Source organism: Mycobacterium sp. DBP42, from assembly GCF_005924235.1.
GTDB classification, from domain to species: domain Bacteria; phylum Actinomycetota; class Actinomycetes; order Mycobacteriales; family Mycobacteriaceae; genus Mycobacterium; species Mycobacterium syngnathidarum.
The window spans coordinates 114,337-223,752 of sequence record NZ_VCMY01000006.1 but is presented as its reverse complement, the minus strand read 5'-3'; the positions used below and the strand labels follow the sequence as shown (position 1 = coordinate 223,752).

The 109,416-nt window shown below is 67.0% G+C and carries 111 protein-coding genes and 1 pseudogene (1 of these 112 only partly in view); 31 read left to right on the top strand and 81 right to left on the bottom strand.

All coding sequences use genetic code 11. The features are described from left to right. Positions 1–4 precede the first annotated feature (4 nt). On the top strand, positions 5–1,417 hold the full coding sequence (locus tag E0T84_RS09865) for an APC family permease (protein ID WP_070184956.1): 1,413 nt from the start codon (positions 5–7) through the stop codon (positions 1,415–1,417). On the opposite strand, the gene E0T84_RS09860 is transcribed toward E0T84_RS09865, so the two are convergent. Further along, positions 1,394–2,602: a winged helix-turn-helix domain-containing protein gene (locus tag E0T84_RS09860; protein ID WP_138744337.1), complete on the bottom strand. Its 1,209-nt coding sequence runs from the start codon at positions 2,600–2,602 to the stop codon at positions 1,394–1,396. The two genes, E0T84_RS09865 and E0T84_RS09860, sit on opposite strands and share 24 nt — an antisense overlap. Before the next feature lie 129 nt (positions 2,603–2,731). Here E0T84_RS09860 and E0T84_RS09855 point away from each other — a divergent pair, with 129 nt between their 5' ends. Beyond that, positions 2,732–3,973, top strand: a complete 1,242-nt coding sequence (locus tag E0T84_RS09855) for a DUF4303 domain-containing protein (RefSeq protein ID WP_070186391.1) — start codon at positions 2,732–2,734, stop codon at positions 3,971–3,973. Here E0T84_RS09855 and E0T84_RS09850 read toward each other — a convergent pair. Both E0T84_RS09850 and E0T84_RS09845 read right to left on the bottom strand, forming a co-directional pair. Beyond that, entirely contained in the window at positions 3,955–4,461 is a 507-nt protein-coding gene (locus E0T84_RS09850) for a dihydrofolate reductase (protein WP_070186390.1), read from the bottom strand. The two genes, E0T84_RS09855 and E0T84_RS09850, sit on opposite strands and share 19 nt — an antisense overlap. After that, positions 4,458–5,258: a thymidylate synthase gene (locus E0T84_RS09845; RefSeq protein ID WP_070186389.1), complete on the bottom strand. Its 801-nt coding sequence runs from the start codon at positions 5,256–5,258 to the stop codon at positions 4,458–4,460. Before E0T84_RS09845 ends, E0T84_RS09850 begins: the two co-directional genes overlap by 4 nt. A gap of 42 nt (positions 5,259–5,300) precedes the next feature. Here E0T84_RS09845 and E0T84_RS09840 point away from each other — a divergent pair, with 42 nt between their 5' ends. After that, entirely contained in the window at positions 5,301–6,050 is a 750-nt protein-coding gene (locus E0T84_RS09840) for a dienelactone hydrolase family protein (RefSeq protein WP_070186388.1), read from the top strand. 57 nt (positions 6,051–6,107) lie between these two features. Here the strand turns inward: E0T84_RS09840 and E0T84_RS09835 are convergent, their stop codons facing one another. From E0T84_RS09835 to dapB, 4 genes are read right to left on the bottom strand one after another with little or no spacing between them, the layout of a single operon-like run. Continuing rightward, positions 6,108–6,572, bottom strand: a complete 465-nt coding sequence (locus tag E0T84_RS09835; RefSeq protein ID WP_070186387.1) for a hypothetical protein — start codon at positions 6,570–6,572, stop codon at positions 6,108–6,110. Positions 6,573–6,584: 12 nt separating this feature from the next. After that, positions 6,585–7,040, bottom strand: coding sequence for a flavodoxin family protein (locus E0T84_RS09830; protein ID WP_070186386.1), 456 nt, complete (start codon positions 7,038–7,040; stop codon positions 6,585–6,587). Beyond that, positions 7,037–7,507 (bottom strand): hypothetical protein, encoded by a 471-nt coding sequence (locus E0T84_RS09825; RefSeq protein WP_070186385.1) that lies wholly within the window; start codon positions 7,505–7,507, stop codon positions 7,037–7,039. The genes E0T84_RS09830 and E0T84_RS09825 overlap by 4 nt, the downstream gene beginning before the upstream one ends. Next, entirely contained in the window at positions 7,504–8,241 is a 738-nt protein-coding gene (gene dapB, locus E0T84_RS09820) for a 4-hydroxy-tetrahydrodipicolinate reductase (RefSeq protein ID WP_070186384.1), read from the bottom strand. The genes E0T84_RS09825 and dapB overlap by 4 nt, the downstream gene beginning before the upstream one ends. Positions 8,242–8,367: 126 nt before the next feature. Here dapB and E0T84_RS09815 point away from each other — a divergent pair, with 126 nt between their 5' ends. Together E0T84_RS09815 and E0T84_RS09810 are read left to right on the top strand one after the other, a co-directional pair. Then, a complete protein-coding gene (locus E0T84_RS09815) occupies positions 8,368–9,750 on the top strand; it encodes an HNH endonuclease signature motif containing protein (RefSeq protein ID WP_138744336.1) in 1,383 nt (460 codons plus the stop codon). Positions 9,751–9,798: 48 nt separating this feature from the next. Next, a complete protein-coding gene (locus E0T84_RS09810) occupies positions 9,799–10,572 on the top strand; it encodes an META domain-containing protein (RefSeq protein WP_138744335.1) in 774 nt (257 codons plus the stop codon). A gap of 2 nt (positions 10,573–10,574) precedes the next feature. On the opposite strand, the gene E0T84_RS09805 is transcribed toward E0T84_RS09810, so the two are convergent. Next, a complete protein-coding gene (locus tag E0T84_RS09805; RefSeq protein WP_138744334.1) occupies positions 10,575–11,087 on the bottom strand; it encodes an Lrp/AsnC family transcriptional regulator in 513 nt (170 codons plus the stop codon). 94 nt (positions 11,088–11,181) lie between these two features. Here E0T84_RS09805 and ald point away from each other — a divergent pair, with 94 nt between their 5' ends. From ald to E0T84_RS09790, 3 genes are all read left to right on the top strand, one after another. Further along, positions 11,182–12,297, top strand: coding sequence for an alanine dehydrogenase (gene ald, locus E0T84_RS09800; protein ID WP_138744333.1), 1,116 nt, complete (start codon positions 11,182–11,184; stop codon positions 12,295–12,297). Positions 12,298–12,395: 98 nt separating this feature from the next. Beyond that, on the top strand, positions 12,396–12,947 hold the full coding sequence (locus E0T84_RS09795; protein ID WP_239253022.1) for a DUF4334 domain-containing protein: 552 nt from the start codon (positions 12,396–12,398) through the stop codon (positions 12,945–12,947). 127 nt (positions 12,948–13,074) lie between these two features. After that, complete coding sequence (locus tag E0T84_RS09790; protein WP_070944058.1) at positions 13,075–13,545, top strand: Hsp20/alpha crystallin family protein; 471 nt, start codon at positions 13,075–13,077, stop codon at positions 13,543–13,545. Here the strand turns inward: E0T84_RS09790 and bla are convergent. The 6 genes from bla to E0T84_RS09760 all read right to left on the bottom strand — a co-directional run bounded on the left by bla (position 13,537) and on the right by E0T84_RS09760 (position 20,261). Then, complete coding sequence (gene bla / locus E0T84_RS09785; protein WP_138744332.1) at positions 13,537–14,421, bottom strand: class A beta-lactamase; 885 nt, start codon at positions 14,419–14,421, stop codon at positions 13,537–13,539. The genes E0T84_RS09790 and bla overlap by 9 nt on opposite strands. 18 nt (positions 14,422–14,439) lie before the next feature. Then, entirely contained in the window at positions 14,440–15,729 is a 1,290-nt protein-coding gene (locus E0T84_RS09780) for a pitrilysin family protein (RefSeq protein ID WP_138744331.1), read from the bottom strand. Positions 15,730–15,758: 29 nt separating this feature from the next. Next, entirely contained in the window at positions 15,759–18,029 is a 2,271-nt protein-coding gene (locus E0T84_RS09775; protein WP_138744330.1) for a polyribonucleotide nucleotidyltransferase, read from the bottom strand. Between the two features lie 307 nt (positions 18,030–18,336). Next, positions 18,337–18,753, bottom strand: a complete 417-nt coding sequence (locus E0T84_RS09770; protein ID WP_070188047.1) for a hypothetical protein — start codon at positions 18,751–18,753, stop codon at positions 18,337–18,339. A 103-nt stretch (positions 18,754–18,856) separates the two neighbouring features. Continuing rightward, complete coding sequence (rpsO, locus tag E0T84_RS09765; RefSeq protein ID WP_070188021.1) at positions 18,857–19,126, bottom strand: 30S ribosomal protein S15; 270 nt, start codon at positions 19,124–19,126, stop codon at positions 18,857–18,859. 148 nt (positions 19,127–19,274) lie between these two features. Further along, entirely contained in the window at positions 19,275–20,261 is a 987-nt protein-coding gene (locus E0T84_RS09760; RefSeq protein WP_138744329.1) for a bifunctional riboflavin kinase/FAD synthetase, read from the bottom strand. An 80-nt stretch (positions 20,262–20,341) separates the two neighbouring features. Here E0T84_RS09760 and mntR point away from each other — a divergent pair, with 80 nt between their 5' ends. After that, positions 20,342–21,064: a manganese-binding transcriptional regulator MntR gene (gene mntR / locus E0T84_RS09755; protein WP_138744328.1), complete on the top strand. Its 723-nt coding sequence runs from the start codon at positions 20,342–20,344 to the stop codon at positions 21,062–21,064. Between the two features lie 36 nt (positions 21,065–21,100). Here mntR and E0T84_RS09750 read toward each other — a convergent pair whose 3' ends face one another. The 12 genes from E0T84_RS09750 to E0T84_RS09695 all read right to left on the bottom strand — a co-directional run bounded on the left by E0T84_RS09750 (position 21,101) and on the right by E0T84_RS09695 (position 32,448). Beyond that, positions 21,101–21,949 (bottom strand): SDR family oxidoreductase, encoded by an 849-nt coding sequence (locus E0T84_RS09750; RefSeq protein ID WP_138744327.1) that lies wholly within the window; start codon positions 21,947–21,949, stop codon positions 21,101–21,103. After that, on the bottom strand, positions 21,946–23,559 hold the full coding sequence (locus tag E0T84_RS09745; protein WP_138744326.1) for an acyl-CoA synthetase: 1,614 nt from the start codon (positions 23,557–23,559) through the stop codon (positions 21,946–21,948). The genes E0T84_RS09750 and E0T84_RS09745 overlap by 4 nt, the downstream gene beginning before the upstream one ends. Further along, positions 23,556–24,392 carry an alpha/beta fold hydrolase gene (locus E0T84_RS09740; RefSeq protein WP_138744325.1) on the bottom strand — a complete coding sequence of 279 codons (837 nt, stop codon included), beginning with the start codon at positions 24,390–24,392 and terminating at the stop codon, positions 23,556–23,558. Before E0T84_RS09740 ends, E0T84_RS09745 begins: the two co-directional genes overlap by 4 nt. Further along, positions 24,389–25,660 (bottom strand): acyl-CoA dehydrogenase family protein, encoded by a 1,272-nt coding sequence (locus E0T84_RS09735; RefSeq protein ID WP_138744324.1) that lies wholly within the window; start codon positions 25,658–25,660, stop codon positions 24,389–24,391. The genes E0T84_RS09740 and E0T84_RS09735 overlap by 4 nt, the downstream gene beginning before the upstream one ends. Then, positions 25,657–26,529: an SDR family oxidoreductase gene (locus E0T84_RS09730; protein WP_171054964.1), complete on the bottom strand. Its 873-nt coding sequence runs from the start codon at positions 26,527–26,529 to the stop codon at positions 25,657–25,659. The genes E0T84_RS09735 and E0T84_RS09730 overlap by 4 nt, the downstream gene beginning before the upstream one ends. Before the next feature lie 3 nt (positions 26,530–26,532). Beyond that, complete coding sequence (locus E0T84_RS09725) at positions 26,533–27,420, bottom strand: MaoC/PaaZ C-terminal domain-containing protein (protein WP_075909737.1); 888 nt, start codon at positions 27,418–27,420, stop codon at positions 26,533–26,535. Continuing rightward, positions 27,417–27,857 carry an SRPBCC family protein gene (locus E0T84_RS09720; protein ID WP_070188012.1) on the bottom strand — a complete coding sequence of 147 codons (441 nt, stop codon included), beginning with the start codon at positions 27,855–27,857 and terminating at the stop codon, positions 27,417–27,419. The genes E0T84_RS09725 and E0T84_RS09720 overlap by 4 nt, the downstream gene beginning before the upstream one ends. 26 nt (positions 27,858–27,883) lie before the next feature. Further along, a complete protein-coding gene (locus tag E0T84_RS09715) occupies positions 27,884–29,089 on the bottom strand; it encodes a lipid-transfer protein (protein WP_138744323.1) in 1,206 nt (401 codons plus the stop codon). Between the two features lie 121 nt (positions 29,090–29,210). Then, complete coding sequence (locus tag E0T84_RS09710; protein ID WP_070188010.1) at positions 29,211–29,852, bottom strand: TetR/AcrR family transcriptional regulator; 642 nt, start codon at positions 29,850–29,852, stop codon at positions 29,211–29,213. 84 nt (positions 29,853–29,936) lie between these two features. Further along, the gene (truB, locus tag E0T84_RS09705) at positions 29,937–30,824 is read right to left on the bottom strand and encodes a tRNA pseudouridine(55) synthase TruB (RefSeq protein ID WP_171054963.1); all 888 of its coding nucleotides are present in this window, start codon (positions 30,822–30,824) and stop codon (positions 29,937–29,939) included. Beyond that, a complete protein-coding gene (locus E0T84_RS09700; RefSeq protein WP_070188009.1) occupies positions 30,821–31,495 on the bottom strand; it encodes a 4'-phosphopantetheinyl transferase in 675 nt (224 codons plus the stop codon). The genes truB and E0T84_RS09700 overlap by 4 nt, the downstream gene beginning before the upstream one ends. After that, complete coding sequence (locus E0T84_RS09695; RefSeq protein ID WP_070188008.1) at positions 31,492–32,448, bottom strand: metallophosphoesterase; 957 nt, start codon at positions 32,446–32,448, stop codon at positions 31,492–31,494. Before E0T84_RS09695 ends, E0T84_RS09700 begins: the two co-directional genes overlap by 4 nt. A 164-nt stretch (positions 32,449–32,612) precedes the next feature. Between E0T84_RS09695 and E0T84_RS09690 the strand changes: the two genes are divergently transcribed. Both E0T84_RS09690 and E0T84_RS09685 read left to right on the top strand, forming a co-directional pair. Continuing rightward, the gene (locus E0T84_RS09690; protein ID WP_070944072.1) at positions 32,613–33,206 is read left to right on the top strand and encodes a DUF3558 domain-containing protein; all 594 of its coding nucleotides are present in this window, start codon (positions 32,613–32,615) and stop codon (positions 33,204–33,206) included. A gap of 51 nt (positions 33,207–33,257) precedes the next feature. Further along, positions 33,258–34,901, top strand: coding sequence for a CocE/NonD family hydrolase (locus E0T84_RS09685; protein WP_138744322.1), 1,644 nt, complete (start codon positions 33,258–33,260; stop codon positions 34,899–34,901). Here E0T84_RS09685 and E0T84_RS09680 read toward each other — a convergent pair. Beyond that, positions 34,890–35,453, bottom strand: a complete 564-nt coding sequence (locus E0T84_RS09680; protein ID WP_138744321.1) for a DUF1802 family protein — start codon at positions 35,451–35,453, stop codon at positions 34,890–34,892. The genes E0T84_RS09685 and E0T84_RS09680 overlap by 12 nt on opposite strands. After that, entirely contained in the window at positions 35,450–35,716 is a 267-nt protein-coding gene (locus tag E0T84_RS09675; protein ID WP_138744320.1) for a DUF2277 domain-containing protein, read from the bottom strand. The genes E0T84_RS09680 and E0T84_RS09675 overlap by 4 nt, the downstream gene beginning before the upstream one ends. 44 nt (positions 35,717–35,760) lie before the next feature. On the opposite strand from E0T84_RS09675, the gene E0T84_RS09670 reads away from it, so the two are divergent. After that, entirely contained in the window at positions 35,761–36,516 is a 756-nt protein-coding gene (locus E0T84_RS09670) for an enoyl-CoA hydratase (protein ID WP_138744319.1), read from the top strand. Positions 36,517–36,585: 69 nt separating this feature from the next. On the opposite strand, the gene E0T84_RS09665 is transcribed toward E0T84_RS09670, so the two are convergent. Then, positions 36,586–37,053, bottom strand: coding sequence for a MerR family transcriptional regulator (locus E0T84_RS09665; RefSeq protein ID WP_070188003.1), 468 nt, complete (start codon positions 37,051–37,053; stop codon positions 36,586–36,588). Between the two features lie 45 nt (positions 37,054–37,098). Here E0T84_RS09665 and E0T84_RS09660 point away from each other — a divergent pair, with 45 nt between their 5' ends. Then, positions 37,099–37,710, top strand: a complete 612-nt coding sequence (locus E0T84_RS09660) for a class I SAM-dependent methyltransferase (protein WP_138744318.1) — start codon at positions 37,099–37,101, stop codon at positions 37,708–37,710. 1 nt (position 37,711) lies between these two features. On the opposite strand, the gene E0T84_RS09655 is transcribed toward E0T84_RS09660, so the two are convergent. The 7 genes from E0T84_RS09655 to rimP all read right to left on the bottom strand — a co-directional run bounded on the left by E0T84_RS09655 (position 37,712) and on the right by rimP (position 45,468). Continuing rightward, the gene (locus tag E0T84_RS09655) at positions 37,712–39,046 is read right to left on the bottom strand and encodes an MATE family efflux transporter (RefSeq protein ID WP_138744317.1); all 1,335 of its coding nucleotides are present in this window, start codon (positions 39,044–39,046) and stop codon (positions 37,712–37,714) included. A 29-nt stretch (positions 39,047–39,075) separates the two neighbouring features. Then, entirely contained in the window at positions 39,076–40,080 is a 1,005-nt protein-coding gene (locus E0T84_RS09650; RefSeq protein ID WP_070188044.1) for a bifunctional oligoribonuclease/PAP phosphatase NrnA, read from the bottom strand. Further along, a complete protein-coding gene (rbfA, locus tag E0T84_RS09645; RefSeq protein ID WP_070188000.1) occupies positions 40,073–40,576 on the bottom strand; it encodes a 30S ribosome-binding factor RbfA in 504 nt (167 codons plus the stop codon). Before rbfA ends, E0T84_RS09650 begins: the two co-directional genes overlap by 8 nt. Before the next feature lie 14 nt (positions 40,577–40,590). Continuing rightward, positions 40,591–43,383 carry a translation initiation factor IF-2 gene (gene infB / locus E0T84_RS09640; protein ID WP_138744316.1) on the bottom strand — a complete coding sequence of 931 codons (2,793 nt, stop codon included), beginning with the start codon at positions 43,381–43,383 and terminating at the stop codon, positions 40,591–40,593. A 79-nt stretch (positions 43,384–43,462) separates the two neighbouring features. Beyond that, positions 43,463–43,720: a YlxR family protein gene (locus E0T84_RS09635; RefSeq protein ID WP_234998434.1), complete on the bottom strand. Its 258-nt coding sequence runs from the start codon at positions 43,718–43,720 to the stop codon at positions 43,463–43,465. Positions 43,721–43,897: 177 nt separating this feature from the next. Continuing rightward, the gene (gene nusA / locus E0T84_RS09630; protein ID WP_138744315.1) at positions 43,898–44,926 is read right to left on the bottom strand and encodes a transcription termination factor NusA; all 1,029 of its coding nucleotides are present in this window, start codon (positions 44,924–44,926) and stop codon (positions 43,898–43,900) included. After that, positions 44,923–45,468, bottom strand: a complete 546-nt coding sequence (rimP, locus tag E0T84_RS09625) for a ribosome maturation factor RimP (RefSeq protein WP_138744345.1) — start codon at positions 45,466–45,468, stop codon at positions 44,923–44,925. The genes nusA and rimP overlap by 4 nt, the downstream gene beginning before the upstream one ends. Before the next feature lie 208 nt (positions 45,469–45,676). Between rimP and E0T84_RS09620 the strand changes: the two genes are divergently transcribed. Both E0T84_RS09620 and E0T84_RS09615 read left to right on the top strand, forming a co-directional pair. Continuing rightward, positions 45,677–46,201 carry a hypothetical protein gene (locus E0T84_RS09620; protein WP_138744314.1) on the top strand — a complete coding sequence of 175 codons (525 nt, stop codon included), beginning with the start codon at positions 45,677–45,679 and terminating at the stop codon, positions 46,199–46,201. Next, entirely contained in the window at positions 46,198–46,677 is a 480-nt protein-coding gene (locus E0T84_RS09615) for a ferritin-like domain-containing protein (RefSeq protein WP_138744313.1), read from the top strand. Before E0T84_RS09620 ends, E0T84_RS09615 begins: the two co-directional genes overlap by 4 nt. 95 nt (positions 46,678–46,772) lie before the next feature. Here E0T84_RS09615 and E0T84_RS09610 read toward each other — a convergent pair whose 3' ends face one another. The 9 genes from E0T84_RS09610 to mqo are packed head-to-tail and all read right to left on the bottom strand — an operon-like array spanning position 46,773 to position 57,902. Beyond that, complete coding sequence (locus E0T84_RS09610; protein WP_138744312.1) at positions 46,773–48,530, bottom strand: proline--tRNA ligase; 1,758 nt, start codon at positions 48,528–48,530, stop codon at positions 46,773–46,775. Positions 48,531–48,554: 24 nt separating this feature from the next. Further along, positions 48,555–49,217: a VOC family protein gene (locus E0T84_RS09605; protein WP_138744344.1), complete on the bottom strand. Its 663-nt coding sequence runs from the start codon at positions 49,215–49,217 to the stop codon at positions 48,555–48,557. 21 nt (positions 49,218–49,238) lie between these two features. Beyond that, positions 49,239–50,759, bottom strand: coding sequence for an MFS transporter (locus E0T84_RS09600; RefSeq protein WP_070187995.1), 1,521 nt, complete (start codon positions 50,757–50,759; stop codon positions 49,239–49,241). Between the two features lie 33 nt (positions 50,760–50,792). Then, on the bottom strand, positions 50,793–52,010 hold the full coding sequence (gene cobA / locus E0T84_RS09595; RefSeq protein WP_070187994.1) for a uroporphyrinogen-III C-methyltransferase: 1,218 nt from the start codon (positions 52,008–52,010) through the stop codon (positions 50,793–50,795). Continuing rightward, positions 52,007–53,368: a cobyrinate a,c-diamide synthase gene (locus E0T84_RS09590; RefSeq protein WP_165617751.1), complete on the bottom strand. Its 1,362-nt coding sequence runs from the start codon at positions 53,366–53,368 to the stop codon at positions 52,007–52,009. Before E0T84_RS09590 ends, cobA begins: the two co-directional genes overlap by 4 nt. Before the next feature lie 13 nt (positions 53,369–53,381). Next, positions 53,382–53,996: a cob(I)yrinic acid a,c-diamide adenosyltransferase gene (cobO, locus tag E0T84_RS09585; protein ID WP_070187992.1), complete on the bottom strand. Its 615-nt coding sequence runs from the start codon at positions 53,994–53,996 to the stop codon at positions 53,382–53,384. Positions 53,997–54,030: 34 nt separating this feature from the next. Further along, the gene (locus tag E0T84_RS09580; protein ID WP_138744311.1) at positions 54,031–55,902 is read right to left on the bottom strand and encodes a magnesium chelatase subunit D family protein; all 1,872 of its coding nucleotides are present in this window, start codon (positions 55,900–55,902) and stop codon (positions 54,031–54,033) included. A 13-nt stretch (positions 55,903–55,915) separates the two neighbouring features. Continuing rightward, positions 55,916–56,386: a GNAT family N-acetyltransferase gene (locus tag E0T84_RS09575; protein ID WP_138744310.1), complete on the bottom strand. Its 471-nt coding sequence runs from the start codon at positions 56,384–56,386 to the stop codon at positions 55,916–55,918. Between the two features lie 13 nt (positions 56,387–56,399). Beyond that, positions 56,400–57,902, bottom strand: coding sequence for a malate dehydrogenase (quinone) (gene mqo / locus E0T84_RS09570; protein ID WP_070187989.1), 1,503 nt, complete (start codon positions 57,900–57,902; stop codon positions 56,400–56,402). 255 nt (positions 57,903–58,157) lie between these two features. Between mqo and E0T84_RS09565 the strand changes: the two genes are divergently transcribed. Continuing rightward, positions 58,158–59,189, top strand: a complete 1,032-nt coding sequence (locus E0T84_RS09565) for an alpha/beta hydrolase (RefSeq protein WP_138744309.1) — start codon at positions 58,158–58,160, stop codon at positions 59,187–59,189. 9 nt (positions 59,190–59,198) lie between these two features. Next, positions 59,199–60,584: a mycothione reductase gene (gene mtr, locus E0T84_RS09560; RefSeq protein WP_138744308.1), complete on the top strand. Its 1,386-nt coding sequence runs from the start codon at positions 59,199–59,201 to the stop codon at positions 60,582–60,584. On the opposite strand, the gene E0T84_RS09555 is transcribed toward mtr, so the two are convergent. From E0T84_RS09555 to E0T84_RS09520, 8 genes are all read right to left on the bottom strand, one after another. Next, positions 60,581–61,687 (bottom strand): HoxN/HupN/NixA family nickel/cobalt transporter, encoded by a 1,107-nt coding sequence (locus E0T84_RS09555; protein ID WP_138744307.1) that lies wholly within the window; start codon positions 61,685–61,687, stop codon positions 60,581–60,583. The genes mtr and E0T84_RS09555 overlap by 4 nt on opposite strands. 56 nt (positions 61,688–61,743) lie before the next feature. Next, entirely contained in the window at positions 61,744–62,073 is a 330-nt protein-coding gene (locus E0T84_RS09550) for a helix-turn-helix transcriptional regulator (protein WP_171054962.1), read from the bottom strand. 9 nt (positions 62,074–62,082) lie between these two features. Then, complete coding sequence (locus E0T84_RS09545; RefSeq protein WP_070187984.1) at positions 62,083–62,835, bottom strand: FadR/GntR family transcriptional regulator; 753 nt, start codon at positions 62,833–62,835, stop codon at positions 62,083–62,085. Between the two features lie 17 nt (positions 62,836–62,852). Then, complete coding sequence (locus tag E0T84_RS09540) at positions 62,853–63,626, bottom strand: 3-oxoacyl-ACP reductase (RefSeq protein ID WP_138744306.1); 774 nt, start codon at positions 63,624–63,626, stop codon at positions 62,853–62,855. Further along, positions 63,627–64,991: an aldehyde dehydrogenase gene (locus E0T84_RS09535; protein WP_138744305.1), complete on the bottom strand. Its 1,365-nt coding sequence runs from the start codon at positions 64,989–64,991 to the stop codon at positions 63,627–63,629. Next, positions 64,988–65,728, bottom strand: a complete 741-nt coding sequence (locus tag E0T84_RS09530; protein ID WP_171054966.1) for a gamma-glutamyl-gamma-aminobutyrate hydrolase family protein — start codon at positions 65,726–65,728, stop codon at positions 64,988–64,990. The genes E0T84_RS09535 and E0T84_RS09530 overlap by 4 nt, the downstream gene beginning before the upstream one ends. A 1-nt stretch (position 65,729) precedes the next feature. After that, the gene (locus tag E0T84_RS09525; protein WP_138744304.1) at positions 65,730–67,097 is read right to left on the bottom strand and encodes a glutamine synthetase family protein; all 1,368 of its coding nucleotides are present in this window, start codon (positions 67,095–67,097) and stop codon (positions 65,730–65,732) included. Between the two features lie 174 nt (positions 67,098–67,271). After that, a complete protein-coding gene (locus E0T84_RS09520; protein WP_138744303.1) occupies positions 67,272–70,598 on the bottom strand; it encodes a DEAD/DEAH box helicase in 3,327 nt (1,108 codons plus the stop codon). Positions 70,599–70,695: 97 nt separating this feature from the next. On the opposite strand from E0T84_RS09520, the gene E0T84_RS09515 reads away from it, so the two are divergent. Continuing rightward, positions 70,696–72,501 carry an N-acetylglutaminylglutamine amidotransferase gene (locus tag E0T84_RS09515; protein ID WP_138744302.1) on the top strand — a complete coding sequence of 602 codons (1,806 nt, stop codon included), beginning with the start codon at positions 70,696–70,698 and terminating at the stop codon, positions 72,499–72,501. Continuing rightward, positions 72,498–74,303, top strand: a complete 1,806-nt coding sequence (gene ngg, locus E0T84_RS09510; RefSeq protein ID WP_371725763.1) for an N-acetylglutaminylglutamine synthetase — start codon at positions 72,498–72,500, stop codon at positions 74,301–74,303. Before E0T84_RS09515 ends, ngg begins: the two co-directional genes overlap by 4 nt. Before the next feature lie 141 nt (positions 74,304–74,444). Here the strand turns inward: ngg and E0T84_RS09505 are convergent, their stop codons facing one another. The 3 genes from E0T84_RS09505 to map form a co-directional block, all read right to left on the bottom strand. Next, on the bottom strand, positions 74,445–75,008 hold the full coding sequence (locus tag E0T84_RS09505; RefSeq protein WP_070187977.1) for an alpha/beta fold hydrolase: 564 nt from the start codon (positions 75,006–75,008) through the stop codon (positions 74,445–74,447). Between the two features lie 170 nt (positions 75,009–75,178). Next, positions 75,179–76,678 (bottom strand): cobyric acid synthase, encoded by a 1,500-nt coding sequence (locus E0T84_RS09500; RefSeq protein WP_138744301.1) that lies wholly within the window; start codon positions 76,676–76,678, stop codon positions 75,179–75,181. Positions 76,679–76,697: 19 nt separating this feature from the next. Next, a complete protein-coding gene (gene map / locus E0T84_RS09495) occupies positions 76,698–77,555 on the bottom strand; it encodes a type I methionyl aminopeptidase (protein WP_138744300.1) in 858 nt (285 codons plus the stop codon). 115 nt (positions 77,556–77,670) lie between these two features. Between map and E0T84_RS09490 the strand changes: the two genes are divergently transcribed. Then, the gene (locus tag E0T84_RS09490; protein ID WP_138744299.1) at positions 77,671–78,051 is read left to right on the top strand and encodes a PaaI family thioesterase; all 381 of its coding nucleotides are present in this window, start codon (positions 77,671–77,673) and stop codon (positions 78,049–78,051) included. 12 nt (positions 78,052–78,063) lie between these two features. On the opposite strand, the gene E0T84_RS09485 is transcribed toward E0T84_RS09490, so the two are convergent. From E0T84_RS09485 to sigI, 10 genes and pseudogenes are all read right to left on the bottom strand, one after another. Next, complete coding sequence (locus E0T84_RS09485) at positions 78,064–78,651, bottom strand: DUF1707 domain-containing protein (protein WP_070187973.1); 588 nt, start codon at positions 78,649–78,651, stop codon at positions 78,064–78,066. 23 nt (positions 78,652–78,674) lie between these two features. After that, complete coding sequence (locus E0T84_RS09480) at positions 78,675–80,498, bottom strand: penicillin-binding transpeptidase domain-containing protein (protein ID WP_138744298.1); 1,824 nt, start codon at positions 80,496–80,498, stop codon at positions 78,675–78,677. A gap of 171 nt (positions 80,499–80,669) precedes the next feature. Continuing rightward, positions 80,670–80,963 carry a hypothetical protein gene (locus tag E0T84_RS09475; RefSeq protein ID WP_138744297.1) on the bottom strand — a complete coding sequence of 98 codons (294 nt, stop codon included), beginning with the start codon at positions 80,961–80,963 and terminating at the stop codon, positions 80,670–80,672. A gap of 10 nt (positions 80,964–80,973) precedes the next feature. Beyond that, positions 80,974–82,830, bottom strand: coding sequence for a hypothetical protein (locus E0T84_RS32070; RefSeq protein WP_212757699.1), 1,857 nt, complete (start codon positions 82,828–82,830; stop codon positions 80,974–80,976). 67 nt (positions 82,831–82,897) lie between these two features. Beyond that, on the bottom strand, positions 82,898–83,050 hold the full coding sequence (locus tag E0T84_RS32255; protein ID WP_249383606.1) for a hypothetical protein: 153 nt from the start codon (positions 83,048–83,050) through the stop codon (positions 82,898–82,900). 222 nt (positions 83,051–83,272) lie between these two features. Further along, complete coding sequence (locus E0T84_RS09460; RefSeq protein WP_138744295.1) at positions 83,273–84,127, bottom strand: GNAT family N-acetyltransferase; 855 nt, start codon at positions 84,125–84,127, stop codon at positions 83,273–83,275. Between the two features lie 55 nt (positions 84,128–84,182). Then, a complete protein-coding gene (ispG, locus tag E0T84_RS09455; RefSeq protein ID WP_171054961.1) occupies positions 84,183–85,352 on the bottom strand; it encodes a flavodoxin-dependent (E)-4-hydroxy-3-methylbut-2-enyl-diphosphate synthase in 1,170 nt (389 codons plus the stop codon). A 10-nt stretch (positions 85,353–85,362) separates the two neighbouring features. Next, entirely contained in the window at positions 85,363–86,583 is a 1,221-nt protein-coding gene (locus E0T84_RS09450) for an RIP metalloprotease (RefSeq protein WP_070944098.1), read from the bottom strand. After that, complete coding sequence (gene dxr / locus E0T84_RS09445; RefSeq protein ID WP_070944099.1) at positions 86,580–87,764, bottom strand: 1-deoxy-D-xylulose-5-phosphate reductoisomerase; 1,185 nt, start codon at positions 87,762–87,764, stop codon at positions 86,580–86,582. Before dxr ends, E0T84_RS09450 begins: the two co-directional genes overlap by 4 nt. 33 nt (positions 87,765–87,797) lie before the next feature. After that, positions 87,798–88,644, bottom strand: a pseudogene (gene sigI / locus E0T84_RS09440) (RNA polymerase sigma factor SigI). 93 nt (positions 88,645–88,737) lie between these two features. Between sigI and E0T84_RS09435 the strand changes: the two are divergent. Continuing rightward, entirely contained in the window at positions 88,738–89,004 is a 267-nt protein-coding gene (locus E0T84_RS09435; protein ID WP_070944101.1) for an NAD(P)-dependent oxidoreductase, read from the top strand. Between the two features lie 12 nt (positions 89,005–89,016). Next, positions 89,017–89,469, top strand: coding sequence for a nitroreductase family deazaflavin-dependent oxidoreductase (locus E0T84_RS09430; RefSeq protein ID WP_070944102.1), 453 nt, complete (start codon positions 89,017–89,019; stop codon positions 89,467–89,469). Here E0T84_RS09430 and E0T84_RS09425 read toward each other — a convergent pair. Genes E0T84_RS09425 through E0T84_RS09415 form a run of 3 tightly spaced genes read right to left on the bottom strand, consistent with a single transcriptional unit; the run spans position 89,466 to position 91,708 of the window. Continuing rightward, positions 89,466–90,281, bottom strand: coding sequence for a DUF4097 family beta strand repeat-containing protein (locus E0T84_RS09425; protein ID WP_138744294.1), 816 nt, complete (start codon positions 90,279–90,281; stop codon positions 89,466–89,468). The genes E0T84_RS09430 and E0T84_RS09425 overlap by 4 nt on opposite strands. Before the next feature lie 20 nt (positions 90,282–90,301). Continuing rightward, complete coding sequence (locus E0T84_RS09420; RefSeq protein WP_138744293.1) at positions 90,302–90,781, bottom strand: histidine kinase; 480 nt, start codon at positions 90,779–90,781, stop codon at positions 90,302–90,304. Between the two features lie 57 nt (positions 90,782–90,838). After that, positions 90,839–91,708 (bottom strand): TIGR03619 family F420-dependent LLM class oxidoreductase, encoded by an 870-nt coding sequence (locus tag E0T84_RS09415; RefSeq protein ID WP_138744292.1) that lies wholly within the window; start codon positions 91,706–91,708, stop codon positions 90,839–90,841. Positions 91,709–91,755: 47 nt separating this feature from the next. Between E0T84_RS09415 and E0T84_RS09410 the strand changes: the two genes are divergently transcribed. Next, a complete protein-coding gene (locus E0T84_RS09410; protein ID WP_138744291.1) occupies positions 91,756–93,087 on the top strand; it encodes a deoxyribodipyrimidine photo-lyase in 1,332 nt (443 codons plus the stop codon). A gap of 87 nt (positions 93,088–93,174) precedes the next feature. After that, positions 93,175–93,429 (top strand): DUF2631 domain-containing protein, encoded by a 255-nt coding sequence (locus E0T84_RS09405; RefSeq protein WP_070944107.1) that lies wholly within the window; start codon positions 93,175–93,177, stop codon positions 93,427–93,429. Positions 93,430–93,451: 22 nt separating this feature from the next. Here E0T84_RS09405 and E0T84_RS09400 read toward each other — a convergent pair whose 3' ends face one another. Both E0T84_RS09400 and E0T84_RS09395 read right to left on the bottom strand, forming a co-directional pair. Further along, the gene (locus E0T84_RS09400; RefSeq protein WP_138744343.1) at positions 93,452–94,318 is read right to left on the bottom strand and encodes an acyl-CoA thioesterase II; all 867 of its coding nucleotides are present in this window, start codon (positions 94,316–94,318) and stop codon (positions 93,452–93,454) included. After that, complete coding sequence (locus E0T84_RS09395; protein ID WP_138744290.1) at positions 94,318–94,905, bottom strand: hypothetical protein; 588 nt, start codon at positions 94,903–94,905, stop codon at positions 94,318–94,320. The genes E0T84_RS09400 and E0T84_RS09395 overlap by 1 nt, the downstream gene beginning before the upstream one ends. 206 nt (positions 94,906–95,111) lie before the next feature. Here E0T84_RS09395 and E0T84_RS09390 point away from each other — a divergent pair, with 206 nt between their 5' ends. Both E0T84_RS09390 and E0T84_RS09385 read left to right on the top strand, forming a co-directional pair. After that, entirely contained in the window at positions 95,112–95,819 is a 708-nt protein-coding gene (locus E0T84_RS09390; RefSeq protein ID WP_138744289.1) for a DUF427 domain-containing protein, read from the top strand. Positions 95,820–95,846: 27 nt separating this feature from the next. Next, positions 95,847–96,341 (top strand): SRPBCC family protein, encoded by a 495-nt coding sequence (locus E0T84_RS09385; protein ID WP_138744288.1) that lies wholly within the window; start codon positions 95,847–95,849, stop codon positions 96,339–96,341. Between the two features lie 34 nt (positions 96,342–96,375). Here the strand turns inward: E0T84_RS09385 and E0T84_RS09380 are convergent, their stop codons facing one another. The 8 genes from E0T84_RS09380 to E0T84_RS09345 form a co-directional block, all read right to left on the bottom strand. Next, the gene (locus E0T84_RS09380) at positions 96,376–97,617 is read right to left on the bottom strand and encodes a MinD/ParA family protein (protein ID WP_075909753.1); all 1,242 of its coding nucleotides are present in this window, start codon (positions 97,615–97,617) and stop codon (positions 96,376–96,378) included. A 162-nt stretch (positions 97,618–97,779) separates the two neighbouring features. Next, on the bottom strand, positions 97,780–98,703 hold the full coding sequence (locus E0T84_RS09375; RefSeq protein WP_138744287.1) for an alpha/beta hydrolase: 924 nt from the start codon (positions 98,701–98,703) through the stop codon (positions 97,780–97,782). Between the two features lie 3 nt (positions 98,704–98,706). Next, complete coding sequence (locus tag E0T84_RS09370; protein WP_138744286.1) at positions 98,707–100,239, bottom strand: NAD(P)/FAD-dependent oxidoreductase; 1,533 nt, start codon at positions 100,237–100,239, stop codon at positions 98,707–98,709. Further along, positions 100,221–100,925, bottom strand: coding sequence for an SDR family NAD(P)-dependent oxidoreductase (locus E0T84_RS09365; RefSeq protein WP_249383605.1), 705 nt, complete (start codon positions 100,923–100,925; stop codon positions 100,221–100,223). Before E0T84_RS09365 ends, E0T84_RS09370 begins: the two co-directional genes overlap by 19 nt. A gap of 38 nt (positions 100,926–100,963) precedes the next feature. After that, positions 100,964–101,749, bottom strand: coding sequence for an HpcH/HpaI aldolase/citrate lyase family protein (locus E0T84_RS09360; protein WP_070944113.1), 786 nt, complete (start codon positions 101,747–101,749; stop codon positions 100,964–100,966). Beyond that, complete coding sequence (locus E0T84_RS09355; protein ID WP_138744284.1) at positions 101,746–102,714, bottom strand: zinc-binding dehydrogenase; 969 nt, start codon at positions 102,712–102,714, stop codon at positions 101,746–101,748. Before E0T84_RS09355 ends, E0T84_RS09360 begins: the two co-directional genes overlap by 4 nt. Position 102,715: 1 nt before the next feature. After that, positions 102,716–103,945, bottom strand: coding sequence for a cytochrome P450 (locus tag E0T84_RS09350; protein ID WP_138744283.1), 1,230 nt, complete (start codon positions 103,943–103,945; stop codon positions 102,716–102,718). 8 nt (positions 103,946–103,953) lie between these two features. Further along, positions 103,954–104,658 carry an NIPSNAP family protein gene (locus E0T84_RS09345; protein ID WP_075909759.1) on the bottom strand — a complete coding sequence of 235 codons (705 nt, stop codon included), beginning with the start codon at positions 104,656–104,658 and terminating at the stop codon, positions 103,954–103,956. A 75-nt stretch (positions 104,659–104,733) separates the two neighbouring features. On the opposite strand from E0T84_RS09345, the gene E0T84_RS09340 reads away from it, so the two are divergent. Continuing rightward, positions 104,734–105,600: an SMP-30/gluconolactonase/LRE family protein gene (locus E0T84_RS09340; RefSeq protein ID WP_138744282.1), complete on the top strand. Its 867-nt coding sequence runs from the start codon at positions 104,734–104,736 to the stop codon at positions 105,598–105,600. 9 nt (positions 105,601–105,609) lie between these two features. Continuing rightward, positions 105,610–106,431, top strand: coding sequence for a thioesterase family protein (locus E0T84_RS09335; protein ID WP_138744281.1), 822 nt, complete (start codon positions 105,610–105,612; stop codon positions 106,429–106,431). Here E0T84_RS09335 and E0T84_RS32250 read toward each other — a convergent pair. Beyond that, positions 106,428–106,550 (bottom strand): alpha-hydroxy-acid oxidizing protein, encoded by a 123-nt coding sequence (locus E0T84_RS32250; RefSeq protein ID WP_249383604.1) that lies wholly within the window; start codon positions 106,548–106,550, stop codon positions 106,428–106,430. The two genes, E0T84_RS09335 and E0T84_RS32250, sit on opposite strands and share 4 nt — an antisense overlap. 27 nt (positions 106,551–106,577) lie before the next feature. Here E0T84_RS32250 and E0T84_RS32245 point away from each other — a divergent pair, with 27 nt between their 5' ends. Continuing rightward, on the top strand, positions 106,578–106,721 hold the full coding sequence (locus E0T84_RS32245) for a cytochrome P450 (protein ID WP_249383603.1): 144 nt from the start codon (positions 106,578–106,580) through the stop codon (positions 106,719–106,721). A 78-nt stretch (positions 106,722–106,799) separates the two neighbouring features. Here the strand turns inward: E0T84_RS32245 and E0T84_RS09325 are convergent, their stop codons facing one another. Continuing rightward, positions 106,800–108,056: a cytochrome P450 gene (locus E0T84_RS09325; protein WP_070944119.1), complete on the bottom strand. Its 1,257-nt coding sequence runs from the start codon at positions 108,054–108,056 to the stop codon at positions 106,800–106,802. A gap of 88 nt (positions 108,057–108,144) precedes the next feature. Between E0T84_RS09325 and E0T84_RS09320 the strand changes: the two genes are divergently transcribed. Together E0T84_RS09320 and E0T84_RS09315 are read left to right on the top strand one after the other, a co-directional pair. Then, complete coding sequence (locus E0T84_RS09320; RefSeq protein ID WP_138744279.1) at positions 108,145–108,678, top strand: TetR/AcrR family transcriptional regulator; 534 nt, start codon at positions 108,145–108,147, stop codon at positions 108,676–108,678. A 35-nt stretch (positions 108,679–108,713) separates the two neighbouring features. Then, a protein-coding gene (locus tag E0T84_RS09315; protein WP_249383602.1) for a glycoside hydrolase family 3 C-terminal domain-containing protein crosses the window boundary here: on the top strand, positions 108,714–109,416 show its start. Its footprint extends 1,511 nt past the window's final position; 703 of the gene's 2,214 nt are visible here — the first part of the coding sequence; it begins with the start codon at positions 108,714–108,716; its stop codon lies beyond the right edge, outside the window.

The window sequence follows — 109,416 nt, the reverse complement described above, 5'->3', positions numbered from 1 at the left end:
CGCCATGGCAACTGAGGCCTGTCCCGCCGCCGCCCCTCTCACCACCGGTGAAGGACAACGCGATCTCGAATCGTTCGGTTACAAGCAGGAACTCAGCCGTTCCGTCTCCACCGTCGACCTGATCGTCTACGGCCTGGTCTTCATGGTGCCCATCGCACCGTGGACGATCTTCGGCACGGTCTACAACAGCGCGTCGGGCATGGTGCCGCTGGTCTACCTGATCGGCCTCATCGCCATGGTGTTCACCGCGCTCGCCTACTCGCAGATGGCCAAGTCGTTCCCGCTTGCCGGGTCGGTGTACGCCTATGTGGGACGCGGTATCCACCCCGGTCTGGGCTTCTTCGCCGGCTGGGCCATCCTGCTCGATTACCTGCTGATCCCTACCCTGCTGTATGTCTTCGCCGCCGAATCGATGGTCGGGCTCTTCCCCGGTACTCCGCGCTGGGTATGGGCGATCGTCTTCGTGGTGGTCAACACGATCATCAACCTGCTCGGCGTGGGTTCGCTGAAAATCGTCAACCGGGTGTTCCTGGCTGTCGAACTGGTTTTCGTCGTGCTGTTCGTCATCATCGCGGTACGCGCCATCAACGGTCAGTCGCTTCCCGACGTCGGCTGGAGCGCACTGCCGATCTGGAACTCCGAGCTGGTCACCGCGCCGTTGATCGCGGCGGCGTTGTCGATCGCGGTGCTGAGTTTCCTCGGCTTCGACGGCATCTCAACACTGGCCGAGGAATCGACCGGGAAGAAGAACCCGGCCGGCCGCGCCATGATCGCTGCGCTGTTCGTGGTGGCGTTCCTGTTCATCGCCCAGACCTGGTTGGCCAGCCTGCTGGCCGGTGGCCGTGAATCGTTCGGAGACGACGAGGTGGGCAACGCGTTCTTCCTGCTGGTGCAGGCCGCGTCGAGCACCGGCTGGATGAACGCGTTCTTCGTGGTCAATGTGCTCGCCGTCGGTTTCGCCAATGCGATGGCCGCGCAAGCCGCCACCAGCCGATTGCTGTTCTCGATGAGCCGCGATCGCCAGTTGCCCGCCTTCCTGTCCACGATCAGCGCACGCAAGGTGCCGATCGCAGCCATCCTGGTGGTGAGTGCCCTGAGCCTGGTGCTGGTGCTGTTCTTCGTCGGACAGATCGGATTGATCTCGTCGCTGGTGAATTTCGGTGCGCTGTTCGGCTTCTGCCTGCTGCACGCCTCGGTCATCTGGTACTACGTGGTGCGCCAGAAGTCGAAGAACCACCTACTGCACCTCGTGGTGCCGACCGTCGGATTCCTGATCGTCGGCTACGTGTTGTTCAACGCTGACGTACTGGCGAAAATCGGCGGCATCGTGTGGCTCGTGATCGGTGCGATCATCTTCGCCACCAACATGATGCGAGGGCGTGGGGTCCCCGAACTAGCTGAGGAACCGGCGACGTAACGGCTCGGCGAGGTCGCCACGGCCCCCCACCTCGACCTCGCCCACCCCAAGCCACGCCGCCATCGTCCTCAGCTCGACGGCCAGGGCCTCCGCCACCCGCGCGGGGTCCTGGCCGTCCTCCATGAACGCGCCGGGCACCTGCAGCGCGCTGTCGGTGCGTTTGATATCGACCCGCCCCACCAGCTCGCCGTCCAGCATGAAAGGCCATACGTAGTAACCGAATTGCCGCTTCGGCGCCGGCGTGTAGATCTCGATCCGGTAGTGAAAGCCGAACAACCTCTCTACCCGGGGACGGAAGAAGATCAGCGGGTCGAACGGGCACAGCAGTGCAGTGCCGCGGTCACGCCGTGGCACCGTCTGGCCCGCGCGGAGATACGCCGTCCCGCTCCACCCTTCGACGTCGACGGGCTCCAGCTCGCCGTCGGCGACAAGCTTGGCGATCGCCGGCTTGACCTGCTTGGCCCCCAGCCGGAAGTAGTCGCGGATATCGGCCTCGGAGCCGACTCCCAGTGCGGTGGCCGCTCGCAGGGTCAGCTCGCGAACCGCCTCGTCGTCGTCGACCTGCCGGGCCAGCACCTCGGGCGGTAGGACCCGTTCGGTCAGGTCGTAGTGCCGGGCGAAGCCCACCCGAGTCGCCGTCGTCAACACCCCGGACGACCACAGCGCCTCGGCCACCCACTTGGTGTCGCTGCGGTCCCACCATGGCCCCTTGCGGCCGCGTGGCGCGGACTCCAGGTGGGCTTCGATCTGTCCGGCGGTGGACGGGCCGAGCTCGGCCACTGCCGCGACGATGTCCTCGGCGAGCTTGGGGTTCTTGCGGACGATCTCGGTACCCCACCGCCCGTGGGTGTACTCCCGCATCCGCCACCGCAGCAGCGGCCAGTCCTCGACGGCCATCAAAGCGGCCTCGTGCGCCCAATACTCCACGAGCAGCCGGGGTGAGCGCACGCTGTGCGACCAGGCAGCCCGGTCCAAGGTGTCACGGTCGTATGGCCCCAGCCGGCTGAACACCGGTGCGTAGTGCGCGCGCACCGCCACCGACACCGAATCGAGCTGTAGCACCTGAATACGTGAGATCAGCTTGCGCAGATGCGCACGGGTGACGGCACCGCGGGGTTTGGAGTCGTGAAAGCCCTGGGCCGCGACGGCGATGCGCCGGGCCTGGGTTGTAGTCAGGGTGGCCACGTGGCCATCGTTCCCTAGGGCACCGACAAGTAGCGGAGCGGATTGGAGCGAGGACCCGACAAGTAGCGGAGCGGATTGGAGCGAGAGCACCTACAAGTAGCGGAGCGGATTGCAGCGATACTGGTCGCCGTGGCGTTCGACTGGGATGCGTTCGAGACCGAATTGACCCTGGCCGCTTCGAGCGCGGTCCGCACGATGGTCCAGGCGGCCACGTCCGAGACCCCGTATGCCGTGGCGTTCAGTGCGTTCTATGCCGAGACCACCGGGGTGATCTACCTACCCAGCCTGGCGCTGGCCACCGAGGAATCGGTCGCGGATCCCGATTGCCGGTTCAGCCCGCCCGACTGGGAGTACCAGGACTATGAGTGGGGCGAGACGGATTCGGGCTGGGGCGAGCAGCTGATCGCGGCGGTGACCGGTCTTTCCCGCGCGCAGTGGGAGCCGGAATGGGATCGGTTCGCACAGGCGATGCTGACCATCGCCGCAGGTACCCGTACCGCTCTCGTCGCCGACGGAACGCTGCCCGAGAATGCGGTCGTCTACCTCGACGAGGACGCGGATCTTCTCGTTCGCTCGCTGACCGCGGATGAACTAAGGCTCCATTTTCCCGAATATGTCGCCGCGGCCGATGCCGAGCGGGCGATTCTCGACCTGGCGGTCCCGCAACGCGTCACAGCGCTGGCGGTGGCTGCGGGTCTGGCCCCCGGCCCTCCCACGACCGATCTGGGACTGGAACGCGCCGGTGAACTGCTGCTGGATACGGGGGACGCCGCCGTACCCGTCGCAATCGCCGCACTCGCTCGGCACGACACCGCGTGGCGGGGTGCCAAGCTCCTGGCTGATCTGAACGTCACGACCCCCGAGGTGTTGGATGCCCTGTGGGCCGCATTGCCACTGCGCGGTAATGCCCACGACTGGGCGGCTGCTGCCCTGGGGCGGCTGGGAGCCGGATTGGAAGTGCTTGCCCGCCAAGATGTTCCAGTTGGTAGCAGGTCGGCCGCGGTCGCCGCGCCGTACCGTTCGTTCCGCGATCACGGGCGCGGGCACCCTCCGCTGGATTACACCCTGCTGGCCGCAGGACTCGCCGATCCGGCCGTCGCGGCGGCCGTGGCAGACGAACTGCAGCCGGGCCGCGGGTTCTGCACCCTCGACCTCGCCGATCTCGCGGGTGGGCGAGCCGGCCTCACGCATGCCCAGCCGCTGATCCGTCGCCACGCGGTCGTCGTGGTCAGCGATCTCATCGGGCCCATGGGCCCCGGAGGCCTCGACCCTGCCATGGTGACCGAGCTGGAGACGCAGATCGACGAACTGGCCGCAGCGGACCCCGATTCCGAGGTCCGCAGGCTGGCCGGCTACCGGGCCCGGGCGTAGCTGCAGTACCGGTACCGCAGACCTGAGCTGCTGGTGAGCCACTCTCCCGTGGCCTTGGTCCAGGAGTCGTCGAGCTCCGGAGCCATCGCGTCGCCCTCGACGGGTGGCAGGTCGATGTCGATTTCGGTGACCTCACAGCGATCTGCGAACGGCAGGGCCTGGGCATAGATCTGTGCGCCACCGATCACCCAACCCCGGAAGACGTCACCGAATTCGGTCACCACCTCAGCGCCGTCAGCGATGTACCCGGCGTCGCGGGTGACGACGACGTTGCGCCGCCCCGGCAACGGACGAACCTTGGCAGGCAACGACTCCCAGGTCAGCCTCCCCATCACCACCGTCTGGCCGAGTGTGAGCTGCTTGAACCTGGCCTGATCCTCGGGCAGCCGCCACGGGATGCCATTGCCACGGCCGATGACGCCAGAAGTCGACTGCGCCCAGATCAGCGCCAGGCGTCGAAGATCACCTTTCACGTGCTTGTCGGTCATACAGCGACGGGCGCCTTGATTGCCGGGTGCGGGTCATAGTTCAGGATGGCGATGTCCTCATAGGTGTAATCGAAGATCGAATCACGTTGCGCCAGAACGAGTTCTGGATATGGTCTGGGTTCACGGCCGAGTTGCAGGGCCACCTGCTCGACGTGGTTGTCATAGATGTGGCAATCACCGCCGGTCCAGATGAACTCACCGACCCCCAGGCCGGCCTGCGCAGCCATCATGTGCGTCAGCAGGGCGTAACTGGCGATGTTGAACGGCACCCCCAGAAAGAGGTCTGCGCTGCGCTGATACAGCTGGCAGGACAGTTTCTGATCGGCCACATAGAACTGGAAGAAGGCGTGGCACGGCGGCAACGCCATCTGCGGGATCTCGCCGACGTTCCACGCCGAGACGATGTTGCGCCGCGAGTCGGGATCACGCTTGAGCAGCTCAAGAGCGCCGGAGATCTGGTCGATGTGCTCACCGGACGGCGTCGGCCACGACCGCCACTGCACTCCGTAGACGGGGCCGAGATCGCCTGTCTCACTGGCCCATTCATCCCAGATTGTGACACCGTGATCTTGCAACCAACGCACGTTGGAATCACCGCGCAGGAACCACAGCAGCTCATAGACCACCGATTTGGTGTGCACCTTCTTGGTGGTGATCAACGGAAACCCGGCCGCCAGGTCGTAGCGCATCTGGTGCCCGAACAGGCTGCGGGTGCCGGTGCCGGTGCGATCGGATTTCGCCACCCCCTGTTCGGTCACCTTCCGTAACAGGTCCTCGTAGGGCGTCTGAATCGGCACGCACTCAGCTTACGTGCCGTCGCGGGGAGTAGAACGGAAGCCATGCCGACCACCACAGACACCATCACCACACCCGATGGCACCTGCCCCGTCACCGTCGCCAAGCCCGAGGGAGACGGCCCCTGGCCCGGAGTCGTGCTGTTCCCCGATGCCGGCGGCCTGCGCCCCACCATGGAAGAGATGGCGGCCAAGCTGGCTGGATTCGGCTACGTCGTGCTGGTGCCCGACGTCTACTACCGCACCCCGGGATGGGGACCCATCGACCTCAACACCGTGTTCACCGATCAGGAGCAGCGCAAAAAGCTCTTCGAGCTGATGGGCACGCTCACTCCGGAGATCATCGCCGCCGACGCCGAGGCGTTCTTCGACTACCTCGCCGCCCGGCCCGACGTCTCCGGCGACAAGTTCGGCACCACCGGTTACTGCATGGGCGGACGCGCCTCCCTCATCGTGGCGACCCGCGTCCCGGAGCGGGTGGCTGCCGCGCTCTCGTTCCATGGCGGCAGGCTGGCCGTCGAAGACGATCCCGACAGCCCGCACCTGCTGGCCGACAAGATCCAGGCGACGGTATACGTGGCCGCGGCCGAGAACGACGCCTCCTTCACCGAGGACGACGGCAAGAGGTTGGAGGACGCGCTGTCGGGCGCGGCAGTCGAGCACACCATCGAGTTCTATCCCGCCGCGCACGGATTCGCCGTGCCCGATCATGCGGCGGTATACGACGAGGCCGCCGCACAGCGGCATTGGGAGAACACCGAGCGGGTGTTCGGCGCCGCTTTGGCCCCCGCCTGACCGTTCCACGACTTCGCACGCCGACGTCGTCGGACATGCATCTCCGCTGAGGTTGGATCAGGCCCGCGGTTTGTCGTCGTTTCGGTGCAGGTAGGTGTTGATCGCGCGGGCAATACCGCGGCCCGCGTAGATCGCCGCGGCCACCGAAACGATGATCATCACGATGAAGGTCAGTGTCCAGTTGGGCCGGCTGTGGCTGACGTTCCACCAGATGAACGTGAACAGCAACGCACATACGAACACCAGGATGTCGCGCCAGTTGCCGCGGTAGGACATCGCGGCCTCACGGATTTCGCGCGTGCGGTCGCCGGCCTCGATCAATTCGTCGATGCGCCGGTCGATGTTGGCCTGAAACCGTGCTCGTCGCTCCGTCTGCTCGGGAGGGATCTTGGCCAGCAGGTCGAAATCCTTGGCGATCAAACCGCGCACGTCCGGTGGCTTGAGGTTGCCTGCGGCCGCGCCCAGCAGGGCACCGCCGGCAATGGGCGCCGCTCCCAGCGCGAGATCAGCGATTCCTGGCATTACGTCCCTCCATCACTCCATCAGCGTTGCGGCCAGGGTGCCGCCCAGCTCGTAGGCCCGCTCTCGGACACCGCCGTCGACCACACCCGTAACTTCAAGTACGTCAGCCGCTTTGACCAACGCCAGCCCTGCAACGATCTTGTCGACCGCGCCTGCCGCGCCGACTGTGTCGTTGTTGCCATGCACCCACAGCCCGTACGGACGCCCGGCCACGTGGTCGAGGCTCGGGTAGTACACAGTATCGAAAAAATGTTTCAGGGCACCGCTCATGTAGCCGAAATTCGCTGTGGTACCGAACAAATAGCCGTCGGCACCCAACATGTCGGTGACCGTCGCAGCTAGTGCGGGCTTCGATTCGACCGTGACGCCGGAGATGTCTGGATCGTGGGCCCCGGCCAGCACTGCCTCCAGGAGCTCACGCGTCGCCGGAGAGGGCGTGTGGTGCACCACGAGCAGTGTCTTGGTCATGAGGGCTGTTGCTCCTGCATCCGCACGGCGGTCCGCATGGTTTCGCGGGCACGGCCACGGTCACCGGCGAAGTCGTAGGCGCGGGCCAGTCGGTACCAGCGAACCCAATTGTCCGGGTCGGCCTCCAGTTCGGCCTTGACCGTGATGAACAGCCCATCAGCCGCATCGCGTTCGATGCGGCCCGATGGCCGGGTGGGCAACTCACTGACGTCGAGTTCCATGCCCTGCTCACGGGCCAGACGGGCCAGCCGCTGGTGCGCCAGGCCTGCCCGCAGGGTGGTGACCAGCACCCAGATGCCGATCAGTGGGAACACCAGCAGCGCCAGGCCCAGCCCGATCGCGGCCGGCTCGCCCGAAGTGATGAAGACCCACGCGGTGCGCCCCAGCATCAGGAAGTAGACGATCAGCGCCAGGCACATGAAGCCGATCACCAGTTGGATGCGCAGCGACCGCGCGCCGTCACTCACGACAGGTCGAGCAGCGGTTCAATGCCGATGGTCATACCCGGCCGCTCGCTGATCTTGCGCACGGCCAGCAGCACGCCCGGCACGAACGAGGACCGGTCCAGGCTGTCGTGGCGGATGGTCAACGTCTCCCCCTGGGTGCCGAACAGCACCTCCTGGTGTGCGACCAGGCCGGCCAACCGGACCGAGTGCACCGGCACGCCGTCCACGTCGGCGCCCCGCGCCCCCTCCAGGCCGGTGCTGGTGGCATCCGGATTGGGCGGCATACCTTTTCGCGCCTCGGCGATGAGCTTTGCGGTGCGCGCGGCCGTGCCCGAGGGCGCATCAGCCTTGTGCGGATGGTGCAGTTCGATGATCTCGACCGATTCGAAATACCGCGCCGCCTGCTGGGCGAAGTGCATGGACAGCACCGCACCGATGGCGAAGTTCGGCGCGATGAGCACCGCGGACTCGGGCTTTGCCTTGAGCCAGGCCTCCACCTGTTCGATGCGGTCCCAGGTGAATCCGGTGGTGCCGACGACGGCGTGAATTCCGTTGTCGATGAGGAACTTCAGGTTGTCCATCACCACGTCGGGGTGGGTGAAGTCGATGACGACGTCGGTCTTGGCATCTGTGAGCAGGGTCAACGGATCGCCCATGTCGACCCCGGCCGAAAACGTCAGATCTTCCGCGGATTCAACCGCGTGCACCATGGTCGCGCCGACTTTGCCTTTTGCTCCGAGAACACCCACTCGCATGGTTGGGAGCCTACTGCCCGGGAGTGTCGGCGACATTGAGGGCGGTCCGAGAAAACTTTGACCTCATTTGTCACTGCAGCATCAAACCAGCCAGATCTGTCAGATGCTCGAACTAATGTTCGAAACATGGACAGCGGGGTAACCGGCAAGCTCGCCGCACTGGCGGCCGCAGTCGCCGACCTGCAGTCGATACCCTTCACCGCCCTGTCGGCCGCGGAGTTGCTCGACGTGTGCTCAGGCCTGCAGGAGGCCCGCAACCTGATCCCCACCATCGAGCACCCCGCCATCACCGCACTCGCCGAGCAGGGCACAGCGGCCCGCATCGGCGCGAAGTCCTGGCCCGAGGCGCTGCGTATCCGGCTGCGGGTGTCAGGGACGGAGGCGCGCCGCCGCTACCGCGACGCACTGCACTTCGCGCCCCGGACGTCGATTTCCGGGGAGTCCCTGCCGCCGTTGCGGTCAGCGACCGCAGCGGCCCAGGCCGGTGGCTGGGTCAACTCCGAACACATCGAGATCCTCGAATCGTTCTTTCGCAAATGCCCACAGTGGGTGGATGCGACCAACCGCGCCCGGTTCGAAGAGAAGCTGGTAGCCGTCGCCGCCCAAAACGCCCCCGAGGCCCTGCAGCAGTCGGTCAACGAGGCGCTGTATCTGTTGAACCAGGACGGACCTGAACCCGCTGACGAACAGTGCGCACGACGCCGCGGGATCGTCATCGGCCACCAACAGCCCGACGGTTCGTCGCGCATCTCGGGCTGGATCAACCCTGAACTACGCGCTGGCCTCGAAGCCGTCAACGCCAAAACCGCGGCACCGGGCATGTGCAACCCCGACGACGAGAACCCCTGCACCAGCGGCACACCCACCCAGGATCAGATCGATGCCGACACCCGCAGTCCAGCCCAACGCACTCACGACGCCCTGCTCGCCCTGGTCCGCAGCGCGCTGATGTCGGGCGGACTCGGCCAATACAACGGGCTACCCGTCTCGATCGTGGCCACCACCACCCTGCAGGAGCTGGAGGCCGGCGCCGGGGTCGCGATCACCGCCGGCGGCACCAAACTCTCGATCCCCGATGTGATCCGGTTGGCCGCCCACGCCTGGCACTATCTGGCCGTGTACGACAAACACACCAATATGCCGCTCTACCTTGGCAGAACACGACGTATCGCCACCCTGGCTCAGCGGTTGATGCTGTTCGCACGCGAGCGCGGCTGCACCCGGCCAGGATGTACCGCGTGCGGCAACAAGTGCCAGGTACATCACGCCCAACAAGACTTCGCCCAAGGCGGACGCACCAATGTTGATGAACTGACACTTGGTTGCGGTCCTGACCAACGTCTGGTGGGCCCGGGCAAATGGACGACCCGCATCAACAGCCGTGGCCAATGCGAGTGGATCCCGCCCCCACTCCTGGACACGGGTCAAGCCCGCACCAATACCTACCACCATCCACAGCGCTACTTCACTGACGACGGCGACGACGAAACCGACTGTCATCCAGCCTGATTGCCGACACCGGTGACCGGGACGGATATTGGTCCCTAGGGTGGAGCCATGCGTCTGATCCCGCTGGTCCCTTTCGCCGTCGCCCTGCTGGCCGTCCTCGGGTGTTCTGACAACGCGACCGCCGACGCCGACGACCTCAACGGGCGCACCTTCATCTCCCAACAGGTGGAGGGTGACCAGATCCCCGGCGGTGGACCGCTGACGATCGGTTTCGACGGACCGCAGATCAGCACCTTCGCCGGCTGTAACCACGGTTCGGGCAGCGCCGATCTGTCGGGAGGCCGAATCACCGCCAACCAGTTGGCCATGACCATGATGGCCTGCCCACCGCCGGTGGGCGACGCGGATGCCTGGGTTTCGAAGTTCTTCGACGCCAAACCGACCTGGTCCTTGTCGGGCGACACCCTCACGTTGCACACCGACGCCGCGACCGTCACGTTGCGGGACAAGAAGGTGGTCGCCCCCGACCGTGCGCTCACCGGCACCACGTGGCAGGTCACCGGCCTGGTGTCGGCGCAGGCGATCAGCACCTCGGTGGCACTCGAACAATCCAAGCCCACCTTGACCATCGGTGAGGACGGAACTGTAAGCGGTTCGACGGGCTGCAACCGGATCAACGGCCATGCGACCGTTTCCGGGTCGCCGGCGGTCATCGACTTCGGCCCGCTGACCACCACGAGGATGGCCTGCCCGCCGGAGGTCACCGAGGTCGAGCAGGCCGTGCTGCGGGTCCTCAAGGGCGCGGTCCAAACGGCTGTCGACGGTGACGAGCTGAAACTGTCCAGCACCGACGGCAACGGGCTGGTATTGCGCGCGCAGTGAACTTACAGCGGTGACGCCCCGCGCAGGTGTTCGAAGATCAGTGAAGTCTGCGTACCCGCCACGTCGGCGTCGGCATTGAGGTTCTCGACCACGAATGCCCGCAGATCCTCGGTGTCGCGTGCTGCCACATGCAGGATGAAATCGTCTCCGCCGGCCAGGAAATACACGTCCATCACCTGCGGCCGCGTGCGGATATGGGCGATGAAGTTCCGGATCTTTCCGCGCGCGTTCGACTGCAGGCTCACCGAGATCATCGCCTGCAGACTGAGCCCGACCGCGGCCGGATCGATGTCGGTGTAGAAGCCCCTGATCACCCCGATCTCCTGGAGCCTGCGCACTCGCCCGTGGCAGGTCGATGCGGCGATACCGACCGCGTCGGCCAATGCGCTGTTGGACATGCGGGCATCGGCGTGCAGCGCCAGCAGGATGCGACGGTCCACATCATCGAGTTCGGGCCGAACATCCTTCGGTGAACGACCCCCACGACCCGGCAAGATTGATGATCCTTCAGTCACTCAGCGAGCATAACGAATTTTTATCGCAGATATTGATCAGTTATCGAAGGTTCTTCACAATTGTTCTCAGCATCCCAACATTGAAGGAGCAACCATGCTCGTCGGTATCCCGACCGAGATCAAGAACAACGAGTACCGCGTGGCCATCACCCCGGCGGGCGTGGCGGAGCTGACCCGACGCGGCCACGACGTGATCATCCAGGCCGGAGCGGGCGAAGGCTCAGCCATCACCGACAACGACTTCAAGGCCGCCGGCGCCGAGCTCGTGACCACCGCCGACCAGGTCTGGGCCGAGGCCGAACTGCTCCTCAAGGTCAAGGAACCCATCGCGGCCGAGTACTCCCGGATGCGCAAGGGCCAGACCCTGTTCACCTATCTACACCTGGCGGCATCCAGGGAATGCACCGACGCCCTGCTGGCCTCGGGCACCACCTCCATCGCCTATGAGACGGTGCAGATCGCCGATGGTTCGCTGCCGCTGCTGGCGCCGATGAGCGAGGTCGCCGGGCGCCTTTCCGCGCAGGTCGGCTCTTACCACCTGATGCGCACGCAAGGCGGCCGCGGCGTGCTGATGGGTGGCGTCCCCGGTGTCGCCCCGGCCGAGGTCGTCGTCATCGGTGGTGGCGTCGCCGGTTACAACGCCGCCCGCATCGCCAAGGGCATGGGCGCACACGTCACGGTGTTCGACCTGAACATCAACACACTGCGCAAGATCGACAACGAGACCAACGCCGGCATCGAAACCCGCTACTCGTCTTCACTCGAGCTCGAGGAAGCCGTGAAGAGGGCCGATCTGGTGATCGGCGCGGTGCTGATCCCGGGCGCCAAGGCACCCAAGCTGGTCACCAATTCGACTGTCGCCCATATGAAGCCGGGCGCGGTGCTGGTCGACATCGCCATCGACCAGGGCGGTTGCTTCGAGGATTCACGGCCCACCACCCACGATGACCCGACGTTCAGCGTCCACGACACGGTCTTCTACTGCGTGGCCAACATGCCCGGCTCAGTGCCGCGCACCTCCACCTTCGCGCTGACCAACGCCACCATGCCGTACGTGCTCAAGTTGGCAGACAAGGGCTGGAAGGCTGCTTGCGCAGACGACGCAGCGCTGGCCAAGGGCCTGTCGACGCACGAAGGTGCGCTGCTTTCCGAGCAGGTCGGCGCCGACCTCGGATTGCCGTTCACCGATCCGGCCACGGTCCTGGCCTGATCTCGCCACCGTCGCCCGGCTGGAGCCCGCTCCGGCCGGGCGATGCGCATCCCGGGGGCGAATCCCATACTTGACACGTGTCAAGTATGGTGACGTCCATGCTGCAGCAGTTGTTTCCGACCGTCCCGACGACGACGCGTGAAGCGCTCGCCGTGTTCGACGCGGCCGATGCCGTCGAACCGGAGTTCATGCTCGGTACCTGGAACGGGGCCGAGTTGCCCACCGGACATCCGATGGACGGCGTGCTGGCGGCCAGCGGCTGGTGGGGCAAACAGTTCGTCGACGGCGAAACCGTTCACCCGCTGCTGTTCCCCGCCGGTGACGGCGCATCACTATGGGCCCTCAATCCGGCCCTGGCATTCGGCGGACTCGCCGTGTCGAACAAAGTTCCACTACTTCGGAATCGGTCGATGGTGGCACCCATCGCCGCCCTGCGACCCGTACTGCAAACCCGCGCGCCCAAGGCCAGGCTGCGCACCACGCGCTACCGCGGCGTCGACACCGCGACGATGATCTACGACCAGCTGCCGATCAACGACGTGTTCCGGCGGCTGACCGACGACGCCGTGATCGGAGCGATGGACCTGCGCAATTCCCGCGCACCCTATTTCTTCGTCCTGCAGCGCGACGATTCACTTCGGGTCACCTAGCAGCCGCGCGTACCCGAGCTGTTCACCGCGCATTCGACCCGTGGCTCCACGTGAGTGCTTGGATCGAAAGGGCAAGCGTTACAAGGCCTTTTCCTCCGATCGACGTTCCAGGACTGAGGAGTCACCCATGGTCAACCTGCCCGTCGCGCACCAGCCCCGCCCGCTGCTGCCCGAGCTCTCCGAGTTCTTCGCCGGGATCACCCCGTTCGCCGGCCTGCGGCCCATCTTCGAGCGCAATCTCATGCGCATCGAGGACGAGGTCACCGAAGACCATTACGAACTGCGGGCCGAGATCCCCGGCATTGATCCCGGCAACGATGTTCAGATCACCGTGGCCGACGGCCAGCTGACGGTGAAGGCCGAACGTTCGGAGCGCGCCGACACCACCGCCCGGTCGGAATTCTCCTACGGTTCCTTCCTGCGGACCGTGACGCTGCCGGCCGAGGCAGACGAGGACAACATCACCGCAGGATACGAGCGCGGCATCCTGACCGTGCGCGTGCCGTTGTCGCAGAACCCCGCCGGCGCCCGCCAGATCGCGATCCAAGGCACCGAGAACGGCTCGACCGCAATCGAACCCGCTGAGCACTCACAGTAGCGACGGCAGCACCAGGGCTGTCAGCTCACCGATGAGCGGTCGCAGGTTCTCGGCCTTCGGGTCGTCGGCCTGCGATCGCGTCATCATCACCAACAGCAACCGTTGGCCCTCGGGACCGAAAGCGATTCCGGCGTCATTGGTGCTGCCGTAATCCCCGCTACCGGTCTTGTCAGCGGTGGTCCAGCCCTCCGGAAGCCCGGAACGCATGCTCGAGGTCTGGTTGGCCCGCATCCAGTCCTCCAGTAGGCGGCGCCGCGGCGGGCTCAACGCGTCACCGGCCAACACCGCGCGGTATCCCACCGCCAGTGCCGAAGGCGTGCTGGTATCCCTCGGGTCCCCGGGAATCGCCGAGTTCAACTCGACCTCCCAGCGGTCCAGGCGGGTGCGCTCATCGCCGACGCTGCGGGCGAAAGCGGTAACAGCCGCCGGCCCGCCGATGGTCTTCAGCAGCAGGTTCGCCGCCGTGTTGTCACTGCGCTGAAGCGCCGCCTGACACAACTGAGCCAATGTCATTTCGCCACCGGCACGGGTCTCGGTGACCGGGGAGTTCGGCACGATCGCCTCACGGTCGACGAACACCCGGTTCTCCAATGAGACCTCGCCGTGCTCAGCCATCTGCAGCACCCGCGCGGCCGCATAAGCCTTGAACGTCGAGCACATCGCGAACATCTCGTCGGCACGGTGCGTCAGGGTGCGGCCGGAATCCAGATTGGACGCGTACATGCCGATGAAGGCGTTGTTCCTACGCTCCAGTTCGGCGATCCCGTCGTCAACCGGGGCCGCGAAAGCCGGTGCGGCGTGACCCACACCGGCACCGACGGCGGCCGCCGCCACAAGCGAACCGATCAGAACATTGCGCCGTGAAAGTCCGGTCATCGGACCCAGCGTAGCGGGTCAGTCGGCAATAGTTTGAAGCTGTTGCGGCAGAGACTTTTTCGATCGGTAGGGGCCGAGCACGGCAGCACCGTAGTCACGGGACAGCAACTGATGAGCGACGGCGTTGACCTCTTCGAGCGTGACCGCCTCGATCTGGGCCAACGTATGATCGATGGTCCGGTGTTCACCGTAGTTGAGCTCGCTGCGACCGATCCGGTGCATACGTGATCCGGAATCCTCCAGCCCGAGCACCAGGCCACCACGTAACGAGCCCTTCGCGATACGACACTCATCGGCGGTGATGCCGTCTCTGGCAACGCCTTCCAACACATCGGTGGTCACCCGGACCACTTCGTCGAACCGTTCCGGCTGACAACCGGCGTACACCGAGAGCGCCCCGCTGTCGGCGAAGGTGTCCACCGTGGAGTACACCGAGTAGGCCAGGCCCCGTGACTCGCGAATCTGTTGGAACAGACGCGAACTCAGACCACCGCCGAGCGCGGTGTTGAGCACCGACAGTGCCCACCGATGTTCCCAGTGCCGGCCCGGCGTGCGAACCCCGAGCGAAACATGGGACTGCTCCCCGTCGCGGTCGATCACGAGCAGCGACGGTTTGCCGCCTACGCGTCCGGCGCCCTTGCGCGGAGACACCGCGGCGCGGCCGGCCTCCAATCTCGGACCGAAATGCTGCCGAACCAGCGACACCACCACATCGTGGTCGATGTTGCCGGCCACCGCCACGATCATGCGTTCGGGCGTGTACCGACGCACGTGGAACGAATGCAATTGCGCACGGGTCATCGTTTCGATCGACTCGACGCTGCCGATCACCGGACGCCCCACCGGATGGTCGCCGAACATCGCCGAGAGGAAGACGTCACCGAGACTGTCCTCGGGATCGTCGTCGCGCATCGCGATCTCTTCGAGCACGACGTCGCGCTCAACCTCGACATCCTCGGTGGCGCACCGACCCCGTAGCACCACATCGGACACCAGGTCGACCGCGAGCTCCAGATCGGTGTCGAGCACATGTGCGTAGTAGCAGGTGTGCTCACGCGTGGTGAACGCGTTCAACTCACCGCCGACGGCATCGACGGCCTGAGCGATGTCGACCGCGCTGCGCGTCGGAGTGGCCTTGAACAGCAGGTGCTCCAGGAAGTGGGCGGCACCCGCGACGCTTCGTCCTTCGTCGCGGGAGCCGACACCCACCCAGACCCCGACGGACGCCGAACGCACCGACGGGATGTACTCAGTGACCACCCGGAGTCCGCCGGGCAGATCTGTCCGGCGGACATGTGTGGTGTTCAGTGCAGACGCCTCGGGTCGAGCTGAGGTGATCAGGACTCGGCAGCGGCGGCGTCGGCGGTAGCCGGGGCACCGTCGGTAGCCGGATCCGCCTTCTCCGCCGACTCTTCGTCGACGAGCACCAGCGAGATCTTGCCGCGGTTGTCGATGTCGGCGATCTCGACGCGCAGCTTGTCGCCGACCTTCACCACATCCTCGACCTTGGCGATGCGCTTGCCGCGGCCCAGCTTCGAGATGTGGACCAGGCCGTCTCGACCGGGCAGCAACGACACGAACGCACCGAAATCGGTGGTCTTGACCACGGTGCCGAGGAAGCGCTCACCGATCTTCGGCAGCTGCGGGTTGGCGATGGCGTTGATCTTGTCGATCGCGGCCTGCGCCGCTTCGCCGTTGGAGGCACCGACGAACACCGTGCCGTCGTCCTCGATGGAAATGTTGGCGCCGGTCTCCTCGGTGATCGAGTTGATCATCTTGCCCTTGGGCCCGATGACCTCACCGATCTTGTCCACCGGAACCTTGATGGTGGTGATCCGCGGCGCGTACGGGCTCATCTCGTCCGGCGCGTCGATGGCCTCGGCCATCACGTCCAGGATCGTCAGGCGGGCGTCCTTGGCCTGCGCCAGCGCACCGGCCAGCACCTTGGACGGGATGCCGTCGAGCTTGGTGTCGAGCTGCAACGCGGTGACGAAGTCCTTGGTGCCTGCGCACTTGAAGTCCATGTCGCCGAAAGCATCCTCGGCGCCGAGGATGTCGGTCAGCGTCACGTAACGGGTCTCGCCGTTCACCTCGTCGGAGACCAGGCCCATCGCGATACCGGCCACCGGCGCCTTGAGCGGCACACCGGCGTTCAGCAGCGACAGCGTCGAAGCACACACCGAGCCCATCGAGGTCGAACCGTTCGAGCCGAGGGCCTCGGACACCTGACGGATGGCGTAGGGGAACTCCTCCACGCTGGGCAGCACAGGAACCAGGGCCCGCTCGGCCAGCGCGCCGTGGCCGATCTCGCGGCGCTTGGGCGAACCCACGCGGCCGGTCTCACCGGTCGAGAACGGCGGGAAGTTGTAGTGATGCATGTAGCGCTTGCTGGTCTCGGGTCCCAGCGAGTCGATCTGCTGGGCCATCTTGACCATGTCCAGCGTGGTGACACCCATGATCTGGGTCTCGCCGCGCTCGAACAGCGCGCTTCCGTGCGCCCGCGGGATGATGGCCACTTCGGCCGAGAGGGCACGGATGTCGGTGACACCACGACCGTCGATACGGAAGTGGTCGGTCAGGATGCGCTGGCGCACAAGCTTTTTGGTCAGCGAGCGGTAGGCCGCGCCGATTTCCTTCTCGCGGCCGGCGTAGGTCTCGCCCAGGCGATCGAGCACCTCGACCTTGATCTCGTTGGTGCGGTCGTCCCGCTCGTGCTTGCCTGCGATGGTCAGCGCCTCGGCCAGCGCCTCGGTCGCCACCGCGGCCACGGCGTCGTAGACGTCTGCCTCGTAGTCGGGGAACAGCGGGTACTCGGCGATCTCCTTGGCGGCCTTCTCGGCCAGCTCGGCCTGGGCGTCGCACAGCGCCGCGATGAACGGCTTGGCGGCTTCGAGGCCCTCGGCCACGACAGTCTCGGTCGGCGCACCGGCGCCGCCGGAGACGAGCTCGATCACGTTCTCGGTGGCTTCGGCCTCGACCATCATGATCGCGACGTCGTCGCCCACCTTGCGGCCCGCGACGACCATGTCGAAGACAGCGTTCTCCAGCTGCTCGACGGTCGGGAAGGCAACCCACTGGCCTGCCTTGTTTTCAGGAGTGGAGATCAGGGCGACTCGCACGCCGCCGACCGGGCCGGAGAACGGCAGACCGGAGATCTGCGTCGACGCCGAGGCCGCGTTGATGGCCAGCACGTCGTACAGGTCCTTGGGATCCAGACTCAGCACGGTCACCACGACCTGGATCTCGTTGCGCAGACCGCTGACGAAGGACGGGCGCAGCGGCCGGTCGATCAGGCGGCAGGTCAGGATCGCGTCGGTCGACGGACGGCCCTCGCGCCGGAAGAAGGAGCCGGGGATCCGGCCCGCGGCGTACATCCGCTCCTCGACGTCGATGGTCAGCGGGAAGAAGTCGAAGTGGTCCTTCGGCGTCTTGCTGGCGGTGGTGGCGCTCAGCAGCATGGTCTCGTCGTCGAGGTAGGCGACGACGGAGCCGGCGGCCTGCTGGGCGAGCCGCCCGGTCTCGAAACGGATGGTGCGGGTGCCGAAGCTCCCGTTGTCGAGGGTTGCGGTGGATTCGAACACACCGTCTTCAAGTTCAACTACAGACATAGAGTCCGTTGGCCTCTTTCGGAATTCGTTCAACTGTTTTCGCGGCGTCACGGTGGCGCTACGCCACGGGCCCTGGATACGGCTACGGCCGTCGATCGAAGCGGCCGGATAGGCCCCCGCAGAGATAGTCCCTGTGCCGGGGTTCCGGCAGCCACTACCGAAGACCGCCCGTCCAGGCGGGCCCGATATGACTCGCAGGAACAACGCCCGCGGATCGCGGGTGCCGCACCTGTGTTCAGCGCAGACTTCGCCCGCTGAACGACCTCATGTTACACGGCGGCAACGGCCCGATCCCTATCCGTGCCAGCTAGGACACGTCCTCCACACATACGGTGAACTGGCGTTCCGGGTACGCGTAGCCCACGCCGCTGGCGCACTGATCGACGTTCGACACGCCGCGGAGGACCTCGGTGGCCCGTTGCCGGTGCGGCGCAGACGAATCCGAGCAATCCACCCGATACGGGTCTTTGTCGTTCTCCGGATCGATGCTCATGCAGGCGCCCGGGAGCCAGTCGATGTCCAGGCACAGTGTCTGGGTCTCGTCGCTGAATGCACTGCGCACCGAGTAGTAGGTGTCGATGTCACCCGGGCACTGGGCAGCGTCGGTAGGCCCAGCCAGCACAGAGATGACCTTGTAGTTCGACGCGTCGCTGCCACATTCCGCATGGCTGGCGTCCGGGCGGTCGTACGTGCCGCTCATCTTCAGGCAGTCCCCTGCCTTCATGTCCGCGGCCGCCGCGGACGAGCATGCGGTCAGCCCGCCGATGAAAAGTATCGCGGCTGCCCCGAGAGGGGCAGCCGCGGAAAGTGGTGGCACCGACGCCGCGTCAGCGACGCAGCCCGAGGCGCTCGATCAACGAGCGGTAGCGCGCCACGTCAACCTGCGCGACGTACTTCAGCAGCCGGCGGCGGCGGCCGACGAGCAACAGCAGGCCACGACGCGAGTGGTGGTCGTGCTTGTGCTGCTTGAGGTGCTCGGTCAGATCGATGATCCGCTTGGTCAGCAGGGCAACCTGGGCCTCCGGCGAACCGGTGTCGGTCTCGTGCAGACCGTAGCTGCTCAGGATTTCTTTTTTCTGCTCGGCAGTAAGCGCCACGAAAGTAACTCCATCATTTCAGTCCCGCGAACATTTTCTCGGCACAGCCACCGCGGACTGCAGCATGCACCGGATCGGCGCAAAGTTTAGCAGCACCGCGGCGAGCCGCGAATTCAGCCACCGCGGCGAGCCGCGAATTCAGCCTTTGCTAGCGCGAGCTCAGAATCGTGCGGGCCTTCTCGGCGTCGCGCTTCATCTCGGCGACCAGCTCCTCGACCCGGTCGAACTTCTCCATGCCCCGGATCCGGGCCACGAAATCGACCGCCACATGCTGCCCGTACAGATCCGCCTCGGTGTCGAGCACAAATGCCTCGACCGTGCGGGTGCGCCCGGAGAAGGTCGGATTGGTGCCGACAGAGACCGCCGCCTCATACCGCTCGCCGGGGATAACGGTGCCCATCACCGGGCCGTGTCCCAAAACCGTGAACCAGGCGGCGTAGACGCCGTCGGCCGGAATCGCCGAGAACATCGGCGGCGCCACGTTGGCCGTCGGGAATCCCAGTACCCGGCCGCGCCCGTCACCACGCACCACCACGCCCTCGACGCGATGCGGCCGGCCCAGGGCTTCGGTGGCGGCCACCATGTCGCCGGCGTCGACGCAGGAACGGATGTATGTCGACGAGAACGTGACCCGCTCGTCGCGATGCTCGGCGTCGAGTGTCTCGGTGACCAGCGACATGCTCTCGACGGCAAATCCGAAGCGCTCCCCGGCCGCGCGCAACATCGCCACGTTGCCTGCCGCCTTCTTGCCGAAGGTGAAGTTCTCCCCCACCACGACCTCGACCACGTGCAGGTCTTCCACCAGCAACTCGTGGATGTAGCGCTCCGGGGTGAGCTTCATGAAATCCGTGGTGAACGGCATCACCAGGAACACGTCGACACCGAGTTCCTCGACCAGCTCGGCACGCCGGGTGAGCGTGGTCAACTGCGCCGGGTGACTCCCCGGAAACACCACTTCCATCGGATGGGGGTCGAAGGTCATGAGGACCACCGGCACTCCGCGTGATCGCCCGGCTTTCACCGCATGGCTGATCAACTCCGCGTGTCCACGGTGAACCCCGTCGAACACCCCGATGGTGACTACACACCTGCCCCAGTCCGTGGGGATCTCGTCCTGCCCACGCCAGCGCTGCACGCACTCAGCCTACGACCCGAACGCGGCACGGTCTGCTCTAGATCCCCCGATCAGGTGATGATTGCCTAAACTTTCCTACTGTGAGTCCCGACGGTAACCACCAAGACCTCTCCACGGTTGCCCAGGACTATCTGAAAGTCATCTGGACGGCCCAGGAGTGGTCTCGCGAGAAGGTCAGCACGAAACTGCTGGCCGAGCGGATCGGCGTGTCGGCATCCACGGCGTCGGAATCGATTCGCAAGCTCGCCGACCAGGGCCTGGTCGATCACGAGAAGTACGGCGCGGTGACGCTGACCGACGCGGGCCGGCGCGCGGCGCTGGCGATGGTCCGGCGGCACCGGCTGATGGAGACCTTCCTGGTCCAGGAGCTGGGCTACGGCTGGGACGAGGTGCACGACGAAGCCGAGATCCTCGAGCACGCGGTCTCCGACCTGATGCTCGACCGCATCGACGCCAAGCTGGGCCACCCCACCCGCGATCCACACGGCGACCCGATCCCGGCCGCCGATGGCCAGGTGCCCACACCTCCGGCCCGCCAGCTGTCGGCGTGCCAGGACGGCGAAGCCGGCACAGTGGCCCGGATCTCGGATGCCGATCCGGAGATGCTGCGCTACTTCGACAGCGTCGGCATCGCCCTCGATTCCCGGGTACGGGTGCTCGCGCGGCGCGATTTCGCCGGCGTCATCTCGGTGGCGATCCAGAACCCGGGTGCGGCCGGTTCCCCGGCCGGTGCGGATGAAGCCGGCGTCCAGGTGGAGCTGGGCAATCCGGCAGCCGAGGCGATCTGGGTCGTCGCGAGCTGACTCGTCGCGGGAGGCGATCACGCGACGCTTGCGGCCTCAGGCTTGCAGCCGCCGGTGATACGCCTGCCGGGCATCGGCGTCTACGCGGGTGAACGCGGTATCGAAATGTGCGGCGTGGGCGATTCGGTGCCGCATCCGGTCGGGCAGGGCCGAGGCGATCTTGATCATCGCCCCCAGCGCCCGTGGTACCGAAACCGCGGTCTGCTCGCCTCCCACCGCAGCGACTATCGCGATCGCGACGTCCTCGGGCTCCACCTCCGCGATCGGCCGGATCCATTTCGGCGTGCTGTGCCCCGCGGACAGTTCGGTGTGCACGACTCCGGGCAGTACCGCGGTGACTCCGATGCCGTGCCCGCCGAGCTCAAGGTGCAGCGCTTCGGAGAATCCGACAACGGCATGCTTGGTGGCGCAGTAGGTCGCCAATCCAGGGAAGGCGCTCACCCCGGCCAACGACGCCACATTGACGATGTGGCCACCATGCCCGGCCATCCGCCGGGCGGCGAGCTTCGATCCGTTGAGAACCCCAGACAGGTTGATCGCGACCATGCGGTCGGTCATCGCGTCGGTCTCATCGGTGAAACTGCCGGTAGGCATGATGCCGGCGTTGTTGACCAAGGCGCCCAGTGGGCCGAGTCTTTCCTCGACCGCATCGAGGAACGACGAGAACGATGACCGATCGGTGACGTCGAGCGGTAAACCGCAGGCCACACCGCCGGTGGTATCGGCGAGTTCGGCCGCGGTCTTCTCGACCAGCTCGGTGTCGATGTCGCCGAGGGCGACCGGCGCACCTGCCCGTAGGAACTCGGCTGCGGTTGCCTTCCCGATCCCGCGCGCTCCTCCGGTGATCGCCACCACCCGGCTCCCCTGGCGTGGGATCGCATTCATCTGAACTCCTTCCGCAGCACACCTTTGAGCAGTTTTCCGGTTTCGTTGCGTGGCAACGTCGGAACGAATACGACGTCGCGGGGCACCTTGTGCCGAGCCAGGTGGGCGCGCACGTACGCCCTGATATCGTCGGCTTCCAGATCAACACCGGGATCGCTGACGATGAAGGCCCGCAACCGCTTTCCGAAGTCGTCGTCATCGACACCGATCACCGCGACGTCCACGACGCCAGGGTGCGCCACAAGGAGGTTCTCCACTTCCAGCGGGAAGACGTTCTCGCCGCCGGAGACAATCATCTCGTCGTCACGACCGTCGACGAACCACAGCCCGTCGGCGGAGAAATGTCCGGTGTCCCCCGAAGACAACAGGCCGTCGACGATCTCCTTGTTGCCGCCGTCTGTGTAACCCGAGAAACTCAACCCGCTGGAGACGAACAGCGTGCCGGTCCGCCCTGGTTCGGTGATCCGGCGCCGGTGTTCGTCATACACGGCCAGGGTGCAGCCGACCGGAGGGCGCCCCACGGTGCCCGGCGCCGCACGCAACTCACCTGGTGTGGCCACAGCGGCAACAGCGACTTCGGTCGAGCCGTACAGGTTGTAGAGCACGTCGCCGAACACCTCGGCGGTGCGCCGGCAGAGGTCGGGCGACAGCGCCGAGCCGGCAGCGAATACCACCCCCAGCGAGGATGTGTCATAGCGGGCGAGCACGTCGGACCCCAGGTCGAGAATGCGTTGCAACATCGTCGGCACGACAATCAGCGCATTCACCCGGTGGGTCTCAATCGCTGCAAGTGTGTCTTCGGGCTCGAACCGGCGAGCCAACACAACGCGATTTCCCAGGGCAAGCCCCAGCGAGCAGGTCGCCAATCCGGTGGCATGAAACATCGGTGCCGCCACACAATAGGTGCCGCCTGCGGGCCACGGGATCCGGTCAAGCAGCTGCGCGGACTGCAGGGGACTCACCTTGTTTCGCGGTGCCCCCTTGGGGGTCCCGGTGGTACCGCTGGTCAACAACACCATCCCGCCCACGGCTCTCGGCGCCGGCAGTGGGTCGGGCCACTCTCCCACTGCGATCGCATCAAGGGTCGGCAGCGTCGTCGCGTCATCAGCCCATCCGATGATGCGCTCGATGTCCGCGGGCAACGCATCGAGCAGTCCTACGAACTCCTCATCGGCGACAACCGCCGAGACATTCTCCCGCTCACAGACATCAGCCAGCTGCGGTGCAGCGAAGCCCGTGTTGAGCAGCACCACCCTGGCGCCGACCTTGCCCGCCGCAGCCAAGGCAAGCATGAGTCCCCGATGGTTGCGTTCGAGGACACCGATCACAGATCCCGCTTTGATTCGCCTGCTGGACAGTCCACGGGCCAACGCATTCGACGTTCGTTCGAGATCGCGGAAGCTCATGGTCCCGGCTTCGTCAACGAGTGCAGTCGCCTCGCCGTAGCGTGCAGCGGCGTGGGTGAGCAGGCCGCCGAATGACCCATACTTGCGCAAGGCTTGTGACGCGCGGAGCGCTTCGAGGGGATCGCTCAGGTCGACCAGCCCACGGCGCTGCAGAACCAGCGCGGCCGCCGCGACATCGCGCAGCTGATGCAGTGTACCCATCATGCGGCCGCTCCGATTGCCGTGATCAGCCGCACCACGGCGTCGGGGTCGTCGAGTTGGGGGCAATGACCTGATCGGGGTAAGACCACGAGCTCACTTCCTGGAATCTGTTGGTGCAGCAGGTGACTCGCGTCAACAGGGATGATGCGGTCGCGTGCGCCGTGTACCACAACCGTGGGGCAGGTGACCCGGACGTCGCGGTGGCCGCCGCGGGTCTCGCGCGCGTACTGGAATGCATATCGGCCGAGTGCGGCAACCGATGCCTGGCTGGCGCAGATTGTCGCCCAGTGGGTCATGACCACCGGGTCGGGTTCGATGGTGGGCGAGCCGTACAGCACGCGCACCACGCTTCGCCTCGCCGCCCAGCGGACCGCGGTAGCCGGCACCGGAATTCGTCCCACACCATTCCAGAACCGGACCGGGAGGTCGCGGTACCTGGCCGCGCGGGCCAGCCAGTGCCGTGCATTCAGCGGATCGTCGAGGGCCACCAACCCGCGCACCGAGCCCGGATTACGGGTGGCCGCACGCACGGCGGTGGCCGCTCCGAGTGAGTTGCCCACCAGAATCGCAGGCCCGTGCTCAGCCAGTAGCGCGTCGGTAAACGCATCGAACTGCGGTAGCAATGGTCCTGGCCGGCGGTGATCCGCCCGGCCGAAGCCGGGCAGATCAACCGCAACCGCGTTGCGCCCCAACGCCTCCAACCGTGTGAGCACGGCGCGCCAGGTGTCGGCAGAATCGGCATAGCCGTGCAGCATCACCACCGGGGTCCCGTTGCCCGGCACCGACAGCACCCTGGTGCCCACCCCACCGAACCTGGCCCGACTTTCCGCGATCATCCCGCGAGCAGCCCCTTCGCGATGTGCGTCACCTGCACCTCGTTGCTGCCGGCGTAGATCATCAACGACTTGGCGTCCCGGGCGAGTTGCTCCACCCGGTACTCGGCCATGTAGCCGTTGCCGCCGAACAGTTGGACGGCCTCCATGGCGACTTCGGTCGCGGCTTCCGAGGAGTAGAGCTTGATCGCCGACGCTTCGGAAAGGGACGGCATCTGTCCGGCCTTGAGCCGCTCCAGTGTCTGGAACACCATGTTCTGCACGTTGATCCGGGCAATCTCCATCTTGGCCAGCTTCAGCTGGATCAACTGGAACTCGGCGATCCTCTTGCCCCACAGCGTTCGGGTCTTCGCATAGTCGAGGCACAGCCGGTGGCACTCGTTGATGATGCCCAACGACATCAACGCCACCCCGACCCGTTCCGCTGCGAAGTTGGCTCGCGCACTGTCACGCCCGTCGCCGCCGGTGTGGGATTCGGTCTCCCCCAACAGCCGATCGGGGCTGATCCGCACGTTGTCGAAAAACACCACACCCGTGGGTGAGGACATCATGCCCATCTTCTTGAACGGCTTGCCCTGGGTCAGGCCGGGCATGCCGGAGTCCAGCACGAAGGTGAGCACCGGGCGGTCCCGCCGGTCTTCGGACGAGCGCTCGCGCGAGGACCCTGTTGAAGCGTGATTACCCTCGTCCAGCTTGGCGTAGACGATGAGGACGTCGGCGTAGGGGCCGTTGGTGATGAAGGTCTTCTGCCCGTTCAGAATGTAATCCGCACCGTCACGCTTGACGTAGGTCTTCATGCCGCCGAAGGCATCCGAGCCGGCATCGGGCTCGGTGATCGCCCACGCCGCAACCTTCTCCAGCGTCATCAGCTCCGGCAGCCACCGCTCCTTCTGCGCCAGGGTTCCGCGACTCATGATGGTTGCCGCACCGAGTCCCAGGCTGACCCCGATGGTGCTGAGCAGGCCGATGCTCACTCCAGCGAGCTCCGACACCATGACGGCAGCCATCGAGGCCTGTTCGCCGAGCGCGCCGATTCCCCCGGATTTCTCGCGGCTCTCACCCGAACCACGCTCACGCTCTTTGTCGAGCATGGTCTTGACCGCCTCGGCGGCCATCACGTCGAGACCGAACTCACTGAACAGCTTGCGCGCGAAGGGGTACGGCGACAGCTCACCGCTCTCCAGCCCGTCGAGATGCGGCCGGATCTCCTTGTCGATGAACTCACGGACCGTGTCGCGCATGATCACATCGGTGTCGGACCACTCGATCATGACGGCAACCGCCCAGCGATGTCGTCGATCTGCCACAGTCCGTCGGTCTCGATGGTCTCGACGTCATGCCAACCGGCCAGTTGCGAGATCGCCCCGCCCTGAACGGCGTACACCCGACCAGTGACCGGACACTTCTCCGTCGCGAGGTAGGCGACGAGCGGTGAGATGTTGGCCGGGCTGAACAGGTCGGCCTCTCCCTCGTCCTCGGGTTCGGCCATCAGCGCGCCCATCCCGGGGGTCGCCAGGGTGAGTCGGGTTCGAGCGATCGGCGCGATCGCATTCACCCGGACGCCGTAGCGTTCCAACTCGTCGGCGGCTACCAGAGTCAGCGCGGCGATCGCCGCCTTGGCCGATCCGTAGTTCGCCTGTCCGGCGTTCGGGATCGTGGTGCCCGAGCCGGATGCGGTGTTGATCACCGCTGCGTTGGGCTGATCTCCGGCCTTCGACTGCGCCTTCCAGTACTCGGCAGCATGGCGCAGCACCGAGAAGTGCCCCTTGAGGTGGACCGCGATCACCGCGTCCCAGTCGGATTCGGACATTGTCGGAATGAACCCGTCCCGCAGGATGCCGGCGTTGTTGACCACCACGTCGAGCCGGCCGAACTCGTCGATCGCCTGCTGGACCAAGGACTTCGCCCCGTCCCAGGTGGCAACGTTCGCGGTATTGACCACGGCCTTGCCGCCGGCAGCCTGGATCTCCGCGACCACGTCATGCGCCGGCCCGGCGTCTGTGCCCTCACCGGCATTGCTGCCGCCCAGATCGTTGACGACGACACTCGCGCCTTCCGACGCGAACAGCAGGGCATGTTCCCGCCCGATTCCACGACCCGCGCCGGTGATGACCGCGACGCGTCCTTCCAATGCACCCATCTGCTATGCCTCCTCGGCTATTTCGGCCAGGCCGTCGGTGATGACGAAATCGGAACCCCTGGCGGTTTCGAATGCGTATGTCGTGACCCCGTCGGACGACCCCTTCCGCCAGATGCGGGTCTCGAGGTCGTCGCCAGGGAGCACCATCTTGGAGAACCGCACCGCAAACCGCTTGAGCCGGTTCACATCCGATCCCGCGACTTCTGTGAGCACGGCCCACGACGTGAACGCCATGGTGCACAGGCCATGCGCGATGATGCCGGGCAGGCCCGCGTCGCGCGCCACCTCCTCGTCGAGGTGAATGGGCATCGGGTCGCCCGAAGCCGGGCTGTACCGGAATGTCTGGTCGTCGTCGACGTGCTGGACGACGGTCGCCACCGGGGCGCCGGCCCGCAAAGCCTCGTCGAAGCGGTGGGTCGGGCTCAACTCCCCCATCGTCTTGCCGGCATCGAAGCCCCGCACGAATGTGGTGACGTACTGCTCGTTGACCAGTTCGCCTTCCTCGGTGCGGCATTCGAGGTAGATCGCGGCCCGGGTACCGTTCTCCAGCCCCTCGTACCCGATCATCTTTCCGCGGGACACCAGCTTGTCGCCGGGCCGGATCGGCCGGTGGAAGTGGAAGTCCTGTTCACCGTGCACCACCCTCGGGATGAGTTCGACGGGTAGTACGTCGACGGCAGGAACCAGCAGCGCCTCGAACACTGGCACGATGGCGAACACCGGTGGGGCGATGTCACCGGACCGGTGCGCCGGAATGGGATCGTTGGTGGCCGCGGCGTACTCGGCGAGCCTCTCCCGGGTGACCTCGAACCGTTCCTCCTCGGTCCAGGTGTTCAGCCCGGAGTCGTCGAAGACCAGTTCTTCGTCCGTGGTGCTGTTCGCCGCGGTCATGCCGCCGCCGAGGCCAGCGCGTCGAGTGCGTCCAGGCTCTTGTCGAGCTGCTTGACCCCGTCCTTCTCCACGGCTTTGGCCAGCGCTCCCTTGACCAGGGCCCCTTCGAAATCGCCGGTGACGGTGAACCGGGATCCAGTGACTATCGGCTCGATCGTGAACGCGAACTTCGCCTTCACACCGGCCATCCCGGTGCCCGACAGCACCAGGCTGTTAGGCGCATCGACCGATTCGATGGTCCACTCGATCTTGTTCGCCATTCCGAGCATGACGATCTTGGCCGTGAGCCGGGCACCCTCGGTCAGCGTGGCCGGCGGCTCCTCCAACCACTTGTCGTGCACGGTGAACCACTTGTCCCACGTCTGTGGGTCCGACACGGTCGCCCACAGCGCATCAGGGCCGGCCGTCAGGTCGCGGGTTGCTTCGATATGTCCCATTGTCGATACTCCTTCGGTTTGGTTGGTCAACGGTCAGCCCGCTGGTAGGCGGTCACCACGGCGGCCCCGCCCAGGCCGATGTTGTGCTGCAGTGCGGCAGTGACGTTTTCCACCTGACGCTTGTCGGCGGAGCCGCGCAGCTGCCAGGTCAGCTCGGCGCACTGGGCCAGGCCGGTGGCACCGAGCGGATGCCCCTTGGAGATCAGTCCGCCGGACGGATTGACCACCCATCGACCGCCATAAGTGGTGTCGCCGTTGTCGATCAACTTCGGTGCCTCACCCTCGCCGCACAATCCCAGGGCCTCATAGAGCAATAGTTCGTTGGCACTGAAGCAGTCGTGCAGCTCGATCACCTGAAAATCGTCCGGACCGAGCCCGGACTGGTCGTAAACCTGCCGGGCCGCAGCGACATTCATGTGGTAGCCGATCAACGCTTTGCAGCTGTCGTCGAAGCTGTTCTCGAAGTCGGTGGTCATCGCCTGCCCGACGATCTCCACCGCTTGGCCGGCCAGCCCGTGCTTGTCGACGAAATCCTCGCTGGCCAGGATCGCCGCTCCGGAACCGTCCGAGGTCGGTGAGCACTGCAGCTTGGTCAACGGGTCGTAGATCATCCGCGAACCCAGGATGTCGTCCATGGTGTATTCGTCCTGGAACTGCGCGTACGGGTTGTTCACCGAGTGCTTGTGGTTCTTGTGGCCGATCTTGGCGAAATGTTCGGCGGTGGAGCCGAATTGCTTCATGTGCTCCCGGCCGGCCGCGCCGAACATCCACGGGGCGGGCGGAAACAGCACTTCGGAGATCTCGGCGAGCGCGAGGAAGTGCTTGGCCATCGGCTGTTCGCGATCGTCATATGTCGACCCGAGGGAACCGGGCTGCATCTTCTCGAAGCCCAGCGCCAGCGCGCACTCAGCCATGCCGCTGCGCACCGCGCGGGCAGCCAGGTACAGCGCGGTGGAACCGGTCGAACAGTTGTTGTTCACGTTGACGATCGGCAGGCCCGTCATCCCGAGCTCATAGACGGCGCGCTGCCCCGAGGTGGACTCGCCGTAGACGTAACCGACGTAGGCCTCTTGAACCTCGTGGTAGTCAATCCCCGCGTCCGCCAACGCCTTCGAGCCAGACTCGCGCGCCATGTCCGGGTAGTCCCACGCCGACCCGTCGTCGTTGACGCGGTGACCGGGCTTCTCGAACTTCGTCATTCCGACACCGATCACATACACCTTGTTGGGCATCAAACCCTCCCTTTCTGTGCGGTGCCAGAAACATACCAACTGGTTTGTATCTTTACAAGAGGCTCAAATGGGCCCATCTCATGGCGACGAATTGCCGGTAAACGGCCCGGCGCGGCCCTGCCTACGACGAGATTTCAGCAGTCAAGGTGTCGGAGAGCATGCGGCGCAGGTGCACACACACCCGGTCCCACCGCTTTCTTGTCCGCTTGGGATCGCGGTCGGCGAAACTCGACAACAGGATCCCCCGCAGGGCATCCATCGCGGTGTACGCCAGGTCACGCAGTTCTTTCTGCGCAGCCCGATCCGGGACCAATTGCGCAAGCGCACCGACCAAGGCGCCGGTGACGATCGGTTCGACGCGCTCGATCTGCGCGGCCAGCACCTCATCGGTCCGTGCGGCCACCCAGAGTTCCAGCGTCGCAACGAATACCGGTCCTTGGTGGGACTCCCACAAGTAGTCGAGCACCATCGAGGCGGCATCGGGACTCGCCGCCACCCGACCCAGATCGCGAACCGCGGCCTGGGCGCGCTGCTCGGCAAGATGTTCGATGGCCGCCACCACGAGGTCTTCCTTGGACCGAAAGTGGTGCACCTGGGCGCCGCGGGTGACACCGGCGACCTCGGCGACCCGCTGCGTGGTGGTGCCGGCGTATCCGTAGGTAACCAGGCACTCGACGGTGGCATCGAGCAGCCGGGTGCGCATCGCCGCGCTCCGTTCGGCCTGCGTGCGCCGCCCGCCGCGATTACCGACCACTTCCGACATCGACCGAATCCTAGTCGACCGCAGCAGCCACTCGGGCGTTCTTCACATACCAACTTGATTGCATGTTATTGACCCCGAATGGACCTACAACGTCGCCGGACGCAAGACCACGACACTCTTGGTACGCGACGCGCCGTCCTGCAGCAGTGCGATCACCTGACCATCGGGCGCGGTGGCCGCATAGACCCCGTCGATCCCGGCCGGCTCCAGGGCGCGCCCGTGCCGAGTGTCCTCGGTCTCCTCCACGCTCAGGTCCCGGCGCGGAAACCCGACCAGGCAGGCCTCGTCGAGTGAATAGCTCAGCCGGGCCAGCTCGGCAAGGTCGTCCAACGTGCGGGCCTCGCCCAGCCCGTAACGGCCCACCTTGGTGCGGCGCAGCGCCGTCAGGTGGCCGCCCACACCGAGCGCGACACCCACGTCGCGAGCCAGCGCCCGGATATAGGTACCCGACGAGCAGTCCACCTCGACGTCCACATCGACGAAATCGTCGACCCGCCGGGATGCGAGCACCTCGAACCGGTCGATCCGCACAGGCCGGGCAGCCAACTCGACTGTCTGTCCTTCGCGGGCCAACTTGTAAGCGCGCTGACCGCCGACCTTGATCGCACTCACCGCCGACGGCACCTGCTCGATGTCGCCCCGTAATGCCGCGACCGCGGACCCGATCTGCTCATCCGTCACGTGCGCGGCCGAAACCTCCTGCAGCACTTCACCTTCGGCATCCTCGGTGGTGGTGGTCTGTCCGAGTCGGATGGTCGCGGAATAGGACTTGTCGGTGGCGGTGAGAAGGCCGAGGATCTTGGTGGCGCGTTCGATGCCGACCACCAGCACCCCGGTCGCCATCGGGTCGAGGGTGCCGGCGTGGCCGACCTTGCGGGTGCCGAACAACCGACGGCAGCGCCCCACCACGTCGTGGCTGGTCATCCCGGCCGGCTTGTCGACGATCACCAAGCCCGGATCTGGGCCGCTCACAGCACGATCGCCGTCAGCGTCACGCCGTTGCGCACCGACCAGCGGCCGTCCAGAGCGGTCAGCGGCGGCCCGTGTTCGGCGGCGGGGTCGATGAGGACCTGGGACCGGAATGTTCCGGCCGTGCCCGTCCCGTCCACCCCGAACGTGATGTGGGCATCCTCGAACCCGAGCCATCGGTGCGTCAGCGGATACCAGGCCTTGTACGTCGCCTCCTTGGCACAGAACAGGATTCGATCCCAGTGCAGACCGTTGGGCAGCCCGCTGATCTCCGAGCGCTCCAACGGCAGCGAGATGGCACCCAGAACTCCGTCCGGCAGCACGTCATGCGGTTCGGCATCGATGCCGACCGACCGCACGCCACCGACGCGGCCCACCACCGCACCCCGGAAGCCCTGGCAGTGGGTCAGGCTGCCGACGATGCCCTCAGGCCAGCATGGTTCACCCTTGTCCCCCTTGAGGATCGGTACCGGGCCTACGCCCAGCTCACCCAATGCCCGGCGGGCGCAGTACCGCACCGTGGTGAATTCGTTGCGCCGCTTGGCCACCGCGCGAGACACCAGCGCCGCCTCCTCGGGCAGCGCCGGCAAGCCGGGCGGGTCGTCATACATCTCGGCCGCGGCGAGCGTATCCGGCATCGCGGGCAGCACCTGTCCCAACAACGTGTCGCTCATGCGCGCCTGGCCTTGATCCGTTCCTGCATCTGCTGCGCGTGGGCGCGCATCTCGGCGGTGATCTGGAAATGCCCGCCGAACTCGTTGAGATAACCGGGCGCGTAATCGGGGTCGGGCAAGATCTGGCGCAACCAGCGGAAGGGCTTGCGGCGACGCCACTCGCGCGGATAACCCACCGACACCTCTTCGAAGCGCACATCGTCGTACCAGGTGGTCCGCGGAATGTGCAGGTGACCGTACACCGAGCAGATGGCGTTGTAGCGGGTGTGCCAGTCCCTGGTGGCCGTCGTCCCGCACCACAGCGAGAACTCCGGGTAGAACATCGCATCGCAGGGTTCCCGAACCAGCGGGAAATGGTTGACCAGAACCGTGGGAGTCATCCAGTCCAGATCGTCGAGTCGCTTGCGGGTCGACTCCACCCGATCGCGGCACCACGCGTCGCGGGTCGCATACGGCTCGCTGGACAGCAGGAACTCATCGGTGCCGACCACATTGCGCTCCCGGGCGATGGCCAGCCCCTCACCCTTGGTGGACGCCCCCTCGGGCAGGAAGGTGTAGTCGTAGAGCAGGAACATCGGCACGATCGTGGCCGGGCCGCCCTGTTCGGTCCACACCGGGAAGGGGTGCTCGGGGGTGATCACGCCCATCTGATCGCACATGTCGACCAGATAGTCGTAGCGCGCCCGCCCGAAGATCTGCATCGGGTCTTTGTTGGTCGTCCACAGTTCGTGGTTGCCCGGAACCCAGATGACTTTGGCGAACCGCTTGCGCAGCAGGTCAAGAGCCCACCGGATCTCGTCGGTACGCTCTCCGACATCGCCGGCGACGATTAGCCAATCCTCGGGCGAGGCCGGGTACAACGACTCGGTGACCGGCTTGTTCCCGTTGTGCCCGGTATGCAGATCGCTGATCGCCCACAGGATCGGCTGCCGGTCCCTCGACTCGTGATCCATCACCACAGTTGCATCACCACAACGGACCAGCCTAACCGGGCGGCGGCGCTGCGCGCCGTTGACAACTAGAACAGGTTCTCGTTTATGGTCGAGTCCGTTGCGACCGACCGCTACACTCCCCGCAAGCCGGGGAACGTTTTGCCACCAAACGATGAGGGGGTGTGATGGCCGCCAAGTTGCGACTCCTGTCGGCGTCGACAGGGCTGGTTGCGGCGCTGGTGTCGGCGGTGATCGTAGGGTGGCAGTCGAACCCGACCGGCGGTGCGAGCGGTCCGCTTCACCTCGATGTCACCGATCTGCCGATGACCAACGTCTCCACGACGATCAAGTGGCCGGTCATCGAGACCACCGACCCGTCACCGTTCGACCCCTGCAACGACATCCCGTTCGACGTGGTCCAGCGGATCGGCCTGGCCGTCAGCCCACCGGAGCCCGAGGACAGCCTGCGGTGCCATTACGACGCCGGCAACTACCAGATGGCGGTCGAGGCCTTCGTGTGGCGCACCTACGAGCAGACCATCCCGCCCGACGCGGTCGAACTCGACATCGACGGGCACCGGGCCGCCCAGTACTGGATCATGAAGCCCACCGACTGGAACGACCGCTGGTGGACCACCTGCATGGTGGCGTTCAAGACCAGCTACGGCGTCATCCAGCAGTCGCTGTTCTACTCCCCCATCCATTCGCCGGACCGGCCCGACTGCCTGCAGACCAACCTGCAGCGGGCCCACGAACTGGCGCCCTACTACAAGTTCTGAGATGCACCGCGGTATGAGCAGCACGGTGACCGATCTCCGTAGCCTGGTCGCGTGAGCACATTCCGCCGGTACGCCGGTAAGGCCATCAGCAAGGTTCTGGGGCTACCGCCCCACGAGACCGACTTCACCGTGCGCCACGGGTTGCGGGTGCCGATGCGCGACGGCGTCGAACTCGTCGCCGACCACTACGCGCCCGTCACCGACCGTCCCGCAGGCACGCTGCTGGCGCGCGGGCCCTACGGCCGTCGCTTCCCGTTCTCACCGGTGTTCGCTCAGGTCTACGCGGCCCGCGGTTATCACGTGGTGTTGCAGAGTGTGCGCGGCACCTTCGGCTCCGGCGGGCGGTTCACCCCGATGGTCCACGAAATGGCCGACGGCGCCGACACCGTGGCCTGGCTGCGGGACCAGCCGTGGTTCACCGGGTCGTTCGCCACGGTGGGGCTGTCGTACCTCGGTTTCACCCAATGGGCGCTGCTGGCCGATCCGCCGCCGGAGATGAAAGCGGCCGTGATCACCGTCGGCCCGCACGATTTCAGCGAATCAGCTTGGGGCACCGGATCCTTCACGCTCAACGACTTTCTGGGCTGGAGTGCGATGGTGGCCCGTCAAGAAGAGCCGGGTGTGGTCCAGGCGCTGGCCCGCCAACTGCGAGGACCGGCCGAACTGGCCAAGGCGACCGCCGGGTTGCCGATGGGCTCGGCCAGCCGCCGGCTGCTGGGCGCCGGTGCCCCATGGTTCGAATCCTGGCTGGAACACCCCGAACGTGACGATCCGTTCTGGGATTTGCTGCGGTTCGATGAAGCGCTGCAACACGTCGAGGTGCCCATTCTGCTGCTCAGCGGGTGGCAGGACCTTTTCCTGGGCCAGACGCTGGAGCAGTACGAGCAGCTGCACCGGCGCAACGTCCCGGTGGCATTGACCGTCGGTCCGTGGACGCATACGCAACTGTTGACCAAGGGACTCACCACAGTGGTCGGCGAGTCCCTGGACTGGCTGGGCACCCATCTGGCGGGCGACGGCCAAAGCGACCGCAGCGCCGTCCGCATCCATGTCAACGGCCACGGCTGGGTGGACCTGGCCGACTGGCCGCCGGCCATGCCCGAGCATGAATTGCTCCTGCAGCCGGCGGGGCGCCTGGGCGACTCGGTGCCACCGGACACGTCACCGAGTTCCTCGTTCACCTATGACCCCGCCGACCCGACACCCACCGTCGGCGGCCGGCTGTTGGCCGCTACCGGCGGTTACCGCGACGACACTCGCCTGGCCCGGCGCAAGGATGTGCTGACCTTCACCGGTGACCCGCTTGCCGCCGACCTCTACCTGGCGGGCAGCCCGGTCGTCGAGCTGGCGCACAGCTGCGACAACCCTCATCACGACATCTTCGTCCGGATCAGCGAGGTGGATGCAAAGGGCCGGTCCCGCAACGTATCCGACGGATTCCGCCGGTTGAACGGTCACACCGGACCGGTGCGCCTGGAGTTGGACGCGGTCGCACACCGCTTTCAGGCGGGGTCACGCATCAGGGTGATGATCGCCGGTGGCTCGCACCCGCGGTTCGCCCGCAATCTGGGTACCGCCCAGCCCCCGATCTCCGGCTCCGAGCTGGTTTGCGCCACCCATACCGTGTATCACGGCGAGGGTGGACTGTCGCGGGTCGTGCTGCCGGCCGGGCCGGTACCGCCGTCAGCCGACTGAGGTCCGCACCCGATCGGCGACGTCACGCAACAAGGCGTCGTCGTGCACCGGTGGGCCCCAATCCGCAGGCACTGGCAGCTCGACCCAGCTCTTGCACCCGGCGAACTCGGGTGTGCGGGCCAGCCGGACCGGCGGGCGCAGCGGGCTGACCTGGACCACCAGCACGGTCAGGCGGTGCTTGGGACGGAAATCGAGCCGGTCGGCGCGCACCGATTCGGCGGTCCAGATGTGCAGATCGGCGAGTTCATCGATCGACTCCGGGTGGTTGACCTCCACTGCGGCAACCACTTTCGCACCGGCTCGAATGGTCACCGCATCCTCGGTGCTGTCCTGGGCAGCGGCGTCGAGCAGATCGGCGTGTTCTGGCCGCACCCGTTCGGCTTGGCTGTGCGCCACCGTCGGGAACAGAACGAACTCCGGCGCGGCCACCGAGAATCGTTTCTCGTGGATACCGCCCTTGCGCAACAGCACGCTCTGACGACCGTCCAGCAGGGCGTGTACGGCCGCGCTCCACTCTTTCAGTGCCGGGAGGGTCGCCAGGCTGTGGGTCACTTCGCAGCCAGCCGGGCCCGGACCTCCGGGCGGCGCAGTGGCGGGACGGACTTTGGCGGTTGCCGGCGCGGGGCCAGCCCGTCGAGCAGCCGGGTGGTCGTGGCGGTGACCTCGGCGACGGCGGTCTCGAACGCCTCGATGTTGGCCCCGCTCGGGCGGGTGATGCCGCTGACCTTGCGTACGTATTGGCGGGCGGCGGCCTCGATCTCTTCGTCGGTGGCAGCGGGCTCAAGACCACGCAGCTCCGTGATATTGCGGCACATGACACCAGAGTAGGCGCCAGATCGCGGCACGATAGATTGATCCAATGAGTGATGACGTACTGCTGATCGACACCATCGACCGGGTCCGCACCCTGACCCTGAACCGGCCCGGGTCCCGCAACGCCCTGTCGTCGCGGCTGCGCACGGAGTTCTACCGGGCATTGCGCGACGCCCAGGCCGACGAGGGTGTCGATGTCGTCATCCTGACCGGCGCCGATCCGGTGTTCTGCGCGGGCCTGGATCTCAAAGAACTCGGCGACACCACCGAGCTGCCCGACATCTCCCCCAAGTGGCCGGCCATGACCAAGCCGGTGATCGGCGCGATCAACGGCGCCGCCGTCACAGGCGGTCTGGAACTGGCGCTGTACTGCGACGTCTTGATCGCCTCCGAGCAAGCCAAGTTCGCCGACACCCATGCGCGGGTCGGGCTGCTGCCGACCTGGGGCCTGAGCGTACGTCTGCCGCAGAAGGTCGGCGTGGGCATGGCCCGGCGGATGAGCCTGACCGGCGACTACCTCTCGGCCACCGAGGCGCTGCGCGCCGGATTGGTCACCGAGGTGGTCCCCCACGACGAGCTGCTGCCCACGGCTCGCAAGGTGGCCGCCTCGATCGTCGCCAACAACCAGGCTGCCGTACGGGCCCTGCTCGCCTCCTACCACCGCATCGACGAGTCGCAGACAAATCAGGGGCTGTGGATCGAAGCGGCCTCTGCGCGTGAGTGGATGGCGACGGCCAGCGGTGACGACATCGCGGCCAGCCGCAGCTCGGTCATCGAACGGGGACGCGCGCAGGTGCGCTGACCCGCTCTTTGTCACTCTGGGGTGGCAGTCGAGGTCGAGCGCCACCCCAGCGTGACAAACGGGTCTTGTTCAGCCGGATTCCTCGGGGGCCCGCTGCTCGACGAGCCAGCCATTTCCGTTCTGATCGGCGGCGAGTTCCTCCACGCTCATTCCGTCGACGAGCCGGTCCAGCGCCCCGATCATCGTTTCGCATTCGCGCGCCGGATGGTCTTTGGGGCAACGCAGTGCATGCATCAGAAACTGTTGTGCCCCTTGCGCTTGCGCGATCACCCGATCCAGTGCGGCGATCTGCTCCCGCACCGTCTCACGCCACTGCTCACTCGGTGCATCCAGCACCGCGGCCGCGGTGTCCAGTGGAAGACCCAACCGGTTCACGATCTTGAGCAGTGCCAGCCGGCGAAGCTCCTCGGGGCCGTACATCCGCTTGCCGGCCCGCCGCAACCGCGGGGACACCAGGCCACGTTCGTCGTAGTAACGCAACGCCGAGGGACTCATCTGCAACCGCGCCGCGGCCTCCCCGATCGGAATCACGTCCATGCCGCCATTTGACTTCAAGCCGCCTTGAACCGGCAAGGTCTACCTATGAACGCCGCACGTGCGATCAATCACCATGCCGACCACCCTGGGTTCGCGGGGGTCACCGGGGTGCTGTGCGCGGTGGCCTTCCTGCTGGTGGGTCGGGCAAAGGCCAGGATGGCCGCCGACGTCGCGCGGATCTCGCCCCAGGACCATGTGGTCGATGTGGGCTGCGGTCCCGGTACTGCCGCCCGCGTGGCTGCGCGACGTGGTGCGCGAGTCACGGGCGTGGACCCCGCCTCGGCAATGCTGCGCGTGGCGCGGCTGGTGACCCCGCGGCGCATGCCCATCACCTGGAGTGTGGGCTGTGCCGAAACCCTGCCGGTGGCCGACGGGTCGGCGACGGTGGTGTGGGCGTTGGCCACCGTGCATCACTGGCAGGACGTCGGTGCGGCGGTGACCGAGGCCCGCCGCGTGCTGGCACCGGGTGGGCGATTGATCGCCATCGAACGCCAATCGCCCGACGACGCAACCGGATTGGCCAGCCACGGCTGGACACGGCAGCAGGCCGAGTCGTTCGGCGCGTTGTGCCGCGAGACCGGATTCGACGACGTTTCGGTGTCCGAGAGTGGCAGCGGCAAGGGGGCCGTCTGGGTGGTGTGCGGTACCCGCCGCTGATTCAGGCCGCCCCCGGCACCAGCCAGCGTCCGGAGAAGGCGCGCCGGCCCACGAAGATCAGCCGCAACACCATGAATGTGCTCAGGCCCGACCAGATGCCGAACAGCCCCCAGCCGTAGATCAGTGACAGCCAGATCAGCGGGAGAAAGCCGATGAGCGCGCTGGCCAGCGTGGCGTTACGCATGAACTTCGCATCGCCCGCGCCCAGTAGCACGCCGTCGAGTGCGAACACGATGCCGGCCACGGGCAATTGAGCCACCATGAACCACCACGGCACCCCGATGGCGGTCAACACCGACTCATCGTCGGTGAACACCGTCGGCAGCACGGACGAACCGACGGCGAACACCACGGCCAGCGCCACCCCGGCCAGGGTGGAGAACAGTGTCACCCGCCCGGCCACGCTCTTGGCATGTACGAGCTGGCCGGCCCCCAGCGCCGCACCCACCAGTGACTGCGCGGCGATGGCCAACGAATCAAGAACCAGGGCCAGGAAACTCCACACCTGTAGCACCACCTGGTGCGCCGCCACCGAGGCCGCACCGAATCGCGCGGCCACCGCGCCTGCGGACAGGAAACACGCCTGGAAAGCCAGGGAGCGCAGGAGCAGGTCCCGGCCCATGGTCAACTGTGCCCGCAGCACCGCGGGCCGCACCCGCAACGCCGCCTTCTCGATCACCAGGGCACGGAGAAACAACACCGCCGCCACCCACTGCCCCGCCAGGTTCGCCCACGCTGAGCCCGGCAACTCCAGCCGGGGCAGACCTAGCCAGCCGTACACCAGCAGCGGGCACAGCACCGCCGACACCGCGAACCCGAACACCACATAGCGCAGCGGTCGGACGGTGTCCTGCACCCCGCGCATCCAGCCGTTGCCGGCCAGCGAGACCAGGATCGCCGGGGCGGCCAGGATTGCGATCCGCAGCCAGGGCAGTGCGGCGCCGGCGATATCGGAACGGCCGGCGATCGCCGCGAGCAGCGGCACCGCCGCGGCTTGCACCACCACGATGATCAGCAGTCCGAGCCCGAGGGCGAGCCAGGTGGCCTGAACGCCTTCACCGACCGCTGACTCGCGGTCACCTGCCCCGTACATCCGGGCCGAGCGTGACGTGGTGCCGTAGGACAGGAACGTGCCCTGCGAGTTGACCAGGCCCAAGATCAGACCACCGATGGCCAGCCCGGCCAGGGCGAGTGCACCGAGACGCCCGACGACGGCGATGTCGAAGAGCAGATAGACGGGCTCGGCCGCCAGGACCCCGAGCGCCGGGAGCGCCAGACCGGCGATGCGACGGGTGGTGGCCGGCGCGACGGGGATGTCGCCTTCCGGCTCAACCATGTCGGCTACGCAAGGCGTCCCTGACGCAGTCAGGCAAGAGCCGCCGCCAGCGCCTGAACGACGTCATCGGCCGGGCCCGCCGCCGAATACCCGGCCGCGTGCGGGTGGCCACCGCCCCCGAACGAGCTGGCGACAGCGGCGAGGTTCAGCGACTTCGCCCGCATCGAAACCGACCAATGTTGCGGCTCGATCTCTTTGAACACCGCGGCGACCTCGGCCTGTTGCGTGGTACGCACGATGTCGACGATGCTCTCCACTTCCTCCGGCCGGGCGGTGGACCACTCGTCATGCGGCACAACGGCATACACGAGCCCGCGGCCGCCGACCGCCTCCGGCAACAGGCGCGCCGATGCCAGCACCCGGGACAGCATCGGTAGCCACGCAAACGGGTGGGTGTCGAGCAGTGCGCGGCTGATCGAGGCGTTGTCAACCCCGAGCTCGACCAACCGGGCCGCCAGCCGGTGCGCCCGGGCGGTGGCCCAGCGGAACGAGCCGGTGTCGGTGGTCAGCCCGGCATACAGGCAGTGCGCCACCCGTTTGTCGATGGGCTTGTCCCAGGCGTCGAGAAGCTCGGCCACCAGCATCGTGGTGGAGTCCGCCGTCGGATCCACGTAGTTGGCGGTACCGAACAGCTGGTTGGACGCGTGATGGTCGATGACCAGTACCTCGCGACCCTCGCCGGCCAGTCCGGCCAGCGCGCCGAGTCGATTGACACCCGGAATATCCACCGTGACAACGAGATCCGCGTCATCCCGGATGGCGTTGGGAGCGACCATCAGATGCCCGCCCGGCAGGGTCTGCAAGGACTCGGGCAGCTGGTCGGGGGCCGCGAAGGCGACCTCGACCTGTTTACCCGCGTCGTCGAGCACCTGCGCCAGCGCCAGGCCGGCGCCGATGGTGTCGGCGTCGGGATAGACGTGGCACACGACGCTGATGCTCGCCGCATCAGAGAGGAGGCCGGCTGCCGCACGCGCGTCGACACGCAGACCGGAAGGGCGCCCATTGGGAGCCCCCGAATGAGCCGTATCAGTCATCCGTTCGATCGCGGTCACCGGCATCCTCTGTGTCTGCCCCGTCGGCAAGGGAGTCCATGCTCTCCGCCCCGCTCACACGGTACGGGTCTTCGTCGCCGGCGTGCTTGGCGCCCTCCCGAACCCTCGCCAGATCCTCGTCGGCGGCCCGTGCCCGGGCCAGCAGCTCCTCCATCCGGTGTGCCGCGTCGGGCACAGTGTCGCGGACGAACGCCAGGGTCGGGGTGAATCGCACCCCGGTCCCGGCGCCCACCTTGGACCGCAACACGCCCTTGGCCTTCTCCAGCGCCGCCGCCGCACCGGCATAGTCCGGTTCGTCTTCGAGCGACGACCCCATCACCGTGTAGTACAGCGTGGCATCGTGCAGATCACCCGACACCTTCGCATCGGTGATGGTGACCCCCGCCAGGCGGGGATCCTTGATCTCATACTCGATCGCCGAGGCGACGATGGTGGAGATCCGCTTGGCGAGCCTCTTCGCACGTGCTGGATCAGCCATTTATATCGCCGTGCCTACACACGCTGCTTTTCCACCAGCTCGTACGTCTCGATGACGTCGCCTTCCTTGATGTCGGAGTAGGTCAGCGTCAAACCGCATTCGTAGCCCTCGCGCACCTCGGTGGCGTCGTCCTTCTCGCGCTTGAGCGAGGACACCGTGAGGTTTTGCGCAACCACTGTGTTGTCACGCAGCAGCCGGGCCTTGGCGTTGCGGCGCATGATGCCCGAGGTGACCAGGCAGCCCGCGATGTTGCCGACCTTGGACGACCGGAAGATCGCCCGGATCTCGGCGCGGCCGAGCTCCTTCTCCTCGTACACCGGCTTGAGCATGCCCTTGAGCGCGGCCTCGATCTCGTCGATGGCCTGGTAGATCACCGAGTAGTAACGGATCTCCACACCCTCGCGGTTGGCCAGCTCGGTCGCCTTGCCCTCGGCACGGACGTTGAACCCGATGATGATCGCGTCCGAGGCCGAGGCCAGGTTGACGTTGGTCTCGGTGACACCACCGACACCGCGGTCGATGACCCGCAGCTCCACTTCGTCGTCGATCTGGATGCCCATCAAGGCTTCCTCGAGGGCTTCGACCGTACCGGCGTTGTCGCCCTTGAGGATCAGGTTCAGCTGGCTGGTTTCCTTCAGCGCCGAATCCAGGTCTTCCAGGCTGATCCGCTTGCGGCTGCGCGCGGCCAGGGCGTTGCGCTTGCGCGCGCTGCGCCGGTCGGCGATCTGGCGGGCGATGCGGTCCTCGTCGACAACCAGGAAGTTGTCACCGGCACCCGGCACCGACGTGAAGCCGATGACCTGGACCGGACGCGAGGGCAGCGCCGCTTCGACGTCGTCGCCGTGCTCGTCGACCATGCGGCGGACGCGACCGTAGGCATCGCCGGCCACCACAGAGTCGCCGACTCGCAGCGTGCCGCGCTGGATGAGCACCGTGGCCACCGGGCCGCGACCGCGGTCCAGGTGTGCCTCGATCGCCACACCCTGGGCCTCCATGTCGGGGTTGGCCCGCAGGTCCAGGGCTGCATCGGCGGTCAGCACGACCGCTTCCAGCAGCGCCTCGATGTTGGTGCCCTGCTTGGCGGAGATGTCGACGAACATGGTGTCGCCGCCGAAGTCCTCGGCCACCAGGTTGTACTCGGTCAGCTGCGCCCGGATCTTGGCCGGGTCGGCGCCTTCTTTGTCGATCTTGTTGACCGCCACCACGATCGGCACCTCAGCGGCCTGCGCGTGGTTGATGGCCTCCACCGTCTGCGGCATGACGCCGTCGTCGGCGGCGACCACCAGGATCGCGATGTCGGTGGCCTTCGCACCACGGGCTCGCATGGCGGTGAACGCCTCGTGACCCGGGGTGTCGATGAAGGTGATCGGCCGGACGGTGCCGTCCAGGTCGACCTCGACCTGGTAGGCGCCGATGTGCTGGGTGATTCCGCCGGCCTCGCCCTCGCGGACGGTCGCGTTTCGGATGGTGTCCAGCAGTCGGGTCTTGCCGTGGTCGACGTGACCCATGACGGTGACCACCGGCGGGCGGACCTCCAGAGCGGACTCGTCGCCGGCATCTTCCCCGTAGGTCAGATCGAAGGACTCCAGCAGCTCGCGGTCCTCGTCCTCGGGCGAGACGACCTGCACCTTGAAGTTCATCTCGCTGCCGAGCAGTTCCAGGGTGTCGTCACCGACGGACTGGGTCGCGGTGACCATCTCGCCGAGGTTGAACAGCGCCTGGACCAATGCGGCCGGGTTGGCGTCGATCTTCTCGGCGAAGTCGCTCAGTGACGCGCCGCGGGCCAGCCGGATGGTCTCACCGTTGCCCTTGGGCAACCGCACACCACCGACGACGGGCGCCTGCATGTTCTCGTATTCGGCGCGTTTCGCCCGCTTCGACTTGCGACCGCGCTTGGGGGCACCGCCGGGACGACCGAACGCGCCGGCCGCGCCACCGCGCTGGCCGGGACGACCGCCGCCACCACCGGGACGACCCCTGAAGCCGCCGGCGGGCGCGCCGCCGCCACCGCCGCCGGCACCGCCACCGCGGTAGTTACCGCCGCCACCACCGGGACGACCGCCGCCACCGGCACCGCCGGGACGGGGGCCACCGCCAGGACGCGGACCGGGGCGCGGGCCACCACGGCCGGGAGCACCGGCACCTGCCGGTCGCGGCGGCATGTTGCCGGGCGACGGGCGCGGGCCACCGCCGGGACGCGGGGCACCGGGCCTGGGCTGCGGACGTGGGATGGGCCGCTCAACGGGCTGCTGCGAGGAGAACGGGTTGTTGCCGACCCGCGGGGCACGTGGGGCCGGCTTCGGGGCGCCGGACGCCGGACCCGGACGCGGGCCGGGCGTGGCACCGGGAGTGGGCCGGGGACCGGGCGTGGCGCCCGGAGTCGGCGCGCCGGGGGCGCCAGGCGCCGCGGCTGCCGGTGCGCTCGGTGCGGCCGGAGGCTGCGGAGCGGCGGGCTTGGGTGCCGCGGGCCGTGGAGCAGCCGGAGCGGCCTCAGCGGCGGGCGCCTTGGGTTCGGCCTCCGGAGCCGCGGGAGCGGCGGGCTTGGCCGGCGCCGGCTTGGGCGCACCGGGCTTGGGTGCCGCGGGTGCGGCCCCAGAGGTGCCCTGCGGGCGGGGCTTGTCTTCGGTCTTCTTGCCGCCGGCCTTTGCGCCGAACGATTCGCGCAGCCGACGCGCGACCGGCGCCTCCACCGTGGAGGACGCCGACTTGACGAACTCGCCCTGCTCCTTGAGCTTGGCTAAGAGTTCCTTGCTGGTGACACCGAGTTCCTTCGCCAACTCGTGTACACGGGCCTTACCTGCTGCCACTACATCTCCTCGTCTGGAGGCAACAGCGGTGGTAGGCGCCGCGCCTCGGGTTTAGCTATGACGCATGGTCATCGGGACTTCACGGTGTGCTCATGTTCTTCGCTACCTGTTCTGTTGCCGGGGTATCGGGCTCATCGAGATGTTCGGCGAACTTCTCGACGTACTCGATCACCGCGGATGTATCCGGTGAACCGGTGAGTCGCAACGCTCGGACGAAGGCTCGTCGCCGCACTGCCATCTGCGCGCACTGCTGGTCGGGGTGCAGCCACGCACCACGCCCTGGCAGGCTTGCCGCAGGATCAACGGTTACGGAACACGTCCCGTTCCCGTCGGTCACCGCGACCACTCGGAGCAACTCGGCGGCCAACTCTCGCTTCCGACACCCGACACAGGTCCGCACTGGTCCGACCGATGTGTCGGAGGTGCTTCGAGGCGTCAGAGCCGGAGTCTCGCGCTGGATCACGGCTGAGTCTACCGCCCCATGGGCTGTGGTCCGAAACGCCGGTCACTACTGTCAGTCGTGTACCGCCCCGTGCCGCACGTCATGTTCGGGCTGCGGCGCCGCATCGCTGCGGATATCGATGCGCCAACCGGTGAGCCGAGCCGCCAACCTGGCATTTTGACCTTCCTTGCCGATCGCCAGGGACAGCTGGAAGTCCGGCACGATCACCCGCGCCGCACGCGCGGCCTCATCGATCACCGACACCGAGACCACCTTGGCCGGTGACAGGGCGTTCGCGACGAATCGCGCCGGGTCCTCGTCGTAGTCGATGATGTCGATCTTCTCGCCCGACAATTCACTCATCACGTTGCGCACCCGCTGGCCCATCGGGCCGATACACGCGCCCTTGGCGTTCAGGCCGGGCACCCGCGAGGCCACCGCGATCTTGGAGCGATGCCCGGCCTCCCGGGCCACCGCCACGATCTCCACGGACCCGTCGGCAATCTCGGGCACTTCCAGCGAGAACAGCTTGCGGACCAGGTTCGGGTGGGTGCGTGAGAGCGTGATCAACGGCTCACGGGCCCCCCGCGTGACGCCGACGACGTAGCAACGCAGCCGGTCGCCGTGTTCGTAGCGCTCCCCCGGCACCTGTTCGGCGCTGGGGATCACCCCTTCGGATCCCTTGGTCTCGCTACCCATCCGTACGACGACCAACCCGCGGGCGTTGGCCCGGGCGTCGCGCTGGATCACTCCGGCGACGATGTCTCCCTCGTGGGCCGCGAATTCCCCGTAGGTTTTCTCGTTCTCGGCGTCGCGTAGCCGCTGCAGGATCACCTGCCGGGCGGTGGTCGCCGCAATCCGGCCGAATCCCTCAGGTGTGTCGTCCCATTCGTGCAGGAGGTTGCCGTCGGCGTCGGTCTGGCGGGCGATCACCTTGACGACACCGGTCTTTCGGTCGACGTCGATCCGGGCGTCGGGCTCATGCCCTTCGGTATGGCGATACGCGGTGAGCAATGCCGACTTGATGGTCTCGACGACCACATCCACGGTGATGCCCTTGTCGGCCTCTATCGCATGCAGCGCCGCCATGTCGATGTTCATTCGCCGGCCCCCTTCCCGGTTTCTCCCGACAGTTCCAATTCACGTCGGTTTGGAGGTGAAAACTCCACTTGCACAACAGCTTTGGCAATATCTGCAAGAGCGAGTTCACGGACGGCCAGCTCCCGGCCTTCCGGCACCACAACCCTCAGCACCGAGCCATCGGTTTCCCCCAGCCTGCCGGTGAACACCGAACCGTCGGCCAGCGTCAGTTCAGCCTTCCGTCCGCGGGCGCGGCGAAAATGTTTGGCCTTGGTCAGCGGCCGGTCCACACCCGGAGAGGTGACGTCGAGCACATACGGCGTGTCGCCCTGCGCCAGCTGGTCGAGCAGCTCCGAAGCCGTTCGCGCCAGCCCTGCCAGGGCATCGAGATCGAGGCCCTCGTCACCGTCGGCGATCACGGTGATGCGGGGCGGGCGAGCGGATGCGTCGACCACGACATCGTCGATTTCGTAACCGGCGCGCGCGAACTCGCCGTCAAGTAGCTCGATCACCTGCGTCTGCGACGGCAAATCCGCAGACCGCAACTTTGGATCCGGTGCCACGGCGAGCTCCTCATCTTGAATTGTCTCCGACACAAATCCCAGGGCCAGCCACCTGGATCGGCCCTGGAATCGCCTATTCACGATACGCCAGGCCCGCCCCAGCAACCGCCAATCGAAGACTGGTGTGTGGCGAATGTCGTCTCCCGGGCCGGCGCCGACCGGTCGGCGCGGCGTCAGGCAGGTGCGGCAGCAATGGCAGGATGTTCACGTGCCGAGCGCCCATGCAGACATCAGCCGGCGGCGCGTACTGCTCTCGGCCGCGGCCCTGGCCCTGTTGGGGACCACCGCTGCCGCATGCGGTACGACGACGCCTCAGCCCGAAGTGGACGACTTGACCGAGCAGTGGGACCGCGCGCGGGCCGACAGTGCATTGGCTGCCGATGTGGCGGCCGCCCAGCCGCCGCAGTCGCCGGTGAACCGGGCCTTGGACGCGGTGGCCGGCGATCGGACTGCCCACGCCAAGGCCTTGTCGGAGGAGTTGGCCCGGATAACGGGTTCAGCACCCGCGGAAACCGCCACCAGCACCCCCCGGAGAGCGGCCGAGACCACCCCGGGCACCCGAGCGGACGGGTCCGCACCGAGGGTCGACGACGTCGTCGACGCGCTCAAAGAGTCCGCGGACAGCGCCGCGGGTCTGGCCCGCACGCTCTCCGGCTATCGCGCCGGCCTGCTCGGATCGATCGCCGCCTCGTGTACGGCGGCCTACACCGTCGCATTGGGAGGTGCACAGTGACCTCGCCGGGATCACGCTCGACGACCTCGCCCAGCCGTCCGACCACTGCCGCCGATGCCGCCCTCTTCGACGCCGTTGCCGTGGAGCACGGAACGATCTACGGCTACGGGCTGGTTTCGGCCCATTCGAGGCCCGAGGACAACGCCCTGGTGGCCACGGCGATGGCCGAACACCGTGCGCGCCGCGAATCGGCCATCGTGATGCTCGAAGCCCGCTCGGTCACGCCCCCGCTACCGGCGGCCGGTTATCAATTGCCCTCGCCGGTGACCGATCCGACCGACGCCGCCAACCTCGCGATACGCATGGAAGAGGACTCGTCGGTGGCCTGGCGGGCGGTGCTCGAACAGGCCACCAGCGCCGAGGATCGCGCGTTCGCGGTGGCGGCGCTGTCTGAGACTGCCGTCGCGGCGGCCAAGTGGCGCGCGGTCGCGAACGCCTGGCCGGTGACGGCGGCCTTCCCCGGCGGCGGCGAGTAACCGGTGAACCGGCGGCCCCGGCCACCGACTTCTACACCTGGGCTGTTGCCGGGCGCACTCAGGGCAGCCCCAGTGTAGGAATCGGCAAACCCGGGTCAGACCCCCAGCGCGGCCGAGATCTCGGTGGCCGCGTCGTCGACGGCGATCGCGCGGTTCTCCCCGGTGAACCGGTTGCGCAGCTCCACCACGCCGTCGGAGAACCCGCGCCCGACCACCACGATCCACGGCATGCCCAACAACTCGGCGTCCTTGAACTTCACGCCCGGCGAGGCCTTGCGATCGTCGAACAACACCTCATGACCGAGCCGGTCCAGCGCCGCGACCAGTTCGGTCGCCCCGGTCCGTGCGGCTTCGTCCTTGTTGGCCACCACCACGTGCACGTCGAAAGGCGCGACCGACGCCGGCCAGCGCAGGCCGAGTTCGTCGTGCTGCTGCTCGGCGATCACCGCGACCATGCGGGACACCCCGATGCCGTACGAACCCATCGTGAGCCGCACCGGCTTGCCGTCCTCGCCGAGCACATCGGCGGTGAAGGCATCGGCGTACTTGCGGCCCAGCTGGAAGATGTGACCGATCTCGATGCCCCGCGCCGAGGTCAGCACCCCGGCCCCGTCGGGAGACGGGTCACCGTCGCGGATCTCGGCCGCCTCGATCGTGCCGTCCGGGGTGAAGTCACGGCCGGCCACCAGGCCGACCACGTGTTTGTTGGGCGCGTCGGCTCCGGTGATCCACGCCGTGCCGTCCACCACGCGCGGATCGACGAGGTAACGAACCTCGTTGTCCTGCAAAGCCTTCGGGCCCACATAACCCTTGACCAGGAATGGGTTCTTGGCGAAGTCGGCATCATCGAGCAGAGCGAACTCGGCCGGCTCCAGCGCAGCCCCCAAGCGCTTCTCGTCGACCTCACGGTCGCCGGGCACGCCGACGGCCAGCAGCTCCCACTCGCCGCCGGGCTCACGGGTCTTGAGCAGCACGTTCTTCAGGGTGTCGGCGGCGGTCACCTCACGCCCCGAGAACTGCGGCAGCTCAGCCGAATTGGCCCAACCGACCAGTGTCGCGATGGTCGGGGTGTCCGGGGTGTCGCGTACCTGCGCCGGGGGCTGCCCCTCGATCGGCAGCGGCACCGGCGCCCGGGTGACCACGGCTTCGACGTTGGCGGCGTACCCGGATTCCAGGCACCGCACGAACGTGTCCTCGCCGACCTCACTTTCGGCCAGGAACTCCTCGGAGGCGCTGCCGCCCATCGCGCCTGAGACCGCGGACACGATCACGTAGCGCACCCCGAGGCGCCCGAAGATCTTCTGGTAGGCCTCTCGGTGGGCGTGGTAGGCGTTCTTGAGCCCGTCTTCGTCGACGTCGAACGAATACGAGTCCTTCATCACGAACTCGCGGCCCCGCAGAATGCCTGCGCGCGGTCGTGCCTCGTCGCGGTATTTGGTCTGCACCTGGTACAGGATCGCCGGGAAGTCCTTGTAGGAGGAGTACTCCCCCTTGACCGTCAGCGTGAAGATCTCCTCGTGCGTCGGCCCGAGCAGATAGTCGTTGCCTCGGCGGTCCTGCAGCCGGAAGAGGGTGTCGCCGTATTCGGTCCACCGGTTGGTGGTCTCGTACGGGCCGCGCGGCAGCAGCGCGGGCAGCAGGATCTCCTGGCCGCCGATCGCGTTCATCTCCTCCCGCACGATCGTCTCGATGCGGCGTAGCACCCGCAGACCCAGCGGCAGCCAGCTGTAGATGCCGGGGCCGACCGGCCGGACGTAACCGGCCCGGATCAGCAACTTGTGGCTGGGCACCTCGGCGTCGGCGGGGTCGTCGCGCAGGGTTCGCAGGAACAGCTCGGACATGCGGGTGATCACAGGCGACAACCTTAAGGCGTGTCTTCAGTCACGGCCCTGCCAGGTACAGATGCAGGCCTCGTTGCCCTCTGCGTCGGCCAGTACCCAGAAGCGCGGTGCCACGCGGTCACTGAGCAACCGGCCGCCGGCGGCCAGCGCCGCCTCCACGCGGGCCTGCGCCGCGTCGTGGGTGACGTCGATGTCGAGATGGATCCGATTGCGTTGCGGCCGGGGCGCATCCATCTGCTGAAACCAGATGGCCGGGCCGCGGCCGAACGGATCGACGAGCCCGGCGTTGAGGTCCGCATCGCCCGGCTCATCGACATAGCCGGTGACGGCCTTCCAGAACGGCCGGACGGCACCGATGTCGAGGGCGTCGATCGCGATCTCCATCGCCTGGATGGCGCCGGCCCCGGTGGTCTGCTCGAAGCCACGCGCGGCCAGCGCATGGGACACCTCGCGGGCCAGCGCCAGGTCGCGCCCCGTGGCCGCCTGGGCGTCGCGCGTGCGCAGTCGCAGCACCGCCCGATCGGCGCGGATGTCGATCGAGAGATGGCCCGACGCGTCGGAACCGGCCGCGTGCACCGCGTGAGAGGCCGCCGCGATCGCGTCGGCCATCGAAGGCACCAGCACCTCGGTGTAGACGGCTCCCAGAACCAGGCGCCAGCCCAGCGGACCGACGGCCTCGGAGATCTCCTGGCGGTTCATCGGCATCGTGCTGACCAACCGTCAGTCGAGCTCGAGCTCTCCGGAGTCGATGGCGTCCTTGACCTCTTGGGCATGGGCCACCTGTTCGGAGGTGTAACCGATGAACAGTGCCGCAGCGCCGACCAGCACCGCGACCGCGGCCACCCACAGCAACCCGTAGGTGTAGCCGGCATCGAGGGCAGCCAGTTGCGGACCGTTCATGTCCTTCACCGGGCCGGTGATCCCGCCCAGGTAGAGGGTGCGCGACGTGATGACGGCCTGGATGATCGCCAGCACCAGCGGACCGCCAAGGTTCTGCAGCATGAGCGCGATGGCCGAGGCGGGTCCGATGCGGTCGAAGCCGACACCGGCGATCGCCGAGAGGGTCAGCGGCACCACGATCATGCCGATGCCGATGCCGCCGATGGTGATGGGGAGCACGAGGTTCGGGAAGTAGGGAATGCCGGCGTGCAAGGTCGAGCCGTAGAGCATCGCTCCGAGCACCAGGATGCCGCCCGCGATGACCACGAGGCGGGGCTGGAAGAACCGGACGACCTGTGAGGACAGGCCCAGGCCGATGCCCATGCCGATCACGAACGGGATGAAGCCGACTCCGGCGTGCAGGGCGCTGTAGCCCAGGATGTCCTGGACGTACAGACCGATCAGCACGGTGAGGGTGAACAGCACACCGCCGGCCAGGAAGATCGCCGCGAAGGTGGCGACCCGGTTGCGCTCGTGGAAGAGGTCGAACGGCACCACCGGGTTCTCGGCGCTGCGCTCGGCGAGCAGGAAGGCGATACCGAAGACGGCTGCCGCCGCACCCGACCCGAGCGTGATCGGCGACAGCCATCCGCTCTCCGGGCCCTGGGTGAAGGCGAACACCGCGGCCGTGCAGGCCAGGGTCGCCAGCAGGGCACCGGCGGCGTCCAGCTTCATGCGCTCGCGGTTGGTCTCACGCAGTGCGGTGCGGGCCAGGTACAGCATCACCAGGCCGATCGGAACGTTGACCAGGAACGCCAGCCGCCAGGACACCTCAGTGAGCGCACCGCCGACCACCAGGCCCATCACCGAGCCGATGGCCGTCATGGCGCCGAACACCGCGGTGGCCAGGTTGCGCGCCGGTCCCTTCGGGAACGTCGTCGCGACGAGCGCGAGCCCGGTGGGCGAGGCGATCGCCGCGCCCACACCCTGCAGCAGCCGCGCGGTCACCAGCGTCGCTTCATTCCAGGCGATGCCGCACAGGATCGAGGCGATGGTGAACAACGTGACGCCGACGATGAAGGTGCGCTTGCGCCCGATGGTGTCGCCGAGGCGCCCGCCGAGCAACATCAGGCCGCCGAAAGTCAGGACGTAGGCGGTGATGACCCAGCTACGTCCAGCGTCGGACAAGCCGAGTTCGTCCTGGATCCGCGGCAACGCGACGATCGCGACCGTGCTGTCCATCGTGGCCAGCAGCTGCATACCGCCGATCGCGATCACTGCGGAAAGGAAGCCCCAGGACGGGAACCAGGACGGGAGGCGGGCGGCGAGGCCCTCGCGCTCGGCGTCGTTGAGTGCCGTCATAGGCGGCCACCTTACCGGAATCTTAAGAATCCTTTAACCGGCGAAGGCGGCCACCGGCCCGATCACGATGATCGCCGGAGGTCGAATACCGTCCGCACGAATCCGCTCGGGTGCGTCGCCGAGCGTGGCCCGCAGGGTGCGCTGCGCGACGGTCGTGCCGTGTTGCACCACCAGCACCGGTGTATCCGCTGGTCGGCCGCCTTCCAGCAGCGCCTTGGTGAACAGCTCGATGCGTTCGACGGCCATCAGCAGCACGATCGTGCCGGTCATCGCCGCCAGGGCATTCCAATTCACTAACGATTCGGGGTGACCCGGCGCAACATGGCCGCTGACCACCACGAACTCATGGGTCATGCCCCGATGGGTGACCGGGACCCCGGCCAGCGCGGGCACCGATATGGCACTTGTCACACCTGGGACCACGGTGACCGGAATGTCGGCCTCGGCGCACGCCAGCACTTCTTCGTAGCCGCGGGCGAAGACGAACGGATCGCCGCCTTTGAGGCGGACGACGAACTTCCCGGCGCGGGCGCGATCCACCAGGACCTGATTGATCGCCTCCTGAGCCATCGCACGCCCGTAGGGGATCTTGGCCGCGTCGATGACCTCGACGTGGGGGCCGAGTTCGGCCAGCAACTCCTGGGGCGCGAGCCGGTCGGCGACGACGACGTCGGCACGGGCCAGCAGCCGCCGACCGCGCACGGTGATCAGCTCGGGGTCGCCGGGTCCGCCGCCGACCAGCGCCACTCCCGTGGGCACCTCTCCCGGCTCGTCACCGGCCTCCGCTGTCAGCAGGCCGCTCTGCAGCGCTTCGTGGATCGCGGTGCGGATGGCCGCCGAACGACGGTGCTCTCCGCCGGCAAGGACACCCACCGACAGTCCGTCGGACTCGAACGTGGCCGGGGTCACCGCGGAGCCCTCGCGAGCAATATCGGCGCGAACGCAGAAGATGCGCCGCTGCTCGGCTTCGGCGGCGATGGCGGCGTTGACCTCACGGTCGTCGGTGGCCGCCAGGACGTACCAGGCGCCGTCGAGGTCCTCGGCCCGGAAGTCACGCAACTGCAGGGTGATCCCCGGTTCGTCGTGCGACAGTGCTTCCACTGCGGGGCTGGCCGCCCGGGCGATCACGTGTACGTCGGCGCCGTGGGCGATCAGCAGGGGCAGTCGACGTTGCGCGACGGTTCCGCCGCCGACGACGACGACCTTCTTGCCCGACAGGCGCAGGCCGACGAGGTAGGCATTCTCGGTCACCCGCCGAGCTTAGTGGTTGCTGCCGTTGCCACGAAGCGGGTGATGGCCTCCGGGTGTGCCGCCGGGTGCGTGTGCAGGTACCCCGCGTGCACCCCGTGCTGCACGGCACCGTCACGCCGGCCGGCCTGTCCGGGGCCGGTGAACGCCCACGCCGGCGGTTGGTCGTCGACGAATTCCACTGCGGTGCGGTGAAATTCATGCCCGCTTACCCGGCCACCCGCGGTGTGCAGGCAGGAGTCGACGACCGCGACCGCGTCCCGATAACCCAGGGTCAGACGCTCGGTGAATCGCGCCGAACCAGCGAGCACGCCGCACATCGGCATCCCGTCGAGGTCGTCGACCAGATAGGTCAGACCGGCGCACTCGGCATGAACCGGGGCGCCGCGCGCGGCGAGATCCCTGATCTGCTGGCGGACAAGATCGTTGGCCGACAGTTCGGCGGTGAACTGCTCGGGAAATCCCCCGGGCAGCACCAGCGCGTCCACTCCGGCAGGCAGGGGTTCGGCCAGCGGGTCGAACTCGGCCACGCGCGCACCGGCCCCGCGCAACAGCTCGGCGTGCTCGGCATAGCTGAAGCTGAAGGCCTTGCCCGCGGCCAGGGCCACCGTGACATTGGTCACCGACTCGGCCTCCGGGCTCCACGGCTCGGCCGTGACGTGGGCGGCAGACGATGCCACCAGGGCAGCGAGATCCACGTGCCGGGCCACCAGAGCGGTCATCGCAGCGACTGCGTCACGCGCCTGCCGGCCGTGCTCGACAGCGGTGATCAATCCGAGATGCCTTGATGGGACCGATAATTCGTCGGCTCGCGGGATCGCACCGAGCACCGCAACACCGGCATGCTCACAGGCTTGGCGCAACACGGCTTCGTGCCGGTCGGAGCCCACCCGGTTCAGGATCACCCCGGCGATCCGCACCGCCGGGTCGAAGGTGACGAATCCGTGCAACAGCGCCGCGATGCTGTGGCTCTGCCCGCGGGCGTCGACCACCAGCACCACGGGAGCCCCGAGCAGACCCGCGACCTGGGCCGCCGACCCCCGCGGGGTCCCGGCCATCTGCGCCTCGATGCGGCCGTCGAACAGGCCCATGACGCCCTCGACGACGGCGATGTCGGCGCCGGTGCAGCCGTGCATGTACAACGGGCCGATCAGCTCCTCGCCGACGAGCACCGGGTCCAGGTTGCGGCCCGGCCGGCCGGCTGCCAGGGCGTGATAACCGGGGTCGATGAAGTCAGGCCCGACCTTGAACGGTGCCACCACGTGACCGGCCTGACGCAGCGCACCGACCAAACCCGTTGCCACGGTGGTCTTCCCGCTGCCCGATGCCGGTGCTGCGATCACCACCGCCGGCGTGGTCACCGGCGCACCATGCTCACCACTCGATGCCCTTCTGACCCTTGCGGCCGGCATCCATCGGATGCTTGATCTTGGTCATCTCGGTCACCAGATCCGCGGCGTCGATCAGCGCTTGCGGGGCGTCGCGTCCGGTGATCACCACATGCTGGGTGCCCGGCCGCGTGCCCAGCACCTCAACCACCTCTTCTACGTCCACCCAGCCCCACTTGAGCGGATAGGTGAACTCGTCGAGCACGTAGAAGTCGTGGCGTTCCTCGGCCAGTCGGCGTTTGATCTCGGCCCAACCGTCGGCGGCCGCGGCCGCATGGTCGACATCGCTGCCGTGCTTGCGCGTCCAGGACCAGCCCGAACCCATCTTGTGCCACTCGACCGGGCCGCCGGCACCGTGCTCATCGTGCAACCGGCCGAGTTGGTTGAACACGGCCTCCTCCCCGACCTTCCATTTCGCGCTCTTGACGAACTGGAACACCGCCACCGAGAACCCCTGGTTCCACGCGCGCAACGCCATCCCGAAGGCCGCGGTCGACTTACCCTTTCCCGGCCCGGTGTGCACGGCCAGCAGTGGCGCATTGCGCCTGGCCTTGGTGGTCAAGCCGTCGTCGGGAACGGTCAGCGGCTGTCCCTGTGGCATGGGCAATCCTTCCTGGGCGCGGAGTCGGGCCGCACTAGGCGGCGGTCTGGTGCTGAACCAGCCGGGTCAGTTCAGCCGCACGCAACTGTTCGAGCCGGACTGCCGGCGCCCCCAGTTGTTCGGCCAGTTGCCCGGCCAGTCCCAGTCGGACGAAAGATGTTTCACAATCGACCACCACGGCCGCCGCGCCCTCGGCCACCAACGCGGCCGCAGCCTGCCTGGTGCGGCCCAGCGGATCGGGACCGCCGGTCGCACGACCGTCGGTGAGCACCACCACCAGGCTTCGCCGGGCCCGATCGCGGGCCTTTTCCCGGACGACGAGGTCCCGGGCGGCCATCAGCCCCTGGGCCAGTGGGGTCTTGCCGCCGGTATCGAACCGGGCCAGCCGGCGACTGGCGATGTGCACCGACGTGGTGGGCGGCAACAGCACCCGCGCATCCTGTTGACGGAACGTGATCACCGCGACCTTGTCGCGGCGCTGGTAGGCGTCGCGCAGCAGCGAGAGTGTCGCACCGGTGACCGCGGACATCCGGTCGCGGGCCGCCATGGACCCGGAGGCATCGACGACGAAGAGCACCAGATTGCCTTCCCGACCCTCCCGAACCGCACGCCGAATGTCTTCGGGACGGGGACGTGGCAGGCCGGCGCCGGGTTGACGGCCCGCGGTGGCCAGCAGCGTGGCGAACATGTGCAGCCCGTGGCCCGCACCGGGTTCGGCGGTGGCCGCGATCGGCGTTCCGGTGCGATTGCGGGCCCGCGAACGCCGGCCCGGCGCACCCTCGCCGACCCCGGGCACCACCAGCGCCCTGGTCCGGAACACCGCCGAGGGTGGTGCACTGGGACGCGTCGAGGCTTTTGAACTTCCCTGCGGTGCAGCACCTTCAGAGCCGGCATCGGCTCCCCCGCCGGGTGGGTCGAAGTCGGGATCGAAGTCCGGATCCGGCGGCTCCGTATCCTGCTCCGGTTGCGCAGCCGACTCCCCCGCCTGCTGCATGGCTTCGTCGAGACGTTCGGGGTCGAGACCCGGATCGTCGAACGGATCGCGTCGACGACGGTGCGGCAACGCCAGTTCGGCGGCCACCCGGATGTCCACTTCGCCGACGGTGCCGGCGCCGCGCCAGGCGGCGTGGGCAACCGCGGTGCGTGCGACCACCAGATCGGCACGCATCCCGTCGACGTCGAATGCCGCGCACAATGCGGCGATCCGGCGAAGTTCGGTGTCGGGCAGGACCACCGAGCCGATCGCGGCCCGTGCCGCGGCTATGCGGTCGGCCAGTTCGGCGTCGGCGTCCGCGTACCGCTCGACGAACGCATGCGGGTCGGACTCGAACGCCATCCTGGCCCGGATCACCTCGACGCGTACGTCGACATCACGTGAGGCCGCCACGTCCACCGTCAGCCCGAACCGGTCCAGCAGCTGCGGACGCAGCTCACCTTCCTCGGGGTTCATGGTGCCGATCAGCACGAACCGGGACTCGTGCGAGTGTGAAATGCCTTCACGCTCAACGTGTACCCGGCCCATGGCGGCGGCATCAAGCAGCACGTCGACCAGGTGGTCGTGCAGCAGGTTGACCTCGTCGACATAGAGCACGCCACCGTGGGCGCGGGCCAGCAGACCCGGTGAGAAGGCATGCTCGCCGTCGCGAAGCACCTTCTGCAGGTCCAGTGAACCGACCACGCGGTCTTCGGTCGCACCGATCGGCAGTTCGACCAGCCGGGCGTCGGCGTCAACCGCGGTCAACACCGCGGCCAGGCCGCGTACCGCGGTCGACTTGGCCGTCCCCTTCTCGCCGCGGATCAGCACGCCGCCGATCTCCGGGTGAACCGCGCACAGCAGCAGGGCCAGCCGCAGCCGGTCCTGCCCCACCAGCGCACTGAACGGGTATGTGTAATTCTGTGCCGTCATCAGATGGCCGCCATCAAGAAGGCTCGCTCTCGAGTCGTCCGGCACGCACCATCGGCACATGCGGGATTCCGTCGTCAAGGAATTCGTCGCCGTCGCGGACGAATCCGTGCTGGCCGTACATGTCGATCAGGTAGGTCTGGGCGTTGATGTGGCACGGATAGTCGCCGACTTCGGCCAGGGCCGCCTGCATCAGCCGGGAGGTGTGTCCCTCGCCCCGAGCACTGCGCTTGGTACACACCCGGCCGATCCGGAACGCCTTCTCCCCGCCGGGATGCTCCTCCATCAGCCGCAACGTCGAAATGACTTCTCCGTCAGGGCTTTCCAGCCAGAAGTGACGCGTCTCGGCGAGAAGGTCCCGGCCGTCGAGCTCCGGGTAGGGAGTCGCCTGCTCCACCACGAACACCTCGATACGAAGCTTCAGCAACTCGTAAAGCGTTGGTACGTCGAGATCTTTGGCCCAGCTGCGGCGTAGTGCGACCGTCATCCCCCGGCCCCGGTCACGCCGTCACAGGGACGTCCAGCTTGAGCGCCTTGGTTCCCCACGCCCAGACCTCCTCGAACAGGCCGGGCTCATCGGACAACTTGGTGCCGAGCGACGGCACCATCTCCTTGAGTTTGGGCATCCAGCTCTGGTACCGATCGCTGAAGCAGCGCTCCAGCACGTCGAGCATGGCGGGCACCGCGGTGGACGCGCCGGGTGAGGCTCCCAGCAGCCCGGCGATGCTGCCGTCGGCCGCCGTCAGCACGGTGGTGCCGAACTCCAGCACACCGCCGGCACCCTTGCGCCGGATCACCTGCACCCGCTGGCCGGCGATGTCCAGCTCCCAGTCGGAATCGACTGCGCTGGGCGCGAATTCCCGCAAGGTGTCGACCCGCGCTGCCTCACTGAGCAGCAGCTGTCCGACCAGGTAGTTGACCAAACCCATCTCGGTGAGACCGACACCGAGCATGGACATGATGTTGTTGGGCTTGACCGACAACGGCAGGTCGGTGAACTTGCCCTGTTTGAGGAACTTCGGCGTCCAACCCGCGAACGGGCCGAACAACAGCCAGGATTTGCCGTTGATCACGCGAGTGTCCAGGTGCGGCACTGACATCGGCGGGGCACCCAGAGGCGGAAGACCGTACACCTTGGCCTGGTGCCCGGCGGTCAGCACCTGGTTGTCGGTCCGCAAGAACGCGCCGCCCACCGGGAACCCGCCGAAGCCCTTGGCCTCCGGAATGCCCGACTTCTGCAGCAGCGGCAGGGCACCGCCGCCCGCGCCGACGAACACGAACTTGGCGTTGAACTTGCGCTTCATACCGGTGCGCCGGTTGGTCACCTTGAGCGTCCAGCTGCCGTCCGATTCCTTGTGCAGGTTGCGCACCTCGTGACCGAACAGGGTGTCCATCCCGCGCTGCGCGCTGAAGCCGATCAGCTGGCGCGAGAGCGCGCCGAAGTCGACGTCGGTGCCGTGCTGCGACCAGTTCAACCCGACCGGGTCCGAGAAGTCCCGCTTGGCAGCCATGAACGGCAACCGCCGGGCGAATTCGTCCTTGTCGTCGATGAATTCCATCGAGGCGAACAGCGGATTGCCGACCAGCGCCTCGTAGCGGCGCTTGAGGTAGTCGACGTTGCCGGCCCCGTGCACGAAACTGACGTGCGGGATCGGGTTGAGGAAGCCGCGTACGTCGGGCAGCACGCCGTTCTCCGCCGCGTAGGCCCAGAACTGGCGCGACACCTGGAACTGCTCGTTGACGTTGATGGCCTTGGTGGTGTCGATGGACCCGTCCGAACGTTCGGGCGTGTAGTTCAGCTCACAAAGGGCCGAGTGCCCGGTTCCGGCGTTGTTCCATGGATCGCTGCTCTCGGCGGCGGCACCGTCGAGCCGCTCGATCATCGTGATGGACCAGTCCGGCTCCAGCAGCCGAATCAGAGCACCGAGGGTCGCGCTCATGATGCCGGCCCCAACCAGCACGACGTCGGTCTTCTCGGTCGTACCCACGTTTGCCTCAGACACCCTGATCGCTCGTCCTTTGTATTGCGCGGCCCGTCATCGTCGACGGCTTTCTTGTTATGCCCAGGTTATCGCGCCGCGAATCCCGGTTGGCCAGGCATGGTAGTGCGATCCGTCACCCGGGTCCCTTCCGCAGGGCCCGTCCACGAGCGGCGCGACGGGGCAGATGCCCTGATTGTGGTCCCGATCCAAGGTTGCTGGCCGATCCGACGACCAACGGAGGCAAGCCTCCGCATTGGTTCGGTTTAGGGTGGAACCGTGACGTCACGGGAGCCCGAGTGGGAGCCGGATGTATTACCGGGGTTCTGGCAGCACACCATCGATGCCGGGCCCGATCCTGACGGCGAGGGCGACCTGGTGGCCACGCTGGTGCGGCGGGGCCCCGGCGGCACGGCATCAGCCGGGACGGGCCACGCCGTACTGGCGTTGCACGGTTATACCGACTACTTCTTCCACACCGAACTCGCCGATCGATTCGCCGATCGCGGGTTCTCGTTCTACGCGTTGGACCTGCCCAAGTGCGGGCGGTCCCGCCACGACGGACAGACCCCGCACTTCACCACCGATCTGGCGCGTTACGACACCCAACTGGAAAAGGCCCTGTCCGTCATCGCGGCCGACACCGGCGACGCCGCGGTGTGCCTGTACGGCCATTCGGCGGGTGGGCTGATCCTGACCTTGTTCGCCGACCGTCTGCGCCGAAGCGGCCGGTTGGCCGCCCATCACGTCGGCGGCTTGGTGCTCAACAGTCCGTTCTTCGACCTGCACGGCCCGGCCATCCTACGCACCGCGCCCACGTCGGCCGCCTTGATCGCCTTGGCTCGGATGCGCAAGCTGTCGGTGATCCGCAAACCCACCGAAGGCGGTTACGGCACCACGCTGCACCGCGACTACGGCGGCGAGTTCGACTACAACCTGGAGTGGAAGCCGTTGGGGGGCTTCCCCGTGACATTCGGATGGATCAACGCGATCCGCCGCGGACAGGCCCGCCTGCACCGTGGGCTGGACGTCGGCGTACCGAATCTGATCCTACGGTCGGACCGCAGTGTCACCGAAACTTCGGATCCGGCAGCGATGCAGCGCGGCGACGCCGTCCTCGACGTACGGCAGATCGCGCGGTGGTCCGGTTGCGTGGGCAACCACACCACGGTGGCGCCCATCACCGACGCCAAGCACGATGTCTTCCTTTCGGTGGCCGACGCCAGGGCGGCGGCCTACCACGAGCTCGATCGCTGGCTCGATTTTTACCTGAGCCGTCAAACCTGGCCGAGCACAACATCTTCCGGATAGGGCGCACACATGGAGCACTACGACCTGACGATCATCGGCACCGGCTCGGGGAACAGCATTCTCGACGAGCGTTACGCCGGCAAGAAAGTCGCGATCTGCGAACAGGGCACCTTCGGCGGCACCTGCCTCAACGTCGGCTGTATCCCCACCAAGATGTTCGTCTACGCCGCCGACGTGGCCGCCACGATCGAGAATTCCGCCCGGTTCGGCATCGATTCCCACATCGACAAGGTGCGATGGCCGGACGTCGTGTCCCGGGTGTTCGGCCGCATCGATCCCATCGCCGCCGGCGGCGAGGACTACCGCCGCAACGACCCGCACATCACGGTGTACGCCAGCCACACCCGGTTCGGACCCAAGAGCGCCGACGGCCGCTACACGCTGCGTACCGAGGCCGGGGACGAATTCAGCAGCGATCAGGTGGTGATCGCGGCAGGGTCGCGCGCCTACGTCCCGCCGGCCATCGTGGACTGCGGCGTGACGTACTACACCAGTGACGACGTCATGCGCATCCCCGAACTCCCCGAGCACCTGGTGATCGTCGGCGGCGGTTTCGTCTCAGCCGAGTTCGCTCATGTGTTCTCGGCACTGGGCGTGCGGGTCACGATCGTGGTGCGTGGCGACTGCCTGCTCAGTCATTGCGACGCGACGATCTGCCACGAGTTCAGCGCGCTGGCCGCCGAGAAGTGGGATCTGCGTACGCATGAGAACGTGATCGGCTCCCACCACGACGGAGACAAGATCGTGCTCGAGCTCGATGACGGCAAGACGCTGCCTGCCGACATGTTGCTGGTGGCCACCGGCCGGGTGCCCAACGGCGACCTGCTCGACGCCGAGCTCGCCGGGGTGGAGGTCGACGAGGACGGCCTGGTCATCGTCGATGACTACCAACGCACCACCGCGCGTGACATTTTCGCCCTCGGCGACGTGTCCTCGGAGTATCAGCTCAAGCATGTGGCCAACCACGAGTCACGGGTGGTCAAGGAGAACCTGCTGCGCGACTGGGATGACACCGATGCAATGGTGCGCAGCGATCACCGGTTCGTACCGTCGGCGGTGTTCACCGAACCTCAGATCGCGATGGTGGGGTTGACCGAGGAGCAGGCCCGCGACGAGGGCTACGACTACGTCACCAAGGTTCAGGCCTACGGCGACACCGCCTACGGCTGGGCCATGGAGGACACCACCGGCGTCGCCAAGCTGATCGGCGATCGGGCCACCGGCAAGATCCTGGGCGCCCACATCATGGGCTACCAGGCGTCCGCGATCATCCAGCCGCTGATCCAGGCCATGAGCTTCGGACAGACCGCTCACGAGATCGCCCGCGGCCAGTACTGGATTCACCCGGCCCTGCCCGAGGTGATCGAGAACGCGCTGCTGGGCCTGACGGACTAGGCCCGGACGGCCCAGCGCTGCTCGATCCGGCCGAATCGCCAGACCGCCAGCGCCACAAGCCAGCTCACCACGAAGAGTCCGACGATCGCGAATCCGACGAACTCCAGGTCGGCCGACCCGACGAACGCCAACGGCCCCGTCGTGATGCCCAGACGCTCGACCAGCAGGCCGGTCAGCACGATCACCCCGACCACCAGCGCCACGATCACCGACAACACCGTGACGGTCAGGTTGTAGTACACCTTGCGCACCGGCTGCAGGAAGGCCCAGCCGTAGGCCCGCGACATGAAGATGCCGTCCAGGCTGTCGAACAGGCTCATCCCCGCCGCGAACAGCACGGGCAGCACCAGCATCGCGTACCAGGGCAGGGTGAAGGCCGCCGTTCCCGCCGCCAGCACCAGCAACGCGACCTGGCTGGCGGTGTCGAAGCCCAGCCCCATCAGGAAGCCCACCGGGTACAGATGCCATGGCTTGTTGACCCGACGCATCACCCGGCCCAACAGGCGGGCGACGAAGCCCCGGTTGTCGAGCTGGCGTTCGAGCTCGGCCTCGTCATACTCACCGCTGCGCATGGCCCGGAACACCTTGGCGATCCCGACCGCCGCGAACAGATTCGTCAGCCCGACCAGGATCAGGAACATGCCGGCCACCAGCGAGCCCACCAGCCCGAGGGTCTGCAGCATCGTGGATTCGGCGTCCTGCACCGGGCCGACGAGCGCCCGTACCCCCAGCGCCAGAAGCAGAGCCAGCCCGAACACCACGCTCGAATGCCCCAGTGAGAACCAGAATCCGGCCGACACCGACCGGGTTCCCTCACCGACCAGTTTTCGGGTGGTGTTGTCGATGACCGCGATGTGATCGGCGTCGAAGGCATGACGCACCCCCAGCAGGTACGCCGTGACACCGAGGCCCACCCCGAACACGCCGGCCGAGCCCAAGGTGATGTGTTGCGGGGCCACGCCGAAAACCAGTACGCCCCAACCGATGGCATGCAGCAGCAGGACGAATCCGGTGACAGCGGCGATGGAGGTCCAGTCCGCGCGATCGAATCGAATTGCCAATCGAGTGGATCGGGCGGTTGCCTGCGATGCACCGGTGGTCATCGATCGAGCCTAAGGCGACCGCCGATATCTGTCCATATGAACAGATGAGAACCCCGTCAGCCGTGCCGTGCACCGATCCAATGCAGCAGGTCGTGCACGGTCTCGTCGTCCAGCCGGTAGTTCACCGTGCGGCCCGCCCGAGTCGCGATGACCCAACCCTGTTCGCGCAGCACCCGCAAAGCCTGCGATACCGCGTTCTCCGAACGCCCTAGGGCCGCGGCCAGATCACCGACACAGATCCCGGGCGCCCGGTGCAAACCGAGCAGGATCTCCAGCCGGTGCGGATCCGACAGCAGGTCGAAGCGCTGCGCCCACCCTGACGTGTCGACGTCCGCCAGTGCCGATGTCGCGCGCTCGACCTGGCCGGCCTTACCGTGCTGGTCCACGATACGAATCTAATCCAGAAAGCCGTGCAGCAAGGCCGACGATCCCCCGACGTGGGCCAGCATGGCCGCGGCGGCCCGTTCGCTGTCCCCGGCCAGGATCGCCATCACGATCTCCTCGTGCTGCTCGTCGGAGTGGGCGATGTTGCGGGCCAGCAACGGAATCTGATCCAGCAGGGCGTTGAGCCGCATCCTGTTCTCGGCGACCAACGGCACCAGCGACGGTGACCCGGCCGCCTCCGCGATGGCCAGGTGCAGCCGCGAATCCAACCGCCGGTAATCGTCGGGTCCGGCGGCCCGGACATCGGCCAGCCGTGACCAGAGCCCGTCGCGCTCTGCCGCACTCAGCGTGCGCCCGGCCGCCATCCGCGCCGCTCCGACCTCAAGGATCTCGCGCAACCGCAACGCGTCGTCGATCTCCTCGCGGGTCGGGCGATGGCTGGCCGTGGGCAGCGCAGGTAGCTCAGCGGCCAGGAAGGTGCCGCCGTAGCGGCCCCGTTTGGACACCAGGTAGCCGGCGTCGGCCAGGGATTTGATGGCGTCCCGGACCGTGTCGCGGCTGACCCCGAGGCGAGCCGCCAGCTCACGCTCGGGCGGCAACGACTCCCCCGGACCCAGCACCCCCAGCCGGATCGTCTCCAAAAGCCGGCCCACGGTGTCCTCGAAGGCATTGCCCAACCGGACCGGGCGCAGCAGTGCACCGGCCGCAGCGGGCTGCGAATCAGGCCCTGTTGCGGCTTGCTGTGGATCCGGTTCGGCTGCCATGGCGAGCTACCAGGGTGTCACAGCGGCGTCACGTACGCGGAGCTGATGCCGCCGTCGACCAGGAACGTCGAGCCCGTCATGAACGAGGCGTCGTCACTGGCCAGGAATGCCACCGCGGCGGCCAACTCCTCGGGCTCGGCGAAACGGCCAAGCGGGATGTGCACCAACCGCCGGGCCGCACGCTCGGGATCTTTGGCGAACAGCTCCTGTAGCAGCGGGGTGTTGACCGGCCCGGGACACAGCGCATTGACCCGAATGCCCTGCCGCGCGTACTGCACACCGAGTTCGCGGGACATCGCCAGCACGCCGCCCTTGGACGCGGTGTAGGAGATCTGGGAGGTGGCCGAACCCATGACCGCCACGAACGACGCGGTGTTGATGATCGAGCCCTTGCCGGCGGGCACCATGTGGCGCAGCGCCGCTCGGCAGGACAGATACACCGACTTCAGGTTGATGTCCTGCACCCGCTGCCACGCGGGCAGCTCGGTGGTCTCGATCAGGTCGTCTTCGGGAGGTGAGATCCCGGCGTTGTTGAAGGCGATGTCCACCGAGCCGAATGTTGCTGCCGCAGTGTCGAAGAGATGGTCGACGGCATCTTGATCGGACACATCGACGCCGACGAACAGCCCGTCGAGCTCGTCGGCGGCAGCCTCCCCGGTGGTGGCGTCGATATCGCCCACCACGACGGTGGCGCCCTCGGCGCGCAGCCGGCGGCCGGTGGCCAGACCGATGCCGCCGGCGCCGCCGGTGATGACGGCGACCTTGCCGGCCAGACGCTGGGTCAGATCCATCTACAGCTCCTCTGTTGCGAAGAATACGTTCTTGGTCTCGGTGAAAGACAGCGGCGCGTCAGGGCCCAGTTCGCGTCCCAGCCCAGACTGCTTGAAACCCCCGAAGGGGGTGTTGTAGCGCACCGACGAGTGCGAATTGACGCTGAGATTGCCCGATTCCACCGCCCGCGAGACCCGCACCGCACGCGAGAGACTGTCGGTCCAGATCGAACCCGACAGGCCATAGGGCGTGTCGTTGGCCACCGCGATGGCGTCGGCCTCGTCCTCGAACGGCAGCACGGTCACCACGGGGCCGAAGATCTCGTCGGTCACCGTGCGGTCGGTGCGCTGCGGCGTCAGCACCGTTGGCGGAAACCAGAATCCGGGACCCTCGGGGGCCGAACCTCGAAATGCCACCGGCGCCCCGTCGGGTACGTACGACGACACCGACTCCCAGTGCGGACGCGAAACCAAAGGGCCCATCTCGGTGTCACGAACCTTGGGATCTCCGACCGCGACACCTTTGACGGCCGGCTCCAGCAACTCCATGAAACGGTCATAGACACTGCGCTGCACCAGGATTCGGCTACGGGCGCAGCAGTCCTGCCCGGCGTTGTCGAACACCCCGTAGGGCGCGGTGGCCGCCGCCTTCTCCAGATCGCAGTCGTCGAACACGATGTTGGCGCTCTTGCCACCCAACTCCAGCGTGACCCGCTTGACCTGAGCTGCCGCCCCGGCCATCACCCGCATCCCCACCTCGGTCGAGCCGGTGAACACCACCTTGCGCACGCCCGGATTGGTGACGAAGCGCTCCCCCACCACCGACCCCTTGCCCGGCAGCACCTGGAAAAGCCCGGCCGGCAAACCTGATTCGATCGCGAGCTCGCCGAGCCGGATCGTGGTCAGCGGAGTCCACTCAGCGGGCTTGAGCACCACCGCATTACCGGCTGCCAGCGCCGGGGCGAACCCCCAGGCCGCGATGGTCATCGGGAAGTTCCACGGGGTGATGATCCCGACGACACCGAGCGGTTCGTTGAACGTGACGTTCAAGCCACCTGCCACCGGGATCTGCTTGCCGCTCAATCGTTCCGGGGTGGCGGCGTAGTACTGCAGGACATCCCGGACGTGGCCGGCCTCCCATTCCGCCTGCCCGATCGGGTGCCCGGAATTGGCCACCTCCAGGGCAGCCAGCTCATCGATGTGGGCATCGACGACGGCGGCGAAAGCGCGTAGCGCCGCGGCTCGCTCGGCCGGCGCCAGCCGGGCCCAGGCCCGTTGCGCGGCTGCGGCACGGGTCACCGCGTCGTCGACGGCGCTCACGTCGAGGAGGTCGACCGTGGTCAGCACCTCCTCGGTGGCCGGGTTGACGACCTGGCTCGATGTCATGAGATCCTCTCTGTCGCATATGTTCTGGCCGCCTCGACGACAGCGGCGAACAGCCGTAGGTCATCGAGGGTCTCCTCGGGGTGCCACTGGACGCCCAACACGAATGCCTCGCCGGGCAGCTCGACCGCCTCGATCACACCGTCGTCGTCGCGAGCGCTGACCACCAGGCCGGTACCGAGTCGGTCGATGGCTTGGTGGTGATAGCACTGCGCGTCGGATGTCTCACCGATCAGACCGGCCAGTCGAGTGCCGGGCACGGTGTGCACCGACGACGTGCCGAACTGGGCATTGCCCAACTGATGATGGGTATGCCCGATCACGTCGGGCAGGTGCTGATGCAGGGTGCCACCCAGTGCTGTGTTGAGCACCTGGGCACCCCGGCACACGCCGAGCACCGGCGTACCGCGCCGCAGTGCGGCTTCCAGCAGTGCGAACTCCCAGGCATCGCGAGCGGTGGCCGGCGCGTTGGTGGCCGGATGCGGTTGCTGGCCGTAGCGTGCCGGATCGACGTCGGGGCCTCCGGTGATCACCAGACCGTCGACACCGTCGAGCACCCGGTGGGCGATGTCACCGTCGACGGGTTGTGGGGGCAGCAGGACGCCGATACCACCGGCTCGGGTGACGCCCTCGAAGTAGACCTGCGGCAGGAAACTCGCCTGCACATCCCAGACCCCGGTCTGCGCCTGCTGCAGATAAGTGGTCATCCCGATGATCGGGTGGGTGCGCGAACCGCACATCTCAGAGCCGCTCAAACCCGCGCACCCTTTCCCAATCGGTCACCGCGGAGTTGAACGCCGCCAGTTCGACCCGCGCATTGTTCAGATAGTGCTCGACGACGTCGTCCCCGAACGCGGTGCGTGCCACCTCGGAATTCGCGAACAGCTCGGCGGCCTCGGCCAGGGTGGTGGGCAACCGTTGCGCCTCACTGGCATAGGCGTTGCCAGGCAGCGGATCGGGCAGCTCCAGCTCGTGATCGATACCGTGCAGGCCACCGGCGATCAGCGCCGACACCGCCAGGTACTGGTTGACATCGCCGCCGGGCGCCCGGCATTCCACCCGCATGCCCGAGCCGTGGCCGACCACCCGCAACGCGCAGGTGCGGTTGTCCACGCCCCAGGCAATGGCGGTGGGCGCGAAGCTGCCGTCGGCGAATCTCTTGTAGGAGTTGATGTTCGGTGCGTAGAACAGCGTCAGCTCGCGCAGCGTGGCCAGCTGGCCGGCGATGAAACTGCCAAACATCGGCGACATCCCGCGCGGGCGTGCCTCGTCGGCGAAGACCGGCGTCCCGTCCTCACCCCGCAGCGAGATATGGATGTGGCAGCTGTTGCCCTCGCGTTCATCGAATTTCGCCATGAACGTCAGACTCTTACCGTGCTGATCGGCGATCTCCTTGGCACCGTTCTTGTAGATGGTGTGGTTGTCACACGTGCGGCGAGCGTGGTCGTAGCGGAAGGCGATCTCCTGCTGGCCGAGGTTGCACTCCCCCTTGACCCCTTCGCAGTAGAGGCCCGCCCCCTCCATGCCGAGCCGGATGTCGCGCAAGAGCGGCTCCATCCGGGTGGACGCCATCATGGCGTAATCGACGTTGTAGTCGCTGGCCGCTGTCAGGTCGCGATAGCCCGCGGCCCAGGCCTCGCGGAATGTGTTGTCGAACACCATGAATTCCAGCTCGGTCCCCACATAGGGCACCAGGTTGCGCTCAGCCAGCCGGTCGATCTGGCGGTTGAGGATGCTGCGGGGCGCCTGCTCGACGGGACGGCCGTCGAGCCACGTCAGATCGGCCATCACCAACGCGGTACCGGGCAGCCACGGGACCAACCGCAAGGTGCTGAAATCGGCGGTCATCACCATGTCGCCGTAGCCGGTGTCCCAACTCGACATCGAGTAGCCGTCGACGGTGTTCATGTCGACATCGACCGCGAGCAGGTAGTTGCAACACTCGGCACCGTGGGCGGCGACCTCCTCGACGAACAACCGGCCCGAAACCCGCTTCCCGGTCAGCCGGCCCTGCATATCGCAGAAGGCGAGGATCACGGTGTCGATCTCACCAGCCGCCACCATTTGCTCCAGGTCGGCTCGTGCCAGCATGCCGGGGTTCTGGCTCATTGCGCACCCTCCTGTCCGTGTGGGACTCGGTGGCCAACCTGGGGTCCAGCCGACCATTGCCTTGCCGATGACGTGATGATCGTGCCCCGAGTCAGCACGATTGTCACCCCTTAAAGGTAGGACATCAGACCAATAACGGGCTCCAGTGCCTCCGGCGCAGAATTGCCGAGCCGATCACCCGAGCAGTTCACGAATGTCGGAGGCAGTGATGGCCGAGCCGAACAGGTCGCCGTCGTCGACCACGGCGGCGAACAGGGCCCGCTTGCGGTCCTGCAGCGCGACCACCTTCTCCTCGATGGTGTCCTCGGAGACCAGGCGGTAGACGGTGACCGGTCGGGTCTGCCCGATGCGGTGGGCCCGGTCGACGGCTTGCGCCTCGGCGGCCGGGCTCCACCACGGGTCGCACAGGAAGCAGTAGTCGGCGGCGGTGAGATTGAGCCCGAATCCGCCGGCCTTCAGGCTGATCAGGAAAACCCGCGAGTCGCCGGCGCCGAACTCCTCGATGGCTCTGGCCCTTCCGGCAGAGTCGACAGAGCCGTCCAGATAGCTGTAACCGATACCCGCCGCATCCAGATGCGCTCGCACGATGCCGAGGAACCCGGTGAACTGGCTGAACACCAACGCACTGTGGCCCTCGGCGACCAACTGATCGAGTTGTTCGACCAGGAAGTCGATCTTGGTCGACCCCACCGAACGAGCCGAGTCGTCGACCAATCCGGGGTGCAGACTCAGCTGCCGCAGCAGGGTCAGCGACCGGAAGATCTGGAACCGGTTCTTCTCCCAGTCGCCGAGCAGCCCCAACACCTTCTGCCGCTCGCGGGCCAGCCGCGTGTCGTAGACCTTGCGGTGCTTGGCACTGAGCCCGATGGTGAGCACCTGTTCGCTCTTGGGCGGAAGCTCGCCGACAACCTGACTTTTCGTGCGGCGCAACAACACCGGCTTGATCCGCCTGCGCAAGACCGGTAACAGGTCGTCGGCCGAGCCCGATTCGATCGGCTTGCGGAAATAGGTCTCGAACACCTTGGGAGAAGGGAAGAGCCCGGGCACCGTGATGGACAGCAGCGACCACAATTCCATCAGGTTGTTCTCCATCGGGGTGCCGGTGATGGCCAACTTGAACGGCACGTCGAGCAGGCGCGCGGCCTGGTGAGTCTTGCTGTGGTGATTCTTCACGAACTGCGCTTCATCGAGAACCATTCCGGCCCATTGGATTTGCGAGTACGCCGCGACATCCATGCGCAGCAGCGTGTAGGACGTGACGACGATATCCGCCTCGGCCACCTGTTCGGCCAATGCGACACTTGCCCGCGCAGCGGTCGAAGTCACCACCACCGCGTTCAGCCCGGGAACGAACTTGCGGCATTCGGCTACCCAGTTACGCGCCACGCTGGTCGGCGCCACCACCAGGAACTTGCCCGCGCCGGCGGTCACCGCGCGGGTGATGAGCGCCAAAGTCTGCACGGTCTTGCCCAAGCCCATGTCGTCGGCGAGCACCCCGCCGATCCCGTTGTCCCACAGGAACGCAAGCCAGTCCAGCCCGTCGCGCTGATAGTCGCGCAGCTCGGCGTCGAGCTCGGCAGGCGGGTCGACGGGCACCGGAGGGCGGGCCGCGGCCAGCCGCGCCAGGTGGGCCCGCCACCGGGCCAGTTGCTCGTCGACGACACCGAGCTCGAGCAGTTCGTCCCACAGGGTGATGTTCATCGACGCGGCATTGACCTGGTCGCCGTCGATCTCGCCGAGCGCCCGCGCCTCGTCGAGCAGGGCCCGCAACCGGACCAGCTCCGGAGTATCCAGCCGGAAGTAGATGCCCGAGGGAAGGAGCATATGCGTCGCGCCGGAGGCCAATTCGCGGATGACCTCGGCCAAGGCCACGGTCTCGCCGTCGACGCCGACAGTGATGTTCAGGTTGAACCAGTCCCCCGGCAGCGAGGTGTCCCCGGAAAACGACAGGACCGGGTCGGCAGCGGCCGCCCGATGCCGGACGTCGGTATCGATCCGCAGTTCGGCGAAACAGTCCAACTGCGGCAGGGTTTGGTCGCACAGCACCGCAGCCTCCACCAGGGTCAGGTTCACCCCGCCGAGCAGCGTGCGCCCAGACGCCACCGCGACCGCCTGCCCGGGGCTCGCGGCGTTGACGATGGCGCGCAGCTCGTGGACGGCGTCGGTGTCCAGGGTCGTCGTTATCCGGCGATTCACGTGCTGTGCCGCTTGACGTTTCCAGTCCCGTGCCGCCGCCGCGACGGCTTGCAGCGCAGGTGTCACCCGCTCCCAGAGCGCTTGTTCGGCGGCAGCGTCCCGGTACCCGATCAGACCCGACACCGACATCGGGTCGAAATCGTGGTGCTGATCGTTGACCTCGTACCGGGTACTCCAGAAGGCCCGCGCGCCACCGTCGGCGATCTGGACCGTCAGTGCGGGGATCGGGCCCGTGATGGTCGGTGGAACGAACAGGCCGTCAGCCACTTCCAGGTCCACGGTGCCGGCCAGGCGCGGCAGAATGTCCACCGCGAGTTCGCGTCCCATGTCGGCCGGGATGTGCACCTGCTCGCGGTGGGCCAGCAGCTCGGCCATGGTGCGCCCCGGCACCGGGTCGAAGGCGCCCAGGCGTAGCACCGAGTCGACAACCTGAAACATCCCGTGCGGGGCCGGCATGCCGATCAACCCGACGCCGTCGGAGTCGCTGTCTTGTCCGTCGACGATCAGCGCCACCGACATCACCGCACCGCCGCCGGCCTCGGCCGCGAAGTCCAAGCGCAGGTGGACGTTCTTGGCCAACTCGACCGCGCTGATGCCGCAGGCGGCGTCGGCCAGGATGGTGACGCCGGCATCCAGCACCTCGGCGAGCCGGGGCCACAGGGTGGCGGGCATGCCGTTGAGCATCATCGCGTCGCCGCCGTGCGGCTCGGAGTAGCGCGCGACCTCCGACACCAGCGTCCGCACCGCCCGATACTGGTCGCGCTGGAACTCGCCGGGGTCGGGATGATCGACGAGGCGCCGCCACGTCAATGCGCGGGTGATCCAGGTACCCCGTTTGCCGAGACTGCGCGGGCGCAGCATCAGCGTTGCGCCCGGACGGTAGCGGGTCGGACCGCGCACCGAGAATTCCAGCGCAATCGGCTTGCCGCCGCCCTCGGGCACCGTGACTTCGCCGAGCACGTTGTCGAGCACGTAGCGCCAGCGCTCGACCAGCGGCTGCTCCGGGTCAGAAGGAACCACCGCCAGCACCAGCGCGACCGCATGTTTGCAGAACGACCCGACCGGGCATGAACACAATGCCCACTCCACGACAGCCCGACTTCCGGGCGAGAGCCCGACCTCAAGGATGTACAGCTGACCATGCGAGCCCACACACCGCCCGCGCAGCAGGCGCTCGTCGGAATCGAACTCGATGTCGCGGACGCGGCCCTCGGCGGCGTAGCGTTCGCCCCGCACGGTCGTCTGCGCGCCGAAATCGCGAATCAGCTCATCACGGGCTATCCCGAAGCCGAATCCAGGCCTCATGCCAGGAGAATAAGGCCACCGTCCGACATGTCCTGGTCACGCACCCGACACACCGTTGGTGACGCGCCGTCGCCGAATCCTGTGTAGGGTCGAACTGATGTGTGGAGCCGCCGGGGAGGTGCGTCTCGATGGCCGGACACCGGATATTTCCGCGGTGTCGGCCATGGCAGACGCGATGACACCCAGAGGTCCGGATGCGGCCGGTGTGTGGTCGCAAGGCCGGGTCGCACTGGGTCACCGCCGCCTGAAAATCATTGACCTGACCGAAGCGGGCGCCCAGCCCATGGTCGATCCCGAACTGGGTCTGACCGTTTGCTGGAACGGCTGCATCTACAACTACCAAGAGCTGCGCCGGGAGCTGTCGGGGCATGGTTACCGCTTCTTCTCGCACAGCGATACCGAAGTGTTGCTCAAGGCCTATCACCACTGGGGTGACCGGTTCGTCGAGCACCTGCAGGGGATGTTCGCGTTCGCGATCGTCGAGCGCGACACCGGCCGGGTGCTGCTCGGCCGGGACCGGCTGGGCATCAAGCCGCTCTACATCACCGAAGACAACCACCGGATCCGGTTCGCCTCATCGCTGCCCGCCCTGCTGGCCGGCGGTGGTGTCGACACCCGGATCGACCCGATCGCGCTGCACCACTACCTGACGTTCCACTCGGTGGTGCCGCCTCCGCTGACGATCCTGCAGGGCATCAAGAAGGTACCGCCGGCGTGCGTGCTCGCCATCGAACCCGACGGCAACCGCCACACCACGGTGTACTGGTCGCCCGACTTCACGCGGCACGCCGATCGGTCCGACTGGTCGGAAAGGGACTGGGAGGACGCGGTTCTCGAGTCGCTGCGGCGCGCGGTCGAACGCCGGCTCGTGGCCGACGTCCCAGTCGGATGCCTGCTGTCCGGCGGCGTCGATTCCAGCCTTATCGTCGGTCTGCTCGCCGAGGCGGGCCAACACGGCCTGTCCACCTTCTCGATCGGTTTCGAGTCTGTCGGCGGGGTGGCCGGCGACGAATTCAAGTACTCCGACATCGTCGCCGAGCATTTCGAGACCGACCACCATCAGATCCGCATCGGCACCGACCGCATGCTGCCTGCCCTCGACGGCGCCATCGCCGCGATGAGCGAACCGATGGTCAGCCATGACTGTGTGGCCTTCTATCTGCTGAGCCAAGAAGTGGCCAAGCATGTCAAAGTGGTGCAGTCCGGTCAGGGCGCCGACGAGGTTTTTGCCGGGTATCACTGGTATCCGCCGATGGCCGAACCGGGCGCCGCCGGCCTCGAAGGTTCGGTGGCCAGCTACCGCGGGGCGTTCTTCGACCGCGACAGCGCCGGGGTGAGCGCGCTGATCAGCGACGGCTACCGGAATGAGGGCGATCCCAGCGGGGTTTTCGTCACCGACCACTTCGCCGCGGCGGGCGCAGAAACCGGCGTGGACCGGGCGCTGCGACTGGACACCACGGTGATGCTGGTCGACGATCCGGTCAAGCGGGTCGACAACATGACCATGGCCTGGGGTCTGGAAGGCCGCGTGCCGTTCCTCGATCACGAGCTCGTCGAGCTGGCTGCCACCTGCCCGCCCGGCCTGAAGACCGCGTACGGGGGCAAAGGCGTGCTCAAACAGGCTGCGCGCCGAGTGATTCCGGCAGCGGTGATCGACCGACCCAAGGGGTACTTCCCGGTCCCGGCGCTGACCCACCTCGAGGGGCCGTACCTGGACATGGTCCGCAATGCGTTGTACGCACCGGAAGCCAAGGAGCGCGGTCTGTTTCGTCCCGAGGCTGTCGACCGGTTACTGGCCGACCCGAATGGCAGGCTGACCCCGCTGCGCGGCAATGAGCTGTGGCAGATCGCGCTGCTGGAGTTGTGGCTGCAGCGCCACGGCGTGACGGGGGCTGCGGCGTGACGGCGACTGACCATGACGCGTCGGCAGCCTCGTTGGGGCCTGAGCACAGCGATCACCCCGATCACACCGAGGCGATCACCCTGGGCCTGCACGATGCCTCACCGCAACACCTCATCGATGCCATGGCCGACGATGTGGTTCTCGAATTGGGTTGGGGCCGATTGATTTTCGGGCAGACCTTCGCCGATCCCGAACAACTCGCCGAGGTGCTGCAGCGGGAAGGACCGGGCCGCCGCGACATCTGTATCTACGCCCGTGAATCGCATGTGTTGGTGGCCCGGTCCCCCACCGAGTTGTTCATCGACCCGAGCCACACCTACCGGCTGCGGTTCACTGATGAACTCGACGCGGCCGAACCGCTGGGCTTCACGGTGCGCACCCTGCAGACACCGATGGACGCCGACGCGATGAACCGGGTGTACGTGCGGTGCGGGATGGTGCCCGCGCCCATCGACGTCATCTGGCACAACCACACCCTGACGCCCGCGGTGGTCTATCTGGTCGCGGTGCGCGACGACGACGGCGCTGTGGTGGGCACCGTCACCGGCGTGGACCACAAGCGGTTGTTCGCCGATCCGGAGGACGGGTCGAGCCTGTGGAGCCTGGCGGTGGACCCGGCGGCCGGGCTGCCCGGCGTCGGCGATGCGCTGACCCGCACGCTGGCCGGCATCTTCCGTGAACGCGGCCGGGCCTACCTGGATCTGTCGGTGGCCCATGACAATTCGGCCGCCATCGCGCTGTATGAGAAGCTTGGCTTCCATCGGGTGCCGGTGCTGGCCGTCAAACGCAAGAACGCGATCAACGAGCCGTTGTTCACTCATCCACCCGAGACGGTCGACGATCTCAATCCGTATGCGCGCATCATCGCCGACGAGGCGATGCGCCGCGGCATCCGGGTCGAGGTGCTCGACGCCGGCGCCGGCGAGATGAAGCTGTCCCACGGTGGGCGGAGCGTGATCACCCGAGAGTCGCTGTCGGAGTTCACCTCCGCGGTGGCGATGGCCCGCTGCGACGACAAACGCCAGACCCGGCGCATCGTCTCCGAAGCCGGGATCACGGTACCCAAAGGCCGGCTCGCCACCTTCAACAACGAGGATCACGAGTTCCTGGCCGAGGTCGGCGACGTGGTGGTCAAGCCCACGCGTGGCGAGCAGGGCAAGGGCATCACCGTCGGCGTGGACGGCGGCGAAGAACTCGACGCGGCGCTGCACCGGGCGCGCGAGCAGTATCCGGAGGTGTTGATCGAGCAGCGTGCCCCCGGCGACGATCTTCGTCTGGTCGTCATCGACGGGAAGGTGGTGGCCGCGGCCATCCGCAGGCCCGCCGAGGTCGTCGGCACCGGCAAGCACACCATCGGCGAGCTCATCGAGGCACAGTCGCGCCGCCGGGCAGCGGCCACCGGCGGGGAGTCACGGATCCCGATCGACGACGTCACCAAGGGCACTGTCGCCGAGGCCGGCTGGTCCTTCGACGACGTGCTGCCCGAGGGTGAACGGTTACGAGTGCGGCGTACGGCCAATCTTCACCAGGGCGGGACGATTCATGATGTCACCGCCGAGGTCAATCCCGAGCTGTGCCGGGTCGGTGTGGCAGCGGCCGAGGCGATCGGCATTCCGGTGACGGGCATCGACCTGCTGGTTCCCGATGTGACGGGCCGAGAGTACGTCTTCATCGAGGCCAATGAACGGCCCGGCCTGGCCAACCACGAGCCCCAACCCACCGCGGCCGCGTTCGTGGATTTCCTGTTCCCGCAGCAGCCGGGACTACCGCAGGCCTGGACTCCGTCGGAAGCGACTGACTGAGCGTTCGCGTGAGGCAGGCTCGGCACGCGCATGGCCACCCGCACCTGTCACTCCAGCGTGGCGCTCGGCGTCGACAGCCACTCCAGCGTGACAAACGGCGGGCGATACGAGCGCAGGAGCGCAGCTGAACCTGAGCCGAGGTCACCAACTGCTGGTGCGCAGCACGATCTCGGCCGCGAGCTGGGCGGTCGAGTCACCGGCATTGCGCCGTCCCGCGATCTCCACGAGCCGGAAGTCTCCGTACACATAGCGCTGGCTGGCCTTGGCGACGGCGCGGGCAGCCGGGGAGCTGACGAGCACGGTGGTGTTCATCTCGACCGGGGGGCAGTCGTCGTCACGGATTGCCCCGGTGGCGTCGGCGACGCGGGGATGCCCGCGATCCACCACCACCAGACCGATGAACTTGTCCAGTCTGGTCGCCGCGAGCTCCCAGGCAAGTTCTCCCCCGAGGCGGTCACCGACCAACAGCGCCCATCTGATGTTGAGTGAGTCGAGGATCCCGACCACCGACTTGGCGGTCAGCCGCGGATCGGGACCGATGATCACCGTACGCAGTGAAGCGGTGTGCAAGCGCCGGCAGATCGGCTCGTATGCGGCCGGACCGTGGTGGCCGGCGCTGAGCACTACCACGGTGGAACCCTGCTCGGGTCCCGAGACGTCGACGGGTGTGGTGAATCCGTCGATCGTCGCGACGGTGGTAAGCATTCGGACAAACTACCGTCCAGTAGCGACGGGCGGGCCGAAATCAACATTGTCTTGACGTCTGCGTCAGCGGCTGGGCGATCCATCGGCCTTGGTACCGAAAACCGCCCAGCTGCCGCTGTTTTCGGAGGCGAGGAAGATGCACTGGTCGGGCCCGCCGGTTACCGGGCGCATTACCCGGCCACGACGGTCAGTGCAGTGGTCATGGTGGGCCGCGGTGGCGCCCCCTGCCTCACCAGTTCCATCACGGCCGTGACGTCCAGGTGGGCGGCCAGCAGGTCGGCCATCCGATCCAGCTGAGCGTCCCGCCGGCCCGGCACGTCGGTGTCGTCGGCAACCACGAACCCGCTGCGACCGGCGCGGTGGGCGACTTCGGTGAGCCAGTCTCGGCGCAAGCGGTCGTTGTCGAGCAGGCCGTGCCAGTGCGTACCGTAGACCGCGCCACGGCGCAGCCCGACCCCGAGCCAGTCATCGGTGGCCGCGCGGGCCACCTGGCCGTGATGAATTTCATAGCCCCACAAGGGTTTTTCCCAATGCCGCAGGGTTTTGTCGACCGCGAACTCGATGTCGGCGTCGAGCAGACCGAGACCTTCTACCGGCTGCAGGCTCGAGGATTCGACCGCGTCGTCGATACGACGGCACAGCATCTGGAATCCGCCACACACCCCGAGCACCGGAAGCCCCTGCGCGGCGTGCCCGAGGATCGCCTGGGCCAGGCCACGTCGACGCATCCATGCCAGATCACTCACGGTGGCCTTGCTGCCGGGGATCACCACGAGGTCGACGCCGGCCAGGTCGGCGGCATCGGCCACCCAGCGCACCATCACGCCCGGTTCACAGGCCAGGGCCTCGATGTCGGTGGAGTTGGAGATGCGCGGCAGCCTGATCGCGGCGACGGTGAGCGACTGCGCCCCGCGGGGCGGTTGCGGTGTGCCGACCATGCCACCTGGCCGCACCGATACCGAATCCTCGGTGTCGAGCCAGATTCCGTCGTCGAACGGGATCACCCCGTAGGTGGGGCGGCCGGTCAGCTCACGCAACTGGCGCAGGCCCGGCTCCAGCAGGGCTGGGTCACCGCGGAACTTGTTGACGACGAATCCCGCGATGAGCGCCTGGTCTTCGGGCTCGAGGACGGCCACGGTGCCGTGGAGATGGGCCAGCAGGCCGCCGCGGTCGATGTCGCCCACCACGATGACGGGCAGATCCGCGGCCCGGGCCAGCCCCATGTTCGCCAGGTCGGTCGCGCGCAGGTTGATCTCGGCCGGCGAGCCCGCACCTTCGCAGATCACCACGTCGAATTCAGATCGCAGCGAGGCCAATTCCTCGGCGACCACCGCGGTCAGCCGCTCGCGGTGCGTGAAGTAGTCGCCGGCGGCCACCGTTCCGGCCACCCGGCCCCGGATCACCAACTGCGACGTGCGGTCCCCGCCGGGCTTGAGCAGGATCGGGTTGAAGCGGGTGCTCGGGGCCTGCCCGGCCGCGCGGGCCTGCATGGCCTGGGCCCGGCCGATCTCCCCGCCGTCCACGGTCACGGCCGAGTTGTTCGACATGTTCTGCGCCTTGAACGGCGCCACCGACAGGCCGTCGCGGGCCAGCAGCCGGCATAACCCGGCCACGACCATTGACTTACCGGCGTCGGAGGTTGTCCCTGCGACCAGCAGCGCGCCGCTCATACTCGTTGCGCGAGAAGTGTCACGGCAGGGTCAGGATCTCGGCGCCGTCGTCGGTGACCACCAGGGTGTGCTCGAACTGGGCGGTCCATTTGCGGTCCTTGGTCACCACGGTCCAGTCGTCGTCCCAGATCTCGTAGTCCAGCGACCCGAGGTTGATCATCGGTTCGATGGTGAATGTCATGCCCGCCTCCAGCACGGTCTCGACCGCCGGCTGGTCGTAGTGCAACACCACCAGGCCGTTGTGGAACGTGGTGCCGATGCCATGGCCGGTGAAATCACGAACAACGTTGTAACCGAACCGGTTTGCGTAGGCCTCGATGACGCGGCCGACGATCGACAGCGCGCGCCCGGGCTTGACTGCCTTGATGGCGCGCATGGTCGCCTCATGGGTGCGTTCGACGAGCAGCCGATGCTCTTCGGAGACCTCGCCGGCCAGGAAGGTGGCGTTGGTGTCGCCATGCACACCGTCGATGTAGGCGGTGACGTCGATGTTGACGATGTCACCGTCCTCGATCACGGTCGAGTCCGGGATACCGTGGCAGATCACCTCATTCAGCGAGGTGCAGCACGATTTGGGAAACCCCTTGTAGCCCAACGTCGACGGGTAGGCACCGTGGTCGATCATGTACTCGTGAGCGATGCGGTCCAACTCGTCGGTGGTGACGCCGGGCGCCACCGCCTTGCCGGCCTCGGCCAGGGCCGCTGCCGCGATCTGTCCCGCGACGCGCATCTTCTCGATCACCTCGGGGGTCTGCACCCAGGGTTCGCTGCCCTCCTGCACGGTGGACTTCCACGCGTATTCCGGCCGCGGGATCGACTTCGGAACCGGCAGGGTCGGGGACTGCACGCCGGGGCGCAGGGCGGTACGAACTGGCATGTGGACAGCTTAATCGTCGCCCATCCCGACCGAGGCGCTGCGGTGCACCGGCAGAGAGCGGCCCTCTCGTGAACCGGTAATGGTGTTACCGTACGGGGGTGATTGAGGCGCGGCGATGACCGAGACCGTTCATGTCCTGGAAATGCTGGATTACCGCGAGGTGGAGTCGAGCACCGACCGGCTGGTGCTGGAGATGGACAACCGGCCGGACCTCGCCAACGTGCGCGGCGCCCTGCAAGGCGGGCTGGTGGCCACCCTGATCGACATCGCCGCGGGCATGCTGGCGGGCAATGCCTCCGGCGTCGGTTACGACGTGACGACCGCCGACCTCAACATCCACTTTCTGGCCCCGATCATGGGCACCGCCCGCGCCGAGGCGAAGGTGGTACGGGCCGGCAAACGACTGATCGTGACCTCGGTGGATGTCACCGACGTCACCCGTGATCGGCTGGCCGCGCGTGCGACGCTGACATTCGCGGTGCTTGAACCACGATGAGTCGCGCTGACGTCAGGCCCGGCGCAGCGTCAGCTTCCAGTTCCGGCGGGGCCCACGAATGTCGACAGAACCGCACACCACCTTGCCGGTGAGGATGATGTGCGGGGTGCCGTCGGCCGGCGCGTCGCGGCGGTGATCGTCGGCGCTGCCCACGATCACCTCGACGTCGTCGATCGATGCGCTGGCCCCTTCGGGCAACCGGATGTCCACCGACCCGAATTTCATGTCCAGCTCGATCACGACCATCGGCCCGGCGAACCGGGCCCGGGTCAGATCCAGCTCGACCGAACCCATCCGACGTACCAGCGCCAGCCGGGTGGGGACCGTCCATTCACCCTGGCGCTTCAGCGAACCGAGCACGCCGCGCAACTCGACGCGATCGGTGGCGGTGGTCACGATCGCGCCAGGGCCCGGCAGGTCACCCACCAACGCGTCAAGGTCCGAATGCAGGCGAGCGCGCGACACCATCGCCGAGCGCTCCTCGAACTCGGCGATGTCGATCAGTCCGAGCGCGACGGCATTGTGCAGCCGCCGCAGTGTGCCGTTGCGATCGGCATCGGAGACCCGAAGGTCCACGGATTGTTCGTTGATCCCTGTCATGGCAGGTTCAACGGTACCGCCGTTCAGGCCAGATAGGCCGGGGGCAGCCCGTCGAACATGGTCTTGCACATCCGCACCGCGTACTCCGAACTGCCGCCGCCCACGATGAGCGCGGCAAACGCCATGTCCCCGCGGTAACCGGCGAACCAGGAATGGGAACCACCCATGAACTCCGCCTCGCCGGTCTTCCCGCGCACATCGCCGAGCCCGTTGAGATCCTTTGCCGTGCCGTTGGTGACCACCAGACGCATCATCGGCCGCAGGCCGTCCACCATCTTCGGGCTGATCGGGGCACCCGCGCGGTCGACCATGGTCTGGCGGCCCTCGATGAGTTGCGGCACCGGGGTCCTACCGGCCGCCACGGTCGCGGCGGCCAATGCCATGCCGAACGGGCTGACCAGCACCTTGCCCTGACCGAAACCGTCCTCGGTGCGCTCGGCCAGGTCCACCGTCGGCGGTACCGAACCGGTCAGGGTGGAGATCCCGTCGACCTGGTAGTCGGTGCCGATGCCGTAACGTGCGGCGGCCTGGGTCAGACCGCGCGGCGGCATCCGGCTGGCGAGTTCACCGAAGGTGGTGTTGCATGAGTTGGCGAATGCCCGCGACATCGGCACCAAGCCGAGATCGAACGCGTCATAGTTCGTGACGGTGCGATGCCCGATGTCGAGCGTGCCTGGGCAACCCAAAAGCGTGTTGGGCGTTGCCATGTCGCGTTCGATGGCGGCCCCCGCGGTGATCATCTTGAACGTCGAACCGGGCGGGAACTGGCCCATTGTCGCGAGCGGTCCGGCCGCATCGGCGGCCCGATTCTGCGCAACGGCCAGGATTTCACCCGTGGAAGGTTTGATCGCGACGATCATCGCCTGCTTGCCGGTGGTGTCGACCGCATTCTGCGCGGCGTCCTGCACGGCTCGATCGAGGCTGATGGTGATCGACGGGGCCGGATCACCCGCCACCTCGTTGAGCACGTCGACGTCGACGCCGTTCTGGTTGACCGTGACCACTCGCCAGCCCGGCTGACCGGTGAGTTGGTCGGCCACCGATTTCTTGACTTCGTTGACGATCACCGGAGCGAAAGTCTCGTCGGTGGGCAACATTTCGGGCTGCGGGGTGATCACGACGCCACGCAGCCGCCCGATCGCGGCCGCGACGCGGTCGTTGTCGGCTCGCTTCAGGGTGATCAGGCTCATCGGTTGTGCCGATGCGCTGGCCCGCTCGGCAAGCACTTGGGGATCACCCAAGGCCGGGTCGAAGCCCCGCAGCGCGTCGGCGACCGCCCGCGCCGTCGGCATCAGCGCGGCGCCGGCTGCCCTGGCATCCAGCGCGTAGTGGTAGATGTAGCCGGGCACCAGGACATCGGTACCGCCGCGCTCGTTGACCGAGGCCCGCCGGGGGGCGTCGGCCCGCAGAGCGAACGTCTGGTTCTCCCCCAGCCTCGGATGCAGCCCGGTGGCATTCCAGCGCACCTCCCACCGGCCCTCGTCGCGGATCATGTTGAGCTGCCCGTCGTAGGTCCAGGTGCGATTCTTGGGCAGATGCCACGTGTACCGGTAGGTGACGCTGCCGGTGTCCTGGGCGTACTTCGAACCCAGGATCTGCGCGTCGAGGCCGGTGGCCTGTAGTCCGTTCCAGGCTTCGCTGAGGGCGGTCTTGGCGTCCTCGGGCCGGTCGGCCAGCTCCGCGGCGGCCGCGGTGTCACCAGATGCCAGCGCGGCGAAGAACCGCTCTGCGGCGGGTTCGGGCCCGTCCGGTCGCGGGGTGCACGCGCTCAGCGCGGTAACCCCGACGACCGCGAGCACCGTCAAAAGTCCCCCGGTCCGTGTGACTGATGATGTTTGAGTTGCCATTGAGGCTGATGTTAGGAACGTGCACGCCTGATTCGTCGGAGGCGCACCGATACCGAACCGAGACTGTGGTGAGACCTTGCCGGATCGCCATCCGGCCGACGCGTCCGCGACGCGCATCGCCACGTCCGAGAATCACCCGGCCAATTTCGACCGGATCACCGCGCTGACAGGTCAGCGAAGTTGCCAGCCGACGCATCGGCCTATTTCCTCGAGGGCTTGTGGCGACAGGCCGGGGTGAAGCACGCTGAACCTGGCCATGATGTCGTTGACGCCTTGGGCGAGTGTCATGCTTCCCCATTCGATGGGCATCGCAACTGCTTCCTTCACAATCGCCAGAACCTGATCTGCGATGATGCTCCCATCTTTCGGTCCGTAGCGATCAATGAGTTTCTCACGGTCGACTCGCGGTACGGCGGAATCAGAAATGCTCAGAACTATCGCTTCGTTGATCAGGTCTGGATTCATTTCATATATCCTAACGCTCAAATACCGTTGTATGAATCCCTGTGTCGGGATCAATAATAATTATCTTTGTGACATTCGGGTTGTCCATAAGACGTGGGAGTTCAACATTCTCCCATACATTTCCAGGGCGTAAGTTGGAGCCGACTACAGCATGCACCTCCCCTGACGCATTTTCAGCGTAGATTTGCGATACAGCTGACCACCAGTTGTCGGCATAGACGTCAGTGGGGCTCCATTTTGGCGGCTGTATTCCGTTTGCATCCAACAATCCCTCTAGGGTGGTCGCAGTGTTACCCCCAGCGATAAGGTCTGCAGCCCCATTGCCCCCCGCCGAGATCGGGCCGATACCAATTCCGTCGCCGTTTCTTCCGGACCAGAACGTCGCGCCGTCGGGAGGTGTCGTTAGGTGTACTGGATCCGGCAGATGGTATGGGCCAGTGTCGGGTAATGGCACAAAGTCAGGCAGCGCATCGGCCGACAGCGGCGTATCTCCCAGACCATGGATCGGGTGATCGCCGACTACCGAGTGGTCCACTGATATCGGTGGATGGGAATTGAGGCGTTCACCGGCACTATCGACCACCTCATGCGGCACGCCGGGGCCGACAACGTCGTCGAGCGCACCGCGCGCGGTGGCCACTTCGCCGCCAAATGGAAGGGTCGCCGCTGTGGCTGCGGCGTCGAAACCTTTTTGGCCCAGCCAATACTCGGGATTATTTCGAAACGCTTCGATCTCGGCCTCGATGCCCCTGACCGCGGTGCCGTAGGGGTCCTTGACCGTCTCGACAACACCGGAACCCATGTCTTTCCAAGCGTCTTTGAAGCTTTCGAATCCGTTTTGGCCGGTAAGGCTATGGACGCTGTCTTCCATCCTGCGCCAGGCGTCGCCGAAACCGTCGCTGTAGCTGGGTCTGGCGGGCGACGGCCCGGGCTGCGGGGTGTACGGAGGTAGGTTGTCAAGCTCGGTTTTGATCCGCTGCGTTTCGGTCAGCATGGCATCGACCCGCGACTCGATCTGGTCAGGGGCCACGCCCTGTTGCTGCAAGAGCTTTCGCGCCTGAGTCTTGAACTCTGCAATTTGTGCCGGGGTGAACGGAGACGGCGCGTTGGGATCCGTTTCAGCTCTACCCTCGGGTAGCAGCATGTCTTCCAGTGAGTGCGGCGTGCGCAGTTTCGGGTCCGCACCAGAAGGCTTGCCGTCCGGCTTGGTCTCGGGTTTCTCCGCCGCGTCCTCAACTGACTTGGGTACCGCGAACGGACCAATCTGACCCGGCGCCTCCGAAGGGGCCGCTGGCTTCTTGTTGCCTGGGCCGTCCTTGCCCTCGGCGTCGTGTTGGATCTTGTTGTCTACCAGCCAAACCCTGCCCTCACCGCTATCGCGGCCTTCGTCTTCGCCGTCAAATCTGATCCCATCCAGCTCAGCAGCTTTGGCCTGCAGGCGTTCTCCGACGAACGAATCGGTCTGAGCGAGCCGGTTGGCGTACCAGCGGATGTCCTCAGCATGCTCGTTGAGCGAATTCTGGCGCGCGCGCATGGCGAAGAAGTCGACCCGCTTGGTGTCGGTCACCGACAAGTCCTCAGCAACGCTGAACCCGTCGTCCTCGGCGGCACTGATCGCGGCCACCGCCTCCGACTGGGCAGCGTTGATGTCGTGGCGGCCGCTCTCAGCAATGCCGGCGGCCTCCCGCAACACCCCGCCCTGACGGCCAACCACCATCACATCCCCGGTCACCCGATCCAGGGCGGCGTCCTTGGCGTCGCCCTCCCAGGTGGTTCCGCCCGGTGAGGCAATGTTCCGACGGTGTTGATCGAACGCAGCCTCAGACTGGGAGGCTGCCAGCCGCCACGCCGTTGCCGCAGAATCCAAGTAGGAGGTGTCCAGTTCTCGATCCCTGACCGGGTCAGAGATCCGCCGCCACCGGAGACTGCTGGACTCACACGGACACCGTGGTGCCGATGGCGTCGCCGCCGTCGGAATCCGTGGTGTCATATCGGGCACTACTCACCGCCAGGTCACCAGCCTGGCCGGACATCCGCGCCGACTGGCGACCCTGCACCGCGGCCAATGCCGCGTTGACCGCAGCCACTCCAGCCGCACTGGGATTTGAGGAAGGCGGCCCGCCTGGCCCAGCGCCATTTAGCGCCGTCGCGGCCAGGTCACTGCTTCCCGCTGCCCCTCGCAGGCCGCTCGCGTCGACTTCCAATCCGTTTGCCACATCAAACCCCCCGGCTAACACACTGGGAGCGAGATTACCTCACCATTTGCCCCACTCGAAGGGCGAGACTGCCAGCCATCGGAACCCTGCCGCTCAGTCGAGCAGCACCGTGGCGAACGTGCCGACCTGTTCGAATCCGATGCGGGCGTACGTTGCTCGCGCCACGGTGTTGTAGCTGTTGACGTACAGGCTGGCAATGCGGCCCGAGCCCACCACGGCGGCCGCCAGCGACGCTGTTCCGGTGGTGCCCAACCCGTGGCCGCGCCACTCCGGATGCACCCACACACCCTGGATCTGGCCGACCGACGGCGATTGCGACCCGACCTCGGCCTTGAACACCACCTCGCCGCGCTCGAACCGGGCCCACGCCCGTCCCGCAGCGATGAGGCCGGCGATGCGGCGGCGGTAGCCCCGGCCGCCGTCACCGAGGCGTGGGTCGACACCGACCTCGCCGATGAACATGTCGATCGCCGCCACCAGATACGCGTCGATCTCCTCCATGCGCACCGGGCGGACCGCCGGGTCGATCGCACAGTTCGGCATCGAGTTGAGCGCCATCAAGGGTTGTTGCTCCCGGACGTCACGTGCGGTGCCCCACACCGATTCCAGCCGCCGCCACATGGGCAGGACCAACTCGGCCCGGCCGACCAGAGACGAGCAGCGACGCGCGGTGCTCATCGCCTTGTCCGAGAACGCCTTGAGATCCTCGGCGTCCCCGCGCAACGGGATCAGATTGGGCCCGGCGTAACACAGTGACTCGGTGACACCGCGCCTGGTCCACAGTTCGCCGCCGATCGCGCCGTGCTCGACCCCGAACTCGGCGACGCGGGCGGCCACCATGCACGAGCCCACCGGATCTTCGTCGAACACCTGCAGGCAAGGGGTGGCGTCGCGCACCACGGAGACTCGGCGCTCATCGACGAGACGGAACAGTGGTGGAGCCGACATAGACGATTCTCTCTGTTAATGCCGAGGCTGGGTGACCCCGCTCACAGGGTCGCTATCAGCTTACGGTCACCACAGGCGAACCGCTCGCATGATCAGACTCGCCATCTGTGCCTGTTTCGGCAGCCAGCCGCATTGCCTCTTCGATCAGCGTCTCGACGATCTGCGCCTCGGGCACGGTCTTGATGACCTCGCCCTTGACGAAGATCTGACCCTTGCCATTGCCGGAGGCAACCCCGAGATCGGCTTCGCGGGCCTCGCCCGGACCGTTGACGACGCACCCCATCACTGCGACCCGCAGCGGGACGTCCAGCCCATCCAGGCCTGCGCTCACCGCGTTGGCCAGGGTGTACACGTCGACCTGGGCCCGACCGCAAGACGGGCACGACACGATCTCCAGACCGCGGGGCCGCAGGTTCAGCGACTCCAGGATCTGGTTGCCCACCTTGACCTCTTCGGCCGGCGGGGCCGACAGCGACACCCGGATGGTGTCGCCGATGCCCTTGGACAGCAATGCGCCGAATGCGACCGCGGACTTGATGGTGCCCTGAAACGCGGGGCCCGCTTCGGTGACTCCGAGGTGCAGCGGGTAGTCGCACTGGGCAGCCAGCTGGGTGTAGGCCTCGACCATGATCACCGGATCGTTGTGCTTGACGCTGATCTTGATGTCGCCGAAGCCGTGTTCCTCGAACAGCGAGGCCTCCCACAGCGCGGACTCGACGAGAGCCTCGGGCGTGGCCTTGCCGTACTTCTTCATCAACCGGGGGTCGAGCGATCCGGCGTTGACGCCGATGCGGATCGGGATGCCCGCGTCGCCCGCGGCCTTGGCCACCTCTTTGACCCGGCCGTCGAACTCCTTGATGTTGCCGGGATTGACGCGCACGGCAGCGCATCCGGCGTCGATCGCGGCGAAGATGTACTTGGGTTGAAAGTGGATGTCGGCGATCACCGGGATCTGGCTGTGCCGGGCGATCTCGGCGAGCGCGTCGGCGTCCTCCTGCCGGGGACAGGCCACCCGAACGATGTCGCAGCCCGACGCGGTCAGCTCCGCGATCTGCTGCAATGTCGCGTTGACGTCATGGGTCTTGGTGGTGCACATGGACTGCACCGCGATCGGGTGCTCGCTACCGATGCCGACACCACCCACATCGAGCTGACGGGTCTTGCGCCGCGGCGCCAGGGTCGGCGCCGGGGGTGCGGGCATTCCCAAACCGATGGACGCTGTCATGTCGGATCTCCTACTGGAAGATGCTGAGTGGGTTGACCAGGTCTGCGGTCACGGTCAGCAGCATGTAGCTGACCACTACCAGCAACACCACGTAAGTGGCGGGCATGAGCTTGAGGTAGTTGACCGGGGCTGCGGCGACTTTGCCGCGGGCCGTCCGGACCATGTTGCGGATCTTCTCGTACGTCGCGACCGCGATGTGACCGCCGTCGAACGGCAGCAGCGGTACCAGGTTGATCGCGCCGAGCACGAAGTTCAGTTGCGCCAGGAAGAACCAGAATGCGACCCACAGCCCGGCCTCGACGGTCTCGCCGCCGATGATGCTCGCGCCGACCACGCTGATCGGGGTTTCCTTGTCGCGTTCCCCGCCGCCGATCGCCTCGACCAACGCACCGATCTTGGTCGGGATCTTGGCCAGCGACTTGCCCAACTCGACGGCAAGGTCACCGGTGAACGAGACCGTCGCAGGCACCGCAGTCAGCGGGTTGTACTTGGTCGGGGGCTGGAGCGGGACGGCGCTGACGCCGATCGCGCCGACGGTGGCCGCCTCCTTGGCATCCGCGCTGGTGAACCGCTGCGTCTGGGTCACGTCCACGACGGTGCTGATCGTCTGACCGTCTCGCTTGAGCTCGATCGTCACGGGGCCGTTGAGCTTGCGGACCGCAGCAGCCATCTGGGAGAAGTCCGAGACCTGGGTGTCGCCGACTTTGACGATCTCGTCGCCGGCCCGGATCCCGGCCTGCGCCGCCGGACCCGCACCCTGGCACTCCCCCATCTTGTCCAGACTCAGCTGCGGTGCGACACAACCGGTTTCGCCGACGATCGCGGTGGTGGGCTGGGTGATGTTGGGCAGGCCCCAGGTGATCGCGATGGCGTACAGCAGCACCAGGCCGATGATGAAGTTCATCGCCGGGCCCGCGAACAGGACCGCGACGCGCTTCCACACCTTCTGCTTGTACATCGCGTACGGCCGGTCTTCCGGCGCGATCTCGTCGACCGATGTCATGCCGGCGATGTCGCAGAAGCCACCCAGCGGAATGGCCTTGACGCCATATTCGGTCTCACCGAGGCGGTTGGGCCGCCGCGTCGACCACAGCGTCGGACCGAAGCCGACGAAGTAGCGGCGCACCTTCATCCCGGTGGCCCGCGCCACCCACATGTGTCCGCATTCGTGCAGGGCCACCGATACCAGGATGGCCAGCGCGAACAGCGCGATGCCGAGTACGAACATCATTTGGTGAGGAGCCCTTTTCTGACGGATTTCTGCTCGACGCGCGTATCGATGGCCTGTCCTGCCTTTTCTCTGGCCCAGCGCTGCGCGTCGAGTACCTCTTCCACGGTAGCGGGTTCCGCGGCCCACTGGTCGGCAGCGTGCAACACCTCACCCACGGTGTCGACGATGGCCGGGAAGCCGATGCGGCCGGAAAGGAAGGCTTCGGCTGCTTGCTCGTTTGCCGCGTTGTACACCGCGGTCAGGCAGCCGCCCCGGGTTCCGGCTTCGGCCGCCAGCCGCACCGCGGGGAACACCTCGTCGTCCAGCGGCAGGAACTCCCAGGTGGAGGCGGTGGTGAAGTCGCAGGCCAAAGCCGCGCCGGGAATGCGATCGGGCCAGCCGAGGGCCAACGCGATCGGCAGCTTCATATCCGGTGGGCTGGCCTGGGCCAGGGTCGAACCGTCGGTGAAGGTGGCCATCGAGTGCACGATCGACTGCGGGTGCACCACTACTTCGATGCGGTCGTAGTCGATGCCGAACAGCAGGTGGGTTTCGATCAGCTCCAGGCCTTTGTTGACCAGCGTTGCCGAGTTCAACGTGTTCATCGGGCCCATCGACCACGTCGGGTGTTTGCCGGCCTGCTCGGGGGTGACCGATTCCAGGTCGGCGGCCGACCACCCCAGGAACGGGCCGCCGGACGCGGTGAGCACGATCTTGGCGACCTCGTCGGCGGAGCCGCCGCGCAGGCACTGCGCCATCGCCGAATGTTCGGAGTCCACGGGGACGATCTGCCCGGGCGCGGCTGCCTTGAGGACCAGCGGGCCGCCGGCGACAAGCGACTCCTTGTTGGCCAGCGCCAGACGGGCACCGGTGGCCAGGGCAGCCAGGGTGGGGGCCAGTCCCAGTGCCCCGACCAGTGCGTTGAGCACCACGTCAGCCTCGGTGTTCTCGATCAGCCGCGTCGCGGCGTCGGACCCGGCATATGTGACGTCGCCGATCTTGTCCGCGGCTGCCGGGTCGGCCACCGCGATGTTGCCGACGCCGGTCGCGGCGCGCTGGGCGGCGAGCAGGTCGGGGTTGCCGCCCCCGGCTGCCAGTCCGACGATCTCGAACCGGTCGGGGTTGGCTGCGATGACCTCGAGCGCCTGGGTGCCGATCGATCCGGTGCTGCCGAGTATCAGCACGCGCGTTCTGTCGCTCACCGTTACATTGTGCCGCGCTGTGACCGGCGTCCCCTAATGCATCCGGGCCGACGGGTCGGCGGTGGCCTCGATCTTGAGTACCAGTCCGTTCCGGATGGTCAGCACCACGACTGCGAACAGTCGCCGCCGGTCGTAGGCCAGCAGCACTGGCTCGGCCGCACACACCACCGTCGCCCCCGGTCCGAGATAACGCAGCAGGTTGGTCGCGACGTCGTGACGGCCGTGGTTGACCTGACGCAGCGCCGGGGCGGTGAGCACCGTGCCCACCCCCCAGACGCTCGGGTCGAGCACCGAGGCCAACGCCCAGCACGTCACCGTTCGCGCAGGCGGTGATGAAGGCGTCGGTGACGTGGCGGTGCTCGCCACCGCTGACCTCGCCCAGCGCCGGCGCGGCGGTGGACACCTTCGTCCGGGCCCGGCGCGCCAGCTGTCGGCACGTCCCGACGGGGCGGCCCACGGTGTCGGCGACCTCGCCGAACGGCACCCGGAAGATGTCGTGCAGGACGAACGCGACGCGCTCACCCGGACTGAGCCGGGTGAGCACGGTCAGTAGAGCTGAGCCGACCTGGTCGTCGAGCGTGACGCGGTCGGCTGGATCGGAGCCGACGGCCGCGGCAGTGTCCAGCGCGCCGGCGTGATCGGGCCGTTCGAATCGGACGCGCGCGGACCGCAGCACATCCAGGGACAGCCGACCTGCCACCACCGTCAACCAAGCCCGGACATCCTCGACATGCTCGTGGTCGGCGCCGGCCAGCCGCAGAAACGCCTCCTGAGCGACGTCCTCGGCCTCGCCGACATCGCCCAGCATGCGGTAGGCGAGGTTGACCAGATACGGGTGGTGGTCTCGCCACGCCGCCTCGATACCGGCTGATCCGTTCATGTGTTTACGACGAATCCGGGGCCCGGAAAGTTACCGGGCGCGCGATCCGGTCTTCGTTGTAACTTTTCGGACGGCCGTCCCGTCCTTGGTTGCATGAAGACAATTCTCGTCACGGGTGCAACCGGCAACGTCGGCCGCCCGCTGGTCACCGAACTCATCCGGGCCGGCGACGTGGTGCGCCAGCGGTTCGTCGACATCGGGTTCGGCGCGGAGTTCGCCGATGCGTACATGGGCCTGTTGGCCGACACCGTCGGCCGGCCGGCACTGGTCACCCATGAGGTGGAGAAAATTCTGGGGCGTCCCGCCACCGCGTTCGCGGACTGGGTGGCCGGCCACCGTCGCCTGTTCGCCGCTAGCTGAGGAGCACGAGGCATGTCAGAGCACACGAGCGAGCCGCAGCCACCACGCTGGCTCAAGCCGATGAACAAGGTGATGATGGCGGTGCAGCGCCTCGGACTCCCGACCGGGCCTGCCATGGTGCTGACCGTCCCTGGGCGCAAGACCGGCAAGCTCCGCAGCACACCGATGACGCCGTTCGACCACGACGGTGGCCTGTACACGGTGGCGGGCTACCCCGGCGCGGACTGGGCGGCCAACGCCCGTGCGGCCGGCGCCGGAACCCTGACGCGGGGCCGGCGGTCTCGGAACGTCAGGATCGTCGAACTGACGCCGGACCAGTCGCGGCCGGTGCTGCGAGCGTTCGCAGCCAAGGTTCCGGTAGGTGTCGGCTTCGCCAAGCGCAGCGGCCTGGTGGTCGACGGCACACCCGACGAATTCGAGTCATTGGCAGGGCGCTTGGCGGTGTTTCGGTTCGATCCCGCCTAGTCGCGGCGACCGGAGACCGGCTCGACCGCCCGACGGATCGAGATGTCTCCGGAACCGGTACGGGCCTGCAGCATGAACGTCTGCTCGCCGTCGACCGGGCCGTCGGAGGACTGCAAGCCGTTGTCGACGGTGCCCGAGTGGGTCTTGAGTTCGAGACGTGCGGCGGTGCCCTCGGGAATACCGACTTCGACCTCACCGCTGCCGGTTTGCGCGCGTAGCCCACCGGTGGCGGCGTCGGTCACCGTGACCGAACCCGATGCGGCCTGATGCTTGGCGTGCCCACGCAACCCCCCGATGGTGAGGCTGCCGCTGGCCGCCTGGAACCTCACATCCCCCTCGATCCGGTCGATCGTCGCGTCCCCGGATGCCGTGGCAATCCGGGCTTTGCCCTCCAGATCACCGACCGCGACATCTCCGGACGCGGTGTCCGCCTTCATATTTCCGGAAACGGTTGCCACCCGAAGCGGACCGCTGGCCGAAGCGAATCGGCAGTCCGAGTACACGCCGTCCGCATCGACACCGGCCGATGCCGACGAGATGTCGAGCCGGGAGCCTGTGGGCAGTTCGATGTCGACCCGCACCGCTCCCCCACGACCCAGTGGCAGGAGCTTTCTGCCTGCCGTCACCACGAGAGTGCCGTTGTGGAAATCGATGCGGGCCTGCTCAGCCGCCCGCACGTCGGAGGCGCATTCGGGATCACGCGGCGTGATGTCGATGACGGTGTCGTCGCGGTCGGTGGCCGCCAGGTGCACGGCCCCGGCCCCCACCTCGACGACAGCCGTGATGGGTTCAGGCGTGTGGAACGTGGGCATCGGTTTCTCCTGTCGTTCGGTCAGCGGACCCAGCCGCTGAAACTCTTGCCGGCGGAACGGGTTTGGCGCCCGGCCTCGCCGAGGGCAGACGTGGCAGCGCGCACGAGCCAGGCATTGACGGACACACCGTCGCGGCGGGCGGCACCCTCCACCCCGGCGCGCAGGCTCTCGGGCAGCCGAAGGGACACCCGCCAGGTACCGCCGCTGCCGTCGTCGTCGGGAACGTCCATGACAGGCTGCAGCGCAAGCGTGTCGGCTTCGGCGGGCTCGACGGTGAACTCGGGGTCGCGGCCGTTGAGCCGGACATGTACCGATCCGGGCGCGAGTTCCCGCGTGATCTGCTCGGCTGCCTCGGACAGGGCTTCCAGCAGCGCGAGCCGCAGCGCCGATTCGAGCGGGGCGGTCAACCGCTGGGCCAGCGCCTCGGCCTCGACGCCTCCCGCTGCGGCGGCAACTCCGAGTTCATGCCGGACAGCGTCGACATACGGCTGCAGATCCATGCTGCCATGATGACATCACAATAATGTCATCGCAAGCGTCATTTTGATGTGACGGCGCTACCTCACCCTGGCGATCACGGTCTCCGCGAACTGCTCGATGGGTCCGCGGAATCGGTCGATACCGGTCGCGCCGTTGGGTGTGGTGAGCCACGGGGCGCACATCACCGCGGTGATGCCGAGCTCCTCGGCCCGCTTGTACAGATCCGGCGAGGGTGGATCGAGCAGCGCCAGGATGATGTCGAACGGCTCGTTCTCCCGGCCGTATTCGCGGCGGAGCTCGGTCAGGCGGGCGGTGTAGCCCGCGGCCCGCTCCAGCGTGTACGCGTAGCCGACCCACCCGTCGCACGTGCGGGCAGCGCGCCGCAGCGCCGTCTCCGACTCACCGCCGCACAGAATCGGCACCGGGGCAGGCGGGTGCGGTTCGATCATCATCTCGGGAACCGAGTAGTACTGCCCTTCGTACGACACCCAACCGCCGCGCCACAGTTCGCGCAGTGCCGGGATCATCTCGTCGAGCCGCTTGCCACGCGTGTCGAAATCTTGGCCCAGGAGCTCGAACTCCTCCCGCATCCAGCCGACGCCGACGCCGAGGGAGACCCGCCCGCCGGAGATCACCGCGGCCGTCGCCACCTGCTTGGCGACCTCGAGCAGTGGACGCGCGGGTGCCACGTAGATGGCGTTGGAGAACTGCAGCCGGCGCGTGAGCGCAGCCAGCGCACCGATCAGTACCCAGGAGTCCGGCCAGCCGGTCTCGGGTCCCCACGGCGGCTTACCCGTCGCCGAGTCCGGGTACGGCGAGGACAGTTCGCGCGGGTAGATCATGTGATCCGAGCAGACCATGCCGTGGTAGCCGGCCTCGTCGAGCAACGGTGCCACCGTCAGCGCGTCGGCGGTGTCCATGAATGCCGTGCCGCTCCAAAACTGCATCTGAAACCTTCCGTGTGTTTTTCGGTGTGGACGGGAAGCATGTAGGCATGCCCACGCTGCTCTGGTTCCGGCGGGATCTGCGCTGTCATGATCATCCGGCCCTGCTGGAGGCCGCACGGCCCGACGGCGAGGTACTGGCCTGCTACGTGCTCGATCCGCGGTTGGAGGCATCCGCGGGCGCGCGGCGCCTGCAGTACCTGTACCGGGCGTTGCGCGAGCTGTCCGAGAAACTCGACGGAAATCTGCTGGTGACCCGCGGCTGTCCGCAAGAGCGGATACCGGCGCTGGCCCGTGCCGTCGGCGCCGCCTCGGTACACATCTCGCAGGACTGTTCGCCGTTCGGGCGGCGGCGCGACGAAACGGTGCAGGCGGCCCTCGGCGAAACCGACCTGTGCGCAACGGGATCGGCTTACCTGGTGTCGCCGGGCCGGATAACCAAATCTGACGGCACGCCGTATCAGGTGTTCACACCGTTCTTCCGGGCCTGGCGCCGGCAGGGCTGGCGCGCTCCGGCAGATTCCGGGCCCGGCTCGGCACGGTGGATTGCCCCGGTCCAGATACCCGCCGGCATCGGAGATCAGGTCGAGATTCCTTCCACCACCATGGATCTGACATTTGGCGTAGGCGAGAGCGCGGCGAGGCTTCAGTGGCGGGAATTTGTGGAGGAGGGCTTGGCCGGCTATCCAGCCCGGCGCGACCGCCCAGACCTCGACGCCACCAGCCGGATGTCGGCGCACCTCAAGTTCGGCACCATCCACCCTCGGACCATGGCAGTCGACCTCGACGACAACGATGCCTATCTGCGGGAGTTGGCCTTCCGCGATTTCTATGCCGCGGTCCTGCACCACTGGCCCGACAGTGCATGGCAGAACTGGAACCACGACTTCGATGCGATCGAAGTGGACGACGACAAGTCCGCCCGGCGGGCATTCGAGGCATGGAAGGCCGGCCGTACCGGTTTTCCGATCGTCGATGCCGGTATGCGCCAGCTGTCCGCCACCGGTTTCCTGCACAACCGGGTGCGCATGATCGTGGCTTCGTTCCTGGTCAAGGATTTGCATCTGCCATGGCAATGGGGTGCGCGCTGGTTCCTCGAGCAGTTGATCGACGGCGATATGGCCAACAACCAGCACGGGTGGCAGTGGGCCGCCGGCTGCGGGACCGACGCCGCACCGTACTTCCGCGTCTTCAATCCGGACCTGCAGGGCGCGAAGTTCGATCCGGACGGCGCCTACATCCGGCGCTGGGTCCCGGAATTGGCCGACGTGGCCGACGTGCACAAGCTGGGCAGCGACCGGCCGTTGTCGTACCCGGAACCGATCGCCGACCACGCCGAAGAGCGACTTGAGGCGCTGCGCAGGTACCGACGCCTGGGTTGACCCCCCACGGCCGGCATACGACACAGCGTCGTATGCCAGAATGTCCGCAAGCCAAACCAGAAGCCAGTTCGATCCGGAGGAGCAACCGTGGCCAGCACCGAGGTGGAGCGCAACAACGGCGTCGACGTCGAGGAAGTGCCCTCGGCAGCGTGGGGCTGGTCGGACCTGAACATCAAGGTGATCCATCTCGGCGGCATCTTGTCCGCGCTCTTCCTGCTGGTCATGATGCGCGGCAACCATGTCGGACACGTGGAGAACTGGTTCCTCATCACCTTCGCCGCCCTGATCTTGCTGGCAGTGGTCCGCAACATCTGGATGCGTCGGCGCGGCTGGATTCGCTGACCGCACACCGTGGATGCCGGCCCTACAACCGGGCCGGCGCATCAATCGAAGTATCCAGCTGCCGCATCGGGCGAATCAGCCCTTCCTGGACGAATGACGCCAGCAGCTCACCGTCCTCGGTGTGCACCTGGCCGCGTACATACGACATCCCCCGCCCGGCGGCGGTGCTCTCGTGGCTGTAGAGCAGCCAGTCTTCCCACTCCACAGTTTCGTGGAAACTGATCGACGTCGACAATAGCGCCGTCGACACCGACGCGTGCGCCTGCGCCGTGCCAACCCCGCGATGGGGTCGCATCGTGGTCGAGATGCCGAGTTGCCCGGTGAAATACGCCAACAGGGCCTTGGCGAGGTCGTCACGTGCGGGGATCGGATCACAGCGCAGCCAGGCATAGAGTTCGGGCGGCCCCACCTCGTCAGGACTGTTGACATCGATGACGTCGACCAGCCGCAACTCATGGCCGGTCATGGCCTGCCGCGCCGGATGAGCGTCATCAGGTGTGTTTACGTCGGGCCGCAACGCATGATGGCTGACCACATCGGGCGTGGGCACGTCGGCCAGCACCGTCACGGTGGCACACAGCCGTGACCCCTGCCCAACGGCAACGACCGCAGTTGCCGTCGAGCGCCCCTGATGCGCGACGTCGAGGGTCAGCTCGACCGTCGAGTCGATCTCCACCGGCCGGGTGAAGACGGCGTGTGCCGACCGAATCGTTTTGTCCGGGAACCTCTTTGCCGCCGCGACGATGGCCTGGCCCAGCGCTTGCGTTCCCTTGGCCACCTGCCGGCCGTCGGTCCCGGCCGGTCCGGTCACGCCGACGAATCGATCCGGACCGGCGGCCGTCACGTCGAAAACCTCCAGCAGGCCCGCGACCGACGCCCCCATCGGCATCAACACACCGGGACCAGCTCGGCGTCGAGCAGCTCTGCCGACCGCCCGCACCGGAACAAGCTCTCCATCCCGCCCGCCGATCCCGAGTCCGCCCCGACGACGGCCAACGCGTGGGCTTTGAATGCCTGCGCGGCTGCGCTCGGGCGGTACTGAACCCGCTGGACCGGTCCCCCGAAATCCGGTGCGTGCGACCCGAAGAAGAGCACCGTACCGGCGGGGTCCCGCACGGCGAGCCCGTGGTCGCCGGATTCGAATCGAGAGGTGCCGATCACCGTCGTCGCCACCGATTCGGCCTCCACCGGACGCCACAACGCATTGAGCCCAACAGCTTTCAGGCCGAGGATGCGCAGCGCACGCCCATCGTCACCCTCGTCGAGGGCGACGCTCACCCGCCAGCCGGCCATCGCCCGGTCGAACAGCCATCCCCCGACACCGGACACGGTGTCGGCGACATCGGCTGCCAAGACGTTCAACTCGTACCGCAGCGCCTTGGCCGGGCGCACCTGGGGCCGATCGAACCGGACGTCGAGCGTATTACCGCCGCGCACCTCGGACAACTGCGCGGACGTTCCTGACTGTGGGGACATAGGGCATCCAATCCGGGTCCAAGGCCTCATCGGCCGGCGCTCTCGACAGGGTGTTGCGGTGTGGGCCACCTCACCCAACAGCGTGACATTCTCCGGAGAATCTGTAAAGCTTCTATCGGGACGCAAAATTTGGTCGATCCATGACCGCCGATGCGTCCCACGGAGGTGCCCGGATCCAGTCGATCAGCCAAATTGGAGGTGCGGCAATGAGTCTCGTCGCAGGGCGCGGGCCATTGAGTACACAACCGGCCGGTTGGTTCACGCCCCCGCTGGCCGAGGGGTCCGTCTACATCGAGCCGCACCCGCGCCGCATCCAGGCTGTCCGCGGCACCACCGTAGTGCTCGACACCGAGCACGCCCTGATGGTGCACCGTGCCGGCCACCCGCTCAGCTACGCATTTCCCGGCGATGAGGTCCGCGACCTTCCCAGCGGGGCGGTGGCCGAAGCTCCGGGATATGTCGCGGTGCCGTGGGACGCCGTCGACGCCTGGTTCGAAGAAGGCCGCAAGCTGGTGCACTACCCGCCCAACCCGTACCACCGCATCGACTGCCGACCTACCCACCGCGGCCTACGGGTGAGCGCCGGCGACACCGTCCTGGTCGACACCGACGAGACGGTGATCGTTTTCGAGACGGCCTTGGAGCCACGGCTGTACGTAGATTCCGCGCACGTCCGCACTGACCTGCTGCAGTCCAGCCAGACCACCTCGTACTGCAACTACAAGGGCACGGCAACCTACTGGTCGGTGGTCACCGGCGACACCGTCATCGCGGATGTGGCGTGGAGCTATCCCGACACCCCGCCGGAGTCCCTGCCCATCCAGGGGTTCTTGAGCTTCGACCCGACCCGCGTGGACGTGCTGGCCGACCTGCCCTCAACCGGGACGTCGACCACGTGCGGGTGCCACACCTGACCCGAAAACCGAAGAAAGCGAACACCATTGGGCATCGTGACCACCAGCTCCGAGACGGCATTCACCCAATCCGCCGAGGAGATCTACGACTTCGTCACCAATCCGGCGAACTGGGTCAAGACGTATCCGGGCAGCGCGCACATCGGCGGACTGCCCGAGCGGCTGCCGTTACAGGTCGGTGACACCTGGACCGAATCCGGGCCCGACGGCGCACACATCTACACCTGGCATCTGGCGATCGCCATGCGACCGCGCATGTGGGTGTTCAACTCGGTCGGCCGGCTCGGACACGACCGCGACGGAAACGGCGGCCACGAAGGCCGCATCACCGTGCAGTACCAGTTCACCCGCCCGGGCCACGACATCACGCTGTTCAGCCGCACGATGACCATCGAGGCATACAAGGATGCCCCGCTGCCGGATGCACTGTTTCGGGTGGTCAACCCGGCCAACATCGACGCTTATCACGCCGCTGTGGCCCGGGAGCTGGCGCTCGGTGGCGAACCAAGTGACCGCGGCTGAGCCGCGAATCAAGCCACCGCGGCTGAGCCGCGAATCAGGCCAGCGCGGCGCCGCCCTCGAAATCGTCCGACAGCGCGGCCGCGAGTTCCAGGGTGCGGCGCCGGAACCGGGGCCGCAGCAGGTCGAAATGGATCTCGGTGCCGGCGGCGATGTGCTTGTCCCAGGGCAACACGAACACCCGGCCGGGCGCCACATGCTTCTGGAATTGATGCACCAGGTCGCCGGTGTCGACGTTCGGCTTGCCCGGCCCGACGTGGTTGACCACAACGCAGGAGCGGTTCAGCAGATCCTGGTAACCGTTGTGGCGCAGCCAGTCCATGGTGACCGCGGCCTGCCGGGCGCCGTCGATCGAGGCACTGGCCACGATGACCGCTCCCGAGACCGTCGCCAGCACTCCCCGGCCCGCCGGGGCGAACATGTCCGCCGCGCAGTCGGCCAGGACCAGGTTGTAGTGCTTGGAGACTGCTGAGGTCGCGGCATTCCAGTCGGCGTCGTTGAAGGCCCGGCTCGCGCCGCTGTACTCGTCGCTGGACAGCACTTCCAGCTTCGACTCGTTCATGCTGGTGAAGGCGCGAACATCGTTGTAGCGCGACAAATCCTTGGCGGCCAGCAGGTCGCCGACCGTTGCCGCGGACTGTCGTCCCACCCGGTCGGCCAGGTTGCCGCCGGCCGGGTCGGCGTCGACGGCGAGGATCCGGTCGCCGCGGACCGCGGCCAGTACCGAGCCCAGCGCGACGGTGACGACGGTCTTGCCCACGCCGCCCTTCAACCCGAAGACGCCGATCTGGTGGGATTCGCGAGCCGTGCGGCGAACCCTGGCGTACAGATCCAGTTCGTAGAGTTCGTCGCGGGAGAGCCCGAGGTTGAGGCGGGTGGTCGCGTAGACCGCACGCCGCCAGCCGCGGCGTGGCTGCATCTTGACCGAGGAACGCACGCCCACGCGAGAGAGGTTGTCGATGGCGCGCGCCTCGCCCGGTGCGGCCGCGGGGATCGGCTGTTCCAGGATCCAGCTTCCGGCCGAGGACGATCCGCTGATCGGGCGACCGGAAACCACCGGGGGAAGCTTGGTGGTGATCTCGGCTTCGCGGGGAGCAGCGAAATTCGAGGTCAGCACTACCGGTGGCGTCGATACCCGGGCGTCGCCGTGCCGGGACCGCCCGTTCGGCAGCGCCGCGACCGGTCCGCCGAGCAGGGCGTCCAGCCCGCCGTACGCCAGCGGCTCCCTGGCGTGTTTGGCGTCTCCGGAGTACATGAGCCGGTCGTCATCGGCCGACATGTCTACCTCTCAATCGCTCACTCGCCGCCGGCACATCCCGGTTGACGCACCGGCCGCGTCGATTGTCCGCGCGAGTTTCCCTTGCAAACAGACCTGCATTATTGCCCACAACGTCGATGACAACCACCGCCCCGCATGCTCCTGGGCGGCGCAGCTACCAGCTCAACCGTGCAGTGCACGGCGCAGCGCCGCGCCCTGCAGCGCAAAGAGTTGTTGGCTGACCTCCCAGTCTGGAAGCAGCGAATCGAAGCCGTGGCAGGTCCCCGGGAACAGATGGAGTTCGGTGGCAACGCCGTCGGCCAGCAGCCGGCGTGCATAGTCGAGCGCCTCGTCACGCAGTGGGTCGAGCTCCGAACACGTGATCAGCGCCGGCGCCACCTCCGAAAGTCCGTCGGATCGGGCGGGCACCGCTGACTCCGGCACCTCCCGCCCGCCGGCATAGTGTCGCCACATCGCGCCGGTGGCCGGGCCGTCGAAACCGGGGGTGTCGGTGAACTCCTCCTTGGACCGGGTGAGCCGGTCGTCGAGCACCGGCTGGTGCAGCGCCTGGAACACCACCGGCGGCGCCGAGCCGGCCGCGGAGTACTGCGCCAGCAGCGCTGCCAGAGCCCCGCCGGCGCTGCTGCCGGCGACTGCGATACGCGCCGCGTCGATGCCGAGCTCGTCGGCCAGTGTGGCCGCCCAGTTGAGCACCACCATCGCGTCGTCGACGGCAGCCGGATAGGGATGCTCGGGCGCCAATCGGTAATCCATCGCGATCACCGTGCAGCGGGCCCGCCGAGCCAACTCCACACATTGAAGCTGGTCGGTGTCGAGGTTGCCGAGGACGAACGCGCCCGAATGGCAGTAGAGAACCGCGGGCGACGGCGACGGCCCGCCCCGATAGATGCGCACCGGGATCGTGCGCCGTCCGAGCGCGACACGGGCCCCGACGATCTCCACCCCCGGGGTGTCAAGGACCTGCGCGGCGTCGCGGCGGCGCTGATCCAGCGAGGTACGCACCACGCCCAACTGGTCGGTGGCCAAATCGGTGCGTGCCTCGGCAAACCCCCGCAGTGCGGGGTCGAGGCGCTCCAGCCAGGCCATGGCTCAGCCGTCCGTCCGATCGGCGGCCGCGGTGACCTCGGCCGGATAGTTGGTGGGCGGTTCGAAAGTGTAGTCGGCGGACCGGAACCGCCGTGTCATCGTCCAGAATGCGCGGGCGCTGCGCGGCCACTGGGTGACCACCCGTCCGCTCGGTGCCCGGAAATAACTGCTGCACCGGGTCAGCCACACCGTGCCCTGCATCCACCGGTCGATGTCGGCGAGAAACGCGGCCATGGCGCTGGGCCGCACCGCCACATAGGATTTGCGTTTGCGCCGAAGATGTTTCAGCGCCCGCACCACGTAGCGGGCCTGCGCCTCCAGGATGAAGATGACGCTGTTGGAGCCGACATTGGTGTTCGGCCCGTACAGCATGAAAAAGTTGGGGAAACCGGGTACCGCCATCCCCAGGTAGGCGAACGCCCCGTCACTCCAGGTGTCGTGCAGCGACACCCCGTTTTCACCGATCACCTCGATCTGCCCCAGGTAATCGGCGGCCGCATAGCCGGTGGCACACACCACCACGTCGACGTCGAGTTCCCGACCGTCTTCGGTGACCAGAGACCGGGCCCGCAGCGCACGGGCCGGGCTGGACACCACCTCGACGTTCGGACGGGTCAAGGTGGCGATGAAATCCGGCGAGAACACCAATCTTTTGCAGCCCAGCGGATGGTCCGGGGTGAGCCGAGCCCGCAATTCCTTGTCGGACACCGTTGATTCGAGAAGGTTGAGCGCGAGCGCCTTGAACTCCTGCGTCTTGTCACTGCCATTCTCGATGACGGCGATGTTGGACTCACTGCGCAGCCAGAGCCGGGTCCGGTAGATCTTCTTCGCGAACGGCACATGGGCGAACAGCCACCGTTCCCGCTCGGTGTACGGCCGGTCGGGTTTCGGCAGCACCCAGGTCGCCGAACGCTGAACCGAGTACACCTTTTCGGCGACCTTTGCCATTTCCGGAACCACTTGGGAGGCAGTCGATCCGGTACCGAGTACCGCTACCCGGGCGCCGTCGAGCACGACACTGTGGTCCCACTCAGCGGTGTGCATGAAGGTGCCGGTGAATGGCTCCTCGGCCACCAGATCCGGTTGCAGGGGCTGGGTGAACAGTCCGATCGCCGAGACCACGATGTCGAAGCGATGCTGCTCACCGGCTCCTGTGGTCAGCACCCAGTCACCTGCTCCGGAATCCCATCGCGCCGCGACGATTTCGGTGTTCAGCTGCAGGTGCGACTCGAGGCGGTAGCGCTCGGCGCACCGCTCGAAGTAGTCCAGGATCTCCGGCTGCCCGGCCCACAGCCTGCTCCAGTCGGGGTTGAGATCGAACGAGTAGGAGTACAGGTGTGACTTCACGTCGCAGGCCAGGCCCGGATAGGTGTTGATCCGCCACGTTCCACCGACGCCGTCTTCACGGTCGAAGATGGTGAAATCGTCGAAACCGGCCTTTTTCAGGAAGATTCCGAGCGCCAGCCCACCCGGGCCGGCACCGATGATCCCCACAGTCGGTGAGCTGGACATCCGCACTATCCGATCTGCAGACATTGGCCGCCGTCGATGACGAGCTCCGAGCCGGTGATGAACGTCGCCTGGTCCGACAACAGGAATGCCACGGCGTCGGCCATCTCGCTCGGCTTGCCCAGCCGCCCCAACGTCGCCCGCTCCGCCAGCCGGGCCTGGGTGGGCTCGTCGAGCATCGGCGTCTCGACGGGTCCGGGAAAGATCGCGTTGACCCGGATGCCGTCGCGGCCGAGTTCGGCCGCTGCCACCTGAGTGAGCCCGCGCAGCGCCCACTTAGACGAACCGTAGGCCGCGTGGTGCGGAAACGGGCGGAGCGCGCCGGTGCTACAGGTGTTCACCACCGCGGCGTTGTCCGCCCGCCGCAGCGGTTCGAGCGCTGCCTGGAGTCCCAGGAACGGCCCCAGGCAGTTCACCCGCCACAAGCCTTCGAATCCGCTCGGGGTTTCCTCGGCGATCGAAGCACTGTGCAGCACACCGGCGTTGTTCACCAGTGCGTTGAGCCCACCGAATCGGGTCACGGTGGCTGCGACAGCGGACTGCCAGTGCTCTGGCGATGTCACGTCCAGTTCCACTGCCAACACGTCGTCGCCGAACTCGGTTGTGGTGGGAGTGAGTTCGTCGAGCTGGTGATCCCCGGCGGTCACCCGGTACCCGTCGGCCACCAGTCGGCGTACGATCGCGGCACCTTGTCCGCGGGCGGCCCCGGTCACCAAGGCGACCCGGGCGCTGCCGGGCTCTGGTCCTGCGTTCAGTTGTAGCCTCCTCGTTCGGTGGCCGGCACGGCCTGCCCTAGGGCTTCGTTGAGATGCTCGGCGGCGCCGCGGCGCAACGCCTGCGATTCCGAGGCCAGGGTGATCATCTGAAACCCCATTTCGGCCACGGCTTTTCCGAGTTTTCCTGCCCCGGCATGAATTCCGCAGACCAGTTCGGCCGCATCGGCGGCAGCACGGATCGCGACCATCGCCGCCCGCACTTCGGGGTGGGTCCAGGCGTCGGAAAGTTGGTGTCCCATGGAAATGGCCAGGTCTGCCGGGCCGACATAGATCCCGGTGAGTCCGGGCACCGCGCAGATCTCCTCCGCCGCGGCCAGGCCCTGGGCGGTTTCGATCATCGCGAACACACTCACCCGGGCTTCCAATTCGGCGGTGTCGTGTCCCAAACTCGCCCGTAGTGGTCCGAAACTGCGGACGCCGGCTGGGGCGTATCGGGTGGCTGCGACCGCGGCGGCCGCCTGTGCGGCGGATTCCACCATGGCGATGATCACCGCGTCCGCACCCGCGTCGAGCACCCGGCCGATCGGCGCGGGGTCCGCCGAGGGCAGCCGCACCGCCGTGGCGATCGGCACGTGCTCCAGCCGCCGCAACAGCAGCGCCACATCGGCATCGTCGAGATAGCCGTGCTGGACGTCGAATCCGACGTAGTGGTATCCGGCAGCGGCGAACTCCTCGGGACCGAGGACCGTCGGCCCCACCACCCAGCCACCCCAGATCTGGGCGTTGGACGCCAACGCGTCCTGCAGCCGACGGGGGCTCATCGGGTGATCGCGATCTTGACGCGCTCGGGCGCCGGGCGGCAGGCGAGTTCGAACGCCGCCTGCACGTCGTGCGAGCCGAACGTGTGGGTCACGTAACCGGTCAACAGGTCGGGATGCTCTTGGGCGAACTCGTCGGCCCGGCGCAGGACCCGCTGACGGTCCAGTGTGACACCGGATTTCAGGGTGAGATTGTTGCGCAGCATGGTGCGCATGCTGATCGGATAGCTGTCGTCGTCAGGCACCCCGAAGTAGAACACCGTGCCCCCGAACGCGGCGGCTTCCAATGCGTGGTTGAGGGTGGCGATCTGGTGCCCGACGGCCTCGATGACGACCTCGGGCCTGCCCGCTTGTCCCAGGTGTCTGACCCAACGGTCGCTCGTGGCCCGGACCGGGGTGTCGACCCCGAACCGAGCGCTCATCGAGCACCGGTCCACCGGGTCCACCCCGGTAACCCGTGCGGCACCGAAAGCCTTTGCCACATAGGAGAACAGCAGACCGATCGAGCCCTGTCCGATGACAGCGACGTGACTGCCGTGCAGATCCGGCAGTTGTTCGACGGCATACAGGACACACGCGAGCGGTTGCAGGCCGACGGCCAGTTCCGGGGTCAGCGCCGGGTCGTACGAGGCCAGCCCGGCCCCGTCGGCGATCACGCGGCCCATCAGGCCGTCGAAACCCGACGCCCAACCCACCACGCGCGCCCCCGGCCGATGGTCCGGATGGCGGCTTGCCAGCACCTCGCCGACGATTTCGTGGATCGGAAAGCCGTTCATCTCTGCCGCGCAGCATCCGGTGTCCCCCGGCAACTTGCCTTGGGTACCACGGAATCCGGGGAGGTCACTGCCGCAGATGCCGGCGGCCAGGAAGTCGAGGAGTACCTGGCCGTCGGTCAACGATTCCGGCGATGGTTCTGAAACCTCTTGCCGCTCGAACGTATAGGGAGCGACGAGCCGATACGACCACACGTCACACCTCCACGGGAATGTTGTTCCAGCCCCACTGAAAACTCGACGGCGGCCGGGACGCCGCGGTCTCGTCGATGTGGTAATCGGGCACGCGCTTGAGGAATTCCTGGATCATGATGGTGATCTCCAGCCGCGCCACGTGCACACCGAGGCAGAAGTGCTGCCCATGCCCGAACGACAACAGCCGCTCGATGCGCCGGTTCCACACGAAGTCGTCCGGGTTCTCGTACTCCCGTTCATCCCGGGCCGCCGAGCCCAGCAGGGTGATGATGCGCTGTCCGGGGTTGACGGTGGTGCCATGAACGGTGTAGGGCCGCCGCACGGTTCGGGCGAACCACTGTGCGGGGGCACTGTGCCGGATGATCTCTTCCCGCGCGACCGGCACGTTGCCGTCGAGATCGGCGCGCACCGCGGCCAATTGGTCAGGGTGCCGGAGCAGCTGCCACAGCCCGGTCGCGGTGATCTTCGGGACCGTTTCGGTCCCGCCGATGAACACACCGAGCATCTGCACCGCGGCTTCGGTGTCCCCGAAGGCCGACCCGTCGGGCAGCCTGTGCTCGATCAGGGCGTCGGCGATCGGCACGCTGCCGTCGTGACCTTCCGCGCGCCGCCGCTCGATGATCGGGGTGAGGTAGGACAGGTAGCCGGGGCGGGCGTTGGCCACCTCGACGCCTTCGCCCGGTTGCGCGAGGCTGCCGGCATTGACGGTGGCCAGCACCTCTGGCGCGAGATCGACGGGTAAACCGACGAACTCGCAGACCATGGCGGCGGCGACGATCCCGCCGTAATCCTGGGTCAGGTCGAACGCGCCGCGCGGCAGCAACTCGTCGAGGCGCTCGTTGGCCAGTGTCCTGATCCGCTCGGCCAATTTGGCCGCCGATCGCGGTCGGAACTGTGCCGACGTACACCGCCTGACATCCTCGTAGATCGGCGAATCGAAGTTGGCGTGGAAGGGCATGGGATGCAGCGGCGGATCGGGTACCGGGCCGTTGTTGCGGTGTGCCAGAACGTTAGCGGCCGGCAGCGTCCCCTCGGATGCGACGAAGGTCCCGTCGTTGACCCCGAGCATGTTCCAGATGTCCTCGAACCGGGACAACGCATAGGTGTCCCACTTGTCGATGTAATACACCGGATATTCGTCGCGCAATATCCGGTAGTACGGCAACGGGTCGGACATCACTTCCGGATCGAACGGATCGTAGGTGAAGTCCCGCAGCACAGGATGATTCATGGCCAAACCTACTTCAGTGGCGAGGGCGGCAGGGCTGAAAGGATGGAATCCTCCCAGCCGTCGCGCAGCGCGGGGGCCACGCTCATCCAGGTGACGATCTCAGCGGGCGGATTGCCCTTCCACGACGGGTAGTGGTTTTCGAAGCAGTCCCAGTCATCGTCGAGCGCCCAATAGTGGATCACCTCGTTGAACCGGAAGGTGGTGATGAACGAGCCCAGCCAGCGCTTGCCGGTGCTTTCCGACCACGGCACGTACAGCCGCTCGAGCTCCCGGATGTAGTCGTCCTGGCGCCCGGGCTTGGTCTCCATGATCTCCTGGATCACCAGGCCCGCGCCGAAGTTCGCTTCCCTCAGCTGCGCGAGGGTCCGGTTGTACTTGCCGGCGTACATGATTCGGCCCTCACCGCGGGCTCCGACCTCGGACAGGTATGCCGCCCACCGCAGTGCCGGCTTCTCATGACTGCCGCCGGCTGCCTGCGCTTTCCCGATCCGGGCATAGTCGGAGAACGCGTCGATCTCCCAGATGATCGTCACCTGCGGCCAGTGCCCGTTGTAGGGCGTGGTTTCCCAGATCGCGAACAATCGGGCGCCGAGATCCTCCATCATCGGCTGGTAGATCTCCCCGAACGGGCCGGTGAATTGGTCGGTGCGCCCCGACCCCAGGTCGATGGTCTCGTGCAAATACAGCAGCGTGTGGCCATAGAACTTCTTCATCACGACGCCCCGATAGTTGACAGTGGCACCATGCGAGCGTGACACTTAGGGCGTGTTTTGTAAAGGTGCGTGGAGATGACGGCAGAAACCGACCAGGCCGGGACAACCGAACTGGCGCATGGTTTCTGTTTCGGCGAAGGGCCGCGATGGTTCGAAGGCCTGCTGTGGTTTTCCGACATGCTGGGCGAAGCCGTACACACCGTCACGTTGTCAGGTTCCATGACCACCCTGCCCGTCGCAGGACATTCCCCGTCCGGCTTGGGTTTCCGGCCCGACGGCACCCTGCTGATCGCGTCCACCCAGCGCAGGCAGGTGTTGCGCTACGACGGCGACACCGTCGAGCTGCTGGCCGATCTCAGCGACCTGGTCCCCGCGCCGCTCGGTGACATGGTGGTCGACGAGCACGGCCGGGCCTATGTCGGGTCCCAGGCCCGCACCCGCGGGGTGATCGTGCGCATCGACCCCGATGATCGGGTGAGTGTGGTGGCCGAGGATCTCGACTTTCCCAACGGCATGGTGATCACCCCGGACGGCGCCACCCTGATCGTCGCCGAGTCCACCGCGCGACGCCTCACCGCTTTCACCATCGCTGCCGACGGCGACCTCACCGACCGGCGGGTGTTCGCCGAGGGACTCGACGGCCCGCCGGACGGCCTCGCGGTCGACGCCGAGGGCGGGGTGTGGGCGGCATTGACCTTGGCGCAGGAATTTCAGCGGTTCGCCCCGGACGGCTCCGCGGTCACCGACCGCGTCGACGCCGACGGCCGCACCGCGATCGCGTGCGCCCTGGGTGGTGTCGAGGGGCGCACCCTGTTCATGGTGACCACCACCGACGCCTATCCAGAACGGCTCATCGGCACCAAGCTGTCGCGAGTCGACGCGTTGATGGTCGAAACGCCCGCACCGGGCGATCACGACGCCGGCCACCATCACCACCACTGACGGGTAGACATGTCTGACTCTTACTACGAACTGATCGACGAGAGCGACGCGATCGGTGAAAAGTTCCGCGCGACCGATATGGCCCGGGGCACCTGGTCGGCGGCGATCCAGCACGGCGCGCCGGTGTCGGCGTTGCTGGTGCGGGCATTGGAACGCTGCGAGCACCGCGCCGACACCCGGTTGAGCCGGGTGGCCATCGATCTGATGGGCGGGGTGCCCGCCGACGGCGACCTGTGGGTGCAGGCCCAGCTGGAACGGCCGGGCAAGCAGATCGAACTGGTCAGCGCCGAGATGCTGGCGCCCGGGCCCGATGGTGCGCCCCGGGTCGTGGCGCGGGCCAGCGGGTGGCGCATGCTGCAACTGGACACCACCGCGGTCGCACACACCGGCGTCGAGCCGCTACCCCCGCTCGAGCAGGCGCGCAGCCGCGACATGGCCAAGAACTGGGAGCCCAACTACGTGCACAGCGTGGATTGGCGCTGGCTGACGGTACCGCAGGCGCCCGGCCCGGGTGAGTCCTGGCTCAAGCCGACGGTCGACGTGGTCAAGGGCGAGCCGATGACGTCGTTGCAGCGGTTGTTCGCGGTCGCCGACGACGCCAACGGCATCGGCTCCAAGATCGACATCCGCAAGTGGACGTTCCTCAACACCGACCTGGTGGTGCACATCCACCGGGTGCCCGAAGGCGACTGGATCGGTATCCGCGCCGATACCAACTACGGGCCCGACGGCATCGGTGCCACGGTGGGCACGCTGTTCGACCAGACCGGCGCGGTCGGTGCGATCCAGCAGTCGGTGCTGGTGCGGCCGCGCCCCTCCCGAACGTCCTAGCGCCGAAGGTGTGAGGGGTCCAGGTCGGCGACGCCGGCCACACCCATCAGGGTCAACGCCGAACGCATCTCGGCCGCCAGGAGATCGAGCACCGCACTCACGCCCGCCGCACCGGCCACCGCCAGTCCGTAGATGTACGGCCGGGCATGAACCTGGCCCGCCTGGAGGCCCAGATCTTTCTCGAGGAGTTGATCGACACCGTGGGCGACTGGCAGCTGGCCGGTCCGCTGGACTACGGCACCAACTACACGGTGCGCGGGCCGAGCCGGGTGTTGGTGGCGCTGGACTGATGCCCACCCGGCCAGTGGCCAGTTGCGACACAAATTCTTGGAAATCGTGTGCAATAACTGGCCACTCGGGCCGCGCGACTACGCGATGTGGGCGGGCACACGCTTGATGCCGTGCACGAAGCTGCTGTACAGCAGTTCGGGTTCACCGAATTCAACGGTCTTCAGCCGAGTCAGCAACTCGCGGAACAGGTGTCGCAACTCGGTCTTCGCCAGCTGGCTGCCCAGGCAGAAGTGCGGACCGCCACCCCCGAACCCGATCTGCGGGTTCGGAGACCGGCTCAGATCGAAACGCTGTGGGTCGGTGAACACCGATTCGTCCCGGTTGCCCGAGCAGTAGAACAGGCCCACCTTGTCGCCGGCCCTGATCTGCTGGCCCGCCACCTCGACGTCCTCGGTGGCATGCCTGGCGAACTGGATGACAGGGGTGGCCCACCGGACGAACTCCTCGGTGGCAAAGCCGATGCGATTGTCGAAATCCTCCAACAGCCAATCCTTTTGGTCGGGATTGGCAGCCAAGGCCATCATCGCGTGGGTGGTGGTCTGCTTGGTGGTGTCGTTGCCCGCCGAGGCCAGCAGGATCAGGAATGCCCCGATCTCCTCGTCGGTCAGCCGGTGCCCGTCCACCTCGGCGTTGACGATGCTGGTCATCAGGTCGTCACCGGGATTGGCCCGCCGGAACTTGGCCAGCTCCACCCCGGTGCCCGAGATCAGCATGATCTCGTTGATGGTGGCCGTCGCACGTTCTTCGAGCGAGGAGTACTCGTCATCGCTCATGCTGAACAATTTCTCGGCGGCCTTGGCCAGTGCCGGTTGGTCCGCGGCGGGCACACCGAGCATGTCCGAGATCGTGCGCATCGGCAGCTGCGCGGAGCAGGCCTCGACGAAGTCGACATCCCCGGCGCCGATCAGGTCGTCCACGATGGCGACGGCGTTGCGGTGAATCTGCTCTTCGATCTTGCGCACGTTGCGCGGCGTGAACGCCGAGCTGATCAGACGCCGGTAGGTGGTGTGTTGAGGCGGGTCCATCATCAAGAAGAACGTCGCGAACTTCTGCACGTCGGCCGGCATCGGGTCCAGCGCCACGCCCTGAGTCGAGGTGAACAGCTCAGGATGCTGGCTGACGAACTGGATGTCCGCCCGGCGGGTCACCGCCCAGAAGCCGGGCTCTTCGACGTCGAACAGTGTCGGTAGCGGCTGATGCCAGCTCAGGCCTTCACCGGCCCGCAACCGGGCGAATGTCTCGTCGCGCTCGGCGAACGGCCGGCTCCAGAAATCGTGCGACGTGATGTCGAACGGGCTGTATTCGCGTGCCTGCGGTGAGCTGGCAACTGTCACGGTATTCCCCTCCTGCGCGGGCGTCCGACAGCGGTGTCGCGCCACGAATTAGCGTGACAGTTCGGCGATAGTTTGTAAAGCTGTGGGCATGGCGGAAATATCGTCCATCGACGACGACAGCAGCACCCGCGGACGGATCCTGGCCGCCACCGCCGAAGTGCTCGGGGCCAACGGGAGGACCAAGCTCAGCCTGTCCGAGGTTGCCGCACAAGCCGGGGTATCGCGGCCCACGCTCTATCGCTGGTTCACCTCCAAACAAGAGCTTCTCGACGCATTCGTGGTGTGGGAGCGCAAGTATTACGAACGGGCCGTGGCGCAGGCCTCCGCCGGCCTACCCGACGATGAACACCTGGATGCCGCGCTGCGCACCGTGGTCCAGTACCAGCAGTCCTACCCGGGGCTGCGCATGGTCGACATCGAACCCGAGCACGTCATCAAGCGGCTCGCCCAGGTGATCCCGCTGATGCGGGAACGGCTGCAACGCCTGACCACCGGACCGGATGCCGACATCGCCGCGGCCACCGCGGTGCGGGTGGCGGTCTCCCACTACCTGGTGCGTGGCGACGACGCCGACGACTTCCTGGCGCAGTTGCGCCACGCGGCGAGGGTCAAACATTCCTGACCAGCACTTGGCGCCCCGGCGCTACCCTGGGCTCGGTGAGCGATTCAGCTGATCCCATCGCCGGGCTTGACCTGACCGAACAGGCCGCGCTGGGCAGCGGCGCCAGTTTTTGGACCACCAAGGCGATCGGCCCCGTACCGGCGATCGTATTGACCGACGGCCCCCACGGGGTTCGCAGGCAATCCGGTAGTGCCACAGACCATCTGGGACTGTCCGGCAGTGAACCGGCAACCTGCTTTCCGCCGGCGGTCGGACTCAGCCAGACCTGGGACCCCGACTTGGTGGAGCGCGTCGGACAGGCGCTGGGCGAGGAAAGCCGCGCGCTCGGCGTCCATGTGCTGCTCGGCCCGGGAGTCAACATCAAGCGCGACCCGCGGTGCGGTCGCAACTTCGAGTACTACTCGGAGGATCCGCTGCTCTCGGGGAAGCTGGGCGCGGCGTGGGTGCGCGGGGTGCAGAGCCGCGGCGTAGGCGCATCGCTGAAACATTTCGCGGTGAACAACGCCGAGCACGACCGGATGCGGGCCAGTTCCGACGCCGACGCCCGCACCTTGCGTGAGATCTATCTGCGGACATTCGAGATCGTGGTACGCCAGGCCCGGCCCTGGACGGTGATGTGTTCCTACAACCGGATCAACGGGGTGTACGCCTCGGAGAACCCATGGCTGCTGACCACGGTGCTGCGCGGCGAATGGGGTTTCGACGGCGCGGTGGTCAGCGACTGGGGCGCGGTGGCCG

Bases quoted from the DNA above. Each gene is read 5' to 3' on its own strand.
- E0T84_RS09865 (WP_070184956.1), top strand. From the start codon at position 5: ATGGCAACTGAGGCCTGTCCCGCCGCCGCCCCTCTCACCACCGGTGAA.
- E0T84_RS09850 (WP_070186390.1), bottom strand. From the start codon at position 4,461: ATGACCGACAAGCACGTGAAAGGTGATCTTCGACGCCTGGCGCTGATC.
- E0T84_RS09840 (WP_070186388.1), top strand. From the start codon at position 5,301: ATGCCGACCACCACAGACACCATCACCACACCCGATGGCACCTGCCCC.
- E0T84_RS09835 (WP_070186387.1), bottom strand. From the start codon at position 6,572: ATGCCAGGAATCGCTGATCTCGCGCTGGGAGCGGCGCCCATTGCCGGC.
- E0T84_RS09830 (WP_070186386.1), bottom strand. From the start codon at position 7,040: ATGACCAAGACACTGCTCGTGGTGCACCACACGCCCTCTCCGGCGACG.
- dapB (WP_070186384.1), bottom strand. From the start codon at position 8,241: ATGCGAGTGGGTGTTCTCGGAGCAAAAGGCAAAGTCGGCGCGACCATG.
- E0T84_RS09815 (WP_138744336.1), top strand. From the start codon at position 8,368: ATGGACAGCGGGGTAACCGGCAAGCTCGCCGCACTGGCGGCCGCAGTC.
- E0T84_RS09810 (WP_138744335.1), top strand. From the start codon at position 9,799: ATGCGTCTGATCCCGCTGGTCCCTTTCGCCGTCGCCCTGCTGGCCGTC.
- ald (WP_138744333.1), top strand. From the start codon at position 11,182: ATGCTCGTCGGTATCCCGACCGAGATCAAGAACAACGAGTACCGCGTG.
- E0T84_RS09795 (WP_239253022.1), top strand. From the start codon at position 12,396: ATGCTGCAGCAGTTGTTTCCGACCGTCCCGACGACGACGCGTGAAGCG.
- E0T84_RS09790 (WP_070944058.1), top strand. From the start codon at position 13,075: ATGGTCAACCTGCCCGTCGCGCACCAGCCCCGCCCGCTGCTGCCCGAG.
- bla (WP_138744332.1), bottom strand. From the start codon at position 14,421: ATGACCGGACTTTCACGGCGCAATGTTCTGATCGGTTCGCTTGTGGCG.
- E0T84_RS09775 (WP_138744330.1), bottom strand. From the start codon at position 18,029: ATGTCTGTAGTTGAACTTGAAGACGGTGTGTTCGAATCCACCGCAACC.
- E0T84_RS09770 (WP_070188047.1), bottom strand. From the start codon at position 18,753: ATGAAGGCAGGGGACTGCCTGAAGATGAGCGGCACGTACGACCGCCCG.
- E0T84_RS09750 (WP_138744327.1), bottom strand. From the start codon at position 21,949: ATGAATGCGATCCCACGCCAGGGGAGCCGGGTGGTGGCGATCACCGGA.
- E0T84_RS09745 (WP_138744326.1), bottom strand. From the start codon at position 23,559: ATGATGGGTACACTGCATCAGCTGCGCGATGTCGCGGCGGCCGCGCTG.
- E0T84_RS09740 (WP_138744325.1), bottom strand. From the start codon at position 24,392: ATGATCGCGGAAAGTCGGGCCAGGTTCGGTGGGGTGGGCACCAGGGTG.
- E0T84_RS09735 (WP_138744324.1), bottom strand. From the start codon at position 25,660: ATGATCGAGTGGTCCGACACCGATGTGATCATGCGCGACACGGTCCGT.
- E0T84_RS09730 (WP_171054964.1), bottom strand. From the start codon at position 26,529: ATGGGTGCATTGGAAGGACGCGTCGCGGTCATCACCGGCGCGGGTCGT.
- E0T84_RS09725 (WP_075909737.1), bottom strand. From the start codon at position 27,420: ATGACCGCGGCGAACAGCACCACGGACGAAGAACTGGTCTTCGACGAC.
- E0T84_RS09720 (WP_070188012.1), bottom strand. From the start codon at position 27,857: ATGGGACATATCGAAGCAACCCGCGACCTGACGGCCGGCCCTGATGCG.
- E0T84_RS09715 (WP_138744323.1), bottom strand. From the start codon at position 29,089: ATGCCCAACAAGGTGTATGTGATCGGTGTCGGAATGACGAAGTTCGAG.
- E0T84_RS09710 (WP_070188010.1), bottom strand. From the start codon at position 29,852: ATGTCGGAAGTGGTCGGTAATCGCGGCGGGCGGCGCACGCAGGCCGAA.
- E0T84_RS09700 (WP_070188009.1), bottom strand. From the start codon at position 31,495: ATGAGCGACACGTTGTTGGGACAGGTGCTGCCCGCGATGCCGGATACG.
- E0T84_RS09695 (WP_070188008.1), bottom strand. From the start codon at position 32,448: ATGGATCACGAGTCGAGGGACCGGCAGCCGATCCTGTGGGCGATCAGC.
- E0T84_RS09690 (WP_070944072.1), top strand. From the start codon at position 32,613: ATGGCCGCCAAGTTGCGACTCCTGTCGGCGTCGACAGGGCTGGTTGCG.
- E0T84_RS09675 (WP_138744320.1), bottom strand. From the start codon at position 35,716: ATGTGCCGCAATATCACGGAGCTGCGTGGTCTTGAGCCCGCTGCCACC.
- E0T84_RS09670 (WP_138744319.1), top strand. From the start codon at position 35,761: ATGAGTGATGACGTACTGCTGATCGACACCATCGACCGGGTCCGCACC.
- E0T84_RS09665 (WP_070188003.1), bottom strand. From the start codon at position 37,053: ATGGACGTGATTCCGATCGGGGAGGCCGCGGCGCGGTTGCAGATGAGT.
- E0T84_RS09660 (WP_138744318.1), top strand. From the start codon at position 37,099: ATGAACGCCGCACGTGCGATCAATCACCATGCCGACCACCCTGGGTTC.
- E0T84_RS09655 (WP_138744317.1), bottom strand. From the start codon at position 39,046: ATGGTTGAGCCGGAAGGCGACATCCCCGTCGCGCCGGCCACCACCCGT.
- E0T84_RS09650 (WP_070188044.1), bottom strand. From the start codon at position 40,080: ATGACTGATACGGCTCATTCGGGGGCTCCCAATGGGCGCCCTTCCGGT.
- rbfA (WP_070188000.1), bottom strand. From the start codon at position 40,576: ATGGCTGATCCAGCACGTGCGAAGAGGCTCGCCAAGCGGATCTCCACC.
- nusA (WP_138744315.1), bottom strand. From the start codon at position 44,926: ATGAACATCGACATGGCGGCGCTGCATGCGATAGAGGCCGACAAGGGC.
- E0T84_RS09605 (WP_138744344.1), bottom strand. From the start codon at position 49,217: ATGAACCGCCAGGAGATCTCCGAGGCCGTCGGTCCGCTGGGCTGGCGC.
- E0T84_RS09600 (WP_070187995.1), bottom strand. From the start codon at position 50,759: ATGACGGCACTCAACGACGCCGAGCGCGAGGGCCTCGCCGCCCGCCTC.
- cobO (WP_070187992.1), bottom strand. From the start codon at position 53,996: ATGCCACAGGGACAGCCGCTGACCGTTCCCGACGACGGCTTGACCACC.
- E0T84_RS09580 (WP_138744311.1), bottom strand. From the start codon at position 55,902: ATGACGGCACAGAATTACACATACCCGTTCAGTGCGCTGGTGGGGCAG.
- E0T84_RS09575 (WP_138744310.1), bottom strand. From the start codon at position 56,386: ATGACGGTCGCACTACGCCGCAGCTGGGCCAAAGATCTCGACGTACCA.
- mtr (WP_138744308.1), top strand. From the start codon at position 59,199: ATGGAGCACTACGACCTGACGATCATCGGCACCGGCTCGGGGAACAGC.
- E0T84_RS09555 (WP_138744307.1), bottom strand. From the start codon at position 61,687: ATGACCACCGGTGCATCGCAGGCAACCGCCCGATCCACTCGATTGGCA.
- E0T84_RS09545 (WP_070187984.1), bottom strand. From the start codon at position 62,835: ATGGCAGCCGAACCGGATCCACAGCAAGCCGCAACAGGGCCTGATTCG.
- E0T84_RS09540 (WP_138744306.1), bottom strand. From the start codon at position 63,626: ATGGATCTGACCCAGCGTCTGGCCGGCAAGGTCGCCGTCATCACCGGC.
- E0T84_RS09535 (WP_138744305.1), bottom strand. From the start codon at position 64,991: ATGACATCGAGCCAGGTCGTCAACCCGGCCACCGAGGAGGTGCTGACC.
- E0T84_RS09530 (WP_171054966.1), bottom strand. From the start codon at position 65,728: ATGTGCGGTTCGCGCACCCACCCGATCATCGGGATGACCACTTATCTG.
- E0T84_RS09525 (WP_138744304.1), bottom strand. From the start codon at position 67,097: ATGAGCCAGAACCCCGGCATGCTGGCACGAGCCGACCTGGAGCAAATG.
- E0T84_RS09520 (WP_138744303.1), bottom strand. From the start codon at position 70,598: ATGAGGCCTGGATTCGGCTTCGGGATAGCCCGTGATGAGCTGATTCGC.
- E0T84_RS09515 (WP_138744302.1), top strand. From the start codon at position 70,696: ATGTGTGGAGCCGCCGGGGAGGTGCGTCTCGATGGCCGGACACCGGAT.
- E0T84_RS09505 (WP_070187977.1), bottom strand. From the start codon at position 75,008: ATGCTTACCACCGTCGCGACGATCGACGGATTCACCACACCCGTCGAC.
- E0T84_RS09500 (WP_138744301.1), bottom strand. From the start codon at position 76,678: ATGAGCGGCGCGCTGCTGGTCGCAGGGACAACCTCCGACGCCGGTAAG.
- map (WP_138744300.1), bottom strand. From the start codon at position 77,555: ATGCCAGTTCGTACCGCCCTGCGCCCCGGCGTGCAGTCCCCGACCCTG.
- E0T84_RS09490 (WP_138744299.1), top strand. From the start codon at position 77,671: ATGACCGAGACCGTTCATGTCCTGGAAATGCTGGATTACCGCGAGGTG.
- E0T84_RS09485 (WP_070187973.1), bottom strand. From the start codon at position 78,651: ATGACAGGGATCAACGAACAATCCGTGGACCTTCGGGTCTCCGATGCC.
- E0T84_RS09480 (WP_138744298.1), bottom strand. From the start codon at position 80,498: ATGGCAACTCAAACATCATCAGTCACACGGACCGGGGGACTTTTGACG.
- E0T84_RS09475 (WP_138744297.1), bottom strand. From the start codon at position 80,963: ATGAATCCAGACCTGATCAACGAAGCGATAGTTCTGAGCATTTCTGAT.
- E0T84_RS09460 (WP_138744295.1), bottom strand. From the start codon at position 84,127: ATGTCGGCTCCACCACTGTTCCGTCTCGTCGATGAGCGCCGAGTCTCC.
- ispG (WP_171054961.1), bottom strand. From the start codon at position 85,352: ATGACAGCGTCCATCGGTTTGGGAATGCCCGCACCCCCGGCGCCGACC.
- E0T84_RS09450 (WP_070944098.1), bottom strand. From the start codon at position 86,583: ATGATGTTCGTACTCGGCATCGCGCTGTTCGCGCTGGCCATCCTGGTA.
- E0T84_RS09435 (WP_070944101.1), top strand. From the start codon at position 88,738: ATGAAGACAATTCTCGTCACGGGTGCAACCGGCAACGTCGGCCGCCCG.
- E0T84_RS09430 (WP_070944102.1), top strand. From the start codon at position 89,017: ATGTCAGAGCACACGAGCGAGCCGCAGCCACCACGCTGGCTCAAGCCG.
- E0T84_RS09425 (WP_138744294.1), bottom strand. From the start codon at position 90,281: ATGCCCACGTTCCACACGCCTGAACCCATCACGGCTGTCGTCGAGGTG.
- E0T84_RS09420 (WP_138744293.1), bottom strand. From the start codon at position 90,781: ATGGATCTGCAGCCGTATGTCGACGCTGTCCGGCATGAACTCGGAGTT.
- E0T84_RS09415 (WP_138744292.1), bottom strand. From the start codon at position 91,708: ATGCAGTTTTGGAGCGGCACGGCATTCATGGACACCGCCGACGCGCTG.
- E0T84_RS09410 (WP_138744291.1), top strand. From the start codon at position 91,756: ATGCCCACGCTGCTCTGGTTCCGGCGGGATCTGCGCTGTCATGATCAT.
- E0T84_RS09400 (WP_138744343.1), bottom strand. From the start codon at position 94,318: ATGCCGATGGGGGCGTCGGTCGCGGGCCTGCTGGAGGTTTTCGACGTG.
- E0T84_RS09395 (WP_138744290.1), bottom strand. From the start codon at position 94,905: ATGTCCCCACAGTCAGGAACGTCCGCGCAGTTGTCCGAGGTGCGCGGC.
- E0T84_RS09390 (WP_138744289.1), top strand. From the start codon at position 95,112: ATGAGTCTCGTCGCAGGGCGCGGGCCATTGAGTACACAACCGGCCGGT.
- E0T84_RS09380 (WP_075909753.1), bottom strand. From the start codon at position 97,617: ATGTCGGCCGATGACGACCGGCTCATGTACTCCGGAGACGCCAAACAC.
- E0T84_RS09375 (WP_138744287.1), bottom strand. From the start codon at position 98,703: ATGGCCTGGCTGGAGCGCCTCGACCCCGCACTGCGGGGGTTTGCCGAG.
- E0T84_RS09370 (WP_138744286.1), bottom strand. From the start codon at position 100,239: ATGTCTGCAGATCGGATAGTGCGGATGTCCAGCTCACCGACTGTGGGG.
- E0T84_RS09360 (WP_070944113.1), bottom strand. From the start codon at position 101,749: ATGAGCCCCCGTCGGCTGCAGGACGCGTTGGCGTCCAACGCCCAGATC.
- E0T84_RS09350 (WP_138744283.1), bottom strand. From the start codon at position 103,945: ATGAATCATCCTGTGCTGCGGGACTTCACCTACGATCCGTTCGATCCG.
- E0T84_RS09345 (WP_075909759.1), bottom strand. From the start codon at position 104,658: ATGAAGAAGTTCTATGGCCACACGCTGCTGTATTTGCACGAGACCATC.
- E0T84_RS09340 (WP_138744282.1), top strand. From the start codon at position 104,734: ATGACGGCAGAAACCGACCAGGCCGGGACAACCGAACTGGCGCATGGT.
- E0T84_RS09335 (WP_138744281.1), top strand. From the start codon at position 105,610: ATGTCTGACTCTTACTACGAACTGATCGACGAGAGCGACGCGATCGGT.
- E0T84_RS32245 (WP_249383603.1), top strand. From the start codon at position 106,578: ATGAACCTGGCCCGCCTGGAGGCCCAGATCTTTCTCGAGGAGTTGATC.
- E0T84_RS09320 (WP_138744279.1), top strand. From the start codon at position 108,145: ATGGCGGAAATATCGTCCATCGACGACGACAGCAGCACCCGCGGACGG.